Origin of the sequence: Veillonella sp. oral taxon 780 str. F0422, assembly GCF_000221605.1 — a bacterium.
GTDB lineage: Bacteria > Bacillota > Negativicutes > Veillonellales > Veillonellaceae > F0422.
Genome location: NZ_AFUJ01000005.1, coordinates 115,344 through 230,686, shown reverse-complemented (window position 1 = coordinate 230,686; position 115,343 = coordinate 115,344). Strand labels below are relative to the sequence as shown.

Genomic DNA, 115,343 nt, shown 5'->3' with positions numbered 1-115,343 from the left:
AGCTACACCCGCACATAAGAAAATGGTCGGAGCAGCAGGATTCGAACCTGCGACCCCCTGGTCCCAAGCCAGGTGCGCTACCAAACTGCGCTATGCCCCGATATCTTCTATCCATAGTAGTGATTCATCTTAACTGTCCTTGGGAAACACTGTTTCACTACCGTTTGCTACTTGCTGTAACAACAAATATATAATATCATATCCATCACATCTATGCAAGTATTTTTTTATAATTTATTTAACTTTTTTCTAACCGTACATGGCAAGCGAAAATGGAACACGGCACTCCCTACTCACTGTACCAAGATTCCATATATAACTAAGAGAAACGGCTGCGTTAGTATTCCAGCGCCCCGTTTCTCTTGCATTTATTCTTTTTCACTTTCAGTAAAGAAAATTTGTATGCTTTGTTTTCCATCCGCATGGACAGAGTCCTTAATATGTACCGTTAGTTGCTCCTCATTTGTTCTACCAACAGAATCTCCATCTTTTACCTGCTTATCAGATGTCAAGATATAATCCGCCACACTTAGGATATAGTTCCAAGCTTTCTCTGGATCCCATGGACAATGAAGTAACTCCACATTTAATTGGTTGAACAGTTCCATACCGCTCGTAGATAAGGAGATAGTGCCATCCTCTTCAAAATCCATATCTACCCATATTATATTCGCCATAGGCAACATATCATCTCGCAAGGTTTCCGTTTCTTCATGAAATTTGTCAGCTTCATATAGCACGCCATTCGTGTACACCGCACTAGCTCCCTCTTGCTCTGTAGCCACTGAAAGTAGCTTGGCTAGCAACATACCTTCTTCCAAAGGATTACCAAGACCTTCTACAATACTGATCGCCACATGGTACGTATGTCGTCTTCCTACCTCTACAGCAGATTCCCAAAGGTAATTTCTCATGCCACCTTGTTCTACCGCCTGTAGTGGCATAGGAAAGGAGAATGGGGCAACTACTACTTTATAGCCATCAATCACTAAGAAATGAGCTTCTTCCATGTCATCTTCTTCTACTGAATCCACATCCACTGTCGCAATAGCAGCTCGAACTTTCATCCCTTCTGGACTGGTAATCGAATCAATATCCCATCTTGCTAGCAAGTCCTTCTTAAATCGATTCACATCAAATGCTGTATCTTCCAGCAAGACCATCCCCATGAAACCACGTTTACCTATCATAGGTCCCATATCGCCTATACTGTCTAAGATTCTTTCAGATAAATTCCGCATAGCTTCAAACAAGAGTTGATTTTCCGCACTTTGTACATCCATAGTATCTACATCCAAACTCATAGTTTTTTCCATAATAGATTGAATCAGATAATCTCCAGATCCATGAGAAGCTTCTTTCATTAGCAATAACAATACATTACTAAAAGATGGCCCTAGCAATGTCAACGTTTTCGTTTCACCGTCAAAGTATAATACTTGTCCTACTGTACCAGATTTGGTTGGATTAAAGTCAAGGTATAACCTGGATGCACTTTCCCCTTCACCAGTCGCCGCAAACAAGCATAAATCCCAGCTAGCAGGGGTAGCACGCACTTGTGATGGTCTATCCGTAGGACCCTGAATATCTAGTTTTCTTGTACTCAATCCCTCCCGATCAAATGTTAACATTTGACGAGCCGACAATAAATAAAATTGTTTATTATCATGGATAAATAATGGAAATGTTACATGCAAAGAAGTATATTCTTTTTGGTATGTTCCATTTTCCACATTCAGCAAGAAACTAAGCCCTTCTGGTGTCTTAGGATATCGCTTTAATAGGTGCATCCATTCTTGCGGTGATATCCCTTTCCATTCACCTTGAATGACGTTCCATACATCGGGAACTAACCCACGATACACGCGAGATATATCTGACATATACCGTTCATGAATGGTCAACCCTGAATCGATGACATCAATGGTTGCACCTACCCCTAAGTCACTCCTACGAAGATAGGTTTTGATCACTTCCACCGCTAACTCTTTATCTGCTACATAATACACAAATCTTGCCATTCCCTTAGGAATATCGATACATGTTGTACTTACAATACTATTTTCTTCCAATGCCGCTGTAATTTTAGCATCCAATCGTTTGAATTTTTTTGTATCCCCTAAGGAAGCATCCAGCATCACATGTACATGATGCAAATTGCCTAATTCTGCAATGACCTTTCCATTTTGATACAACTTGGCACCATAAGGAATCCCTAATTCATCCAAGGAGATAAGCATTTCCTCTACTAACTCAGAACCTTCATCCATAGAAAACCGAACTACACAATGGTCAATCTCACCATTCTCTTTATATACCGATTCCCCCTCATGAACCTCTCCTACATCCGCCAACTTATGTTCTATCAATATTTCTAAAGAACCCCGACAAGATTCATCAAATTGAGCTGGAATATATAGTTCATATTGCATCCGTTTCTTATTGTCTGCTGTCATATCTCTTAGATCTCCACTTTCAATCACCAATACTTACTACCAGTACAACTCATGTGGTGCCTCTCTGTTACAATTCACTCACTCCAAGAGAGTCACAGAAATCGGCAGGGATTGTAAAATTTCTTTTACCAATTCACGTGTTGATTCTGTAGTACGAACCATACACAATCCTTCCGCATTCACCGTTGTCATGACCCCTACGTATTCATAGCCTTCTAAAATCCGATTCACATAATTTGTATATGTCCGTTCAATTTGAAAGTACACATACTCTGGATCATACACAATCTCTTGTTCTTGCATCTTGTTCCTCCCCTATGTCGTAAGGAATTATTTTTGTTTCGTTTCACGACGCATCATGGAATATTCCTCCAATGGCGTATCGATGTACAAACGCAATTTCATTTGTGCATGTTTTGCCACATCAATGTCATTGCCATCTTCATCAGTGATGCGTGTAATCACATGTTTCACCAATGGTCCATGAGGTTGGCAAAACTCTACTTCTTCCCCTACTTTAAAGTTGTTACGTTGTTCCATGTAGGCATAGCCTTCTTCTGCATTGTACCCTTCTACTAATCCAATGAAATCATGGGTTTGCGTATTGGAAGATTTACCATAGTTTTGCGCTTCTTCCCCTGGTTTTTCCATGGCAAAAGCCTCTGTGTATGGACGGTGAGAAATTTTTTCTAATTCTGCATACCATTCATCACGTACATACCAGTCATCTCCTTCTTCTAGGAATTTATCGATGGCTTCACGGTATACTTTGGATACAGTAGCTGCATAGTGTACAGACTTCATGCGACCTTCAATTTTTAAACTATCTACACCCGCTTTATAGAGCTCAGGGATATATTTTAATAAACATAGATCTTTAGAGTTAAAGATATATGTACCATGTTCGTCTTCTTCGATTGGATAGTATTCGCCAGGGCGGTTTTCTTCTACTAAATTATATTTCCAACGGCATGCCTGCGTGCAAGCCCCACGATTTGCATCACGATTTGTCATGTAATTACTCAACAAACAACGACCAGAATAGGAAATACACATAGCTCCATGTACAAAGGCTTCAATTTCTACATCTGCTTTCTCACGCATGGTTTTGATATCTTCAATGCTGACTTCACGAGCTACTACTACACGAGCAGCCCCTTGTTCTTTCCAGAACTCTGTAGTCAAATAGTTCGTGGTATTTGCTTGTGTACTCACATGCAATTCTAAGCCTGGAGCCACACGCTTTGCCAACAAGAAAATACCCAAGTCAGCTACGATAATTGCATCAACCTTGATACTTTCCAAAAATTGTAAATACTCTTCAAGGCCTGTTAAGTCCTCATTATGCGGAATAATGTTACAAGTGACATAGATTTTTTTGCCATGGCTGTGTACAAATTCTACAGCCTCTTTCAATTGATCATTGTCAAAATTAGAGCTAGCTGCGCGTAAGCCAAAGGCACGGCCTGCACAATATACGGCATCTGCACCATAGCGGATAGCCATTTTTAATTTATCCATATTACCAGCAGGAGCTAGTAATTCCATATGTCGTTTAGTCATGAATGTTTCCTTTCCATATACTTACACTCATACCATCTCCCATAGGGTAGATAGTAGTATTGTAATATTCTTTTTGTTCTACATAGGTTAAATACGCTTGCAAGCGTTTCACAATAGTTTTAAATCGACGAGGCGGTTCTTTGTCTCCCCGCACATAACCACGGAATAAGACATTATCCGCTAATACCACAGCCCCTTCTGCTAATTGGGGTTCAATGAGTTCCAACTGTTTTAAGTACTGACCTTTAGGGCCATCTAAAAACACTAAATCAAAGGGACCTTCTAGGCCTTCGAGCAATTCTGTAGCATCTCCTTTTAATAGAGTGATTTTCTCTGCATAGTCTGATTGTGAAATGAAATGGCTAGCCATCCCATGGCGTACATCATCTAATTCCATAGTGATAAGCTGTCCTTCTTTGTCCATATGCTTTGCCAGCAACAGCGAAGAGTACCCAATAGCAGTGCCCACTTCTAAAACTCGTTTTGGTTTATATAAACTGATTAAGTCTTCAAAAAGTTCTACTTCTGACTCTCGTAAAATTGGCACATCATGCAAAAGCGCATAAATACGTTGTTCATTTAAAATATCTTTAATTTTCATAAATTTGATCCACTATTTTCAAATGTTCATCATAGGTTTTCGTAAAATGATGATGTCCTTCTTTGTCAGCTACAAAGAATAAATACTCCGTTGGTGGCGCATACAAAACTGCCTCCATGGATTTGATGCCTGGGTTTGCAATAGGTCCTGGTGGTAATCCTTTATGAAGGTATGTATTGTACGGACTTTCCAATTTTGTATCCTCAATACTAATCAAAGGCTTAGGATACCCCAAAATATATTGAATACTAGCACATGATTCTAAGGGCATGCCAGTTTTTAAGCGCTGACGAAAAACTGCGGCAATGATCGGTCTATCTTCATCAAACTTCGCTTCTTTTTCCACCAAGGATGCTAAGGTAATAAATTCAAATATAGTCATTCCTTGCGCTTCAATATCTTGGCGCATTTTTGGTGTTAATTGGCGATTCATTTCGTCCGCCATGATGGCCATCACATCTTCTGCTTTGCTACCTACAGGAATTTCATAGGTGCTAGGGAATAGAAATCCTTCCACCCGATAGGTAACAGGCTTCGTTCCCACCATATACTCATAAGGTGTATAGGTCTTTCCTTTTTCCATGAATGCATACTGCGTATCGATGCCTTGTTCTTCAATGCGTTTGCCAATTTCACCAATGGTAAATCCTTCTGGAATGGTAAGTTTCACCGTTTGTAATCTACCTTGTTGGAGCAAGCCAATGATCTCACTTAAACTAGAATGGTGTGGAATCTGATAATATCCATGTTGTAACTTATCCATGGTTCCCGTTAAGCGTAGAGCACCACGGAATACAGCAGGTGACGTGATCAGTCCTCTTTCATAGAGTACATCCCCAATCTGTGCACCAGTTTGATTTTCACTGATAACAACTGTTTCTACATCTTCCTTTGAACCACCAGTCCAAGGAATATAATATATACCTGCTAAGATTCCAAGCAAAATTACGATTAGAATTGCTACACATCTATAGATATAGTTTGCATATTGTTTCATAGCACACTCCTTTTTCAACGAATACTATATTATACCATTTTAGCAGTATATATAGCAATTTTTCTATATAGTATAGGTCAATCTATCATCGATACACTCACCTAGACCATATATCGTAACGCCTTTAGGTACAATACTTTTTTACCTAGCATGTATGTAATCCATCTTCTCTTATACAGAAAAGGCTGTAACCATACTGTCTTTCGACAGTCTGTTACAGCCTTGACTAACGATTAGTCCATTTCTTCGTATAATTTAATGACTGCATCGAATTCTTCATCAGTAGGAGCTACGTAAACTTGTTCTCCTTCTTCTTCATCAATGCGCGCAATAATCACTTCTGGTTCATCATGTTCAGTGTCTTCTTCTGGAGGAAGAGATACTAAAATCGCAAATGCTTTTCCATCATGTTGAATTAGCATTTCTTCTTCATAATACATTTCTTCTCCATTTTCGTCTTCAATGACAATCACAGATACTTCACCTTCATAACCTTGTTCGATCATGGTAACCTCCTTATGAACGACTATCTAAATAGCCTTGTAAAATGACAACTGCTGCCATTTTATCAATGACTTCTTTCCGTTTTTTACGACTTACATCAGCAGCAATTAAAGATTTTTCTGCCATCACTGTAGATAGACGTTCATCCCAAAATACAACTGGCGTGGAGATGACTTCTTGCATCTTTTCCACAAAGGCTTCCGTTTTTTCAGCCCGGTCTCCTTTGGTGCCATTCATATTTTTGGGCATGCCTACCACAATAGTGTCTACCTCGTATTCACGGATTAACTCCGCAATGCGCTGAAAGTCTTTTTCATGAGATGTGCGACGAATAGTTTCGATGCCTTGCGCTGTAATATACAGCGCATCACTGCATGCTACGCCTATGGTCCGACTTCCCACATCTAGTGCCATAATTCGCATTATAATTGTTTCGCTTTCACATATTCTTTCACAAGTTCTTCAATAAGCTCATCTCGTTCGATACTACGAATATCACTACGAGCATTATTATAACTTGTAATATACGTTGGATCTCCAGAAATGAGATATCCTGTGATTTGACTAATTGGGTTATACCCTTTTTCCGCCAAGGCTTGGAACACATGTTGGAATACTTCTTCTGGTGTCAACGGTGTTGTTTGTACCGGTTTAATCACCATTGTTTTATCTGAAAGATTCATATAATCCCTCCTTATCATGAGTTTTCTAGTGAAAATCTCATCTATGAGTAAACTTATCCAACCATGGATTGGATTGCCTCTTTACCTGCTGCTAAGGCTTGGTCCATCGCTGCCGGATCTTTACCACCAGCTTGTGCCATATCTGGACGACCACCGCCATTGCCACCAGCCGCTTGAGCCGCTGCTTTTACGATGTTACCGCAGTGGATACCTTTGCCAACTACATCTTTTGTAGCCATGCAGACAAAATTCACTTTATCGCCACCAGCTGCACCTAATAATACTACGCCAGAACCAATTTTATCGCGAACCATATCCGCCATGTCACGCAATTCGCCCATATCAGATACTGGTACGGAGGCTACTACTGCTGTTACATCGCCTACTGTAAATTGACCAGCTAAGACACCATCAAGGTTACCGCTGTTCAATTCTTTTTTCACTTGATCTAGCTCACGTTCTACAGCTTTTGCATGGTCTAATACTTGTTGTACTTTACCTACTACTTCTTGTGGTTTTCCTTTCACAAGAGAAGCTACTGCTTTTAACGTTTGTTCTTCTTGTTGTGCTACCACAAGTGCTGCTTTACCTGTCACCGCTTCGATACGGCGCACCCCAGAACCAATACCACCTTCGGAAGTGATACGGAATTGACCGATGAAACCAGTATTTTCTACGTGAGAACCGCCACACAATTCGATGGAAAATTCTGGCACAGATACAACTCGTACTTCGGAACCATATTTTTCACCGAACAACGCCATAGCGCCTTTTGCTTTCGCCGCATCAATGGACATAGTTTCTACTTCTAATGTGGAGGCACGAAGAATTTGTTCGTTTACCATGTTCGTAATGGTTTGTAATTCTTCTGCTGTCACTGGGGAGAAGTGTGTAAAATCAAAACGCAAGTAATCAGGCGTTACTAAGGAACCTGCTTGGTTAACATGCGTGCCCAATACGGAGCGCAATGCAGCATGCAATAAATGCGTTGCTGTATGGTTACGAGCCATATGTTGACGACGTTCTACATCTACTTCAAAAGTGACTTCATCATTCACAGAAATGCTACCTTCTACCACTGTACCTACATGGTAGGTAGTGCCTTCTGGTAATTTCTTAGCCGTATGTACTTCTACTTTACCCAATGGGCCTACGATGAAACCAGTGTCACCTAATTGTCCGCCTCCTTCTGCGTGGAATGGAGTCGTTTTTACGATAATAGTTACATCCTGTCCATCTTCAGCACGTTCAATGGCTTTTGCCCCTTCACCGATTAATAGTACTGTGGATGCTGTGGCACTTTCATCGTCAGAAATATGTTCATTGGATAAATGTGTAATATCTGGAGTTGCCACTTTTGCGTCTACATCTTCACGAGCTTCACGAGCACGAGTACGTTGTTCATTCATAGCACTTTCAAAACCAGCTTGGTCGATAGTGAAACCAGCTTCAGAAGCGATTTCTTCTGTCAATTCCCAAGGGAATCCGTAGGTGTCATATAATTTGAATACATCTTGACCTGGTACTGTCGTAGCGCTCTCAGCTTTCAATGTATCCAATAATTGGCTCAACATGTCTAGGCCAGATGCCAATGTTTGGTTAAAACGTTCTTCTTCGTTCGCCACTACTCGTTTTACGAAGTCTTGTTTCTCCACGATGTTCGTGATAGCTCCGCCCAAGATATCTACAACGATATCTACTAATGGTACCAAAAATGGTCCTTGAATACCTAATAGACGACCATGACGAACAGCACGGCGCAAAATACGGCGAAGTACATATCCACGGCCTTCATTAGATGGTAACACACCATCTGCAATCAATGCCACAATAGCACGAATATGGTCAGCAATAACTTTCAAAGAAACATCTGTATTCGCATCTGTATGATACGTAACACCAGCTTTTTTCGCTGTGGCTTCGATGATTGGGAAAATCAAATCTGTTTCAAAGTTGCTTTCTTTGTTTTGTAATACAGATGCCAAACGTTCTAAACCAGCGCCAGTATCGATATTTTTCTTAGCCAATGGTTCGTATGTGCCTTCTGCTGTACGATTAAATTGCGTAAATACAAGATTCCAAATTTCAAGGAAACGGTCGCAATCACAACCTGGTGCACAGTTTGGATCATCGCAACCACGCTCCGGTCCTAAGTCAAAGAAAATCTCGCTATCTGGACCACATGGACCTTCGCCAATTTCCCAGAAATTATCTTCTAAACGGCTGATATGGTCTTCTGGTAAGCCAATTTCATTATGCCAAGTGTCATAGGCTTCTTGATCATCTGGATATACAGTAACGTACAATTTTTCTTTATCTAATTTGATGACTTCTGTTAAGAATTCCCATGCCCAATGGATGGCTTCTTTTTTGAAATAATCACCAAAAGAGAAGTTTCCCAACATTTCAAAGAATGTATGGTGACGTGCTGTACGTCCTACGTTTTCAATATCCCCTGTACGAATTGACTTTTGGCTTGTCGTAATTCGTGTGCAAGGTGGTACTAATTTACCTGTAAAAAATGGTTTCAAAGGCGCCATACCAGCACCGATTAATAATAAAGATGGGTCGTTATCTGGAACAAGAGAATAACTCTCTTGCTTTAAATGTCCTTTACTTTCAAAAAAATTCAAATACGCTTGGCGTAATTCATTTCCTGTCATGGTTTCCCTCCTAAAATTGTCTATTGCCTTTATTATACCACAGATTTTGATGAAAGTATGCATTTAGGTGAGGTCATTGACTTATATAGGATGATGATACTTTCCATACTAATTTTATATTTCAGAGCTACCTACACTTAAACAAATTCACCAAAAACGTAATGACATAGAGTCCAATAGCTGTCAGCACAATGGTCCCCCCTGGTGCAAAGTCCAACCAAAAGGCGCTGCACAGTCCGCCGATGACGGATATTACGGAATAGACGGTAGCAATACCCCAAGTTTCTTTGAAGCCCCGTTTCCATAAATGAGCAGATGCAACAGGAACTATCATCAACGCACTGATCAATAGAATCCCTACTACGGTCATCCCCATGACAACTACAAGGGCTGTTAAGATGGCAAAAATCATATTCACACGATTCACATTGATACCTACAGTGCGAGCAATTTCCTCGTCAAAGGAGGTAAGCATTAAGGAGTGATATACAAATTTCATGATAATACCCACTACGACAGCTACCACACCGATACCATAAATATCTGTCATGGTTACCGTCAAGATACTACCAAATAAAAAGTTCAATAGTCCAGTGCTAGGCATTTTTACCATTGTAGAAAATACGATAGCCAGAGCTAAGCCTGCATAAAAGAATAATGCCATTATCATATCTGCGTATTGTTTTTGGTAGCGACGCACGAGTTCTATGCCCATGGCAGAAAGAACGGTCAATATAACAGCACCTAATGGAGGGTATACTTTCAGTAAAGATGCCCCCGTCACACCAGCAAAGGCAATATGTCCTAATCCATCACCGAGCATAGATTGCCGTTTAATGACAATGAACATACCAATTAGGGGGCACATGAGAGCCACGATGAGGCCCGCTAAAAAGGCACGTTGCATAAATGTATAGGATAAAATATCCATCTTAACCTCCTAAATGCCATGCTAAACGAGAGCCTTGATGACTTTCCATAAAGCCTTTACAAGGTCCATAGTAACAAGCATGTCCATCCACACATAAAATTGTATCTGCCACTTCCATGGCTTCCGTCACATCATGGGTGACCATGATAACAGTGATGTTTTCTTCTTTTAAAGATCGCAACACTTCGTATATCTTTTTGCTTGTTTCAAAGTCGATACCACTTGTGGGCTCATCCAGCAAAATATAGTTCGGTTTACGTGCTAAGGCCTGAGCTAACATGACACGTTGCTGTTGACCTCCACTGAGTTCTCCAATACGACGTTTTAAGAAATCTTGCATACCCACCAATTCCAAAGCATCCAAAATGCGGCCTTTTCTATCTTCCTTCGGTACGTGAAATAAAGCGAGTCCCACTACCTCTTCTACGGTAGCTGGAAATTGGGCTGCATTCTTGTTATAAATTTGTGGCACTAAGTGAATGAGTCCTTTCATTTGTGCTTCTTTCGGACTAATGCCATCTAAACAAAGATGTCCAGCTGTCGGTTCTAATAGTCCTGCTACCATACGAAGCCAGGTGGTTTTACCAGATCCATTAGGTCCCACCACCAGTACAAACTCACCTTTGGGAATGGTGATCGTCATATTATGGATAACCGTCTGAGATCCATAGGAAAATTGTACATCTTGTATGTGAATGCCTGCGTGCGTCATAGTTAACTCCTTTATGTTTCTAGTTATCGCATATATGGCAAAAGCTGTAATGACATCATCATTACAGCTTGTGTATTATAGTACGCGTTTTGCCCCTACATAGCGTGGTCCCCAGTAGCTATCATCAATATCTGCTACGGCTACACCACTGCTAGATGTGGCACTGATGAATTGTCCATCGCCGATGTAAATACCAGAATGGGAAATCCCTGGTTCATAGGTTTCAAAGAACACTAAATCACCCGGTTGTAGATTACTTTTCTCTACTTTTTTACCCACTGTGTACTGTTCGTCAGCTTGGCGCGGCATATCAAAGCCTATCTTTTGAAATACATATCGAATATATCCTGAGCAATCAAAACCTGCTGGTGTAGTGCCTCCAAATTTATAAGGCACTCCCGTAAATGTATTGGCATAGGTCAAAATCTCTTTCACATTGCCAGATATAGGTTGATGTCCAATCTCTAAGCCTTTGTATGTTTTGCCTTTCTTTTTGAAAGTCAGCCCTTGTGGGGCAGAGCTTTTGTCTTTTTTATGCTTTAACGTAGATGTGATAGCTGTGGATTCTCTATTTGGATCGATATGGGCTAATAATTTAGCATCTTTTTCAGAAATTTCTTTTTTCTTTGACACTGTATTAGTTGTGGATGGCAGTGGTTTACCCATCAACTTTTTATAGGTCACTGCTCCCAATATTCCGTCCACTGTTAATCCATTATCTTTTTGGAACAATCTAACAGCCCACTTTGTGTTTGCATCATATTCGCTAGTTTCCCTAGCTTTATAACCAGCAGCGATGAGTTTCTTTTGAATACCAAGAATTTCATTGCCTGTATCACCATATTGGTAAGCTCCGTGTACACTAGTACCTAAAAAGCCTACTAATAGAGCGACTGCCAGGTATTGTTTCTTTTTACTCGTCATAGGACTCCTCTCTTATATACGATTATTTGTCTTCTATGTGACAGTTTATGGTATCTTTCACCCAATATAACGGTCGTTGTTTGACTTCTTCAAAAATTCGTCCCACATATTCTCCAATGATACCAATGCCTACCAATTGTACGCCACCTAGGAAGAAGATAGCCACCCCTAAGGTAGACCAACCACTGATAACATTATCAGAGAAGAAGTGAACAAACAATATGTGTCCAATCATAATCAGGCTTAATAGTCCGCATAGCAAGCCGATATATAAGGCTAAACGCAAGGGTACTCTAGAAAATGCTGTAATGCCGTCTAAAGCAAAGCGCATCATTTTTTTTACACTAAATTTAGAAGTGCCTGCAAAGCGTGGGGGTGCTACGAAGTGAAATTCATGTTGTACGAACCCCAAGTCGCCTACAATGCCCCGCAAAAATCTACCATGTTCACGGAAGTTTTTCAATGTTTCTAAGGATTTTCGATTCATCAACCGGAAATCAGAACCACCTTCCACGATAGGAACATTGGCTAATTTATTAAGCACTTTGTAATAGTATTTCGATGTAAAAGCTTTTGCCCAACTAGCATCTTCTGTGGAATCACGAATGGTACGTACTACATCTGCACCTGCTTCCCAATGTTTGACTAGTTCTGGAATCAACTCTGGTGGATGTTGCATATCTCCATCCATAGTGATTACCGCATCACCTTGAGCGTAATCTAATCCACAGGTCAAGGCTAATTGATGCCCGAAGTTTCTTGCCAATAACAGCACTTTTACCTTTGGATCTTGATTACCAATATATCGCAGCATGCCTGCACTATCATCACTGGACCCATCATCGACGAAAATAATTTCATGGTCATAGTCAAGTGTTTGCAATACATCTTTGACTGTAGTATAAAATTTTTGAATATTATCTTCCTCATTAAATACGGGAACAACAATTGACAGTAACATAGCTCCTCCTTATGATCTTTACCTATCTATTTTACAGGATTGAGACTTGTTTTGCAAACTCCGCTGTATATGGAGACGATATCTGACATGCAGAACATATGCTACAACAAGGATTCATAATATATAGTGGCAAACACATTTTATATCCTGTATACTGATGATAAGAATATTTCTCTTTTCTGATACTGATTATTTTTCATCATATTCCTTGTTGCCCTTCAATAACAAGAATCCCGATTTTATTTAACATTTATTTAGCACTTTTAAACTCATTCTTTCACAACATATATAAAGAATGTGATATTACCCCCATTCAGCAGTTAATTTTATTTACTATTTATTTAGCACTTTTAGGAAAAATACTATGAAACTAACTACATTAGAAGCAATTATATCATTAAAAGAGTCTTCACAAGTTGAATACAAAAAGGCTAAAAATGACTTCCCCAAAGATGCATGGAAATCATATTCTGCATTCGCTAATACTACAGGTGGCTATTTAATTTTAGGAATTTCTGAAGACGAGTGTAAAAAACCAGTTTTAACCGGAGTAAAAGATGCTGAAAAAATAATAAGCGACTTCTGTTCTACCCTAGGTGATAGATCTAAAGTTAGCTTAAATATCATAGAAAATGAAGATATACGAACAGCTATTATTGAAGATAAAACTATAGTTATTATACATATTAAGGAGGCTGCAATTACAGATAAACCTGTTTATCTTAATAACAACCTTGCTCATACTTATATCAGATTACACTCACAAGATCATTTAGTAGATACACAGCAATTAAGTACAATATTAAGAAATCAATCTGATCAATTAGATTATGAATTACTCCATAATTATGATATATCTGATTTAGATTTAGATAGCATTAATAGTTATAAATCAATACTATCTAAGAGATATCCCAGTTTAAACTACTCAGAAATGGACAACCAAAGCTTCTTAGAGAATATCGGCGTATTTCGTAAAAATCGAAATACTAATAAGATACACCTAACAGTTGCTGGATTATTATTCTTCGGCAAATACAACTCTATTATCGATCGATTCCCACATTATCATGTAGATTTTTTTGATAAACGCGGTAATTCACAAAGATGGAGTTTCCGAATTGAGTCAGGCAATTTAGATTTTCCAGATTTAAATTTATTTAATTATTATCGCTTAGTAAGTGAAAAACTCTTATTATCTGTAAACAGAAATTTTGAACTTGATGAGTACACGATCAGAAAAAACCCTACAGATTTAACAATTGCTTTACGCGAAGCATTTGTCAATATGATAATCCATGCGGACTACTTTTTAAATACAACCGCTTTAATTGCGGAAATTCATGAACCTTTTTATATTTTTATTAATCCCGGAATTATGAAAATCCCTGTAAAAGAATTTTTCACTGGAGGCGCTAGATCCTTGGTCAGAAATCCTCTTCTCGTTAGCTTATTCACTAGAATGGGCGCCTCTGAACATGCTGGTAGCGGCAGTCAAAAAATAATTGATGTTGTAGTAAAAAATAGATTCAAAGTTCCTGAATTAAAAAGCGACTTAGAAAGAACGTACTTAAAATTATGGATAGCAGAACCTCTAGTAGACGTTTCTAATCTAAAAGAGGATGAGAAAAAAGTGTATACATTTATCTGCAATCCTCCAACTTCAAATAAATCATCTATTAAATTTACAAAAAAAGAAATTGCCAATGCTCACCCTGATATAACCTCTGCTCGCTTAACAAGAATACTTAACAAGTTATCTGAACAAAATTTAATTGTAAAGATGGGCGCATACAAAAACAGAACTTATGTTAAAGCAGTTTCTTCAGTAGAAGTGATTCATCATTGGGGAGAAACTTATGATATTATAAAACATCTATTTTATAAAGATAAATCTGATTCATAGCAGATATCTTCTTTTTTTACCCATATGCACTTTTTACTAAAACATTAAATTTCATTATAATCATCTTCTACTTATCATACGGTAGAACATAAAAGAAGGTCTTCTTTACAATAATTTCTATTCACTCATTGTAATAAAAGATGACCTTCTTTTTCTATTTTATTTCTCTCAATAATTTTATACTATTTTTACCTTCGTTCTTATGTGTCGATATTGCTATGCACTCGCTTCATGAAATCAGACATAATAGCTACGCCAGTGAAAGAATATTGCAAACATTGTTGATAATTGTATTCGTGAATGCCACCCAAAGCAATGCCTTTGACATACCGGTAATGATTCTGCATTTGTTGTAATAATATTTCCCCTCTGCTAACGCCAATGCCAGGGTGTCCTGTTTTGCATGGTGTGGGAAAGATGGGACTGATTAAGACGTACTCCAAATTAGGAATTCCTAGGGATGCTAACAACTTGATGTCATCTTGGTTGTGGACAGTACTCCACATAGTTATGTCCTGAAAACATTGTTGCAAGGTAATCCATAGTTCTTCTTGTTCGGATTGCCAATAACGTATTAAATTAGTGGGTAGATGGATTCGTTTTGCTGTTGCCAAAACTACTCCTAATTGTTCTCGATTCGTAATAACTTTTCCATGGTGTACTACGGTATCCCCGATGGCATCGCAGAGTTGGAGATACTCCTCAAAGGGTAAATCAGTGTCACGGCACAGGGTGTACAGACTACTGTGATTTCTCATCCAGTTGTCTGGTTCAGCACTATCTGCCCTCTGCTTAGGCAATCTAGTACTATGAAGATTCGCTTTTACTGTAGATCTATATGCTCTACGTATATTATATGGTAAACTGCTTTCTTCTGTATGATTAATACAATGCTTGCCATACTTTTGTATTCTTTCTATCCCTCTAGACAGTGCTACACCATATGTGGCTAAGCTAATGTCATCTTTCAGTAGCTGGCGATTTGTAATCAATACTAAGGTGTCTATAGATTGGTTATTTTTCTTCATAGAGCACATCGATATAATCACTCATCACCACTTGCATTCCTAAGGCTTTCACATCTTCCATGGCTTCTGCTACAGTTCTACTGTCAGCAATTTCAAATTGTGCATCCCCTTCTTCTTGTTTCTTTTCTTCTGAGGAATGTTCACCAATGCCTGTGCTGACACCTGCTGACAGTTTCGTCGCTGCTAATGGTAGGACGCCGTTGCGGAACCTGGCTGTTTCTCTAGTGGAAATCGTAATATTTGCATAGGGTAGGAATAAGCGATATGCCAAGATGACTTGCAATAATTGAGCTTCTCCTACGTCCCCTGCATTGATGGTATCATCATTGACGATAGGCCGCAGGCGTGGGCAGGAAATGCTAATTTCTCCATGCGGATACGCACGTTGTAACATATGGGCATGCAAAGCAGTGGCAAAGGCATCTTTTCGGAAATCATCCAATCCCAATAAGGCTGCTAACCCTACTCCACGCATTCCTCCTCGTAAAGCTCGTTCTTGCGTTTCAAGTCGATAGGGAAATACGCTTTTATTTCCTAACAAATGTAATGTTTTATAGTTTTCCCAATTATAGGTTTCTTGGAATACAGTCACATAATCGCAACCGCATTCTCGTAGGTACGCATAATCGTCTACATTGGCAGGGTAAATTTCTACGCCTACTACTTTGAAATATTTTTTTGCTAATTCACAGGCACGCCCAATGTACGAAATAGGGCTATGGCGTTCACTTTCCCCAGTCAAAATTAAAATATCCTGTAATCCTGTTTTGGCAATATTTTTTAACTCTTCTTCAATACCTGCTTCATCTAACTTCGCCCGATGGATCTGATTTTTACAGTTGAAGCCACAATACACGCATAGGTTATCGCAATAATTTGAAATATATAACGGTGTAAACAAATATACAGAATTGCCAAAATATCGCGTTCGTACAGCCTTTGCTTTTTCCGCTAGTTCTTCCAAAAATGGTTCTGCTGCAGGAGATAATAAAATTTTCAATCCTTCTACATCAATGGTATCTTCTTGCAATACACGGCGCACATCATCTGCTGTATATTGATCGTACGTATATTGCTCACGTTCTCGCAATACCGTTTCTAAAATGGGACTTTCAATTTGATCCATGTGGGAGCGATACTTCCAACATGGATCGTCTATATGGTATCTGGTGGTACTAGACATGGCTATTCCTTTCCTATTATCTCAAAAATCCAGTCAACGGAGATGAAGCGCTACCACCGGTTTCAAGAGTAGGCCCTAATTTTGACAAATAGGCCAATCGTCCTGCTTGGATGGCTAAACCAAATGCTTTCGCCATACCTCGAATATGGCCCGCAGAAGCTACGGCTGTATTTGCCATGATCGCAGCTACGCCCATTTCCATAGCTTCTGCTGCTTGGGATGGAGCACCAATACCAGCATCTACAATGATAGGCAAATCAATTTCATTCACTAAAATTTTGATAAATTCCTTTGTCTGCAATCCACGATTAGATCCAATTGGCGCCGCTAACGGCATCACCGCAGCGGCTCCAGCATTCACCAAATCACGAGCCACTTCTAAGTCTGGATACATGTATGGCATAACGATGAATCCTTCTTTTGCTAATATTTCTGTAGCTTTAATGGTCTCCCCATTATGTGGCAATAAATATTTTGAATCTTTCATAATTTCTACTTTTACAAAATCTCCACAACCTGTAGCTCGGGATAATCTTGCTATACGCACCGCTTCTTCAGCATCTCTAGCGCCACTCGTATTAGGGATTAAGATAGTATCCTTTGGGATAGCATCTAGGATATTTTCCACTTCTCCACCTACCGCACGACGTAGGGCTAAGGTAATCATTTCTGCGCCCGCTTCTTCTAGGACAGCCTCGATTAAGTCGATAGAAAATTTACCAGACCCCAAGATAAATCGAGAATGTAATGTATGTCCCCCTAAGGTCCATGTATCTTGTGTTTCCATATCTTTTACTGAACGTGTCATAGGTTCCTCCTTAATCAATATCTTCTCCGTGTAATAATTGAATGACGGCATTTGCCATATGTCCGGCACAAACCATGACACGAGCCGCAGTAATTTTTCCGATAGAATCGATATCACTCACTCCATCGCCACATAGATACCAACGATGGTGTCTCCGTTCACGGCGGATACCATTACTATCCCCCCAACCTGCCATACCTGAACAGCCTACTAATAAGGGTTCTGTAGGATGAGTTAGAATCACTTCTGTCATCCATGCTTTTGTGACAGCCTTGTCCACTGCTTCTACGACCATGTCATAGCCATCGATTAATTCAGATAATCTTTCTGGTGTGAGGCATTCATTATGGACGATGACCTCACAGTTTGGATTCATCCGATTGAGATGGCCTTTCATAGCCTCCACTTTTAAAACTCCTACATCATTCACCTCATAATATTGACGGCCTAAATTGCTTTCATCCACAACGTCGAAGTCTACAATTTCTAACTGACCAATTCCAGCACGGCACAATGCCACTGCCACATGAGAACCAACACCGCCTACACCGATGAGCAGAACTTTTTTATCTTGTAAAGATACCATTTAGCCACCTCCTACAAAGGTTACTACTTCCATTGTGTCTGCAGGACTCACACGAGTCGATTCCCAGTCTGCTTTAGAAAGAATCTTCCCATTATATTCCACTACGATGCGATCCATTCGAAACGCTAGGGCTGCCAGTACTTCTTGCACTGTTTGCCCCTCATAATGATAAGTTGCTCCATTTACTTTCATCATATCCTCCTAACTATAGCGTTTGCTATATACCTATTTCAAACTAGTATCATACCAATTATCCGTCATGGCTCCTTCACCACATACTAGTATAAAAAAACAGCACGAAAAACCATACCCGCGGTGGTATGCCCCTTCATGCTATAGCACTCTATCGTCTCACTATTCTATTTCACTTGTACATCCACTTAGATGTACCTTTATTCTGTACCCCTATACGATACACCATCCTATAAAAGGCACAAAAAAGGACATCCTGTTGGATGTCCTCAGTATGACGAATCAAACTTATCCTACGTTGGCATTATCCAAATCAGGTTATGGGTCAAAACTTTCGTTTACTCTCAGCCAGTAGGCTCCCCAAAGTTCTCTTTCAGTATACGCTGATACGACTCAATTTGCAAGCCGAAGTATCAACAATTTTTATCGTCTCCGTGCAGACACAGAGGCATAATTTTTAATCACAACGATAGGTGTCATTTGGCTATCATTGCCAAATGGATTATCGATCAAAATTTGCGCAATTTGTTGTGGTTTTAATCCACGGCTATGGCCTAAGATAGCAGCTCGTTTTAAATCATTCACGTCCGCTACACAAGCCCCATAAGCACCTGTTGCTTTCATAATGGCATCCGCTACTGCATGTGGTTGTTTTGGTCCATATACAATGCATTTATCAAACGGAGGCATGGTACCTGTCACATCATCTGTTAAAGATGCGGTCCGTGCCATTTGATAGAAGACGCCAGATTTTTTAAACACTTTAGCTACGGCTCCACAAAGGAAGGCAAACATCATTTTCCATTCCCCTTCTTTATCCATAGCTGCTTGCATACCATACACAGATGCCATAGAACCATCAGGATGGATAAAGCGATTTAAAAATTTAGCTTGCCAAGATACTTTTAAATCTTCTGGTCGTGTAAACTCCCCTTGCGTGATAGCCACGACGGATTCTGCTACGCACACAATATCTTCTGGTCCAATATAAGGGCCTGCAAATTCTACGATAGCCTCAACGATATCATCTTTGTTCGTTAAAATGCGCGTAGGGATTGGTAAAAGTTCTAATTCAGCCATGATGTACCTCCTATTTACGCATTGCTACTTCTAACTCTTCTGCAGTTAGAGTAATTCTAGTTTTTGAAATACGGTATGCCTCACGGCCTACTACTTGATGGTAGATATCGATAGGCATGTCCGGGAATCCCACTAAGTCTTTACGAATGTTACCACTATTAGCCGTCATCACTAGACGCAAACGAATAGTACTGCCTTGTCGTTGCTTATACACTAACGCTTCCCAATAGCCATCATGACGTTCTGCCTTTGCATCGGTTAACCACGATTGAATTCGCACATTGTCAAATTGTTCTTGTGGTAATAAATGACGAGGAAACATATCCATGATGGTTCCGTATTGTTTGCCTCTGTTCACAAATGGAATATCCGTAGATAACACTACTTGATCAAAACTAATATCTTCTACCACAAATGGAGTGCGACGTTTCACCATGATCACAATGTCTTCATTGCCTTGGCGCCATGCAAATATGCGGTAGGCAATATAAATGATAGCAATGATACAGGCTATCCACACTAGGGTATCTATTAATGTGTAAATATACATAATTCCTCCTATAGAGTAATGAGCTTAGCTTCTAAGCTAGTATCCTTGAAAATATCTTGTACGATAGACGTTACTCGATCCGCATGGCTAGTAACACAAACTTGTATAGAGCCTTTCCTACCTGATGTCTGCTCCAAATCTTCTCCGTACAAAATAGCTCCTACAGCATCAGATGTTTCCCACGCAGGGTCTACAAAGCAAATTTGTTCTTTAGCCAACTCACGCAATATGGGTTCTACTAAAGGATAGTGGGTACATCCTAAAATGGCCACTTCCACATTTGCCTCTACCAAAGGCTGTACATATTCTTTTGCACAATGTCGTAAAACTGCATCATCTAAATGACCTTCTTCAATACAGGCCGCCAAATCTTTACAGCCTTGTTCTACTACTTTTACATGAGGCTTCAAGGTATGAACTGCATCCATATGTTTATGACTATTAATAGTCGCGACGGTAGCCATAATGCCTAAAGGTCCTTTACGTTTCTGTTTGACTTTGATACGCAGAGCATCATGAATCCCCTGTGCCATCCCCACAATAGGTACATCAAATTGTTTGGATAGTTTGTCCAAGGCTACCACAGAAAATGTATTGCAAGCGATGACTATTAGTTTCACTGGTTGGGCCACTAAAAACTCTGCAATTTTCGTAGCAATGCCTTCAATTTCCTCAATCGGCCTATTGCCTACTGGATTGTTTGCACTATCTCCAACATAAATAAAATCTTCTTCCGGAAATTCTTGTGCTAGCACAGATAATACAGACAATCCACCGATTCCAGAGTCGAATACTCCAATAGGTAATTCCTTCTGTATGGGCGTCATTCCCTACTCCTCCTCTGCTACGGCTTTCATGGGTTTAAAAAATATATCTGGCAAGCGAATAATTTTACCTGTTTCTTTAGCAGTAAACACATTTTGTGTTTCCCCTGTACAGATCAATGCATTATCACTGTCACGGATAATCCGATATGTGAAAGTACATTGAGCCCTCGACAAAGAGGCTATTGTTAATTCCACCCGCAATACATCATCAAAGCGTGCCACTTCCTTATACTCACAGCTCACTTTTGTAATAGGAAAGACGATGCCCTCTTGCATCATGTCCCATAGACTAATACCACAGCGGCGGAAATATTCAATTCTCCCCATTTCAAACCACCGTAAATGATTCGTATGATGGGCAATCTCCATCATATCTGTTTCATAAAATCGGACACGTAAAGATGTAGAAATCATCGTACACTACCTTTCCTATGCAATAAGAGGCTCCAAAGAGCCCCTTTACTGATTAATCAATTGATCCGATAGGCACAAATTTTTGTGCTTTTTCCTTATGGGAAGCCTTAATATAGCGATTCGCTACTTTCATAGCAATTGCTAATACTGCCACATCATCCACCCAGCCAAGACCTGGTACGCTATCTGGGATAAAATCAATAGGCAATATCAAGTATCCTAAAGCGCCTGCAATAACGGCCTTTACAAATGCTGGTGTATCTGTATCACGTAAACAATAATATAACATAACAGCTTTTCGTGCAAACATAATATTACGACCCATGCGATTCACAGTAGACATAAAGGCATCAGATGTAAAGGTTTTTCCATACTTAAGGATTTGTAAGATATTCATAGTTATAACCTCTCTGATTATTGTTTGAACTTGTCTTTTGCTTGTTCTGCTAAGTCAATGGCTTTTTCTTTTGTTTGTTCTGCCAATTCCACTGCTGTTTCCTTCACAACTTCCGCTTTTTCACGAATGTCTTGCACCGCTTCTTGTGCGTGATCAATCGCTTTGGCTGTCAATTCAGAAGCTTTTTCTTCTACTTGCTGTAATGTCGGCTCTACCACCTCTTTTACCTGTTGAAGTTTTGGTTCTACCTTTTCTTTTACTTGTTGTAATTTTGGTTCTACCACTTCTTTTACATCTTGCATAACAGCTGTGGCTTTTTCCACCACTGGTTCTACTTTAGTTTGTAAGGAATCATTTAATGTTTGTCGCACCGTATCTGCTTTTTCATAAGCTGCTTTTGTATATACGCTTGCTTTAGATGCTGATGTACCTGCTACAGCACCAGTTAAAGATAATGCTTCAGTTGCCAAAATTTTAAGCAAAGAGCCTACGCCTTTTGCAGCATGACGAGCATTATCTAGTAATTCTTCATTACCACTTTTCTCTAATGTGTCTTTCACCGTAGCTGCCAAGATGGATGCGGCTCCTACTGCTAGATCTTTTACAGCACTTACATTAGCCAACAAATCAGATCCAACAAAAGAACCTGCAAAGCCTTTGGCACTTGCTAAGTAATCATTACCAGACACCTGTACATCATCTAAGAAATCTACAGTTTCATTACCCAACGGCTTATCCCGAAGTGGTGTATTCGCCAATGTGATGACTGTTTCTTTATTATGTTCATAAATATCTACTAAACGTTGACGATATTCTTCATAGTTCGGACATGTTGGCATACCATCTTCAATCCATTTGGCAGCCATTTTACCAACACCATAGGTAATAGCCGCTGCCACCGGAACGCGAAGAATCACTGTTGGCACGACTGTACATACTAACGCTGCTACAGCACTACCACCAAGACCTACTAAAAATCCAGTCACCCCTTCTTTAGCAGGGCATACGCCATATACTTGAGCAATGCGTGATACCATGTACACATCATTAGCCAATAAACCTACATAATTAAATTTTGGTAATGCCGCGATACCAGCTGCACGAGCTGCTGCCCAACGGCAAATCATTTCTACTTCTTCTTGTACATTCGTTGCTTGAGGAAGTGTTGCATTATTGTATTCCAACTGCTCCATATTTGTCTCCTATACTGACCACAAAACATTAAGTGTAAATGTACTTATTACCCTTATTGTATCAAATTTCTCAATGAATTACCAACTTGTTAGTCCACCGTCTACAGTCCAAGCTGCACCCGTCACGAAAGATGCTTTCTCACTGATAAGAAAAGCAATGACTTCGCCTACTTCTCGCGGTTGAGCAATCCGTCCTAATGGATAGTGTAAAGCCATTTCTTCCTTAGCTTTCACAATATCCCCCGATGGTTCATTGGCTAGTTGTTTTGCCACTAATGAAGTGTCTACATCACCAGGACATACACAATTAACGCGAACACGATGAGGCGCCATTTCTAAGGACAGAGATTTCGTAAAACTCACTACAGCCCCTTTGGATGCTCCGTACACAGTGCACGCCACATTACCTTGTAGTCCTGCATCACTTGATATGGTCACAATACTACCATGCACTTGTTTCAAGTACGGTGCTGCGGCTTGGCATAAAAAGACAGTACCTTTTACATTCGTTCCAAACATCTCATCAAAGTTTTGCTCATCCACATCTTCCAATAGTCGTTCTTCATAATACCCAGCTGCCGTTACTAAGGCATTTAAATTGCCAAACAAACGAATCGTATCTTCCACAATACGACGGCAATTCATAACCTTACTTACATCTCCTTGCACAAATCGTACTTTCGAGGAAATACGGCGCAATTTTACCACCGCTTCTTGTCCATCCCATTCATTGCGGCCGTTAATCACCACACACCAGCCTTGCTTTAACAACAATTCTGCCGTAGCAAAGCCTATGCCCGATGTGCCGCCGCTAATTAATGCTACTTGATTATCACTAAATTTTTGCATAGTTACTCCTACTATATAATCCCCTGTGAAAGTAAATAGTCATAGGACAATTTCATTAACATTGTCAGAGACATAGCGATAAACAAAAATCTCACTAGTCCTGCGCCTTTCACCATGGCTAACTTTGATCCCGCAGTAGCGCCAATAATTTGTCCCGCTGCAACTGCTAAACCATAGCCATAGTTCACTTGATCCATATAGATGAACACCATCAAGGACCCAAAGTTACTCACTGTATTTAGTACTTTGGCATTTCCTGATGCGCCTAAGAAATCATAACCCATAAACAAGAAATAGAATATTAAAAACACCCCTGTGCCAGGTCCAAGAAATCCATCATATAAGCCGATAACAATGGCCGCTGCTACATAAGCAAGTAATTTCCATCCTGATTTACGTTCCACTTGTGCTATGGTACCCCAATCTTTTTTGGTAAGCACCACAATGAATACTGCCAACAATAATACAATAATAAGGGGTTTTAAAAATGTGCCTGGCACATAGACTGCTATATAGGCGCCTACCATGGAGATAAGCAGAGTGAATGGCATGATCCATTTCACGAATGTCCAATCTACCAATTTGTTTCTGGCGAAGTTAATCATTGCTGTGCCAGATCCAAAGACACTAGATAATTTATTGGTCCCTAAGCACATGGCCACCGGCATATTCGTCAACATCAAAGCGGGTAACGAAATCAACCCACCTCCACCTACAATAGAATCAATAAACCCCGCTAGGGCTCCTGCAAAAAATAGTATAATACCTATGAGTAAATCACCTTCCATAGTGTGAGCCCTCCTCTCTTATATACATCACTTTGATGTCTTATTGTCTCTTCTAGTCCTCAATACGAGGCAAAATTTTATTATATCCATCAGCACCATAATTTAAGCACCGTTTCACACGGCTTATGGTCGCCGTACTAGCTCCTGTTAATTCTACAATTTGCTCATACCCTGTACCTGCTTTCAACAATCGTGCCACTTCTAAGCGTTGAGAGATAGATTTTAATTCTCCAATGGTACAAATATCTTCAAAAAATTCATAACATTCTTCTAGTGTTTCCAACGACAAGACGGCCCGAAATAACTGGTCATGTATTGGATTCTTAAGTTTTTGATTCAACCTTCTACTCCTTCATAATTCTATTCAGAATGTACTTTACTTCACTACCATTATACCATAGGAAATATCATACATATATCATTAATTCATTGTTCTTGTACAAAAAAACAGAGGTTAGTTGATACTCGTATATCAACTAACCTCTGTTGTATAATTGTTTGCTGATTCTTTTCACTTAGAACGCTGGGATAATAGATCCTTTGAATTCTTCTTGAATGAATTTACGTACTGGTTCAGATTGGTAAATGGACAATAATTTTTTATATGTTTCATTATTTACATCTTCTGTGCGAACAGCAATTACATTAGCATATGGAGAATCTGTGCTTTCCACTACAACAGCATCTTTTTGTGGGTTCAAACCTGCTGGAATTGCATAGTTTGTATTCACTGCTGCTACATCAACATCATTTAGGGACCGAGCAATTTGTGCCGCTTCTAATTCACGAATATCAATGTTTTTAGGATTGCTTGTAATATCTGCTACGGAAGATTTTACAGTACCACCGTCTTTTAATGTAATCAAACCTGCTTGTTGTAATAATAACAAGGCACGACCACCATTGGTAGGATCGTTAGGAATCGCTACAGTAGCGCCATTTGGTACATCTTTCAAATCTTTATATTTGTTAGAGTAAATCGCCATTGGTAATAAGATTGTTTTGCCGATAGATTGAATTTTCAAACCTTTATCTTTTACTGTGTTATCCAAGAATGGTTGATGTTGGAAAGAGTTCACATTCAATTCTTTTTGATCTAAGGCAATATTCGGTTGAATATAATCGCTGAACTCAACGATTTCGATATTCAATCCTTGTTTTGCTGCTTCACCTTTTACAAATTCCATAACTTTTGCATGAGGACCTGCTGTTACACCTACTTTGATTGGTGCATCTGCTGCTGGTTTTGCTTCTTCTTTACCGCATCCTGCTAATAGTAACACTAAAGATGCAATGGCTAATAAGCCGACTAAAATACGCTTCATAGTATCTCCTTTATTTTTATTTACTTTACGGGATAAATAGTCACCTACACTTTGGATGACTTGTACTAATACAATTAAGATGATGATAGTGGCTAACATCACATCTCCTTGGAAACGTTGGTATCCATAGCGAATCGCAATATCCCCAAGACCGCCACCACCGATAGCACCTGCCATAGCAGAATAGCTAATTAAGTTAACGATTAAGACTGTAATATTATCGATTAATGTTGGTAACGCTTCTGGCAACAACACTTTCCAAATAATCTGCAATGGTGTAGCCCCCATGGATTGAGCTGCCTCGATAACACCTCCATTCACTTCTTTGATCGCTGTTTCTACCAAACGAGCCAAGAATGGAATGGCCGCCAATGTCAATGGCACGCAAGCTGCAGTCGTACCAATAGATGTACCTGCTACTAATCGAGTAAATGGAATGATGGCTACCATTAAAATGATGAACGGAATGGAACGTGTGGCATTTACGATAGCACCTAGCACTTTATTCACCGATTCATTTTGCATGATATGACCACGGCTGGTGATGACTAAAATTACGCCCAATGGAACACCTAATAGAACGGCTACTACAGTGGAAATCACCGTCATTTGTACAGTTTCTAAGAAACCTTGTAGCAATAAATTAATGATTTGCTGTGACATAACCGATCACCTCGCTTCCAATTGGTAAATTATGTAAGTAGTCGATAGCCGCTTCTGATTTAGCGCGCTCCCCTTTTAATTCTACAATCAAATGACCAAAGCTCATATCTTGAATATAATCTACACCACCAAACAAGATACTTACATCTGTATCAAATTTACGGATAATGCTTGCCACTACAGGTTCATCTGTTACATTGCCTTTGAAAGTCAATCGTACAATCGGATTAGCCCCTTCTACCCAAGTTTCATTCAATGTTAAATGAGCAATGGCATCTTCTGGCAAGTCATGACGGATGATGGCAGACACAAATTCTTTCGTTGTAGCTTGTTTTGGTTCTGTAAATACATCCACTACAGGACCTTCTTCAATAATCGTACCACCTTCAATAACAGCTACACGATCACAAATCTCTTTGATAACATTCATTTCATGAGTAATCAAGACAATGGTCAAGTTTAATCGACGATTGATGTCTTTCAACAAGGCTAAAATAGATTTTGTTGTTTGTGGGTCAAGAGCTGACGTAGCTTCATCGCATAATAACACTTTTGGATTGCTGGCTAAGGCACGGGCAATACCAACACGTTGTTTTTGACCACCGGATAATTGAGACGGATAGTTGTCTAAACGATCCGACAGTTTCACGATGTCTAGAATTGGTAAAATACGTTCTCTAATTTCTTCTTTTGATAATCCTTGCAATTCCAATGGAAATGCTACATTGTCGTACACTGTGCGGGATGAAAGTAAATTAAAGTGTTGGAAAATCATACCAATGTGTTTACGTTCTTCACGTAATTCTACTGTGTTCAACTTCGTTAAATCTACACCGTCCACAATAACGGATCCAGATGTAGGACGTTCCAACATATTGATACAACGAATCAAGGTAGATTTACCGGCCCCAGATTGACCAATAACGCCAAAAATTTCGCCTTCTTCTATAGTTACATTAATTTCTTTCAAGGCTTCCACGCGGACAGCACCTTCATAGACTTTTCGAATCTGTTTAAGTTCTATCATGAAATCCTCTCCTTTTCAAACTAAATAAAAAAGAGCCCTCAGTTACCTAAGAGCTCTTGGGTATGCATAAATTGTACAATGTGAGTAGACAGACTGTCAATAATTCCCACTATACTACTTGCCTATCGTCTTTTATAACTTAAATCTATAACTCCATATTTAGAGGTGCTTACTCTTTATAACAAACGTGCTCCCGCCTAGGTAGGGGCCCCTATGTTAACTCACTATATACTTATTATATAATGATAAAATACACTCCCTTACATACAATTCACATACTAGCTAGTCTTGTTTCTGTAGCTTAATACCACCACGTTTTGCGATAAATGCAGCTAAGAAAATACCGCAACTACCAGTAATCAGCTGTGGCCAGCCCATGCTGAACAAGATGCCTTTTTGCATCGCTTCAGGAATGCCCGGCATCAACTGGAATAAAGCCAAGAATAGTCCATAAAGAACTACACTCTTTACAATGGCCCCTGTAATTGCTGTCATCCATACACGTTTTGTTCCTAATACCTTTACAGTAATTGCATATGCCATGCTACCAATAGCCACCACAGGTACAAATAAAGGTATGGTCAACATACCTTGTAAAAATGCCATGAGAGGCGTTACACAAGCTACAACGAATCCACTCCACAAACCATAGCGCCAGGTAGCCAATGCCGTACAAGCACCTACGATGGAGCCTACTAAAAATTGCACTAAACCGTGCATAGGAATAATCATGCGAAGAAATCCTTGGCTTAGCAAAGCAATAGCTAAGAGCAAGGCACTTCCTGTTATCGTTTTGACTGACATTATGCTAACCCTTCTTCCATTAAATGTTGTAATTGTTCAGCTAATACTTTTGCAGCTTTACCTGGTTTACCATCACCTACAGGTTCACGATTCAAGGTGGTAATCGGAATAATGCCACCAATGGTATCGGTGAAGAAGATTTCGTCTGCATCTTTTAGGAAAGCTTCATCAAATTCACGCTCAATAATCGTAATCCCTGCTGTTGGTGCTACACGAGTTACCACTAACTGACGGGTGATACCCTTTAAAATATGATGGTTGGCTGGATGCGTATAACACACACCATCTTTCATCACAAATACATTAGATGTAGCCCCTTCTGTAACAATGCCATCACGCACTAAAATAGCTGTATAAGCACCTTTTTTCTCGGCTTTTGTTTGTGCCAAAATATTAGGAATTAAGTTTAGTGTTTTGATGTCTACACGAGCCCACCGTTCATCAGGCAAGGTAATGGCTTTTACACCTTCTTGCAAGGCCCCTAAATCCGTTGTAATCGGTTTAATAAACATATACATTTGCGGTTCTAATTTAGAACGCTCAAACGCATGATGACGTGGTGTTACCCCACGAGTAATCTGTAAGTAAATATATCCATCAGTAATTTCACTTTGTTCAATCATGATTTCATGCAACTCTTGCAACTCATCAGGAGGCATGCGCACAGGAATGTCCATTTCACGCATAGAACGATACAAGCGATCTTGATGATAGGAAAAGGCAAAAGCGCGACCATTATACACCCGCACTACCTCGTATACACCATCACCAAAACAATATCCTCTATCATCAAGACTAACCACCTTGGCGCCAGACTCTACCATCTCGCCATTAAAATATGTTAATTCTTTCATAGTAACACCTCATAGTATACATACGAATCAAGTATTATCTTCATTATAGTACAGACAACTATAAAATTCTACACCTTTTACATCAAATCTCCTGTAGAAGCAAACAATCTACCACTAACGCAAACTAAGCAACGCGCAAGTTTGCAAATAACGTCCCTCCACCTGAGGAACGCGTTTACGAGTAGCAGCCTTGTGGCGTTCCTTATTACCTAAATCACACAAACACAAGAAGAGCACGACATGTTCCGGAGCAAACCTAACCACTGTATCAGTTTGTGGAGGAATATGCCGCGCTCTTCCCATCCCCTGAGGAACGCAGTTACAAGTAGCAGCCTTGTGGCATTCCTTATTACCTAAATCACACAAACACAAGAAGAGCACGGCGTGCCTCGAACAAACATTATGAAATACCGTTTGAGAGAGGTATGCCGTGCTCTTCCCTTTGCTTATTAAGTTACAAACGCCACAGGCTGCATAGTGTTACAAGAAATGACTTACTTGCCTAACACATAAGCCCGTACTTGTTTCGGCAATGTTTCTAATCCTTTTGTCACTCCAAAAGACAAGATGACTGCGCTCACATACATAAGCACGACTATCGTTGTTGTATATCCTAATCCGCCAATTTGCAAAACTTTATCTAACAGAATCAACATAAATGGATGCACCAAATAAATACCATAGGACGCATTTCCCAATTCTGTCCAAAAGGTTTCCACTATGTCACTCATAGATGACACGGTGAACGCCCACACAAAAAAGATACAACCCATACCTGTATACACCAATCCTTGTGGACTTAGCTGATGCACTGTGTAAATGGCCTCTAATCGAGTATATCCCCACTCTGCCATTACATAGTAATAGGAGCCTAACATAGCCACTAAGGACAGGATAAATCCCACTGTGATACCGAAACCATGGGCATCAATCCATTCTAGCATCGCATCAAATCGTTCTGCAAGGAGCCCGCCTAGTAGGAAAATCCATATATAAAATCCTACAAAATAATTGAGGCGCATGCTAAAGATGTACTGCAACCATTCTTGCGAAAATTGTACAGAACCTGCCATATAAGAGGACCAATAATTCACTGCCATTTGCACAAAAAACAATATAGTCATCAGCACTATGGGGGCTTTCAGTATAGACCGCAGGGCCCATCGCCAAAGTGGCATCAAAGTGTAAAACCAAAGAAGTATAACTAGAAAGTACAGATGATACATGCCATTTCCAAAAAGTAGAGTCAACCCTAACACATGTGGCATCAGTCCCCATGCGTTATGAGCTAATACCGCATTGTAGGCCGTATATAGGATAGTCCACACAATATAGGGATAGAGCACCACCTGCGTGCGACGGCGCAAAAAGTCAGAATAAGAAAAATCATCCTCCACCGATGTATGATAGAACAACCCGAAGGCAGACAAGAAGAAAAAGGCAGGCACTGTAAAGCGAGACACAATTTCTAACAGTCCTAATAGATGTATATTAATCGTAGGGTTCGCTAATGCATAGGACCCTACATGGATACCGATCACACCTAACATACATAGTCCCCGCATATAGGTAATGGCCGGTATAGCTGGTTTTCTCATAATTCCTCCAAAAAAGAGGGGCTACGCCCCTCTCTCCTTGTATTGTATTACCTTATTGAGCCTTTTGTTTTGCTTTTGCAGCTGCTGCGTCTGCTTTTGCTTTATTAGCTCTCGCCTCTGCTTCCGCTTTTGCTTTTGCCTCAGCTTCTGCTTTAGCTCTTGCTTCTGCTTCACGGCGTAAACGCAACTCTTTTTGTAACGGAGCTACAGGTTCACGATACACGGTAATATCTGTTTCGAACAATCGTCCCCATGGGAATCGAGCGGATACAGTGCGTGGATCCAATTTTAAATAAGTCGCCGCAAAGTCTTGCACTCGCTCACCCATATAACTTTCCAAAGTTTCATTTAAGGTTCCTGTATATTTCACATTATCTGTACGAATGGAATCTTGCATACGATACACATCTTTACGAATATTTGCTTGGTATGCCCAATTATCCAAATATTGTTGTGTCAACATATTTCGATGACTTTGATCATCCATATGCACTCCTAAAATACCCTGTGCTATGGCATAGCCAATAGTATTACTTGCCGTATTCCATCCATTATAAGCACTAACTTTATACAGTAAATCCCGTTGATACAATCCATAGACCAATGTATTATCCGATCCATTGGAATAGGCAATATCTGCAATACTAACAGGTACTCCTTGATTCATAGCTGCTTGAATATGGTCTAAAAATTCATTGGTACTTCTAGAAATCATAGGGAAGTTTTCAAAAGCTTCTGACTCACCTGTCACTGTACCTAATGGCGTATTTACCGCTAGTAACACAGATGGTTTTCCTTTAGTTTTCATCGTGCCACCTACGGCCACTACATGTTCAGCAATTGTTTTTTCTACTTTTTGGTCCTCATAATGCGGTACTGTCTCACCACCACCACCTAATGGATAAATAACCTCAAATGTCGGCGTCAAGTGATTGCGATCCACATGGTCACGAGCAATCAATAACAATCCTAATTGATCTGCTCCTGGGAAACTACCATATTGCGTAGGGGAAAGTCCTTTACTATATTTTTGTAAATAACGACCTTCCATAGCCGATTGAGATAAACTACTAGTATCGTCATGACCTAATGCAAAATATTTAAATACACCTTTTTTAGTGATATCAATTAATTGACGATTAATTTCCATATTTTTTTGACGACGATGGAACCAGTCCTGTAAAAATTCCACTGGCACCGTAGCTTGCAACATGAACAACTCTTTTTGTTCATCTGCCGTCAATTTTTGACTGTCCAATTTATCTTGTAAAGCAGCAATACGGAAAATAGTCGGACCATATTGATCATAATAGGCTGGCTCCACACCGCCACCACTAGCACGAGGAGAGCGCATCACCGTACCAAATGCATACATTGGTATATTAGGATATTTTTTGTGCAAATCTTCAATATGATGTACTCGATATTCCAAAGTATGTAAATCTAAATTGTGTTTTCTAGAATCTACAAGGCCTCCATAGATTAAGGAGTCTGTACTTAACACAAGCACATCTGCTTTACTAATATTCTCATCAACCCATTTCCAAATCGCTTCTGCATTTCCTTGAAAGTTACGACCTGAAATGTAATATTGAGGTGGTGTTAACACCGTATATCCTGCATCTTGAGCCGTAGCCACCGTATAAGCCAAACTCACTGGGCGGTCATCTTGTGGTACATAGAGTACTGTCGTAGCCTCTGCAGTGATCGCATGGCTCAATACCGCAGTTGCCACCGCTGTAGCCATAATCGCAAACTTATGTCGCCATTGTTGTTTTCTCATGTTTTATATATCTCCTATTTTATAGTATTCTTTGCTTATTATCTTGATTAGTCATATGTAAATTATCGATGAATCCGATCAATACGCGGCAGATTCCAATGATACTCAATGGCTATCATGCGAATGATAAAAACGATAAGGAATGTCACATAGGATGCCACTATTTGATGTCCTATAGCATACACTACGAAGTAGGCAATCCCACCTAATAAAGCTGGCAAGGCATACACTTCTTCTTTCAACACACTCGGCGTGCGATGTGCTAAAATATCTCGGATAATACCGCCACCCACAGCTGTAATTCCACCTAACACAACGGTGAGCACCAAGTTAGTTGGATCTGTAGCTATCCCAATAGTCGCTCCTGTCACTGTAAACGAAGCCAAACCTAAGGCATCTGCTATCAGATACACTTTCGTCGCACCTTTACCTTCAATATAACGATTCCAGCCATAACGATACATGATAAACATGATCCCAACCGTAATTAACGTGATAGAAATATATAAGCCCGTTTGCAAAGATGTGGGCGGTATGCGTCCTACCATAACATCTCGTACAATCCCACCGCCAATAGCAGTTACCAGCGCCAAAATCAGTATACCAAAAATATCCATACGCCGTTGAATCCCCAAAAGTGCGCCAGAAATCGCAAAGGCAATTGTTCCAATAATGTCAAATAATAACCATAAAAAATCCATACAAAGCCTCCTCATACGGAATTATTGTACCATTCTTTTGAGCAAGATACTAGACATTTTATAAAGCGAAAAGGACGGTTGTATCCGCCCTTTTTTATTACCCTCATGATGAGGAATTTTACACTCTATTCCAGAGTTATATAGTATCTTGCCACAAAATACAATGATATAACAATAAAAGCGTCTATGCAGTGCATAAACGCTTTTAAACCTTGGCGGAGAGAGAGGGATTTGAACCCTCGGTACGGTATCACCGCACACATGATTTCCAATCATGCTCCTTAAGCCGCTCGGACACCTCTCCAAGTGAATACTTAACTATTATAAACTACTAAATATATTCCGTCAAGCACTTTTTTCTCCCCCGTGAGCAACACCATGTCGCGTAGAACGTCCCGTGGCACTGTAATTACCTAAATAGCACAAACACTAGAAAAGCGCCGCATGTTCCAGAGCAAACCTAACCACTGTATCAGTTTGTGGAGGAATGCCATTAGGTGTAGTAGCCTTGTGGCATTTTTTACACCTAAATCACAAAAATGCAAGAAGAGCACGGTGTACCCCCATCCCGTGAGGAACGCCATGTCGCGTAGAACGTTCCGTGGCACTGTAATTACCTAAATAGCACAAACGCTAGAAAAGCGCCGCATGTTCCGGAACAAACCTAACCACTGTATCAGTTTGTGGAGGAATGTGCGGCGATTTTCCCTTACACTAACAATAAAGAGCCACGGACAGAATAGCAACACAAGAGACGATTTAGCGAGGCAAGTACCCCAAATGCTGCAGCAATATTTTGACTCCAATCAGAATCAATATAACTCCCCCTGCCATTTCGGCTCTTTCACGAAATCCTTTCATCATATGATATCCACTAAATATGCCCACGAGACATACCAAGAAGGTAATCACCCCTATGGTGAGCGATGTAAAATATATATCCACATGCAATAGTGCAATGGTAACCCCTACAGCTAAAGCATCGATGCTAGTGGCAATGGACAACGCTAACATCTCTTTCCAATCCACGGAAGATGTATCCTCTTCCTCATCGCTAAGAGAGGCACGAATCATATTAATACCCAAATAGCCTAAAGTAATAAAAATAACCCAATAGTCCCACTCATCAAAATTCTGCGAAAATTGAGCTCCTACAGCTGCCCCTATGATCGGCATTAAGCACTGAAATGCACCAAACAAGAATGCCAAAGTGATTTTTTTCATCTTTGGATCTGCTTTCATCTGCGATGATTTACAAATAGAAACCGCAAAGGCATCCATGGCAAGACCTACCGATAAAATTAATATTTCAAGGTATGACACAAGTCCCTCCTGCAAATAACAACAAAAGTGCTTGGCAATCCCAAGCACTTTTTCTTAAAAACATTACATTTCATATAGAGAACTGTAATTGTTTTTAGTACTAATTTTATTATTATACATCACCTAAGGCTAATAGGGAATAGGCTTCTAATCCCATTGTGGTATCATTTTCAATCTGTATAGTTCTTTGCAACTCTGTACGTAACGACTCCAATACTTGTTTGGTAAAGAATTGCCCCACATCTGGATGCACCACAATGGATACATCCGTTTTTAATCGACCAAATCGATACAATTCCCGCAGACGTCGTAAGATTTGCAAATACACAGTTTCTCCTTTTAGTACATGTCCAGTACCACCACAACTGGAACAAGTATCAAAGAGGATAGATGGAATACTTTGGCGCTCCCGTTTCCGTGTCAACTCCAACAAACCTAAAGAAGTAATACCACATACCACGGTTTTAATAGGATCCTTTTTCACTAAGTGGTTCATCAACTGTACTAGTTCTTCCATATCCTGTTTAGGCATATCTATAAAATCGCATATGATGATTCCCCCAAGATTTCGCAATCGCAATTGTCTAGCAATCATATGGGCCGCTTCTTGATTCACTCGTTTTGCCACCTGTCCCGCTTGTTCATTCTTACCACTGTAATGAGCAGAGTTTACATCAATCACAGTGAGAGCCTCTGTTTGATCAATCTGTAAGGATCCACCAGAGGGTAGATCAATGCGATGATTTAAAAGAGCATCAATTTGTTCTTCAATACCATGTGTTTTAAAAATATCTTCCTTCTGATTCCAAAAACTGACTTCTACAGGCTTACCAAATCGTCCTGCTCCTAATAATTGTTGCAACTCTTCATAAGCAGCTACATCATCCACCATAATAGAACCTACCGTAGGTCCTACGTAGTCACGAATGACACGATACCATAGGTTGGCATCTCCATAGATTTCCGTTCCATTCTGTGCTACCTTGTAGCGCTTTTGCAAGTGTTCCCAAGTCTGATGTAAATAGGCCATATCACAAGCAATTTCTTCTTCACTAGCCCCCATAGCTGCGGTGCGCAAAATAAATCCTACACCTCGCTCTAAATAAGGTTGCGCCATATCTTTCAAAGACTGACGCAACTCTGGGTCTGTAATCTTTTTAGAAATATGAATCTGTTGATCTTGTGGCAATAATACCATATAGTGACCAGCCAAACTAACATCAGTAGTGACACGAGCGCTTTTTCCCAGCATGGCGTCCTTCACAACTTGAACTAATAAGACTTCCCCTACATGTACTTTTTTCTGTTTCCCTTGTTCTTGTAGGTTTAGGTACACATTTTGCCCGATGCCAATGTCGAGGAAAGCTGCACTCATGCCAGGCAGAACATTTTTCACTACCCCTTTATACATATGATTTACGCGATTCGATAGCTGTGGTCGTTCATATATAATTTGTTGTAAATCCCCTGTCTCATCCACAATGGCAAGACGGGTTTCCTCTTTCATCACATTGGCATATAATCGATTCATAGTCTCTCCTTATTCCACTTCTAGAGGCGTAATACAAGCCCCATCCGTTTCAATCAAAATCGCTTCACGGTGAATAGAATAACTATCTGTTATGGGCCAACCGTATTGCTCTTTACCCAATTTCCACATATCCCCTGGCTTCATAGTCCCTTCTGGATATACGCCAATAGCCATACGAATTGTTACCATATCTCCGTCTACCGTTGCTACCAAGGGTTCTTTAATGAAATGTTTCACATCAATCATTCTTGTTTTCTTCGGTGTTACTTTTTCATATAATACTTCATTTGCACTATTAAAAGGTTCCAGCAACTGTTCCCAATTTGCGCGTTCTACAGCCGGGCCTGTCACCTCATAGACAGCATAATTGCATATGGCCATCATTTTTTTCACTTTATCCGGCATGAATCGTCCATCCAAGACTTCTAAGCCTTTTGGCGCTGATTGTGAAAGTCGGCTCATCAATTCTTCTAATGACCCTTCTTCTAACACATCCATATCACAATATTCAGCACTAGCCGTAATACCCAAGGCAAGGGCAGAGGAAAAACTAATCTTCATATGTGGATTAAATCCCTCAGAATAAGCCATTTTAATCCCACTACGACGAATCATACGCTCTATGGCGGAGGCATAATCTAAATGGGATAAAAAGCGAAGTTCTTCTCCCTTATGTAAGGCCAAACGTAACTTTCTCAACACGTCCACCCTCCTTATAATCAATAATTGGTGTGCCTAGCTCTGGGCAAGCATTACAGCCATTACATGGCTTACGACGGCAATCCCACGTCAACGTACCATCTACAGCACGCTCCCATTCACGTTGTAAAAAGGCTTTACTTACGGTGTCATCAATATGTTCCCAAGGCAATGCCTCTTCAAAGCTACGGTCACGGCGAGCATAATAATCTGGATCAATATTCGTATCTTTGAAAGCCTGCATCCAGATATCGTATTTAAAATACTCTGTCCAGCCATCAAATTTACAACCATGTTTCCAAGCCTCTATGACAGATGGCGCTAATCGTCTATCTCCACGAGCAAAGATAGCCTCTAAATACCCCGTATGTCCATCATGATAATGATAGGAAATATTCCGATTGTTGATAAGAGATTTTAAATATCTCTGTTTACGATGAATCTCCTCTACATCTTGTTGACCATACCATTGGTAAGGGGAGTGTGTTTTCGGTACGAAGAAAGAACAACTCACTGTCACCTTGCCATTGCGTTTGCCTGTAATATCTCGGTGCAAATCTAATACTTTATAAGCTAAGTCAGCAATGCCTGCTACGTCTTCATCGGTTTCCGTCGGTAAGCCCATCATAAAGTATAATTTCACTGTGTTCCAACCAGATTTGAAAGCATTTTCACAAGCTGCCATCAAATCTTCTTCACTAACACCTTTGTTAATCACATCACGCATACGCTGAGAGCCTGCTTCTGGAGCAAAGGTTAAGCCACTTTTACGCACTTGCTGCACTTTTTTTGCAATATCAATAGAAAATGCGTCAATACGCAAAGATGGTAAACTAACACTGACTTGTTTATCTTTAAATTCTTCCATCAGCATATCTACTAATTCTGGCAATTTAGAATAATCTGCAGAACTTAGAGACATTAAAGAAATTTCATTATATCCGGTATTGGCAATAATATCCTTTGCCATTTGTAATAACCGTTCCGGCGTTCTTTCACGAACAGGACGATATAACATACCAGCTTGGCAGAAACGACAGCCTCGCAAACAACCACGGAATAATTCTAATACAGCCCGATCATGGACTACGTCTAAATATGGCACAATAGGTGCTGTCGGATAATAGGAGTGTTCCACATCTTCTACAATACGTTTTTTTACAACTGCCGGCGCTTCCTCTGCCAAAATTTTTAATCCTTTAAAATGACCGTCCTCTGTGTATTCTGGCTCATATAAAGCAGGTACATAGGTCCCTTCAATTAAGGCTGCTTTGCGCAAGAATGCCTCTTTACCGCCTGGAAAACCTTTCGCTTTTTCTGATTTAAATAGTTCTACAAATTCCACAAGCCATTCTTCCGATTCACCGATAGACACGATGTCAAAAAAATCTGCAATAGGTTCAATATTATATACACAAGGTCCCCCTGCTAATAGCAATGGGAAAGACATATCTCGATCTTTGCTATAGAAAGGGATGTCTGCCATATCCAGCATATTCAAGATGTTGGTATAGCTCATTTCATATTGCAATGTAAATCCCAATAGATCAAATTCGCGAATTGGTGTTTTGGTTTCCAAAGAAAATAAAGGAATCTTACGGTCTCGCATTTCCTTTTCCATGTCATGCCAAGGCGCAAAGACACGCTCAGCCACCACATCTTGACGTTCATTTAACAAACCATATAAAATTTTTATTCCTAAATGGCTCATACTTACTTCATATACATCAGGAAATGCCAAGGCCATTGTCACATCCACTGTACTGTGGTCTTTTACAATGCTATTCCATTCCCCTCCGGTATAGCGAGCCGGTTTTTCCACATGTTGTAACCATGATGGATCTAAGTGAATCATACAACCTCACTAGAGGCATAAGCCTCATTTCTAACAATTAAAACATGCGTTTTTTCTGACGCATTACTATATTCAATAATAAACCTATACTCAATAGATTAGTGGTCAAAGCACTAACACCATAACTGATGAAAGGCAATGGGATCCCTGTTACTGGCATAATCCCTGTCGTCATACCTACATTGACTAAGACTTCAAACAAAAACATAGACCCAATACCTGTAGCAATTAGCATACCAAAGGGATCTACTGATCGTTTGGCAATTAAAAAACTACGATATACCACCACTAACAATAATCCTAAGACCACACAACACCCAAGAAGACCCAATTCTTCTCCGACCACGGAGAAAATAAAATCTGTATGGTTTTCTGGCAAAAAGTTCAGTTGACTTTGGGTTCCTTCAAAAAGGCCTTTTCCAAATAGCAAACCTGAACCAATTGCAATTTTAGATTGGATAATATGATATCCTGCTCCAAATGGGTCTACATTGGGATTCAAAAATACCATAATCCGTTGTTTTTGATACTCTTGTAAAACAAACCAACTTAGCGGAGCTAATGCCACCATGGTACCTACCATAATCTGCACTAATCGCATTCGAATACCACTAACAAAAAGCATGCCTGCCAAAATAGCCACATACACTAAGGATGTTCCTAAGTCAGGTTGCTTAAATACTAGTAGTGCCGGAATTCCTAAAAACAAGAATACTGGCAACAGTTCTTTAAAGGAATTTAATTTTTCTACCCGACTTTCCAACATATTGGCAAGGCTAATGATCATCATCAGTTTTGTAAACTCTGATGGTTGGATAGTAATCGGACCAATCTGAATCCAGCGCTGCGCACCCAGTGCTGATGTACCCACGATCATAACAGCCAATAACATGAGGATGGTAGCTGCATAAATCCATTTAGCATAGGGACGCAAACGCTCATAATCTAGCCACTGTAGACCTACAATGGCTATGATATTTAATCCAAAAAATAGTAATTGCTTTGATACCAGTCCCGTTAGTTGTAAACCTTCGCGATTCACATGCGTAGCACTACCAATCACAATGCATCCTATGATGATAAGGCTAATCGTAGACAGCATCAAAATCCAATCCCATTCTCGTATAATTCTCTGCCACATAGTATACTCCTAGTCTACTTTTTGCTCTTTTATAGAAGATGTGCCCGTTTTAGGATCACCTTTTTTTCCGTTCACTGGTGCAACAACCGGTTTAGGAATATGAAAATATTCTTCTAAAATAGGGCGTACAATAGAGCCGGCTGAGCTAGCTCCAAAGCCACCTTGCTCCACAAGGGCTACTACAACAATACGGGGTTTGTCATAAGGGGCATAGGCAACGAACCAACCGTGGTCAGTACCAGTAGCATTCTCTGCAGTTCCTGTTTTACCAGCTACTGCTAGGGATAATCCTTTAAAAATTTCCCCTGCTGTACCACCTTCCAACGTTACGTCTCTAAGACCATTACGAACAATATCCATAACTGCTTTAGACACTTGTAAAACGCCTAGCTTCTTAGGTCCAAAGATTTCTTCTGGCGTTCCATCTGCATTATCAATGCGGCTCACCACATACGGTTGGTAACGAATCCCTCCATTGGCAATTTCAGACATAACCACTGCCATCTGTATAGGCGTGACTAAGGTAAAAGATTGACCTATAGCAGCATCAAAAGTTTCCCCTAAATACCAATCTTGATTAAATACTTTCCTCTTATATTCTGGACTAGCTAAGTTACCACGACCCTCATCATAGAGCTTAATACCTGTCTTTTCTCCTAATCCAAAGATTTTAGCATATTTATCAATATTTTCTATCCCTAAGCGATTACCCATTTCATAGAAATACACATTATCAGATTTGGCTAAGGCTTTATTAAAGTCAAGCCAGCCCAAGGCTTCTCCCTCTGCATTTCGCTTATCAATTAACCAGTGTTTACCACTATCGTAAATCATTTCATTAGGAGTTACTTTTTTCAATTCTAATGCAGCTGCGCCAGTAATAATTTTAAAAGGAGAGCCTGGTGGATATTCACCAGTAACTACTTTATTTTCAAAAGGATGATTCGCATCAGTATTGAGTTGATTCCATTGTTCTGTGGTAATCCCTTTGGCAAACCAATTCGGATTAAATCCTGGGGCACTAACCATCGCCAATACAGCTCCTGTGTTAGGATCTAGGGCCACAACGGCAGCACCCTTTGCAGGAATACCTTGCGATCTAAGAGCAGCTAATTGATCATACACAGCTTTTTCAGCCACTTTTTGCAAATTCAAGTCAATTGTCAAATGAATATTTCGCCCTGGTACTGTATGTTTACGGCCTACTTCTTCAACAGGTCGTCCGCTGGCATCTACCTCTACTTGACGACCACCATCAACACCGCGCAAGACAGAGTCATACATTTTCTCAAGGCCCGATCTTCCTAAAATCGTACCCGCTCCAATAGGGCCTCCAGAATTTGTGCCTTCTAATTCTGCTTGCTTTACTTTTGCCAATTCTTCTTCGCTCACTTCTCCTACATAGCCCAATAATTGGGATGCCATTGTATCATGAGGGTAATAGCGAAGTGGTTCTACATCTACTGTAATACCTGGTAATTCGTGACGATGTTCTTCAATTTTTGTGACCTTATCTAAGGTTACATCACTAGCTAATCTAATTGGTTCATAGCCACCTTTATGAGCTTCTATTTTATCTGCTAAGGTTTTCACTGGCACTTGCAAATAAGCAGCCAATTGTTCTAACACTTTTGGATCTGCCTGTTTTCCAGTTGGCAACATAGATACCATATAAGCAGGTCGTGAGCCGACGATAATTTGACCATTTCGATCATACATCAACCCTCTAGTAGCCGTCATAGATAAGATACGTAACCGGTTCCCCTCTGCTTTTCCGCGGTAATAATCACCTTCAATAGCTTGTAAGTAAAATACACGTCCTAATAAAACAGCAAAAACGAGGATGACTATAGTTAACAACACATCAAAGCGTGTAGTTTTTTCTTTTTATATAGTGCTTTTAACATAGTCTCTCCTTTCTACCACATGTATTCATCTTTCTCTTCCCAGCGCCATACTAGTTTGTGCACTAAGATTCCCACCAAGGCATCAATACCTATCGAAGGAATGCCATGATTCCAAATATAGGTGGTCAATATGATAGGCTCCTGCACAATCCACAATAAGCCTATTTGCACTAGCATCACTAACGCCGCTCCTAGTCCAATCCACCCAGCACTGGCATACCATTGTTCTTCATAAATAGTCAAATGTATAGACCCTAAGGCATAACTCACTGCGGCATAGGATACCACATGTAATCCAAAATAATTACCAATCATCACATCCTGGACAATACCCCCTACAACTGCTAATAGCAGTCCAGAGGAACGCCCTTTCAGTATAGTAACGGCTAAGGCAATATCTAGCAACAAATGAGGTGCCCAAGAGTAGGGAAACCATCTAGGTACGACTAAAGATTGGATAATAATCACACCTACTAACATCAATGTCCAGGCAAATCGCTTCATTGTTGCACCGTCCCTTTAGCACCTTCTACTTGATCTCGTTGCGTGCGAGGAATCAATTTTGGCTCTAATTTTGGTGTTTCTGGTCGCGCTGTAAAGGATTTGGTAATGACGAATACTTCTTCTAAACTTTGAAAGTCTACCGTAGGCTCAATGATTGCATGTTTCACAAAACCTTCTTCATCAGTCACAATATCTTTCACATGACCTAATAATAATCCCTTTGGATACATACCTCCAAACCCTGAAGTTACAATTGTATCGCCTTTTAGCACATCACCATTTAAGGCAATGTTCACCATTTGTGGCTCCATAGGGCGATTCCCATTCCCTTTCAGTATAGATGCAATTCTAGATTCTGGTCGTTGCACGATAACACCAGTAGCAGATCTTGGATCTAATATGCTTTGTACCCGTGCAGAATGTTCATATACATCTGACACAAAGCCTACGACCCCGCGGGGAGCAATGACTGCCATATTTGGCTCTACCCCATCTGCACGGCCTCTACTAATAGTGAATGTATCCGTCCAAGCCCCTCTATCACGAGTCACTACAGAGGCTGCTAATAAAGCAAATTGAGGTTGTTCTCCTTTAAATTGTAACAATTGGCGTAAACGAATATTCTCTGCCACCAATTCGTCATAGGCCACTTGCTTTTGCTCTAATTCTGCATTGCGTTCCTCTATATCAGACATATCTTTCACACGTAGAATACCATCATCAATAATCGCTATCCCCGTATGTATTCCTTCTAAGAAACGACTAGCTCCATAGGTAAATGGGGCCATCAAATTTTCTAGAGTTACTGTTACCACTGGAACTTGTGTTCTTTGTTTCCACACATATCCAAAAACACCTAGTACAGTACAAAGAATGACGATCATAGTCAACCATTTGCGTTCAGATTGTTGCATTAAGATCGCCCCTTTCGTAATTTACTTGCCACTAACAATCGTTCTAAACGTTGCACATCTGCGGCAGCTCTTCCTAAACCAAGTGCCACCGTATCGCCGGGCGTATCTGCAATGCGTACAGGAATGCCTAGTTCCTCTTGGATGTGGCGGTCTAACCCTTCAAGTAAGGACGTACCTCCCGTAAGGAGCATGCCACTTTCCATAATATCTGCCACTAATTCAGGTGGTGTTTTTTCCAAAATACTGCGTATAACAGCCACCATATCTGCAATAGGTTGTCGCAAAATTTCATAGACTTCACTTTTACGAATCATACAGCGTTTGGTGAGTCCCGTTTCAGAGTGACGACCTACGATAGTGTATTCCCCTTCGATAGATGGAGCGATCGCACAACCAAGAGTTTGCTTAATGTCTTCCACTGTTTCATCGGATACCATAATAGAAAACTCATTACGTATATAATGGTAAATGGCTTCGTTTAATTCATTACCACCAATCCGTGATGTGCGGCTCGCTACTTTACCACCCATGGATAAAATAGCTACATCCGTAGTACTACCGCCAATATCGACAGCCATACTACCACGGGCCTCAAAGATAGGAAGCCCTACACCAATCGCTGCTGCTACTGGACTTTCTAGCAAATGAGCTTCCCGAGCTCCTGCTTGAATAATAGCATCCGTCATGGCTCTTCGCTCTACATCGGTAATCCCACAAGGCACTGCCATGACTACACGGGATCTACGAACCGCCTTGGAAGCTTTGTTCATAAAATACTTTAACATGGACAACACAATACGATAATCCACAATAAAGCCCTCTTTCAGAGGACTCATAGGCGCTAATGTTTCTGGATTACGCAAGAGCAAGCGTTGTGCATCTTCCCCAACGGTGACGATATTCTCTTGCTTTGCATCCGTTGCCACGATGGATGGTTCTGATACAACCACCCCTCGACCTTCCACAAAAATATGCGTATGAAAGGTCCCAATATCTATTCCTAAATCTCTTCCTAATGAAGAAAATAATTTCATCGAATCTCTCCTTATAAAGAATTCCGTATTCTATTAATTGTAACATACTTTAAGGAGATTATAAATAAAAAAGCCAGCAGTTCCTAAGTTCTACTGGCTTTCAGTCTATTTACTTTATTCCCACTCAATAGTAGCTGGTGGTTTACTTGTAATATCGTACACGATACGGTTAATGTGATTTACTTCGTTCACGATGCGGCGGGAGATAGTATCCAATACATCGTAAGGGATACGCGCCCAATCAGCTGTCATAAAGTCAGTTGTAGTTACACCGCGCAATGCCAATGTGTAATCATAGGTACGGAAGTCACCCATAACACCTACTGTGCGTGTGCTTGTTAACACCGCAAAGTATTGGTTAATAGAACGATCTAAACCAGCTTTTGCAATTTCATCGCGGAAGATGTAATCCGCATCACGCAATACATCTAGTTTATCTTTTGTCACTTCACCCATGACACGAATCGCAAGACCTGGTCCTGGGAATGGTTGACGCCATACTAGGTAATCTGCCAAACCAAGTTCAGCACCTAATTGACGAACTTCGTCTTTGAACAAGTTGCGAAGTGGTTCGATTAAGCCTTTGAAATCTACTACTGCAGGCAACCCACCTACATTGTGATGAGATTTAATGACTTCTGCTTCGCCAGTGCCAGACTCGATTACATCTGGGTAGATCGTACCTTGTGCTAAGTAATCAACGGAACCAATTTTACGACCTTCATCTTCGAAGACACGGATAAATTCTTCACCAATAGCTTTACGTTTCGCTTCTGGATCTTCAAGACCTGCTAATTTTGTTAAGAAACGTTCTTCTGCATCCACACGAATGAAGTGCATACCAGAATCTTTGAACGCCGCTTCTACTTCGTCACCTTCGTTTTTACGCATCAAACCATGGTCAACGAAGATACAAGTTAATTGGTCCCCTACAGCTTTGGAGATTAACGCCGCTGCTACGGAGCTATCCACACCACCAGATAATGCCAATAATACTTTGCCATCACCTACTGTATTGCGAATCTCTTCAATAGCAGTTTTTGCATAGTTTGCCATCGTCCATTGGCCTGTGCATCCACATACTTCATACAAGAAGTTGTGCAACATTTCTTTACCATGTTCTGTATGCAACACTTCTGCATGGTATTGCATAGCATATAAACGACGCTCTTCGTTTTGCATAGCTGCTACAGGGCAATCTTTTGTATGTGCCACGATTTTGAAACCTTCTGGCACTTTTGCCACATAATCCACATGGCTCATCCATACGATTTCTTCTTCTGAAAGTCCTTTAAATAATGGTGAGGACACGTCCACATGAGTTGGAGTTTTACCAAATTCACGTGTTTCCGCAGACGTTACATGACCACCTAATGTATGTGCCATAAATTGCATACCATAGCACATACCCAATACTGGAATGCCAAGTTCAAATACTTCCGCTTCCATTTTGGGAGCACTGTCTTCGTATACGCTAGCAGGACCACCTGTGAAGATGATACCTTTTGGCTGTAATTCTTTAATTTTTCTAATGCTTTATTGTATGGATATACCTCACAATACACATTATTTTCACGTACACGACGCGCGATCAGTTGGTTATATTGACCACCAAAGTCAACGACAACAACCATCTCTTTTTGTTCCATTCTGTCCTCCCACAATCTTCTGTTTATAACTTCAATATATAAACACTATATATTAAATATTATACCCTATGCACTAAGTTTTGACTAGAATCGGAAGTCACGTTCTCCCTCTTCCATTTGCGCAATATAAGCTTTGGATTTTTCTTTCACTAGATCATTTTTAATGGAGTCTAATTGCACGTCGATAACAGCCGCACCAACAGCTTTTGTTTCCTCATCTGCATAGTCTAGTAAATACTCTTTCAATGTCATCAACGCATTCGGTTGACAGCAGTTGGAAATTTGTCCACTCTTAGCCAGTGCCATAAAGCGGTCACCTGTACGTCCTTCACGGTAGCAAGCCGTACAGAAACTTGGTACATATCCTAATTGCAATAACCATTCCACAATTTCATCCAAGGAACGGCGGTCACTCGTATCAAATTGAGCAGAATTTTCTTCTTCTGGTTCTTCTTCTACATAGCCACCGACAGATGTACGAGACCCTCCAGAAATTTGCGAGATACCTAAGGCTAAACCACGTTCACGCATAGCTTGACTTTCACGAGTAGACATAATCATACCTGCATACGGTGCAGACACACGAATCAAAGCTACGATTTTTTCAAAAATATCGTCTGGTACAGCATTACTGAAATCATCTACATCGATATCATCAGCTGGACAAATTCGAGGCACACTGATAGTATGCGGACCTACCCCAAACTTCGCTTCTAAATGTTCTGCATGCATCAACAAGCCTACGAAGTCATATTTATAGTGTTCCAATCCATAAAGGACGCCAATGCCCACGTCATCAATACCTGCTTCCATAGCGCGATCCATAGCCGTTGTATGGTATGCATAATCGCTCTTAGGGCCTGTTGGATGAAGGGCTTCATAGTTTTCTTTATTATATGTTTCTTGGAACAATGTGTACGTACCAATACCTGCCTCATGTAATTTTCGATAATCTTCTACTTCACACGCCGCAATATTGACATTGACACGACGAATTTCTCCATTATCTTTTTTGATGGAGTAAATCGTATCAATACATTCCAAAATATATTCCAGTGGATTTTCCAATGGATGTTCGCCAGATTCAATAACAATCCGTTTATGCCCCATGGCTTCTAAGGCCATCACTTCTTCACGGACTTGATCTTGGTTTAATTTTTGCGAGTAATGGTTTTATTTTTGCATGGTATGGGCAGTAGACACAACCATTGATGCAATAGTTTGATAAATACAAAGGAGCAAATAATACAATACGATTGCCATAAATCGCTTGTTTAATCTCTTTTGCTAAAGCAAATAATTTTTCCTTATATTCTGGCAAAGGACATTCTAACAGTACCATCGCCTCACGGTGGTTTAATCCTACACGAGTTTTTGCCTTTTCTAATATAGCATCCAATAAAGGACGGTTTTCCTTATTTTCTTCTGCATATTGTAAAGTGGCTAGAATCTCTTCATGATTAATAAATTCTTCCGCCTTGGAAGAGTGTACATCATACATAGTAAACTCCTTTTCTACTGACTTAGTAGATCTATGATAGCCTACATCTTTCTAGGCTTTGTCCTAACATAAGCGCTATACCGATTTTATTAGATATAGCCTTTCTTTTATTATACTCCACTTGAGTATCTATGTATACAAAATTAGTCTGTATGATGAAAGCAATTACTAATACTATCTATGCATAAACAGAAACACACGGATATTCATCTGTTCATTATTCGATAAGCTACATATACTATGGTCATACACATATCACCGATTCCATAGTGCATGTCTACCCTCAAACTTTGGCAAAGAACTACTCACAGCACAAAAAAGGTCACTAGATATTGCTATCTAGTGACCTCTTATATGTGTTGTTATTAAGCTTCTACAGGGTATACAGAAACTTTACGGTTATAACGACCAGCACGTTCAAATGCTACACGGCCAGGAACCAATGCAAACAAAGTATCATCTTTGCCGATACCTACGTTAGCGCCTGGATGGAAATGTGTACCACGTTGACGAACTAGGATGTTACCACTTTTTACAGTAGAACCGTCATGGCATTTAACTCCAAGACGTTTGGACTCGGAATCACGACCATTTTTTGTACTGGAAGCACCTTTTTTAGATGCGAATAGTTGTAATTGGATATTGAATAACATGTAGTTCACCTCCTATTGTTCACTCACTCTAACAAAATCACTATATTGATCCGCCACATTCTTGATACCAAGTAGCATGGTTTCTAATATAGTTTGTCCTCTTTCAGTAATGGGTTCTGAAAGCAGGATATCTAACTCACCATCTTCTATGTGATACTCCATAGATTGCTTAGCCACCTCATGAAGTCCTAAGATCGATGTTTGTGAAAGCATAGATATGGCGGCACATACAATATCTTCTCCGTAGGGACCTGCCTCAGCATGTCCACGAAAATAACATTCTACGATTTGCCCTAATCGATTCCGCTTCACATCAATGTGAGTCATGACAATTACGCCTCGATTTTTTCGATGCGAACTTTAGTGAATGGTTGGCGATGGCCTTGACGACGACGATAGTTGGATTTCGCTTTGTATTTGAAAACCAAGATCTTTTTCGCTTTACCATGTTCAAGTACTGTACCAGTAACTTTTGCACCGTCCACAAGTGGTGTACCAACTTTAACGTCACCGTCTTTAACTACAGTTACAACTTCGTCAAAAGAAACAGTTCCTTCAGCTGCTACATCCAATTTTTCAATAGTGATTACATCGCCTTCGGAAACGCGATATTGTTTACCACCAGTTTTAATAATTGCGTACATTATGACACCTCCTTGTATTCGTACTCGCTGAATGCGGTTATCTAGCCGAAGCCAAATATTATTGACCTCTTCATGCGGCTTGCAATAGTTGGGCGTACCCAAACTATGACTCAATTATTATACATGACAAGAGCTGCCCATGTCAATAAAAAATACAGATATAGACCAACTCTATACCACATACGCTAGCACTGAAGAGCTATTCATGAGTATTAGTACAATAGTGATATACCTATATAGTAGGCCGCGCAAATCGATAATAACAGAACAACGCCGTTACCGAGCAAACCACCATAGTTACCCCCATAGGAATCGCCGTATGAGACCCTGCAATCCCCACAATAGGGGCCACAATACCGGCAGACATCATAGAGAAAAAGCCTAATAATGCAGATGCACTACCTGCTAGGTGACCGTAATTGGCCATCGCCATAGAAAAGCTAGCAGCCCCGAATAGAGACACAGTGCCTACGGTAAAGAATAAAATCGTAGTGACCACTAGGAATGGCATATTCAGTGCCATGGCGCCTAAAAACAAAGTGGATCCTAGGAATAGCACACACAAGCTACCGTGCAACAATTGGTAATCCTTGATAACATTACTCATACGGGAACTAATCATACTAAACAAAATGATGCCACAGCTGTTGATGCCAAATATATAACTAAATTGTTGTGCATCCAGCCCGAAAATATTTTGATACACAAAGGATGACCCACTAATGTAACAAAAGAAAGCACCAAAAGCAAAACATTGAATGCCACATTGTCCTAAGAAAGCTTTGTCTTTGAGTAGTGTCTTATAGTTTTTGATGGCCTCTTGAATACCACCTGCTACACGCTGTTCGGTTGGTAAACTTTCACGGAATAGAATGGAACCTATCAACAGCACTAAGGAAAATCCTGCCAACACAACAAAAATAAATCGCCATGTTTCGTATATTAAAATTTGTCCACCCAATAATGGCGCAATGACAGGCGCTAATCCATTGACCATCATCAATGATGCCAGCAACTTAATCAGAGCCGGTCCCGATGCATGGTCACGAGCGATAGCCTTAGAGATAACTACCCCAAAGGAACCCGTCACACCTTGCAAAAATCGACCCAACAAGAGTACTTCAATATTTGGTGTATAAGCGCAAACCATGGTAGCTACTACGCAAAGTAGGTTTCCCACAATGAGTGGTCTCTTGCGACCTAGCACATCGCTGATAGGTCCTGCAAAGAGTTGTCCCACTGCAATACCGATGGTCATAACGCCGATGGTCATTTGAATATTTGATGCCGATGTATCCAGTTCTCCAGGCATAATCGGCAAGGCTGGCAAATACATATCCGTCGCCAATGGCGTTACCGCTGTGAGCAATCCTAAGAATATAATTAAAAACAATGAAACAGACTTACTTTCCTTCATGCTTTTCCTTTCTAACAATCTCCGCATTGCGAAGCAACACTTTCTTTCCTCGCCAAGCCCAGGCTTTGTGGCCGTACTTCGCTTTAAACTCTTTATTCGTCATTCCTTCTAATTCCTCCATCTCAATGTAGGATGTAACCTGTTGAAACTCTGGTATAGGCGTCATAGGAATATCTCGATTGTGGGGGCATACCTCCTGGCATACATCACACCCAAAAATGAGAGGTGTTTTACCAATAATTCGTTCTTCTTCCTCTGAAAGTTCCCCTTTACATTGGGTAAGATAACTTTTACAGGTTCGATAATCTAAATGATCTCCTTGTAAGGCCTTACCAGGGCAAGCACGCAAACAAGCACCACATTGCAGACAGCTCTGTGCAAGCGGTACAGAAGGAGACAATTCCAACGTCGTCATAATAGTGCCAATAACAGTATAGGAGCCCCACGTAGGGTTGATAAATGTTTGGTTCCACCCATAAAACCCTAAGCCTGCCAAGTATGCCATATACCGATCCGCTAAAGGTGACGTATCACAATGAATCTCGTATATTTCGTCAGGATAGCGCCCACGCAAAATATCCACCAGTTGTTCCAAATACTGTCGTACCACAACATGATAATCATCGCCCCAACAGTACCTAGCTAAATTCGTCACTCCTTCCCTAGGCATATAATAAGGAAACAAACAGACTATCGCGGACTTCGGTGAAGCAATAGTCGTGGACCCCTGCAATCGTTCTTCAATACTTCCATTCGTAAACGGACAAGGATAGGGCGTATCCAAATGTAACGACGCCTCCACCGGCAATGGCCAAGACGCCGCCCCCACCGCAGGAATATTTAATTGTATCGCTAATTCTTCAAGTTCTAAATTTGTCATGCATTCATTATACTATACAATCCATAGGTTTTATATATAAACAGCCACTCATATATCATACTAATTACGAACAAAGACTATGCATTTGGGGAACTTTATTTTAAATTATAGTTTTCTCTGGAAGTACTATCAAAAACTCAAAACCAATCCAGCTCCCTAAAGAATGCAGTTAAGCATAGCAGAACAAGAGACATTGTCATGGCCTATATACTATGCTATAATTAAAACAACAAAAGAAGAGCCATCGACGTCTGCTAGCGTTAGGCTCATCTCAAAAGTGGAAAATTGATTACGCCTAACGTGTAAGGTCTGGGAAACCTTATTCGTTAGGCGTTTTCGTTAGCTATAAAAGCAACGGAGAACTTCTACAATCAACATAGAAAATTGAATCAATAAAGATAACTTTTCATATGTAGTCATAGTATCATCTCCTCCCCTAATAGGAAGAGATGAGCCTAACAACACGCCGTTGACTCTTCTTATTTATTATACTTTAAAATCACACAAAATGTTAATGTTTTATCAATACTACACATACTCCATGAGGAACGCAGTTAAGCGTAGCAGCCTTGTGGCGGGATTAACTGCACACATAACACAAATATAAGAAGAGTGCGACATGTTCCTGAACAAACATTACGCAGTGCCGTTTGAGAAGGAATGTGTCGCACTCTTTCTTTTGCCCTATTCAGTTAAACCCGCCAAAGACTGCATAGCAAAACAAGTGACGTATTGACGTAACCCCCCTAAAAGTTTTATCCTATAACATATTACTAATTACTTTAATTATTCAACACAGGAGGAACAATATGTCTATAGAACTACGAAAAGTTGCCATTATCGGCACTGGTCATGTGGGGTCCCACGTGGCATTTTCCCTTGCCACACAAGGTGAGGTGGACCAATTATACATGGTGGATATCGACAAAGATAAAGCGATTGCCCAAGCCACCGATATTAATGATGCTGTAAGTTACTTACCACATCGTGTAGAAGCTATCCCTTGCGAACCGGAAGACATCGGAGACTGCGATATTCTCGTTATTTCTGCAGGTCCCCTCCCATCTCCAGAACAAGATCGACTAGATACACTAGGGTCCACCGTAGAAGTATTGCGTGAATTCCTTCCTCGTGTAAAAGCCTCGGGGTTCAACGGTTTCATCGTGAGCATTTCCAACCCAGCTGACGTAGTAGCTGCCTATGTACAAGAATACTTAGACTACCCGAAACATAAAATCATCTCTTCCGGTACATCCTTAGATTCGGCACGCCTACAACGACTAGTAGCTGAACAAATCCACGTACATCGTCGCTCTTTATCTTGCTATGCTATGGGTGAACACGGTGGTAGCGCTATGGTCCCTTGGTCTCACGTCACAGTATCTGGCAAACCTTTAAAAGAACTCCAACAGGAGCTTCCTCACCGCTTCCCAACCTTTGATGAAAATGCCCTAGTAGAACAAATGAAATACGGTGGCTACCTCATCCTCATCGGAAAAGGATCCACAGAATTTGGTATCGCTGCATCCGTCACAGAAATCATCCGTGCTTACTTCCACGATGAACAAAAAGTATTACCTCTATCCTGCAAACTAGAAGGCGAATACGGCGAGCACAATGTCTTTGCCTCCGTCCCTGCCATCATCGGCAAAAACGGCATCGAAGAAATCTTAGAATTGCACCTAACCGCTGACGAACAAAAAGCCTTCCACAACTCTTGCGAACGCATTCGGGAATATATTAAACTAGCACACACACTATAATTCCCTGAGGAACGCAGTCATGCGTAGTAGCCCTGTGGCGATCCTTTATGAATACTATATTATAAACCTAAAAGACCGCAATATACCTCCGAAGAAACATTATGAAATACCGTTTCTGAGGAGATGTATTGCGGTCTTTCCTTTCACTACATCGGATAGAATGCCACGAACTACATAGCTGAACAAGAGACGACACATTATGAAATACCGTTTGTGAGGAGTATACCGTGCTCTTCCACATCCCCCACCCCTGAGCAAGGCCCTTATGCGTAGTATCCTTTGTGGTATTCCCTATGCCAAAATAAGACAAATGCTAGAAGAGCACGACATATTCCGGAGCAAACCTAACCACTGTATCAGTTTGCGGAGGAATGTGTCGTGCTCTTCCCTTTGCCTACCCGTCTAGGAATACCACAGGCTACATAGCAGAACTATTTTGCGAACCATTTGGAGTAAATTTTTTGATATGTTCCATCTTCACGCATTGCTTTCAAAGCTTCATTAACTTTATCACGTAATGCTGTGTTAGATTTATTGAACCCTAATACGAATGGAGGTGCATCTGTGCCTTCTCCTACCAATTTAAGATCTTTGTCTGCACCTTGTTTCAAGTAATACATAGCCACTGCTTGGTCAATGATAGCACCATCAATCGTACCTGCTTGTAATGCCATGAAGATATTGCTATTAGAATCCATTTCTTTTACATCTGTACCAGGGATTGCTTTTGCCATTTCCACAGGTACTGTACCAATTTGAACCCCTACACGTTTATTAGTAAGGTCGTCCATTTTTTTGATATCCGTATTATCTTTACGAACAATAGTGATGAAACCGCCTTCTTTGAAGTATGGCTCAGAGAATGCTAATGCTTTTTCACGTTCTGGAGTTGCATTAATACCAGCTGCAATCATATCGATATTGCCAGATTGTGTAGCAGGAATCAACGCATCGAATCCCATGCTGACAAACTCTAATTTTAAGCCTAACCGTTTGGCTACTTCTTCACTTAAATCTACATCAAAACCAATATATTTATTAGTATTTTCTTCTGCAAATTCAAATGGAGGGAATGTGGTTTCAGAACCAACTTTCAACACCCCTGCTGTTTGTGTTAACTGCGCTTCTTTTTTATCACTACCACAACCAGCTAGCAAACCTACACTAAGAACAGCTGTACATAGGATAAGACCTAGTTTTTTCATGCTAATCATAATTACCTCCCAGAATATATTCACTACTTATGATTATTTATACATAAATTATACCACACAATTATTAAATAGCAAGTATTTTTTATAAAGTTTCTCTTTATAAGTATATCACTATTTTTATTTTACTCTACAAAAGATATTTACTATAATACCATCAAATACATCAAAGGGAAGTTGAACAAAACATATCAACTTCCCCCTAGGTTCATTATTTTAATACGTAAGACTATAACAGCATAATTATTTCACAATTAGTTATAATCCCTACCTACGATACTAACTACTATTACCTAATATTAGGCATTATAAAAAGTCTTTAATTTTATCTCGTTTCCCACGATTCCGCAGTTTTGTTAAAGCTTTTCCTTCAATTTGACGAATCCGTTCCCGTGTCACATTAAAGAATTGACCAACTTCTTCCAATGTACGTGGCTTACCATCTTTTAAACCAAAGCGTAATTCTAACACTTGTTGTTCTCGATCTGTTAAGCAACTAAATACTTCAACAATTTGTTCTCGCAACAAAATAAAGCTAGCCGCATCATCTGGAGCTACCGCATCTTTATCTTCTAAGAAATCTCCTAAATGGGAATCTTCTTCTTCCCCAATTGGCGTTTCTAAAGAGACTGGCTCTTGAGAAATTTTTTGAATTTCTCGAACACGCTCCACTGTAATGCCCATGCCTTCAGCAATTTCTTCTGGACTTGGTTCACGGCCTAAGTCTTGTAATAATTGACGCTGAATACGTACTAATTTATTAATCGTTTCTACCATATGTACTGGAATACGAATGGTTCTAGCTTGGTCAGCAATCGCTCTTGTAATGGCTTGACGAATCCACCATGTGGCATAGGTAGAAAATTTATATCCCTTTGTATAGTCAAATTTATCGACTGCTTTAATAAGCCCCAAATTGCCTTCTTGAATTAAATCCAAGAACAACATACCACGGCCTACATAACGTTTTGCAATACTTACCACAAGACGCAAGTTAGCATCAATCAATTTCTGTTTCGCGCTACTACCTAAACGAACTTCTTTATAGGTAGCTCCTTCTTGATTACCTGCCTCAATTTGTTGTGCCAAAATGATTTCTTCATCACCAGATAGCAATGGAACACGTCCAATTTCTTTCAAATACATACGCACTGGATCATCAATATTCATTCCCTCAGGAATAGATAAATCAAGATTAATCTCTTTTTCTTCATCATCTTCTTCCGTAGCAATATCGATGTCACTAGTTAAATGTTCTACATCTACATCTACATCAACTTCGACTTCTATATCCTTATCTAGTAATTCATCATGTAGATGCAAGTCACTTTCAGAAGCATGTTCATCATCAGGAATGACTTCAATATTCAAATTATTAAATATAGCATACATACTATCAAGCTGCTCTGCTGTTACTTCCATTTGCTCTGAAAGTGCATCAGAAATTTTCTTAGCTGTAATGACGCCTTCTCGTTTCGCATCTTCTAATAAAACCGCGATAATTTCTTGCACTTGCGATTCTTTTTTCTTCTTTGCCACTGTGCTCTTCCTTTCACTACATCAAGACCACTGTTTAATTAATTCTTGTAAATCCTGACACATTCGTAACTCTTCTATAAATCTAGGATCATTAGCTCTACTTAATTGGTCTGCCAATCGACTATGTTCCTTATATTGATTGCGAAGGGATTTTAATCGCACACTTCGAATTAAACTGTGCAATAATTCCTCATTCATTTCACGGTCAATTAAGACCGACCATTTGCCAAACATGTGCCAAGATTCTGCATCTAAAGCTCCTTCTAAAAGGATGTCCGACAATGTTTCACCTCTAGTTACCAAATCGCCAATTTTTTCATAATAGGCGCGATACATAGGATGCGATATGTCTTCTACTCCTATATATTGGGTCACTAAGGTATAAATATTATTATCTTTACCAACCCAGTACAGCAATTCTTCTTCATCTGTAAAATGTTCCTTAGGCACATTAAGTTCCTGCTGTTTTAATTCTATATTTCCTTGTCGAAGAAACTGTCTAAAGTAAGTAATGATAGTACTCACATCTAACCACAAAGGTAATGCCATAGCTTTTAAATATTCATCACGGCGCACTTGGCTTTCATGGCCTGCAATAAAAGGGAACATATCTCCCAAAACAGAACGCTTTCCTTCTACCGAATTAGTATCGTGACGACGTAAGCTTTCATTTAATAAAAACTCAAAATCTCTTGGCGATGTATCCACCAATTCTTGCCATGCTTCAGGACCGTGATTTTTGATAAAATCATCTGGATCCTTTCCATCAGGCATAGATACTACCTTAACAGAAAATTCTGTATTTTGCAATAATTCGATAGCACGCTTAGCCGCTGTACGACCAGCTCCGTCCATATCATAGGCAAGAACAACTTCCTCTGCTTGACGCATTAATAACCTACCATGGTCTTTCGTATAGGCCGTACCCAACGATGCCACTACATTCGTAATGCCTACATTATGACAACTCAGTACATCCATATATCCCTCTACAAGGACTGCTTGTTTCTTTTCACGAATGCTACGGTAGGATTGATAAAAGGCAAATAATAAATGTCCTTTATTAAATATTTCCGTTTCTGGGGAGTTCAAATATTTCGGATTACTGTCATCAAGAACACGACCACCGAAGCCTAACACACGCCCCTTTCCATCCATGATAGGAAACATCACACGTTTTCTAAAATAATCGTATATCTTACCTTGCTCATTTTTACGGCATAGCCCTAACTCTAATAACAAATTAGGGTCCACTCCACGTCCAATAAAGGCACTGTATAACTTATCCCATCCATCTGGAGCAAAACCTAAGCGAAACTTTGTTATCGTCTCCATGGATAGACCTCGTTTTAGTAAATAGTCTAAACCCTGTTTTCCTAACTCTGTTTTTACTAAACAATTATGAAAGAAATTTGTAGCTAGTTCATTCACTTCATACATAGATTCCATACGGGCCATACGTTTTCGTTCTGCTGATGATACGGTCCGTTCTGGCAAAGCAATGTTAGCACGATTAGCTAATCTTTCTATCGCTTCTGGAAAAGTTAAATTATCATATTTCATTAAAAAACTGATAACATTCCCCGATTCTCGACAACCAAAACAATAAAAAAAGCCCTTTTCAGGGGTCACACTAAAAGAAGGTGTCTTTTCATTATGAAATGGACAACAACCCCAATAGTTTTTCCCTTTCTTCTTTAATGGAATATGCTCAGAAATGACAGATACAATGTCATTGGCATCTTTGACTTGTTCAATTATATCATCATCGAAAAACTTGCTCATGTCATTCTCCTAAGCTATGTACTACAGTGTATTTACTAAAAAGTATAAATTATATATACGTTCTCTATCTATACTATTCTACACAAATAAAAAAACTCCTACTTACAGATACTTTCTTTTTCTTCACACTATATATGCAATTCATATATAGTGTGAAAAAAAAGAAGTTAGAGCAGCCAAAGGCTGCTCCAACCACTTATGTAGACTATTTTTTCGCGTAATCTACGACTCGTGTTTCACGAATAACCACAACTTTAATTTGTCCTGGATATTCTAATTCATTTTCGATTCGTTTAATGATGTCACGTACCAACAAGTTCGCTTCCACATCATCCACTTTATCTGGTTTTACCATAACGCGAATCTCTCGACCTGCTTGGATAGCAAAGCATTTTTCAACGCCTTCAAAAGATTCAGCGATTTCTTCCAACTTAGATAATCGTTTTAAATAATTTTCTAATGTTTCGCGTCTAGCTCCTGGTCGTGCTGCAGAAATAGCATCTGCTGCCGCTACCAATACAGCCTCTACAGATTTAAACTCTTCATCACCATGATGAGCGCCAATACAATTTTGCACCAATGCGCTTTCATGATATTTTTTAGCAAGATCTACGCCAATTTCCACGTGAGATCCTTCAATTTCATGTGTTAAGGCTTTGCCTAAATCATGTAATAAACCGCCTCGTTTAGCCAGTACTACATCGCAGCCTAATTCCGCTGCCATCATACCTGCTAAATGAGATACTTCTACAGAATGTTTTAGTACATTCTGTCCATAACTAGTACGATATTTTAGTCTACCTAAAATACGAATCACTTCTGGATGTAAGCCATGTACATCTGCTTCAAAAGTAGCTTGCTCGCCCGCTTCTTTTATAGTTGTTTCCACCTCACGGCGTGCTTTTTCAACCATTTCCTCGATACGAGCTGGATGGATACGTCCATCTACAATGAGTTTTTCTAAGGCAATTCGTGCTACTTCGCGACGAATTGGATCAAATCCGGATAAAATAACTGCTTCTGGTGTATCATCAATAATTAAGTCAATACCCGTCAACGTTTCTAAAGCGCGAATATTACGGCCTTCACGACCGATAATACGGCCTTTCATCTCATCATTTGGCAATGTCACCACAGACACTGTAGATTCTGCTACATGGTCAGCTGCACATCGTTGAATGGCCATAGAAATAATTTCTCTGGCATTCTTTTCCGCCTCTTCTTTTGCTTGTTGCTCAAGATCTTTAAGCATCACAGCAGTGTCGTGACGAATCTCTTGTTCTACTTTTGTCAATAAAATTTGTTTTGCTTCATCAAAGGTTAAGCTAGAAATTCGTTCTAACTCTTCCATTTGTTGTTGATGCAATACCTCAATTTTTTCTTCCGCTTTTTCTAGATTGCGTTCCTTGTGGTGCAAGGACTCCTCTTTGCGTTCAATACTGTCTAGTTTTTTGTCTAATTGCTCTTCTTTTTGTAAAATCCGTCGTTCAAGACGTTGTAATTCATTACGTCTATCCCGATTTTCTTTATCTACATCAGCACGCAATTTATGAATTTCTTCTTTTGCTTCCAGTAACGCTTCTTTTTTCTTAGACTCCGCTAAGCGCTCGCCATCAGCAACAATACGTGCAGCTTCTGTTTCCGCTTTGTTTAGCTTACCTTCTGCAATATTGCGACGCAATAAATAGCCTACTCCAAGACCAATTAATACCATGACTACGGCAACAATGCTGTATTCTAAAATCGTGTTCACCTCCCACTTGCATAAAAAAAGGAGAAGTCGATACATCCGCTTCCCCGGTTTCTCGCCCATTTTGCTTTTAAATTTTATTTTGCTTATTATTAAGGCTATTTTAATTTTAGTTCATACACCGTGGAATGTCAAGACAAAGCCCCTACTCTAAGTAGGGGCCCCATTCATAACAGATAGATTGAATTGTACTCACAGCGAATCCACGATTCTTCAAAAAATAAATTATTTTTTCTTACTAAACTTATCTTCTTCGCCCTCTTCGATGGCTGCTAACCGCTCCTCATCGGATATGTGAAATCGTTGCTCTAATAGTTTTACCGCTACCGACCATTCATCATAGTCATCTAATACATAAGATACAGCAAGACCTCGTTCGCGCATTTTTTCACGAATGTAATAGGTACTATGCTTTTCTGCCTCCATATAGGCACGCAATGCTTCTTCCGACAATTCGTCATCGTCTAAGTACGATAAGGATAGAAGTTTTTCTTCTACATCGTGTATTAGCTCACTAGGCACAGACCGTTGAGACAATTTACGCCGTAGCTCTAAGGTACTTAAAGACCGTGGCCCTAATAAGCGCAAAGCTTGCTCCATAACTGATGCAAATGTCCACTTCTCTTCTTTCGATGTACGAAATGCCATTATTCCATATCCACAGTTTCAGTAGTTGCTACTTCATCCACTTCTTCATCATGACCAAGTACATTCAATGGTTCTGCTGCTAATGTATCACGAATAATAGAATCAATTTCTTGAGCAATTTGAGGGTTTTCTTTCAAGAATACTTTGGCAGCCTCTTTACCTTGACCCATACGCTCTCCATTATAGGAATACCAAGCACCAGATTTTTTGATCACTTCAATATTCGCACCGATGTCAATCAATGTACCTTCGTAGGAAACGCCTTCCCCAAACATTAAATCAAATTCTGCCACTTTGAATGGAGGAGCCACTTTATTTTTCACAACTTTTACTTTTGTACGGTTACCGACATGTTCTTTAGCAGAAGTCAACGCTTCCCCTTTGCGTACATCTAAACGAATAGTAGAGTAGAATTTTAAAGCACGGCCACCTGTAGTTGTTTCTGGGTTACCAAACATAACGCCCACTTTTTCACGCAATTGGTTAATAAAGATAATAACCGTTCTAGTTTTACTGATGGAGCTTGTTAATTTACGTAATGCTTTACTCATCAAACGCGCATGTACCCCAACGTGAGCATCTGTCATTTCACCATCAATCTCTACTTTAGGTGTTAAGGCCGCTACGGAGTCCACAACGATTAAGTCTACTGCCCCAGAGCGAACCAAAGCCTCTGTAATTTCTAAGCCTTGTTCACCATTATCTGGTTGGGAAATCAACAAGCTATTGATGTCTACGCCTAATTTTTTCGCATATACAGGGTCTAAGGCATGTTCTGCATCGATGAAGGCAACAACGCCACCATTACGTTGTGCTTCTGCTGCTGCATGTAAAGCCACCGTAGTTTTACCAGAAGATTCTGGTCCATAAATTTCAATAATACGGCCCCGTGGGAATCCACCTACACCAACTGCCAAATCCAAGGCCAATACGCCTGTAGAAATGACTTCAATGTTCATTTTATCTGCCGCTTCGCCCATGCGCATGATCGCGCCTTGACCAAAGTCTTTTTCAATTTGTTTTAAAGCCCCTTCTAAAGCTCTCATACGATCTTCTTGAGATCCGCTTTTCATATCAATTGCTGCTTCTTTTGCTTTATCCTTTGCCATTGTTCTACCTTTCTATTAATTCTTTATATACATATTGAATCGCTCGTTCCGCTACACTCTTACGGATACTAGTACGATCCCCTATAAATATCTCTTTATATACAGTTATTCCTCGTGGTGTACCTATACCAATATATACAAGACCTACTGGTTTTTCTTGACTGCCACCACCTGGACCTGCTATCCCTGTGGTCGCAATGGCATAGTCTGTACGTAATACACGAAATACACCTTCAACCATTTCCTTAGCCGTTTCTTCACTGACAGCACCATATGTTGCCAATGTCTCTGATGATACACCTAATACTTGTTCTTTCACCGCATTTGCATAGGAAATGATACCACCCTGATAATATCCACTGCTACCACCTAAGTCAGTCAACATTTTTCCTACTAGGCCGCCTGTACAAGATTCAGCAGTTCCTATGGTAACGCCTGTTGTTAGAGCCACCTTGTGAAAGTCTTCCAACACCGATGTATCTAAACTACGGATATCTTCCAAGCATTCTAATAGGATAGACCTCCATGGACCTAATTTCTCCTGACAGTCTACTTTTGATTCGCCTTTTGCAGTTAAGCGAATTTCAATGTATCCTGGTTTGATCAATAATGCTGTGGTTGGATTCTGCTGATTCTGAATCAAGTCTTGCAATAGAGTCTCTAGTTGCATTTCACGATATCCATACACAGCATACCGTTCAGAATAAATCATCCCTTGCTGTCCAAAACGTTGCTCTAAAAAGGGGCTCACACTGTCTATAAAAGTTCCTTGTAATTCTGATGGAGGACCTGGTAACAATACATATACCGTATCATCCTGTTCCACTACTACTGCTGGTGCCACCCCTACTGGATTATGTAGTACTTTTGCCCCTTCTGGCAAATACCGATCTCGGTCAGATTCGTAAGGTTTCACCCGTCCTTGTTTCTCATAAAAAGAATCTACCTCACGACCTGCTTCTTCGTGAAATACCAAAGGTAATCCTAGCGCATCTGCCAAGGATTTTCGAGTTATATCTCCTTGGGTAGCACCTAAGCCTCCAGAACTGATCACAATATCTGCTCGCTCCCCTGCTCGTTGAAATACCTCTTTCATACGCTCAGGATTATCCCCCACCGTCGTTTGATATGACACAGAATAGCCTCGATTGTTCAGTTCTTCGCTGAGCCATTTCACATTTGTATTGACAATATGTCCTAGTAATAATTCTGATCCTGTAGAGATTAATTCTACGATCATGCTATCACCATCCTATATAGTTTCTACTACCACGTCATAAGCGAAACCTTGTGATACTTTTACAGTCACAATATCGCCTTCAGAAAGTCCTGTTACATCTTCTACATACATGTTACCATCTACATCTGGAGCCTGCATTTGCAAACGTCCACGAGCCAAAAATTTTCCCGGCTCTACTTCATCGATAGCTTCAATTAGGCCTTGATGAATCGTTCCCTCTAGATCACGATTATGTTCCTCTGAAACTTGTGCTTGAATAGCCATTAATGTATGGTATCGTTCTTCTTTCACTTCTTCAGGAATTTGGTCATCCATCAGACCTGCTGGTGTGCCATCCTCTTGAGAGTACGTAAATACACCCATGTGATCAAATCGAATATCTTTGACAAAATCTGCCAATTCTTGGAATTGTTCTTCTGTTTCTCCAGGGAAGCCTACAATAAGGGATGTGCGCAATGTAATATGCTCGCTGCGATTGCGGATTTTATGCAACAAGGCTACAATATTTTCTCGCGTATCCTTACGGTTCATACGTTGTAACACAGTATTATTAATATGTTGTAGCGGCATATCGATATACTTGCACACCTTTGGTTCTGTCATGATTGTTTCTAGCAATTCATCAGAGAAGTGTTTTGGATACAAGTACAACATGCGAATCCATTCGATACCTTCAATCTTCGCCAATCGTTTCAATAACTCTGAAAGCAGCGGTGTACCATTGTTCAAATCTGCGCCATAGTAGGTAGTATCTTGAGCAATTAATACTACTTCTTTCACACCTGCTTCTGCAAGCTGTTGTACTTCTCGTTCAATAGACTCCATAGATCGACTGCGATAGGCCCCACGTACTTTCGGAATGATACAGAATGTACATCCATTATTGCATCCTTCAGAAATTTTTACATATGCACTGTAGTCCGGTGTTGTCATCATACGTGGCATGCCTTCATCATACATATTTGTCATACTATCCATGATACAAATACGTTGACCTTGTTGAATGGCCTCCACAGCTTCCATGATACGATTCCAAGATCCTGTTCCAATGAGGGCATCAATTTCTGGAATTTCAGTAAACAATTCTTCTTGGTATTGCTGACTTAAACAGCCCGCTACGATAAGACCTTTACAGTCTCCATATTGTTTATATTGACCAGCCTCTAATATAGTATTGATCGATTCTTCTTTTGCTTTCTCGATAAATGTGCATGTGTTGATAATAATAATTTCTGCTTTTTCTAACTCTTCTGTGATTTCATATCCATTATCTTGTAAAGCTCCTAGCATCACCTCTGTATCCACCAAATTCTTGGCGCAACCTAAACTAATATAACCTAACAACTTACTCATGGTGTATCCTTTCTAAAACGCACTTGTCGTATCCATTCTTGTAATATCTTATCTTGCTCTTCTTTCACAATCCCTGCATTCCATAACACAAGATGATTGCCCTGTCGGTCTTTATGAGATTCCACCGTTTCTCTGGTTGGCAAATAATACCTATCCCCCTCTTTCAATACAGCTTGTACCCGTTCTGAAAGTAACCAACTCACAAACGCTTCACTTTCACCAACATTACTGGATCCTTTTAGAATCCCTACGCCCATCAAATCATAAGGAGTACCTTCCCTAGGATATAAAATCGTCAAAGGATATTTATGAACCTCGTAGAATTTGGCATCCGAATAATGTCCTACACTGACCTGTACATCTCCAATAGCAGCCATGCGCACTGAAGATGGCAAGGCTTTTGCATACTGCACAATACGTGGCCGCAAGCTATCAAAATAGGAGATAGCACCATCTAGTCCATAGATATCACCAAAACTATTCAATAAAGTAGTGGACGATGCATCGGCTACAAAATCAGTGACCGCTATACGCCATGGGCCCGTATAAGCTAAGGAAAACCAAGTGTTTACATATTTTCCCTGACTGCTATAGAAGGTATCGTGTAAGGCTAAGACATAAGGATCATACCATATCCCTACCCATTGCTCATCCGGACCGTGGAATACTGTATCTACCGAATATGTTAAAGTAATTGGCAATCTACGAAAGGCTCCATGCTCAACCCCTTCACTGAGATTGGATTTTGTAGAAATCACAAGATCCCCTTGTTGCTCTGCTTCTGGTAAAGCTAACCGTGTACCCATTTGGTTCTGCGGTATGGGAATAACATGTACTCTTACTTGTGCCTCTCTTTCGTAGGCCTGTCCTATAGCCGTCATGACTTCAGGGTCCCCATCTGTATAGATAGTAATTTCTGCTCTTGTAGAAATCACACGTTGATCCACTTGATCTTGTTTCATATCATTAAGCCACAAGCCTACACTAAACATACCTACTACTACTAGTAAATACACTATAAGCAATCGTAACCGTTTCATAGATTCACCTCCTTTACCTATTAGAGATACCTAACCAAAATTCCTTTTTTCATGCCTTTATTTTTTCGATTTCCTATACCAGTTTTAGAACCACTATTTGTACGTCCTTCCCCTTGCATAGATCCTTTTCCTCTACCTGTTGCTTTCACTCCACCCTTAACTGAAATTCTAGTCCTATCAGATTTTGGTGCATTCCGTTTTATACATCGCGGAGGAATTAAGCATAATGGTCCAAAACCGATTAAATCTCTGCGATTTGCTTTGATTAAGGCTTCTTTTACTAATTCATAATTATCTTCTCGTTTATATTGCATCAAGGCTCGTTGCATAGCTTTATCTCTGCCTTTTTTAGCCACATATACAGGCTCACCTGTAAGGGGATTGATTCCTGTGTAATACATGGCGGTCGATAAGCTACCTGGAGTAGGAATAAAATCTTGCACCTGTTCTGGAGTCATATTTTGATCTCGCAAAAATTCTGCCAATTCAATAGCATCTTCTAATGTACAGCCTGGATGAGAACTCATAAAATAAGGCACCAAAAATTGTTGTTTACCTAATTTACGATTCGCCTCATCAAACCAAGATTTAAATTTTAAGAAGTAACTTTTATTGGCTTTCCCCATGATGGTCGTTACATGCTCGGATACATGTTCAGGGGCAACTTTTAATTGACCACTCACGTGATGTTCGCACAATTCTCGAACGAAGTCTTTGTTATTATCGTCCAATACATAGTCATATCGGAGCCCCGATCGAACAAACACTTTTTTTACGCCTTTTACATTACGTACTTTTCGCAAAATGCTCACATAGTCATCATGATTCGTATTTAACTGAGGACATGCTTTGGGCGCAGCACATGTTTTCCCCTTACAAGCGCCTACTTTCAACTGTTTATCGCAAGCAACATGACGGAAATTTGCCGTAGGACCTCCTACATCATGAATGTATCCTTTAAATCCATCCATAGTTGTCATACGATGAGCCTCATCTAAGATCGACTGATGACTACGATTTTGAATAATTCGTCCTTGATGGCTTGTAATAGCACAGAAAGAACAACTACCAAAACAACCACGATGGCTAGTAATACTAAACTGCACTTCTGCTAAGGCAGGTACTCCACCAGCCGCATCATACATAGGATGCCATTTTCTCGTATAGGGTAAACTATAAACATGATCCATTTCTTCCTGTGTTAATGGTAAGGCTGGACTATTCTGTACAATATACCGATTACCATGCCCTTGCGCCACTGTTTTCCCATAGTATGGATCTTGCTCATCAAATTGCATTTTAAAGGCTTTAGCAAAGATTTCTTTGTCTGCTGATATAGCTTCGTAAGATGGGCATTCAATAGCATTCTCTGGCACGGTGTTGGCAACATAACAAATCCCTTTGATGGCAGGTAATCGTTTTTGTAATTGGTCTTTATCTAAGGCTTCGGCGATTTCACGAATTTGCTTTTCTCCCATACCATAGATAAGGACATCTGCCTTACTATCCATCAAAATAGAGCGGCGCACTGTATCGGACCAATAATCATAATGGGCAAATCGTCGCAAACTAGCTTCAATGCCGCCAATAACAACAGGAACCCCTTTAAAAGCCTCTCGCATACGATTCGCATACACCACCGTAGCTCGGTCTGGGCGTCGCCCAGATTCACCACCTGGAGAATACCCATCATCACGGCGATGTTTCTTGGCTGCTGTAAATTTATTGAGCATACTGTCTAAATTACCTGCTGTCACTAAGGATGCCAATCGAGGCTTTCCCAAAACCTTAAAGGCATTCACATCGTTCCAGTCTGGCTGAGCTATGATACCGACTCGATATCCATAGGACTCTAATAATCTACCAATTACAGTAGGCGCGAAGGAAGGATGATCCACATAGGCATCTCCGCTGATAATGACAAAATCAAGTTCAGCCCACCCTCGTTCGTCCATTTCTGCTTTTGTAGTAATTAAATATTGTTCTTTCATAGTATTCCTTATACTGTATTACACGAAAAATAGCCAACCTAAAAACAGAATAATCAGCAGCAAAATACCACCTACTACAAATCGTTCTATCATCATCGTTTTTTGTCGTTTTGCCTTACGACTTTCATAGGTTAACCGTTGTTTCGGCGCCTCAATCAATTCCTGTTCTCGAAAGGCATCAGTCTTCTCTTGTTCTTTTGATACCATTCTGCGTTTGGGAATCGTCAAGGATTCACCCATTCTATTTTTAAAAGTATCCACCAATCGACGACTATCTAAGCCCAGTAGTTCACTATAATTTTTGATGAACCCTTTCGTGTACACACTACCTGGAATACGACTAAACTCATCATGCTCCAAGGCATGTAGGTAGGCTACTTTTATATGTAATACATCTTCAATTTGTTCTAATGTTAAACCGCGTCGTTGACGCTCACGTCTAAGTTCTTCGCCAATCGATGCCATAGAACCTCCTATACATATAGGTGCCATCTACATAACGCAAATGGCACACTACTCTAATCTACTGTAAAATTTGGGAAATATAGTTCTCTAATTTGGTCTTCTCCCATTAAAATATCGCGACCTTTACTACTATTCGTAGGAGGTCCAATAATTTTCATATCTTGCATAGTATCGATTAAACGACCGGCTCTAGAAAAACCAACTCGTAATCTACGTTGCAAAATAGAGGCTGACGCACTACGTTGTTCTAGTACAATTTGTACAGCTCGCTCCAACAATTCATCCTGTTCCTCATCACTGCTGACGGCATCAGAACTTTCAGCACCTTTATCTGTTTCTGCCATCATCACTTCATCATATTCTGGCTGACCTTGTCCTTTGACAAAAGCAATCAATTCTTCCACCTCTTCATCAGAAATGAATGCCCCTTGAATACGAATTGGTTTATTCGCTCCTATAGGATTAAATAACATATCGCCACGACCTAATAGACGTTCTGCTCCTGCTTGGTCCAAAATGGTGCGAGAATCAATTTGAGTAGCCACTGTGAAAGCAATACGACTCGGCACATTAGCTTTAATTTTGCCTGTAATCACATCCACCGATGGACGTTGCGTTGCCAATACCATATGAATCCCTGCGGCACGTGCTTTTGCGGCTAATCGGTCAATGGATTCTTCCACATCTGGATTGGTCATCATCAAATCAGCTAACTCATCGATAATAATTAAAATGAGAGGCATCGATTTGGTTGGATTTTGCTTATTATAGCTAGCCACATTACGCACGCCTGCTGTGGCTAATGTCATATAGCGGGCATCCATTTCACGAACTGCCCATCGTAATACAGCAGCTGCTTTATTCATATCTGTTACCACCGGCAACATCAAGTGCGGAATACCGTTATACACGGATAACTCTACCATTTTAGGGTCCACCAAAATCAGTTTCACTTCATCTGGCTTACGACTAAATAAGATGCTAGAGATCAATGTATTGACACAAACAGATTTACCAGACCCCGTGGATCCAGCCACCAATAGATGTGGCATTTTAGCCAAGTCCGTAATAACCGGCATGTCTGCAATATCTTTACCAAGTCCTACCGGAATACCACCACTCGCTTGTTGGAACTCTTCACAGTCCAATACATCTCGTAAATGAACAGCAGACACATTTTTATTAGGAATTTCAATGCCTACTGCAGACTTTCCTGGTATAGGTGCTTCCATACGAATATCAACGGCTGCCAAGCTCATTTTTAAATCATCTTGTAAACCCATAATTCGGCTTACTTTTGTCCCTTTCGCAGGTTCTAATTCATAACGTGTTACCGTTGGACCTTGGGTGGCATTCACCACTTTTGCTGTAATACCAAAATTATCTAATGTTTCTTCTAGTAAGACTGCATTATGAGCCACTTCTTCACTGGTCACAGGATTGGATTTTCCCTGTGAAAGCATCGTCAACGGAGGATATTGATAAGGCTTTTCTATCGTCCTAGGACGCGCCACACCATCCGTGTTCACAGCTACTGCTGCAGTATCTTCTTTCGTAGTTTCAATGGTTGGTACTTCTACCAAGGATCCTACATAATTAGTAGTTTGCAAAAATGATGGAGGTTTTATAGGTTCTAAATTTATAGACTCTTCTGGTACATAAGAGTCTTCGTCCACATCTGTGGTCTCCCTATCTTCCCATATATCCTGTAAAGAAGCATCGTCTGTGATAGGTTCCTCTGCTCGATCTACCACTGGAGAATCCTCTAGTGCCTGCACCATAGAAGTACTAGTCACTATCTCATCTTCAAGTAGTTCTGGCTCTGGAATATGGTTATGTGTAGTATCATCTTCTTCCATTTCAGTAAAATCTGCTTCCATCTGTGTATTGGAAGCGATTACTTCTTCCTCTGGTGTGGGGTTTACCGTTTCTTCTAGGTTTGATACCTGTGTTCTCTGAACTTCCTCAATCGCTTTTTCAGTAGATTCAGCACCAGTTTTTTCGGTAATTACATCAACATCAGATTCCAATTCTATATCAAACATATCCTCTTCTATTTTAGGATACCTAGTGTCTTTTTCACGATCATAGGCCTTACGACGTTCTTCACGCCATTCATGTACTTGTTCACGAATGGCACTAGCTGTTTCTGTTGCTTTTTCTTGCGCTATTTCGAGCCCCACACTAGCCTTATCCTTCGCTTTATGCAAGCCTTCACGGAGAGATAATTTTGTAATCCCCAATACACAAGCAAGGCCAAGAATGGATGTCACTAAAATGCCACCAATATTCCCTAATAAATTTCTTAAAAAACTCCTAACAAACCACCTAGTACACCGCCATTATTTGCTAATGTTGTGGTTCCTAATTCATCTCCATTATCGACATTCCACAGTACCAGTTGCGCTAATACAACAAGTAATAACGCTGTATATAGCAATCCTTTTCTTGTAATTGATGCCAATGACCCTTTATAAAGCCAGCACCAACCATTGTATAGAACCCATATAGCTACAACCCAACCACCTAGGCCAAAACCATAAGAGAAAATACCACTGATAATACTTCCTAAGGCTCCCAGTTCAATGCCGGCCATACCTACAAGTGCTAATATAGCAAAACACATGAGAAGTAAGCCTTTCACCTCAGTGCGAATTCCCTTAGGCTCTGCTTTAGTTCCCCTAGTGCTACCTCGTTTATCTTCTTTAAGAGGCGTAGAACGTTTCGATTGTATCTTTTGTCCCCTTCTTGGGGCCTTACCTTTCTTTTCCTCTGCCATCTTCCACTCCAAAACTCTGTTTCTATCATATACCTTAGCACTTTATTATACCATTTTCACCTATGAAAGTATATCGAATATTCTCAAAGCTGAGGCTTCTCACAAGAAAATAACCTTATCCTTTACGTGTTTTCCAAGCTTTCACAAATTCCCCTTCACAACCCCGTTCTAAAGGGGTATAGAATGTCTCACCTACTAAGGTATCTGGTAAATACTGTTGCTCCACATAACCATTAGGATAATCCTGTGCATAGCGATAGCCAACTCCATGTCCTAATTGTTTAGCACCTCCATAATGAGCATCTCGTAAATGTTTCGGCACCTCACCTTGCTCCTTATGTCGCACCGCATGGATAGCTGCATCAATTCCTAGGTAGGTACTATTGCTCTTAGGTGCTAAAGCTACATATACAGCAGCCTCTGATAATATAATGCGCGCCTCTGGTAGACCCACCATATGAGATGCTTGGGCCGCTGCATTTGCCACTACCAAGGCTTGTGGATCTGCTAGTCCTACATCTTCTGCCGCACAAATAACGATGCGTCTAGCAATAAATACAGGGTCCTCTCCTGCCTCAATCATACGAGCTAAATAATATAGCACCGCATCTGGATCAGAGCCACGCATACTTTTAATGAAAGCAGAAATTACATCATAGTGATTATTCCCCTTCTTATCATACCGATACACTCGTCGACCAAGTACTTTTTCTATAATTTCTATGGTAATTTCTCCACCAGATCGAACCATAGCCCCCACTTGCTCCAGAATATTTAGAGCCATACGAGCATCTCCATCTACAAATCGGCCTATATCCTCTAATAGATCATCTGTCACAATCAGCGCTTTCTTACCTAGACCATACTCTTCATCTGTTAACGCACGACGTAAGATTGCCACTAATGCCGTAGCATCTAATCGCTCTAGGGTAAGCAAACGTAATCGAGATAAAAGAGGGCGATTCACTTCAAAGAAAGGGTTCTCTGTGGTGGCGCCAATTAAAATAATTTGGCCACTTTCCACAGAAGGTAACAATACATCTTGCTGACTTTTATTGAAGCGATGAATTTCATCTAAAAATAAAATTGTCCGTTGTTGCAAGGAACTGCGAATACGCATCGCTTCTTCAATAGTGCTTCGAAGTTCACCAATCCCCACATTGGTCGCATTAAGCATAACAAAACGACTACTAGTTAGCTCCGAAATAATTTTGGCTAACGTAGTCTTACCTGTCCCAGATGGCCCATATAGCAATAAGGAGGGTACCTTATCTTCTTCAATCATAGAGCGAAGAAATGTTCCAGGCCCTACTACTTGTTCTTGTCCAAAGAAATGATCCAATGAACGTGGTCGCATGCGGACCGCCAAGGGTTCAAATGGATCTACTGGTTCCATATTCTCAAACAAATTCATCCTTACACCTCCCTATATCTACCATCATATATTGATAACTACTACCGTACATGCAGTAGTACATACATATATACTTATACATAGTTGATCCCCGAGCTTCCTTCTTAGTAGCCGTATAGAACAATTCCTGTATAGTTTACAAAATCACGTTGAGCAACAAACTTGTAGAAACCTGATGTTACAACAAATATTATCTGTACATTATTATACATGCATCCAGTTATATAGTCTATATGTTCTTATTAATGCAAAAAAATAAACCACCATAAGGCGGTTATAAAGGCCCCACTATGCCGTATCCATACCGTGTTTTGATCCTGCAAGGGCAGGTGGGTTTCCTCCTTGTAAGATTACAGTCCTCGTAGAGGCAGAGCGCCCTTACAAGAGTGAGAATCCCTAAGTTAAAATGTTGGCTCAAAACTGCGATATAACACGCACATAGCAGGAATTTCTTTACTCATAGTATAGCAGAAAGGAACGGTCATTTCAAGAAGAAATACACCGTCCCTTTCCTTAAAAGTATATCAATTTTCTATTGGACAAATTCGATTATACTAATTTTTCTTTTGCCACATCTGTTTTGATATGTAATTCACGCAATTGTTTTGGCGCTACCTCAGATGGAGCTTGGCTCATCAAGTCGGATGCACTTTGTGTTTTAGGGAATGCAATCACGTCACGGATGGATTGACGTTTCGCCATCAACATTACCAAACGGTCTAAACCGAAAGCACAACCACCATGTGGAGGAGCACCGTATTCAAAGGCATCTAACATAAAGCCAAATTTAGAACGACTTTCTTCTGTGCTTAAGCCGATCGCATTGAATACTTTTTCTTGTACATCAGATTGATAAATACGGATGGAACCACCACCGATTTCCACACCATTCAATACCATGTCGTAAGCGATGGCTTTTACAGCACCTGGATCTGTGGCTAACAAGTCCATATCCTCTTCACGTGGAGATGTGAACGGATGATGCATTGCCACAAAGCGCTTATCTTCTTCGTCGTATTCAAACATAGGGAAATCAGTTACCCACAAGAAGGCCAATTTGTTTTCATCAATTAATCCGCGGCGTTTACCCATTTCAAGACGTAATTCGCCAAGAGCTTTCGCAACCACAGCTGGTTTGTCCGCAATCATCAATACCAAGTCACCTGGCTCTGCGTTCATTTTTGCACCGATGTTACGAATAGTATCTTCACCTAAGAATTTCATGATTTGAGATTTGATTGTGCCATCTTCATTGAAACAAGCCCAAGCCAAACCTTTGGCACCATAGATGCCTACGAAGTTTGTCAAATCATCTAATTCACGACGTGGAATACCTGCATAACCTTTTACAACGATACCTTTTACTTGACCGCCATTATCGATAACGGAGCGGAATACTTTGAACTCTGTATCTTGCACACAGTCAGTTACATCTGTAAACTTCATATCAAAACGGATATCCGGTTTATCAGAACCATATTGATTCATCGCATCATCCCAAGTCATGCGAGGCATTGGCAATGGAATTTCCACATCTTGTGCCGCTTTAAATACATGGGCAATCATTTGCTCTTGCATGTTCAAGATTTGCTCTTGGTTCATGAAGCTCATTTCGATGTCCAATTGTGTAAATTCAGGTTGACGGTCTGCACGTAAATCTTCATCACGGAAACAACGAGCAATTTGGAAATATCTTTCATAACCAGCAACCATCAAAATTTGTTTGAAAATTTGTGGAGATTGTGGCAATGCATAGAATGTACCAGGATTTACACGAGATGGAACTAAGTAGTCACGAGCTCCTTCTGGTGTACTTTTTGTCAACATTGGTGTTTCAATTTCTAAGAAACCATTGTTGTCAAAGAAATCGCGCATCGCTTTTGTCACTTTATGACGCAAGATCAAGTTTGCTTGCATTTCTGGACGGCGAAGATCTAAATAGCGATATTTTAAACGAATATTTTCATCTACATCGATATTGTCTTGAATATAGAATGGAGGTGTTTTCGCTGCATTCAATACACGTAGCTCTTCACAGTACATTTCATATTTACCAGTTGGTAAATTAGGATTCACAGCCGCTGTATCACGTTCTGTAATTGTACCGCGTACGCACAATACATATTCATTACGTACATCTTCTGCTTTATGGAAGGACTCCATATTATGATCAGGAGATGCCACGATTTGCACAACCCCAGAGCGGTCACGTAAATCAATAAAAATCAATCCACCATGATCACGACGGCGCTCTACCCAACCGCAAAGAACCACTTCTGTTCCTACTTGTTCTGCACCGATAGTTCCACAATGATGTGTACGGTGTAAACCTTTCATAGTTTCCATTCTAATTTCCTTTCACTAACTCAGTTATACGGTTTGTAATCTCAGCTAAGGATACTGTTTCTTGTTCAGATGTATCCATATATTTTAAGATGACCTTACCTTCAGCTAATTCATTATCACCAATTATAATAACATATTTTGCGTTAATTTTGTTAGCATACTTCATTTGGCTCTTCATAGATTTACCAGAACCTTCCATTTCTGCTTTTACATAGGCATTACGCAAGGTATTTGTAATTCTGAAAGCCTCTTTTTGTGCCATTTCTCCTAATGCCACTACGAAGACGGAATCTTCTTGTGTTGGTTCTGGTAATAAGCCTTGTTTTTCTAGAGCCAACAATAACCGTTCCATACCCATCGCAAAGCCTACCGCAGGTGTATGTGGTCCATCTAGTTCTTCTACTAGACCATCATAACGACCACCACCAGCAACAGCACTTTGAGACCCCAATGGAGTATACTGTACTTCAAAAGCAGTTTTCGTGTAATAGTCTAACCCACGAACCAAGCGTGGATTTAAACTGAATTTCTCGCCAGCTGCTGTTAAGTATTCTTTCACATGATGGAAATGATCTTGACACTCTTCACATAAATTATCACTTAACTCCGGAACCCCTACTGCCAATTGTTGGCACTTTTCTTCTTTACAATCAAGGATACGCAATGGATTCTTGTATAAGCGGCTTTGACACAGTTCACATAGTTCTTCTTTTTTTGGTTCAAAGAAAGCAATTAATTTCTCTCTATACGCAGGACGACACGTTGGACAACCTACAGAGTTTACTTCTACATTCAAATCTTTTAAACCTAGGTCACGCAATAATTGTAACACCAAAGAGATACATTCCGCATCAGCACTTGGAGCTTGTGTACCCAATAATTCTACCCCAAATTGATGGAATTGACGATAGCGACCAGCTTGCGGCTTATCGTGACGGAACATAGGGCCAATATAGAACCACTTTGTAATCGATTCTTGTCCATAAATTTTATTTTCTAAATACGCACGCACCGCAGAAGCAGTTCCTTCTGGACGCAATGTATAGGATTGATCTTTTTTATCTCCTGTAGGAAAGGAATACATTTCTTTTTGTACGATATCTGTAGTTTCCCCAATACCGCGTAAAAATAAGCCTGTTTCTTCAAACATAGGCGTACGAACTTCTTCAAATCCATAGGTCTTACATAATCGACGAATGGTATTTTCAATATAGTACCAATTTCCAAGAACACTCGGCAATAAATCTTGTGTCCCTCTTGGTTTTTGAATAGCCACTAGCTGTCCCTCCAATGTTCATTACTTAGTAAATCGCGTTTCTCTAATAGTCGTTGTATATCTTGAATATACGTATCTACATCTTTCGGCATGTATTGTTTTTGTTGCCTAAAATCAGCACCATCTATCCATTTAGAGACACTACCTGGTCCTATGGAAAGTATGGACTGACGTTCTTCTATCATTTGTATATTATAAATGCTTTCATAGTTTGGCAAGGTGTAGCCAATGTTCTCCATTTGCCCCACCATGTATTGTTGACGATACATATAGTATGGTATATATCCTAATTGCAATAATGCTTCATGGGTTTCATCTAACATAGTTTGGACCATATCCTCAGAAGGAATCTCTTTGGCAAAGCTACTCCCATATAAAGGACTACCTTTTTTCAACGCTAAGGTATGGACAGTTACATTGTGAGGACGTAACTGCTCAATGTATTGCACATTCTCTTCCATATTTTTTACTGTTTGACGTGGTAATCCTGCAATAAAATCCATATTGATAGAACAATTTGTGTGGCTCTCCACATACTCATAGATAGACAAAAATTCTGCAACGCTATGACCACGGCCAATGATACGCAACAAATCATCCTGCATCGTTTGGGGATTCAAGCTAATCCTAGTAACACCCGCATCTACAATAGATTGAACCTTGTTAGCATTCAATGAGTCAGGACGCCCGGCTTCTACAGTAAACTCACGGCCCTTTGAAATCACATCTCCCAATGCATGCACAATATGGTGAAAGTCTCCATCTCCTAAACTAGTAGGAGTTCCTCCACCCATGTATAACGATTGTACCTCTAAACCATATGTTTTAACAAGTCTTTTCAAGTGTTCTATATCACGATGATAGACATCCACAAAGTCCTGTACCTTTCCATAGTTTTGAATGAGTCCATAGGGAAAGGAACAATAGGTGCAATGAGTTTCACAGAAAGGAATGCCACTATACAAACTAATCTCCTTAGGAGATTGTTGTACATGTGCTACATACGGGCGTTCCAGTACTGCCACTTGCTCTAATAATTTCCACTTCACATGGCTAATACTATGGGTACTTTCCAGTTCTTGCCGAACCTTCTCTAAATCACCTAAGGAGTCCCATAGTTTATGGGTCAACTTTGTAGGCCGTACGCCTACTAAAGTGCCCCATAAACTAGTCTTCACACCCAATATACGTCTAAGCTCTGATAAGACTTCTCTGCCTATCAGTTTCCGACCTTCCACAGTGTCTTTTCCAGAAATAGACCATATATGAAGATAGTCTGCGTATAACTCTGATGGTCTCTGTATACCAGTCTCCAATAGCTCTTCTTGTACTCTAGTATGGCAGAACAACTGTACTACCAACTGTGTACCATCAGTATCTGCCTCTAGTTCACTGGTAATATCACCAGATTGTACTAACACACTCGGAGCAGACTCATTTTGCTTATACTCTATGGGAAATAGACCTTGTACATAAGGACTAGAGCCAGATTTCCTAATATCCGATACATATATAATAAAGTCAGGGTTGTCTTTCGATGAAAACAATCCCACTGCACCACATTGATGAGCTATGACAGAACCTAACTCCATAGGTCCTTCATAGCTATATGTATTATGCATGTTCTTTTTCAGATTCTGCTTGTTTTGCCTTTTCATGACACTCGCCACAGAAACCGTATACTTTTAATTGATGGTCTGTGGTATGGAAGTTCAATTTTTTAGCGATAATGGATTCTAATGTTTCCAACATATCATCTTCAAATTCTTTCACACAGCCACACTTAACACAAATCAAATGATGATGGAAATGAGATAATTCATCGCTATTTAATTCATAGCGATTACGACCATCACCAAAATCCAAACGTTTCACTAAGTCTAACTCAGTGAATAAGTCCAATGTACGGTAAATCGTAGCTAAACCAATATCTGGATTGTTCTTTTTCACTAAAATATACACATCTTCTGCACTTAAGTGCTTCTCTTCTGCTTCAATAAACGTTTGTAAGATAATTTGACGTTGTGTTGTTAATTTATATTTTTTATCTTTAATACGCTCTTTTAATTTTTCCATTGTTGCTTGTACTTCCATTGCTTTATCCATGATGTTCCTCTTTCTGTAAACTATAATATTTATTAAAATACCACAACCGTTTTGCTATAATTTGTGCTACAGCTGTCAATGGTACGGCAGTCATCATACCGATCATACCAAAGAGATAGCCTCCCACAAAAATGGCTGTAATAATAACTAATGGGGGAAGATTAATAACATGCCCCATAATCTTGGGCATAATAATTTGTCCATCTAGCACTTGCAAGATCCCATATGTAATGGCAACTTTAACGGCTAGAGGACCACTAATAACAGCGGCTAAAATAATGGCTGGCGCTGCACTAATAAATGGTCCAATAATAGGAATCCACTCCGCGATACCCGCTAATACTGCTAATACAAGAGGATACGGCAAATCGTAGCAATAGCATACGATAAATGTAAGGCAAAACATATTACTTGCTAATAGTAATTGTCCCCGTAAATATCCTCCTAAAGTACGAATAATATCATTCACTACGTCTTCCAAATGAGCTGAAGTAGGGCTGGAAAAAATATTTAATATAGCCCGTTTAATACTACGTCCATCTTTCAGTAAATAAAATGTTAAAATCGGTACTAATAACAATTGTAATAAGGTACTAGCAAAGGACACGATAGCAAGCACACCACGTTGTGCTAAATCCACTCCATAATTACCAATCGTAACTAAAGTTGAATTAATCACACCTTCAAATTGATGTGGTATGATACTTTCACCATCGATACCTTGTAATCCTTTTACCACTTCTACAAATTGGTCTAATACATATGGTAAGTTAATTAATAATTTTGTTAATTCACTAATTACTGGTACCATCACATATCGAACCAACACGGTAGATACGAGTGCCACTACCACGAAAGATGGAATAATAGCTAACCATCGTGGGCATTGTTTCCAATACTTTCGAATATATTGTTGCGTCATATTTACCCAAGGCCATAAGAGCAAGGTTAAAATAATAGCAATCACTAAGGGAATCACTACCGGTAATGCAATCGTTAGACCTATACTCGCTAAAATCAGTAAAATACAGCGTAGCCAATATTGTATAGATTTATCTCCCATCCTATCACCTACCGTACAAATGGATTAAATTGCTTTTCATCGCCAATTGTTGTTTCTGGTCCATGTCCAGGATAGACCTTTGTATCTTCTGGCAATGTATATAGCTTTTCTTTAATCCCCTTACTTAATACGTCAAAATCTCCATTAGGAAAATCCGTCCTGCCTATTGACCCTTGGAACAAGGTATCCCCTGCCAGTAAAGTTCCCTCTGTGTAATAACATACTCCACCTGGTGTATGACCTGGTGTTTCAATCACAGTAAAGGTAGTGTCACCTAAGGAAATCGTATCGCCCTCTTTTACATAGCGTACATCATCTACTTCTGCTGTAATATAGCGACCAGAATGAGCACTCAAATTCACCGTTGGATTCGTCAAACATTCCGCATCGCCTTCGTGAATATATACTGGCACATGGTACGCATCCACCAACGTTTTTACAGCCCCAATATGATCACTGTGCCCATGAGTTAATAAAATACCTTGCACCTTAAATTCGTGACTATCTAGAATTTCTTTTAACTTTTCTCCTTCGTCACCTGGATCAGTTACAAGGCACGTATTATCTGCTTCATTATGCGCAATGTAACAATTCGTTCCATACGCCCCTAAGGGCATATAATATAACTTCATTTCTTAACTCCATTAAAACTCTTTACTACTCTCTAATAGAATCGTCACAGGTCCATCATTGACCAATGCTACTTGCATATGAGCTTGAAATTGACCTGTACTCACGATTAAGCCTTTTCCTTTGAAAGCCTCTACTAGCTCCAAATATAAGCGCTCTGCCATCTCTGGTGGAGCTGCTTTCATAAAATTCGGTCGACGCCCCTTACGCGCATCTCCGTAGAGAGTGAATTGCGAAACTACGCACACCTCACCACCTACATCTAATACGGATAGGTTCATCTTATCCTGTTCATCTTCAAAAATGCGTAAGTGGCTTACCTTTTCACAAATATATTGTACATCCTCTATTGTATCCGTATCTGTTACGCCTACTAGTACTAAAAGACCTTGCTTCGTACTACCAATAACAGACTCATCTACGGTAACCGAAGAAGAACTCACACGTTGTACAACGGCTCTCATGCTTTCCCTCCTCGATGGACTGAATATACATCTTTCACTCGACGTAACTTCGTCATCACATAATCGAGTTGTGACAAATCTTTAATATCTAACATTAAATGAATGGTTACATCTTTTGCATCGTCAGTTTTCGCATTAATATTGGAAATGTTAATTTTCATTTCTGACAAGACTGCCATCACTTCCATTAACAAACCACTGCGATCATAGGCATGCACGGACACACTTACTTGGAATTGATCCTGTGTAGCTCCTTCCCAATCGACTTCTATCATACGATTCAAATCATCTGGGGTATGACCAATATTGGTACAATCTGCACGATGTACAGAAACGCCTCGGCCTCTCGTAATATAGCCAATAATGTCGTCTCCTGGTACAGGATTACAGCAACGAGCCATACGAACCATCACACCAGCTTCACCTTTTACAAGAACACCACTGCTACTTTTCTTAGATTTTCCTTGATGTACTTTAAGACGGTCGATGACAGCCATCGTATCTTTTCGCTGCTCTTCCTTAGCGACTTCCTGCTTATGAATGTCCACTAATCTGAGCAATACTGTATTCACTGAAAGTCCACCAAATCCAACGGCAGAGTACAGCTCAGCTTCGCCGCCAGCATTCAAAGATTTTCCAATCTTTTCTAGGCGACCATTTTTTGTTAAGTCCTTCCAATCATAGCCTAAGCGTTTCGCTTCTTTTTCTAATAGTTCGCGACCTTTGACGATATTTTCTTCTTTATTTTCACGCTTAAACCAGTTTCGAATCTTTGTCTTACTTTCTGTAGAGCCGACAATATTTAACCAGTCTAACCGTGGTTTCCCATTTTTAGAAGTGACGATTTCAACGATGTCCCCATTTTGCAGTTCATAATCTAGAGGAACAATCTTGCCATTAATTTTAGCTCCTACGCATTTATTTCCCACATCGGTATGAACACGATACGCAAAATCCAGTGGTACAGTGCCTTTTGGCAACTTCATAACGTCACCTTTTGGGGTAAAGACGAATACTTCCCCTGTAAAGACATCCAGTTTCAAAGCGTTAAGCAATTCTTTCGGATCGCTTGCATCTTGCCACTCAAGAACATGACGAATCCAGCCTACCTTTGCATCAAAATCAGCTTCTGCTTTCCCTTTATTACCTTCCTTATATCGCCAATGGGCGGCTACACCATATTCAGACACACGATGCATATCCCAAGTACGAATTTGAATTTCTACAGGCTGACCTTTTGTACCGATAACTGTGGTATGCAAGGATTGATACATATTCGACTTCGGCATCGCAATGTAATCTTTAAAGCGATACGGCAAAGGTTTCCACAAACTATGTACTGTACCTAGCACGGCATAACAATCTGGAATCGTATCTACGATGACTCGAACGGCATACAAATCATAAATTTGAGATAAATCTCGATTGTCCTTTTTCATTTTCTTATAAATACTATAAAAGTGTTTTGGACGACCTTTTACATCTGCTTTAATATGAGCATGTTCCAAAGCATCTTTCAAAGTATTCATAGTATCATTTACAATATCCTCACGAGCTTGTCGTTTTTCACTCATCTGTTGTACTAGGTCATAATATTTTTCTGGTTCTAAATAGCGGAACGATAAGTCCTCTAGTTCCCATTTAATATTAAAAATACCTAAGCGATGTGCCAATGGCGCAAAAATTTCTAATGTTTCTTGGGCTATGCGTTGTTGTTTATCAGGACGCATATGCTTTAAGGTACGCATATTGTGTAATCGGTCCCCTAGCTTGATGACCACTACGCGCACATCTTTTGCCATGGCCAAAATCATCTTTCGATAATTTTCAATTTGCTGTTCTTCTTTTGTTTGATACTGAAATTGATTTAGTTTTGTAACCCCATCTACCAAGAATGCCACTTCTGGTCCAAATTGTTCTTCTATTTCCTCTAAGCTTATCTCTGTATCTTCCACTACATCATGTAATAAAGCAGATACCAAGGTAGATCGATCAATTTGTAGTTCGCTCAATATGGTGGCAACGCCTAAAGGGTGCAAGATATACGGTTCTCCAGAAGCCCGTTTTTGTGGAGCATGCGCTTTATCTGCCAGTGCAAACGCACGCTCTATGACTGGCCAGTCTTCTTCTGGTAAATAGGACCGAACACGATCCATAAATTGTCCATATTCTCGTTCTTTATTAAATGTATGCTCCTGAGGGGTACTTATAGTACTTACCATTATGATCCCTCCTGACTATAAGTCATAAACGTCAACGATGTGTGAAGTTCCAACTTTTGTTGCACATTCACCCAACGATACACATGACGTCCATCATCCAATGCTTCCTCTTTTAGAATGCCTAAATCTTTAAATACATCTAAAGCAAGGATTGCTTCTCGCGAAGTCATTTCTTGTGGCTTACACTCTAATGCTTCTCGCTCCACTATATACTTTGGTGCTGTAGGAGACCGGAAAATATGTTTTACCACAGTATACATCTTGCGTAAGCTATCTACTTCTAGTCGTTCTCTTTGTTGTGAAAGTGGTTCCAAGTCTTGCACAATGAGTTGTGGTGTCACCACGCCTTGCCATTCATTTTTCTGCAAAGAAAACGCTACTTTTACAGGGTCATCTGCAAAGATTTCCTGCATATAATGCGCTCCTTGCCAAGCCACCGCATCAATGGGGCCCTGTTGACCTTGCAAGATAATTTTACAATGATTTTTTTGAAATCCCATAGGGTACAGATTCTGCACACGAATCTTAGGAAGTGCAAAAACAGGCGTACTATTCCCCATACCATAAGGCTCTAAAGTAGCTATTTGATCAATTAACTCAATGCTAATATCATCGCTATGCATAGCACCATCAACGGTGACAATAGGAATATAATCTTCTTCTGTTAATTGTTTACGGCAAAACTCACTAGCTTTTTCACGTAAGGCATCAATATGCTCTGCTTGTACACTAAATCCTGCCGCCTGTGCATGTCCACCAAACTGTATTAATGTATCTCCCGCAAAGGTTAACATATCATACATATTACAATGATCAATACTACGACAGGAGCCTTTACCAATTCCATCATGAATACTAATCACCATAGTCGGTTTATAAAAGGCTTCTACCAAACGGGACGCAACGATACCGATAACTCCAGGATGCCAGCCTTCGCCTGCCACTACAATACATTGATCCGCCAAACTTCCTTGTGCTAATACCGATTGATACGCTTCTTCAAAAATAGCTCGTTCAATCTGTTGTCGCTCCGTATTTGTTTCTTGCAACTCTTCTGCAATTTCCATGGCCTCAACTAGGTCTGTGGTAATCAGTAATTCTACAGCTCGTGTCGCATGCGTCACCCGTCCTGCTGCATTTAATCTTGGCGCTAAGGTAAACCCAATATGGCCTGCAGATAGTACTTTTCCTTCTAAACCGGCCACTTGCACTAAGGCTTGAATCCCTACATTGGGAGACTCTGTCATCTTACGCAAACCTTCACGGACGATAATCCGATTTTCTCCCACTAAGGGAACTACATCAGCAACCGTGCCCAAGGCTACAATATCTAAGTCTTCTCGATATTCTTCACCAGTACGACGCTTCCATAAAGCTTGGCAGACTTTGAATGCCACACCTACGCCAGATAAGTTTTTATCTGTATAGGGACACTCTGGCTGTTTATGGTTAACCACCGCTGTAGCCCTTGGTATTTGCGGCGGTGATGTATGATGGTCTGTAATAATCATAGACACGCGATCTCTCACAGCTTCTACAATATCATAGGAACTAATACCGCAATCTACCGAAATAATTAAATCTGTTTTTTGAGCAATCAAATATTCCAAAGCTTCTAAGTTGAGACCATATCCTTCACTTTGTCGCTCTGGAATATAATAAGTTACATTCGCTCCTAATCGCGAAAAAAATCGGTACATTAGTGATGTAGCCGTAATACCATCTACATCATAATCTCCGTAAATGACAATGGACCCATTCATGGCTAAGACGCTTTCGATTTCTTCCACAGCCTGTGCCATTCCTTTTAACATAAAAGGATCTAATAAATCATCCATTGTGCTATATAAGAATGTTCGACCTTCTTCTACAGTGGTAATCCCACGGTTTACCAATAAATGAGAAACAATAGGATGCACTGCTAATCCAGAGGTCAATTGAGACTCTATTTCTTTTTGATGTTCGGCAATTTTCCAACGTTTGCCTTTTCGTTTATCTAGTTTCATACGTACCTCTTGGAGGGATATTTCTTTCATTATCATTATCATTATTATACATGAAAGTCCGAGCATTTTCAATAAGTATCATTATTAAAAATATAATAATTTACTTTTATTATTACATCTTATGACAAAAGTAGTGTTTATAATTAAATTTCTTCACTCTTCAATTATCAATTTCAAACTCTAAAACCCCACCATAACAAATGTGATGACTCCTCGTATATGAGCATCCCACACATTTAGCATAAAACAAAAAAGGTTGTACCCAAATGCACGTACAGCATTTCAGTACAACCTAATCTAAAACCTATCCTAGGTCTAATTATATAGAATATGACATCCATCACTTCTATGAAGCCATATACTACCATCATTACAGAGAAATCATCTACTCATGCACTACGATGACTACACTGGAAGTATTTCCCTATCTACATCATCTTAGATGATTCCAAATAACTTCATGCTTAGGTTACCAAAGAAGAAATGGAAGATATAATTCAATACGGAAATATAAAATCCTACTTTCCACCAGGTCACTTGTGGCACGTAGTGACTGCCAAAGAAGATTGGTGTTACCCCAGAGCTATAATGTGTCAACGTACAGCCGGGGCTATTCATCAAGCCAAACATTAAAATTGCATAAGGAATTGGTGCTCCTAAGGCAATTAAGATAGACGCAAAGGCAGAAAATAAAGCTGTAATACGAGCGGTGCCGCTGGCGAAGAAATACTGCGAGTATACAAAGACTAACGAAATAATCAAGGCCGCCCACTCCCAAGACATACCACCTAACATAGTGCTGACGAATTTTGCAAAGACAGCTACAACGCCTAATTTACCAAGCAATCCAGCCATACCTACTAGAGTACCCATCCAGATTAAAATATCCCAACCTGTGGTTTCTTTCAAAATGTCATCCCATGTAAGGCATTCGCTAATGACACAGGCCAATACTGCCATAACCGCAATGACCGTCGCATGTAAACCTGTAATTGTCGTAGTAGACCACAATAGTATGGCCCCTACAAAGATAGCTGCTACCTTTTTCTCCATCGTCGTGATCGGACCTAGTTTATCTAACTCTTCACGAGCCATAGCTGGAGCTTCTGGTGTTTCTTTGATTTCAGGTGGGTAAATCTTATAAATAAACCAAGGCATGATAACCATACTGAGCAAACCAGGCAAGGCTCCTGCTAAAAACCACTCCCACCATGTCACAGTGTAGCCAAATAATTTTGCCCCTAAAGATGTAATCAACAAGTTACCACTACAAGCGGTCAAGAATACAGTCACTGTACAGGCATTTACTGTGTGAGCCGTAGTCATTAGGTAGGCTCCCATGCGACGTGCCGTTTCTCCTGGTCTCGAATCAAAGGCCATAGAAATATTTTGCACGATAGGATAGATAATACCACCTCCACGAGCTGTATTAGATGGAGTAGCGGGAGAAATAATTAAATCTGTCATCGCCAAGGCATAGGCTAAACGCAAGGTACTCGTACCGAACCAATGAATTAAGGTATACGCAATGCGTCGACCTAATCCAGAGTTAATGATCCCTCTAGAAAAGAAGATAGCGGATACGATAAGCCATACATTAGGCTCTGCATAGCCTAATAACGCTTCATTCATCTTAATCGAACTAGTAGCTACTGCCGCCGCAGATCCCATAAATGCCATTACCCCAGTGGGATATGGTCGTAGTATAAAGCCCACAATAGTAGCTGTAAAGATAGCTAATAAATGCCATCCTTGATCTGAAATTTCTGGCGTATGTGGCAAATACCATATGATCAGTGCCACAGCTACCACTCCCAATAGTCTTAGTAGTTTATCCATGTAGTATCATTCCTTTCTCTATTAACACAGATCCTCCAGAGGTAACAAAAAACCCAGCACCATAAGGGTACTGGGTTCTGTAATCGCCAAATTAACGTTTGGAGAATTGAGATGCTTTACGAGCTTTTTTAAGACCGTATTTTTTACGTTCTTTCATACGTGGGTCACGAGTTAAGAAGCCAGCCTTTTTAAGACCTTGACGAAGTTCGCCATCAACTTCTAATAATGCACGAGACACACCGTGACGAATTGCACCAGCTTGACCGGATGGACCACCACCAGCTACAGTTGCCACAACGTCGTATTGTTCTAAAGTGTTTGTTAATACCAATGGTTGTTTAACAATCAACTCAAGAGTTTGACGACCGAAATATTCATTTAATTCGCGTTTATTTACAGTGATTTTACCTGTACCCGGTACCAGACGAACTCTAGCAACGGAAGATTTTCTACGACCAGTGCCGTAGTATTGTGCTACTGCCATTATATGTTCCTCCTCCCGGTATTAACGGATATCTAATTCCAAAACTTCTGGTTTTTGAGCAGCATGTGGATGCTCTGCGCCAGCGTATACATTCAATTTACGGTATTGTTGTGCACCCAATTTATTTTTTGGAAGCATACCTTTAACTGCCATTTCGATTACACGTTCAGGATGTTTTTCCAACATCATAGCAAGTGTAGTGAAACGGGATCCGCCTGGATAACCAGAATGACGGAAATATTCTTTTTGTAATAATTTTTTACCTGTTACACGAACTTTTTCTGCGTTCACAACGATAACGTGGTCACCAGTGTCTGCATGTGGTGTAAAAGTTGGTTTATGTTTGCCCCGAAGAACTTTAGCAACTTCGGCAGCAAGACGTCCTAAAGTTTTACCTTCAGCGTCAACAACATACCATTTGCGTTCAATATTGTTCGCATTGGCCATAAATGTAGTTTTCATGCTGCTTTCCTCCTAATAACAAGAATGTATTAACAGAAGCAATTGCCACCTTCCGGGGCTAGTGGAAGTCCGTACAAATTGCTTACCGAAATATTATACTCAAAATACAATGGATATGTCAAGGATTATCGCAAAGATTTCTTCAACAACCAATCGATATCTGTCTTCTCTGGAGTCACAACAAATTGGTGTTCTCCAAATTTTTCAAATCCATAGCGTTTATAAAAATGTTGGGCTTTATAATTTTTCTCCCAAACGCCTAACCATGCCCAAGAAAAATTACCAGATTCAGCGATGCGCAAAGCTTTTTCAAACAAGGCTTTACCCACGCCTTGTCCATGGTACTCTTTGAGCACATATAGGCGCTGTACTTCAAAGGCATTCTCTAATTTACGCTCTGTTTGTGCGTCGCCCCAGTTTATTTTCAAATACCCCGCCAACACATCATCTACGTAAGCTAGATATATTTCACTCTCGTCATGGTCCAACTCACGTTTCAATACATCATGGTTATAAGCCTCATCAAAGAAAGCCTGTAATTCCTCTTCCGTATTGTCATGACTGAAAGTTTCTCTAAATGTGTCTGCACACAAGTTAGACAATGCTGGAATATCTGTCTCTTGAGCTCTCACAACGGCGACAACAGAACCCATTGGTTCACGAGATTCCCCTAGAATGCGCACCTCTGGTTCCAACTGCACCCCATGAGCTGCATGAATCCGTTTTTGTACCTCATGAATTACACCTAGCACATCATTGGCTGTAGCGCCTCCACGATTGACCACAAATCCAGCATGCTTCATAGATACCTCTGCAGGCCCTACGGATAACCCTTTCAAACCTGTTTGGTCAATCAAAGTTCCTGCATAATATCCCGGTGGGCGCTTGAAGGTAGATCCTGCGCTGGCATGCTCCAATGGTTGTTTAGACTCTCGTTTTTCAGTAAGATCATCCATCCGTCCTTGGATATCCTCAGGATTTCCTTCCTGTAATTCCATAGTCACACGAACAATGATTTCATGGTTCTCATGAAAGCGGCTATGACGATAGGCAAACTGCAATTCTTCTCGGTTATAGTGGTGCAAGTGTCCCTGCATATCTACAGCATCTACACTGGTTACCACTTGATCCATCTCTCCATCATAGGCACCTGCATTCATGAATACAGCACCACCTAAACTACCAGGAATGCCGATGGCAAATTCTAAGCCGCTCAAACTTTCACGTTGAGCATATTCAGATACTTCTTTCAAAGTATACCCAGCGCTCATAGTAATGGTTGTACCGTTGCGGTGTTGCTCCTCTTGCAATTCTTTCAAGCAAAGAACGACGCCACGCATACCACCATCTTGAATCAACACATTAGATCCTAGGCCTAGCACAAAAGGTTCTATGTTATGAGCATGTAATACACGCATGCAATCCTGCAATTCTTGTATAGAACGAGGTAGTACAAGTAGATCCGCAGGTCCTCCAATTTGAAAGGTCGTGAAAGGTGCTAACAGCGCATCCCTTTGAATGCGATCCAACGGAATCACCTGTTGCAATGCTTCCCATACAGCACTCATATTAGTTTGCCTTTTCTAAAATTTTCATACCTTCAGTGATTGGTTCGCTAATGATTCGATAAATATCATTCGCCACTTGTGTCCAACGTGCATGCGCTGTTAAGTACGCATTCGCACCGGAATTAGCTTGTACCATTGGCAATAAGCCTTCTAATTTTTTCAATAACTCTTCCGCTTCAGGAGCATCTGCAATTTTTGCATATTCCAGTTGCATTTGTAAAGACATAAATTCTTCTACCATGCCTTTTGCTGCTTGGTCGTCTTTAATTGCCTCTTGGGCTGCCATCATCTCTTTATGTTCTTCGCTGTCACGCATTGCTTTTTGTAATTCATATGCTAAATCGTAATTCATAATTCCTCCTCCATCCTATTAGGATTTCATTCTTATATTCTTTCATATACTGTGTATGCCATACAGTCTATATTATCTAAATCTTTGGTCATTCTGTGAAAGTCTATGATATTTCACTATATATAGGCTATACCATATGATTAGACTTACTATATTTAGTATTTTCTATAGACCAATACCTACTATCAAGAGGTTACACCTCGATAGATACACCTGGTCCAACGGCCTGCAAATCTGGGAAATCCAGTTGGCGCATAGCTTCATAGGCAATGATTGCCACCGCATTCGATAAATTCAAAGACCGCGCTTCATCAATCATCGGAATGCGAATGCATGTATCTGGATTGGCTGCCACAATTTCTTCTGGCAAACCTTTTGTTTCTTTACCAAACACGAGCATATCTCCAATTTCATATTGCACTTCTGCGTGGGTATGGGCAGCCTTTGTCGTAGCATACCAAAAACGCCGATCTTTATATTGTTCATACACTTCATCCAAGGACTTATGTATTTTTACATCTACTAGATGCCAATAATCAAGACCTGCTCGTTTTAAATATTTATCTTCAATGGAAAACCCCAAAGGTTCCACCAAATGTAGTGTCATATGATTTGCTGCACAAAGGCGTGCAATATTGCCTGTATTACCAGGAATTTCCGGTTCTACTAATACAATTTCCATGATTCACCTACTATCTTATCGTTTAAAATGTCCGCTTTTGCCACCTTGTTTTTCCACAAGATACACAGGACCTATGGTCATAGTTTTATCGACGGCTTTTACCATATCATAGACAGTTAACAATCCAACTTGAACTGCTGTTAACGCTTCCATTTCCACCCCTGTAGGACCTGTGGTTTTCACTGTACTACGAATACATACAGCACGTTGTTCTTCTACTAAAGAGCAGTCTACACTCACCTTCGTCAACGCCAATGGATGGCATAACGGAATGAGGTTAGACGTTTGCTTCGCTCCCATGATGGCTGCCAATTGTGCCACTGCTAACACATCACCTTTTTTGACATTCCCACTAGCCACAATACTAAAAGCTTCCTCACTGAGCGTAATAAACCCTTCTGCTACAGCCACGCGCTCTGTGTGATCCTTTTGGGACACATCCACCATATGCGCATTACCGCCTTCATCAAAATGTGTTAATTTCATAGATACCTCCATGTAAATTTCATTATACCATAGAGAAGGGAGGGACGTCAGTAATCTATGTTAGAGAAAAGAGTCTACGCAAAAAGGATTGCCACATTAGCATATGCTAGTGACAATCCTTTCATGTAGAAAGATTATTTTTACATTAATTGAGCAATTTCATCGCTTCTGTAATTTTTATTTGTTCAAGGAACTGTTTATTTTTCATATTCCTTATATTACAGCTCGATAGTTTGCCCTGGATCAACCACAAGTCCAGCTTGTTTATGCTTTGCTTCTAACAAAGCCACAAAGGTTGCTGGCTCTTTATCAATCACAGGCCATGTTTTGTAATGAATTGGGATGGTTGTATTTGCTTGAATCCAAGATGCTGCTGTCACCGCATCTTCCACACCCATCGTAAAGTTATCACCGATTGGTAGTAAAGCATAGTCAATTTCACCATGGCGACTGATTAATTTCATATCACTAAACAACGCCGTATCCCCAGCAAAATACACACGTTTACCAAAAAACTCAATGATCACACCTGCCGCATGACCACCTGGAACACCAGACCCATGAAAAGCTGGTGTTAAACGGATAGAACCAAATGGGAAATTAAACTTTCCACCTAAATGCATCGCATGGCTACGAGCCCCTGCTTCAGCGGCTTTTCGAGCTACCTCTGCAGTAGAGATTACAAGGGCATCATTCTTCTTGGCAATCATATCGGTATCACCATAATGATCATCATGACCATGGGACACAAAAATATATTGGCACTCTATATCCTCTGCCTTTGCCACATCCCATGTATTACCCGTAAAAAACGGATCACATACCAACGTTACATCACCATTGCTCAAAGCAACCGTAGCATGACCATAATACGTTAACGTTACATTGCTCATAAGAATACCTCCCTCAGATTATCTTAGTCCAACAATATTTGTTAAGTAAATTATATCATTCATAGAAAGCTGGTCGCAAGATAAAGAGCATGTATACATAAAAGTCAACATCCCTAGGCCACCACCTAGGGATGTTTGCTATATATTCATGTTACAAAATCTAGCTATATAGTAGTTACGCTTCCGCCCACTCTGTATGGAATGTGCCTTCTTTGTCTGTACGTTCGTATGTATGAGCACCGAAGAAGTCACGTTGTCCTTGGATTAGATTTGCTGGCAATACACCACGACGATAGGAATCGAAGTAATCTAAGGATGCACTGAAAGCAGGTGTTGGGATACCGTAACGTTTCGCAGCAATGATCGCTTCACGCCATTTTGCTTGGTGTGTTTGCAATGCTTCTGCAAAGAATGGATCCAACATCAAGTTGTTCAACTCTGGGTTGTTTGTGAAGGCTTTTTTAATATCTTCTAAGAAGGCTGCACGGATAATGCAACCACCACGCCACAATAATGCCATGTCACCGAAGTTAATATTCCAGTTATATTCTTTTGCCGCTGCTTTAATCAATGCAAAGCCTTGTGCATAGGAGCAAATTTTAGACGCATATAAGGCAGAATGGATAGCATCTACTAAGGCTTCTTTATCACCTTCAAAAACTTCTGTAGGGCCTGCTAATACTGGTTCTGCCAACACACGTTCAGATTTATAAGCAGACATAGCACGCGCAAATACGGCTTCTGCGATAGTTGGAATTGGCACGCCAAGGTCTAAACCTTCTTGGCTAGTCCATTTACCAGTACCTTTTTGACCAGCTTTGTCCAAGATTTTTTCTACTAATGGAGTTCCATCAGTATCTTTTACTTTCATAATTTTAGCAGTGATTTCAATAAGGTAGGAATCTAATAATCCTGTGTTCCATTTTGCAAATACATCGCCAATTTCATCATCGCTCATGCGAAGTAATTCTTTCATCATGAAGTAGGCTTCGGAAATTAATTGCATATCGCCGTATTCGATACCATTGTGCACCATTTTTACATAGTGACCTGCACCGTCATCACCTACATATGTGCAGCAAGGACCGTCTGCCACTTGCGCTGCAATGGATGTAAAGATAGGCGCCAATTCATTGTAGGAAGCTTCGTTGCCACCTGGCATCAAGCTTGGACCATTTAAAGCCCCTTCTTCACCACCAGATACGCCAACTCCTAAGAAACGGAAACCTTTGGATTCTAAGTATTTTGTACGACGAATCGTATCTGGGTAATGGGAGTTACCGCCATCGATTAATGTATCGCCTTGATCTAAATATGGTAAAAAGGCTTCAATCATATCGTCTACAGGTTGACCTGCTTTCACTAAGAACATGATTTTACGAGGTTTTTCTAACATCGCTACAAACTCTTCTGGAGTATGTGCTCCCCCGATTGTTCCTTCGTGGCTATAGTTGGCTACAAAATCGTCTGTTTTTTGTGGTGTACGGTTGTACACTGCAATGCTGAATCCATGACGGGCAATGTTGCGGGCCAAGTTTTGTCCCATAACAGCCAAACCAACTAGACCAAATTGATATAATTTTTCACTCATCGTCATACCCCTTTCTTGATTGACTACCGTGTGTGAGCTTGTTCTTCTTTCAAACGAGCCAACATCACTGATGAACTAAACATAATAATGCCTGCGATGACGGTCGCCAAGGCCAGGTTTTCTCCGAAGACGATAAATCCCCAGAAGGAGTTAAAGAACACCCCTACATATTGCATAAATTGTGCCACTACTGCATTGGTTGCCACAAACGCACCAGTTAGGAAGAATTGCGCCACTACGGAAATGGCTCCGATAATCCCTAAATACAATGCTTGTGTTGCATTAGGCCACACAAAATCTGGTATCATCACGATACCGCCTACTAGCATGGTGGTGACTAAAAAATAAAACATAATTTCATAGGAACTGTGACCACCCTTTAAGCTAATGGTGCGAATTGTTGTATAGGCCGCCGCCGATAAGGCTGCTCCTGCAATGGCAATAAAAGAATACCAATGCAATCCCGATAAATTCCAAGGTTGAATCATATACACAACGGCTAAGAAGATCAATCCTAACCATTTAGCAGATCCATCAGGCAATTTTTCTTTCAACACAAAGTTGCTAAAAATCAGGACGAATATACCTGATAATTGAAATAGTATGGATGCATCTGCCATCGTCATATAGACTAATGCAATGAAATTACTTAAATTTCCTAATCCACCGAAGATACCACGCAAGGTTAATAGCCCTCGATGTTCCGTGGAAAAGGAAATTCCTTTTTGTCGCATCACTATGAGTACGGCAATTGTTCCTATGAGCCCTCTGAAAAATGTCACCTCTGCCGCCGGCATACCATCGCCTAGAAGTTTCACAAATAAATTCATAATACTGAAAGCGAAGGATGACATGAGGGAAAAGAAAAATGCTTGTACCATAGGTCACCTATTGTTTGAAAGTATCCACAAAGGATAGAATTTCTTCTTTCATAGATTCTTTTGGAATTACCTTAGTAAAACGCAATGGCTTATGTTGCAACTCTGCCAATTGTTTCGGACAACCTACACCTGTGACTGCAGAAATATTGTCTAAGCTTTCATAAGGAGTTGATCCTACTTTGATATCCAAGGCTTCACAAATCGGTGTTGGGAATTTGAAAGGATGCGCCGTGGAAGCAATCACCGTATGACGGTGACCATCTTCAGGATGAGCCTCTAGCTCTTTCATATAAGCTCCCATCGCCACCGCTGTGTGCGGATCCATCACATAGCCATAGGAGTTGTACACTTGCTCGATGACAGCTTTTGTCATGTCATCGTCTACATAGGCGCCAGCAAATTCTTTTTGCACCGCTTGTAGTTCTTCTGGAGTGACAGAGAATTTGCCCTCTGTTTTCAGTGCTTTCATACGCTCAGCTGTCAATTCTGCATTTTCACCGCTCACATAATAAATAAACCGTTCAAAGTTAGAACTTTCCAAAATATCCATAGACGGAGAAATGGTTGTATAGAACGGACGATTCATATCATAGGTACCAGTGCTGAAGAAATCTGCGAGCACATTGTTTTGGTTCGAGGCACAAATTAATTTACCAACCGGAATACCCATGCGTTTTGCATAGTAAGCGGCCAAAATATTGCCGAAGTTGCCTGTTGGCACCACCACATTAAACGCTTCGTCTTCGTGGATAGCCCCTGTATTTACCAATTCAGCATAGGCTGCCACATAGTACACCACTTGTGGCGCTAGACGGCCGATATTAATAGAGTTAGCAGAAGAGAACTTCACGCCTTTGTCTGCCACTTCCTTCGCCACATCAGTATCCACAAAGAGACGCTTCAAAAATTGTTGCGCATCATCAAAGTTACCTTCGATGGCTGTTACATTGACATTTGCACCTTCTTGCTTTTGCATTTGCTCTTGTTGCATAGGGCTAACGCCATCCGTTGGGAAAAACACTTGAATATGCGTTCCCGGCACATCTTTGAACCCTTCTAAGGCTGCTTTTCCTGTATCACCAGAGGTAGCTGTCAATATCAACACTTCTTTTGTTTCTTTTTCCGCTTCCTTTGCTGCCACCAATAAGTACGGGAACAAAGATAAGGCCATATCTTTAAAAGCTTGGGTGCGACCGTGGAACAACTCCAACACGGATACTCGCTCTAACAAGGAATGCATTGGCGCCATATCTGGTGTATCGAAGTTCACCGTATTATAAGCACTACGAATCATCTTTTCTAATTCTGCTTCTGTGAAAGTCGTAAATAACTTACTCAACACAACCAGTGCAATTTCTTCATAGCTTTTATCTGCCACATCGCGGTAGGACAAACATTGTTCCGGAAACTCCGCCGGCACATATAACCCTCCATCACTTGCCAATCCATGGAGCAACGCAAAGGTTTCACTCACTGTTTCATGACTGCGCGTACTTGTATACTTCATTCTTTCATCCTTTATGTTTCACAATATATTGTATTATCTTCATTCATTATAAATTAATGCTATCTATTTAGCAAGAAAAGGCGCACTTCAATCTCAATCATGACAATTAGTAATAAAAGTCACAATTATACCTCTCTAATTATAAAATAGTCATACTTATTCATCTTGTTCTTGACATCGAAAAACTAAAAGAGTACAATACACACATACAATCAAACATTCGGGAATAGGTGCGAAAGCATAATAGAGAAGCCAGTTAAAGTCTGGCACGGTCCCGCCACTGTAAAGCAGAGCAAATCCAATTATGTCACTGGGAAACTGGGAAGGCTGGAGGAGCGTTGAAGCTGAGTCAGGAGAACTGCCTATTCATCATTCACCACTTGACCTACGAGAGATAGGGAGGAGAATCAAAGGCCTTTTTCTGATACTCCAAAACACAAGAAAAAGGATTTTTTATTACTACAATATGCGTTGTATGGGATACGTCACATATTGATGATCGCCTTATCATGGCCAAGTGAATTCACCATTATGGTATTAGCACTCAAAGTGTTGATATAGTTGTCATGATTTTGTATGGGCGTACATCATCATCCTAAAAAGAACCTGCCGGTGGGCAGGTTCTTTTTTTGCGTCAATACTAAATAGGGAGACCACTCACATACGAGTAGCCTCCCATATTTTTATCATAATTCTATTTTCTCTCTATCGTCATTGCCTTTCACATGGTACAATACAATTGCATAGGGGATTCCGGCCCCTTGTATCATACCCTCAAAGGCAATATGCGTGTCCAGCGCTAGCTTTAGAGGGTTTTTTCTTTGTTCATATACATTGCTTTGAAGTCATTATAGTCTTCCACCATATATTCTGGCATTATGGATAAGGCTTTTTCTTGGATCCATTCTGGGATTCCATAATAGGCTCCTGCCACAGCACCAACAATGGCACCCAATGTATCACAGTCACCACCGATGTACATCACGTTGCGGATAGCCGATTCATAATCTTCACTTTCAAAGAAACATTGCATCCCTTCTGGCACTGTTTTTTGACAACTTGGCTCAAACCTATAAGTCTTATGCAACTCTTCCACGCTGTACTCCCCAGGATAATAGGATCGTACCATTTCTTGAATTTCTTCTTTCGTCGCTCCATGAAGTGCTTTGAACACGGCTAAAGCCGTCACTTCTCCACCTTTTAATCCTTCCGGATCATCGTGGGTGGTACCTGTTATAATTTGGCTCAACAGTTTGACTTCCATTTCACTATTCCCTACGTAAGCCACAGGACTAATACGCATCGCTGCTCCATTACCCCAACTACCATAGGGCTCAGTCACATCAGATAACCCCCATTGGAAAAATTTTGCACCAAATCCACCCATCGGTAATGGATTGGAAAGAAAATATTCTTTCATACGATAGATAGTAGCTCGTTGTAAATGTGTCCCCCTTCCTTTTACATCGATTAAAGCTCGTGCAATAGCACATGTTAAAATCGAATCATCTGTAGGCTCACAAGCCTCTGACAAAAACTCGAAGTCTCTGCTTTTGATATTATTGAACTCATAGATTGAGCCCGCCATATCTCCAATGATTGCTCCTAACATAGAACTCCTTTCCGGTGTTTCCACCAAACTCATCGCGATAATTACATAGATATATGCAAAAATTATATACATCTATGATTTTTCCACAATATACCTCGTTATATCTATTGATATAACTGAATTGTTACCATTATACACCACGTCTTTTTAAGAGACAATACCCCTCAACAGCTATAGACATATAGTGTAATAAGTGATAAAATTAAATGTTATTAACATTATTAATATCATAAGTGAGTTTGTTTTTGGGAGGCACTATGTCTTTAGTTTCTATGATTAAACATTTTCTACTTGTAGCTGCCCCCGTCATTGCTACACAATTTTCTATCATTGCTGGTAGTTTTGTAGCGGTCACATTAACGGGGCAATACAGTACTATAGATTTAGCAGCTATCGGTGTGGGGTATAACTTATGGGTCGCCGCTTTTTTTGGTCTGTCAGGAATTCTCCTTGGTGTGACCCCTATTATTTCTCACGCCTTAGGGGCTAAAAAAACTGAATCGGTAGCTGCTACTATGTGGCAAAATATCTATTTAGGGCTTGCATTTGCAACAGTTCTTATACTTGCCACCCTACTTGGTTTATCTCCTTTATTAGATCTATTGGGATTAGAACCAGCGGCAAAATCTGTTTGTATCCAGTATATGAACGCCATGTGCGTCGCCTTTCCAGCTATGATGATTATGTCTGGATTCCGATATATCGTCGATGCTCACGGAAATACTCGCTACTCTTTATACATCATTGGCAGTAGTGTGTTATTTCAGTCTATTTTCAATGTACTATTCATACAAGGTTACGGCCCCATCCCCGCTCTTGGGGGCTTTGGTGCCGGTATTTCAACGGCCATCGCCTATTGGTACATGATGCTGTGTTTCCTTGGGTTAATTACATTTCACAAGAACTTTAAGCACTATCGGTTTTGGTCATCTTTCACTGGACCTAGCTGGATATTAATCAGAGACCAATTAGCCTTAGGTATCCCTATCGGTTTATCTATCTTTGCTGAAATTAGCATTTTCAGTGCTGCCGGCATTGCCATGACAAAATTTGGTACAGAAATTATAGCCGCCCATCAAGCTGCCTCTAGTTTCCTTGGTCTAACGTTTTCCTTTCCACTTAGTTTAAGCATGGCAGCTACCATCGTTATTGCCTATGAATTGGGGGCTAAACGATATCAAAATGCCATTACCTACACATGGATTACTCGTGGCGTAGCCATATGTATCGCTCTTGGTATTGGGACATATTCCTTCACACACATCGATTTCTTAGCCAGCTTATACACTAAAGAGGAACACATGATTCCTCTCATCGATAGCTTCATTTCTTACGCTGTGTTTTTCACCATCATCGATGCTCTAGGCACTCCATTGCAGGGTGTACTTCGGGCTTATCGTGATGTAACTAGCGTGTCTATTATTACTATAGGTACTTATTGGGGGGTAACCGTTCCCGTTGCGTATCTATGTTATCTATTCACAGATTTTGGCCCCTATTCCATATGGATTGGGTTATTGTCAAGTACCTCTACGGCAGCGTTATGTTATATGTATCGCTTGCGGAGAGTGCAACGTAAATTACTATACTTGACGTGAAAGAAAATAACACGCTCCAATTCTACAGGACTGTTCATCTAGGGCAGTCCTTTTTATATGCCTTAGTATCCCTCTTACAAGCGTTTATAATCTCCAATACAAAACTAGACTATAAACAATGCATATATCAGACTTCTTCATGTATAACCATTTTATTTTGACATATCGCTTCAAATACTATAGAATATAGAAATGCAATTTAAACTATATATAAATGTATCATTATTGATGTATAACAGAAGGAGCTCCTATGGCTACTATCAATCCAAATTACGAAAACCTACAAGGTTCCTATTTATTCGCAAATATTGCACGCAAAGTAGAAGCTTTCAAAAAAAGCCATCCGGAGGCAGACATCATTCGACTTGGTATTGGCGATGTGACACGCCCTCTTGTACCAGCTGTCATTGAAGCTATGCACGCTGCCGTGGAAGAAATGGGTTCTGCCGATACATTCCGAGGTTATGGTCCTGAGCAAGGCTACGATTTCTTGCGCAATGCCATCGTTGAAGGCGATTATGCTCCTCTAGGCATTACTATTCAAGCTAATGAAATCTTCGTATCTGACGGTGCTAAATCTGATGTGGGCAATATTCAGGAAATTTTCTCTGAAAATAACATCATCGCTATTACTGACCCTGTATACCCTGTATATTTAGACTCTAATGTGATGGGTGGTCGCACTGGTAAAGCTATCGACGGCATCTACGAAAAAGTGGTATATTTACCAACCAATGCAGAGAATCATTTCTCTCCGGCATTCCCAAAAGAACGAGTAGATATCGTCTATCTTTGCTGCCCTAACAACCCAACTGGCACTGTATTAAGCCGTGCTCGTTTGGCGGAATGGGTACAGTGGTGTAAAGATAACGAAGCAATCTTAATGTTCGACTCCGCTTATGAAGCTTTCATCACATCTACAGATACAGTTCGTTCTATTTATGAAATCGAAGGCGCTCGTGAAGTGGCTATCGAATTCCGTTCTTTCTCTAAAACGGCAGGTTTCACTGGTACTCGTTGCGCCTACACTGTAGTGCCTCACGAAGTAACTGCAAAGGACGCAGAAGGCAAACGTGTTCCTCTGAACCCAATGTGGAATCGTCGCCAGACCACAAAATTCAATGGTGTTCCTTACATCATTCAACGTGGTGCTGCGGCTGTTTACACACCAGAAGGTCGTGCACAAATTAAAGAACACATCGCTTACTACATGGAAAATGCTCGCATTATCCGTGAAGGCTTAGAAGCCATTGGTCTAACTGTATTTGGTGGTGTTGATGCTCCATACATTTGGATTCAAGCACCAAAAGGCATGACTAGCTGGGACTTATTCGATACCCTATTAGAAAAGGTACACATTGTAAGCACTCCTGGTTCTGGCTTTGGCCCAGAAGGCGAAGGCTATTTACGTCTCACTGCATTCGGCAGCCGAGAAAACACCATTCGTGCAGTCGATCGCATTAAAACATTACAATTTTAATATCCCCCCTTTTCTCTATGAGAATTTTTCGCTATAATGGTACATGCGAAAAATAGCGGATATAATCCTCCCTATTTTATTTCATCATATACTGTAATCTTACATTACAGTTCGTATAGCATTAATATTAATGAAAGTATCAACTTTCACGAAAGGAAGTAACAATGAGCAACATTCGTATTGGTATCGTTGGATACGGCAATCTTGGTCGCGGTGTAGAAGCGGCTGTAGCATTACAACCAGATATGGAATTAGTAGGCGTATTCTCTCGCCGTTCTGGTTTACAAACTGTTAGTGGCGTTCCTAGCTACACAATGGAAGAAGTAGAATCTTTCAAAGGCAAAATCGATGTCATGGTATTATGCGGCGGTAGTGCTACAGACCTAATCGACCAAACTCCTGCTTTAGCAGCGCATTTCAATGTCATCGACAGCTTTGACACACATGCTCGCATCCCTGAACATTTCGAAAACGTGCGCAAAGTAGCCCAAGAAGCTGGCACAGCAGCATTAATCTCTTGCGGTTGGGACCCTGGCATGTTCTCCTTACAACGTGTGTACGCTGAAAGTATCTTACCACAAGGCGATTCCTACACATTCTGGGGCCGTGGTGTATCTCAAGGTCATTCCGACGCGATCCGTCGTATCGAAGGTGTAGCAGATGCTCGCCAATACACAGTGCCTAAACAAGAAATCATCTCTGCTATCCGCAATGGTGAAACACCAGAAGTGACAGCTACTTCTTCTCACCTTCGTGAATGCTATGTAGTATTGGAAGAAGGCGCTGACGCAGCTCGCATTGAAAATGAAATTAAAACAATGCCTAACTACTTCGTTGGCTATGAGACAACTGTAACATTCATCTCCCAAGAAGAATTAGATGCTAATCACAAAGGCATCCCACATGGCGGTCTTGTGATCCGCAGCGGCGAAACTACAACAGGTACAAAACACATCTACGAATTCGGTTTACAACTAGACTCTAACCCTGAGTTCACTGGCGCTGTATTAGTAGCCTTCGCTCGTGGTGTGCATCGCTTAGCAGCACATGGTGGCCGTGGTGCTTTCACAGTATTCGATATCGCACCAGCTTGGTTGTCTCCAAAATCTGCTGAAGAATTACGTGCACATTATCTATAAGATATACGTTAATAGCATCTTATTTCATAAGATACCCGGAACTGTAATAACATAGCCAAAAATAAAGTAGAGGAAGGTTGGTCAAAACGCATCAGCTTTCCTCTATTATTACATTTTATATAAATCTATTGGCAGTTAGTATGCAATTATGGTATACTATGACTGTAAAAAAGAGAGCCCTCAACGTGTACTAGGCGTTAGGCTCATCTCGAATGATGGAACACGAAATGCCTAACGTGTTAAGGTCCACTAAACCTTATATCGTTAGGCATTTATATTACTTTAATAATTTATCGCAACCAACAAAGGAGTTACCCACACATGAGCACAAATTTAGAAGTAGGCATTGTAGGCCTTCCAAATGTCGGAAAAAGTACATTGTTTAATGCTATTACAAAAGCTGGCGCAGAAGCGGCAAACTACCCTTTCTGTACCATCGAACCAAATGTAGGCGTCGTAGACGTACCCGACGCTCGTTTAGCGGTGTTGGCTGAGATGTTCGGTTCTAAACGCATCTTACCTGCTGCCATGCGTTTCGTAGATATTGCAGGCCTTGTGGCTGGTGCATCCAAAGGGGAAGGTTTAGGCAATAAATTCTTAAGCCACATTCGCCAAGTCGATGCCATCGCCCAAGTTATCCGTTGTTTCGACGACCCTAACATCACACATGTGGCTGGTTCTGTAGATCCTGTTCGCGATATTGAAATCATCAACACCGAACTTTGTTTAGCTGACCTTGAAAGCGTAGATAAACGCTTACAACGTATTGCTAAGTTAGCAAAATCTGGTGACAAAGATGCTCGCATGGAAGCGCCTATTTTAGAAAAAGTATCTGCTGCTTTAGGCGATGCCATCCCTGTTCGTGCCCAAGGCTTAACAGACGATGAGCTAGAAATCTTAAAAGACCTAACACTATTAACAGCTAAAAAATCTTTATACGTAGCCAACGTGGGGGAAGATGAAGTGTCCGACTACTCTGGCAACGAATTTGTAAAACAAGTAGAAGACTATGCTGCTAAAGAAGGTTCTGGCGTAGTTGTCGTATCTGCTCGCATTGAATCTGAAATTGCTGAATTATCCGACGAAGAAGCAACAGCTTTCCTAGCTGACCTCGGTTTAGAAGAAAGTGGCTTAACAAAATTAATCAAAGCTAGTTACTCCTTATTGGGCTTAATTAACTACTTCACAGCTGGCGAAATGGAAGCTCGTGCGTGGACTATCGTGGAAGGCACAAAAGCTCCTCAAGCAGCTGGTAAAATCCACTCTGACATCGAAAAAGGTTTCATTCGTGCAGAGATCGTATCCTTTGACGATTTAGAAGCTTGCGGCAGCCAAAATGCGGCCAAAGAAAAAGGTCTTGTTCGCCTAGAAGGCAAAGACTATATTATGAAAGACGGCGATGTAACACATTTCCGCTTCAACGTATAATAACCTACTAACAATACAGGCATATACAGTGTACTTTTACTTAAAATATCACTGTATATGCCTTTTTTAGTTAGCAAGATCTGCGTACATATTCAGTTGGTTCTTTTCCCTTTTTATAATAATACATATGAGAAGGAGTTATTTTTTCTACTTCAAAGATACGTAACACTTCTTCTATGTATTCTTCTTGCACACCAATAGAGAGCCCACAAGCGCTAGATAGCTCTGGTGGAACTGGCATTAACTGATGAGGCACTTTATATTGCCCTAACATTTTATCTGCTTTATCTGCAAAATAGTAAGAGCTAAATAGAACGAGTACTTTTTGTGGTACCTTATCTGTAGCTGTATCAGGTTTCTTACTATCTACTGCAAAAACGTTCATGTGCGTCTACCTCATTCAATCTTTCCAGGTCTATCTACCAATGTTACCACGCATCTAATTACAATGTAACAAATGGTTCTTGCATCATACTTTCAGTAATAGCATACAGATTCGTAATAGTGCCTACTTGCACTTTGTCTTTCACCTCGTAAAAGTCTAAACAAATGCCACAGCCACTAATAGTCACCCCTGCTGCTTCTAAGGCTTTGAAGTTTTCAATATGTTCCGACCCTTCTACCAGCATTTTTACAGCGCTATTAATGCAATAGATGGCTTTGGGTTTCACATCTGTTTCTGTCAATACATAGATGAATGTCTTCATCAAATTACGACCTAACTCTTCACTGCCTTCACCCAAATAATCTTTTGTCAACAATAGCACTTTGCCACCCATAGAAGAGGTTGGCACAGACGGTACCGCGGTTCCCATCAATTCAGGGGGAACTGTATCTTGACTAATCGGCGCACCCATTGCTGCTTTTTCTGCTTTTGTTTTTTCATAAGCTGCAATACTGCGCTCCAAGCTACCTGTACCATTTGTCATATAAAATGGGGCCTCTCCACCAGCAATCGTTGTATTCGTTACAACCTTTCCTAGGGGTGCAGCAAATTCATTTTCAAAAATATCTTCCAAATCCAGGTCCTCTAAATCATTCGAAGTTTGAATATTTACAGCACTAACCGCAGTCACTTCCGCTTTCACAGCTGTAGGGGGAATCAATACAACGATGTAATTTCCCTCTTGTTCTAATACATGGTTTTCATAGCCACGGTATTCCCCTAGTTTCACCACATTGTCACGGCTCACATCATTGTCGACAATGACTTTTACATACAGATTCGCATCAGAATCCATCGCTTTTTTTGCTTCAATCACAGGCGCTGGGCATACTTGGCCTCGCATATCTATCGTTACTTCTTTATTTGACATAGACTTGTTTCCTTCCTTCCTGAATGACACGGCCGATCTGCGCGGCCTGTAAACCCTTTGCTTGTAACTCTGAAAGTAACTGCTTTCCTTCACTTTCAGAACAAGCAAATAATAAACCACCTGATGTTTGCGGATCAAAACAAATATCGCTCCATACTGGATCTAAATGGTCAGCAAACTCAGCTTGATCACCTAATGCTTTACGATTCCCATACGTAGATGCTGGGACTAAGCCCATACTAGCAGCCTCTAATACATCGGTAAAGAGAGGAATTTGCTCCGCATAGAGTTCCACAGATGTTCCACTAGCTTTTGCCATTTCAGATACATGACCAATCAAGCTGAATCCCGTAATATCCGTACAACCATGAATGATAAACTGCGCCGCCACATCTCGAGCTCCTTTATTAATCGTTCCCATACTGTGCACAGCTTCCTGCACACCTTCTGGGAATACGCCACCTTTTGCAGCCGTGTTCATAATGCCCGTTCCAATCGGTTTAGATAGAATTAAGACATCACCCACTTGAGCATCTCCATTCGTCCAAATATGACGTGGATTAATGAGACCGGTCACAGCCATTCCAAAAATAGGCACTTCATTTTCGATACTGTGACCACCAAGAAGAGCTACTCCCGTCTCCAGTAAGACCTCATTGGCACCTTCTAAGACCTCACGAAGGACACCTTCTTTCACTAAAGACACAGGAAATCCTACAATATTCAATGCTGATATAGGCGTGCCCCCCATGGCATATATATCACTTAAACTATTGCAAGCCGCTACTCTACCAAAGAGTCTCGGATCTGCCACTGGAGGTGTAAAAAAATCCACCGTCTGTACAATAGCTTGACTTTCATTAATTTGATACACTCCAGCATCTTCCATACCAGATGCATCGGTCAATACAGCTGGATGTGTAGGCATCTTCATATGTTGCAACACATCCTCTAAAATGTGCGGCCCAATCTTGCAAGCACAACCGCCCTTAGCTGCATATTTCATTAAATCAACCATAGGTATCCCTTTCCTAGAAAATTATTATGATTTACGAATCATATTTTATTCTTCTGTTGCTTCTTTTCTGGATACTATCTTTTTTACATTCTTTTCAAACTTAGGTCGTGGTATCATCACTTGATGCCCACAGCCTTCACAGACTGTTACGAAATCAACGCCAGTTCGTTTAATCTCCCAATTCTGACTACCACAAGGATGGGGTTTCTTCATTTGTACCACATCACCTACTTGGTATTTTATAAATCCCATAGGCACCTCCTATTTCCATGATTATGTTTATAGTATATCATCTAACTTTATATTTCTCTATAGGGCCGTATGGGTATTACTAAAAGTTTGCACTAAGTCTGTCAACCCTCTCATCAGTACTGATGACTGCTATCACTTGTTAGCAACTGACAACTCCCCTTTTCTGTTTCATAACTAAGAAACCCTATAAATAGAGGGATTTCTATGTATTATCATTACAGCTTTATCTCTTGAGTTCGATTCTCAATTTCTTTTCTGTGTAATCCCCTTGTTTTTATAGGGAATTAAATAGCTATAAATGCGATACTATAGCCGATTGAGAGGCTTTATCATTTACAAAAAAATTTAAATTTTTCTAAAAAAAGACTTGCATTTCTCATTTTCATAGTCTATAATGTAATCAACAATGATTATTCGTTAAGTAACGAAATCGATAGGGACTTGTTCAAGTGAACAAGCCCATTATACAAATAAGTATTTATTTTATTACAACTATGTAAAGTACATGGAGGAACAAAAATGCCAGAATTAAAAGGTACTCAAACAGAAAAAAATCTTCAAGCAGCATTCGCTGGTGAATCTCAAGCTAACCGTAAATACACATACTATGCAAGTGCAGCTCGTAAAGCTGGTATGAACAAAATCGCTGATTACTTCGAAGAAACAGCAATCAACGAATCCGCTCATGCTAAAGTATGGTTCAAATTGTTACACGGTGGCGATGTAAACGCTGACGTAGCAATCAACTTAAAAGATGCTGCTGCTGGCGAACACTACGAACACACTGTAATGTACCCAGAATTTGCTAAAGTTGCAAAAGAAGAAGGTTTCGCTAAAATCGCTTACTTATTCGAACAAGTTGGTGTTATCGAAGCTCGTCACGAAGAACGTTACCTTGACCTTGTAACTGCTGTTGAAGGCGGTAAAGTGTTCAAACGTGAACAACCAGTTGCTTGGATCTGTGCTAACTGTGGTTATATCCACATCGGTGAAGAAGCTCCAAAACTTTGCCCAGTATGTGCTCATCCACAAGCATTCTTCTCTCAACACGGAGAAACTCTTATCTAATCAGTAAGCCGAGTGGTTTCTTAGATAAGTACTATAAGATTGTATCAAGTGATACAAAACAACCTACATAGAGAACTAAGTAGTTCTAAGGGTAAGTACCCCATACAAATGATATACTAAGTAGTAATGATATATACCCAAGTGGGTCAAATTACATATACCTTATCCCAAGTGGGTTAGAACTAGTATAGGTATACTAAAGCGACTGTGAAAACAGTCGCTTTTTTGTACCCTAACTCATAAGTATATAGGTTCATAGGTATCCTCCATATAGTAGCTATACATATCTTTCACCATGCATCATCGTATCTTCATATTACTAGGATATACTTTAACTACAGGGTCCACTTCTCAAGATGGATACTAGTATGTAACAAACCCTTACACGCAGTTGTTTTCAAAATATACCTGCGGTGATAAACACTACTAGGTACTGAACTATATTTTACAAATGTAATGATGAAAAGGAGACACTTATGAAACGTGCACTACTCTTGACAACACTAGCCATGACTATTGGTTCTTCCGCTTTTGCTTCATCCATCAACTACCCTAGTTTTCAAAGCGACCATACACCTATGTCTTTTAAAATGGCATCTACTGAGGATATGAAAGCATACACGAAAGATTTGGAAACTTACTTAGCAGATACAGATGCAGTGATTCAAATATTGATTACTAAAAAACGTGCTGCTATCGATGCTTACAATGCGGGTGTACGTGAATATAACAAGGATGATTTTTTTCATAAAGATCGTGTAGAACCTTACTCCTATGATGAAAGTTACTCCCAAACTAAACGTGTAGGTGGTCATACATACCATACCTTTGGTGATACTGTGATTATCACATCACCTAACTCTATTCCTGTAGTTGAAGAAACAAAATCACAAAAAAAGGAAGAGGATGACGCCTTCGCACGCATGATGCGTCGTATGGAACGCCACCTAGGCATTGATCGCTGGTAAGGTTTCCTATATATACCCTTAAATACCCTTAAATAGCCTTACCTATATTCTTTTATATTCCCTTCCCTATATTAATATATACCCCATACAAATAAGGGCCTCTGTCGCACGATAGAGGTCCTTATTTTACATCTGTCATGGCACATTCAAGGAATAGAATATCCTATTTTCTTCAACTCCATGATAGAAAAAAGCTGCAACCTACGCGATATCAATAGGTTGCAGCTGTATATCTTTTAGTACTTTCATCATAGATACATGATGCATCTAATACATTACTTATACCTTATCGAATTGTTTTTGTGTCGTTAAAGGCTTCTTGGTCAAAAGTTCCTTGCAAACGATCTACTACAATAGCATTTGTCATAGAACCACTTACATTTAACATTGTACGTCCCATATCTACAATAGGGTCTACTGCTAAAATTGGAGAAATGGAGCCGAAGAATGCTCCCATACCAGTACCAGATAAGGATACGGATGCTGCCATAGTTGCTGTACCTGGAACTCCTGCAATCCCTAAGGAGCCTAATGCAATTACGATAACGCTCATCACATACATTGTAAAGTCTAATGGCACTCCAGATACGCGAGCGATATAAACGATACATAAGGCTGGGAAGATACCTGCACAGCCTTGCATGCCTGCTGTCGTACCAAAACTTGCTACTGTATTCGCAGTGGCAGGATTAACACCTAATTTTTTAGTTAATGTTTCTACCGTCAATGGTAATACACCCATACTAGAACGAGATGTGAAAGCCAAGATTAAGGCTTCTTTTGCTTTACGGAAATACATGATTGGACTAACGCCAAACATAGTTAATAATACAGCTTGTACTACTAACATGATTGCAACACCTACATAGATTAAGATAATAAACAAGCCCATATCAGCAATAGCGCCAAACCCTTTTTGCGCCAATGTTGTGGCCAACAACGCCACAACACCATATGGCATTAAGCCGATCACAAAATCTGCTACCCAGAAGATAACTGTGTGCACTTCATCAAATAATTTTGTGACTACTTCTAAATCACTGGCACCATGTTGTTTCACAAGTCTAGCAACACCACCAATAATAACGCCAAATACAACAACAGCAATAACATTAGTTTGCGCCATTGCATTAATAGGATTTGCTGGTATCAAGGCACGCAATGTATCTACAACAGGTTTTACCTCTCGCATTTTAGAATCACCAGCCACTGCTAAGGTACCTTCTCCTAATCCTGTTACAGTACCTAGTACTAAACCTACAATAGCAGCAATACCTACCATGATTAAAGCTACTACACCTGTGGAGGATACAAGGCGTTTTAAGTTCGCATTCGTATCCATATGCAAAATAACATGAACAATGGAAATAAATACCACAGGAATGACGAGCATTCGGATTAAATCAATGAATCCTCCCCCAATAAGAGAGAACCACTTCGTGCTTTCCTTAATAAATACCACGTCCATTGGGTTTTTAGGGAATCCTGCAATCAATTGCACCGCAACCCCTAACACAGCACCTACTACAGTGGCAATCATCACCAATGTGCCGAATTGAATATTTCTTTTTTGAAGAAAATACACGTATCCCAACGCAATAAGGAATAACACAAGTATTCCTACTGTCATGGGATCGCTAATCATGAGAAATTGTGTAAAAAATGGCATATCCATACAAATTCCCCTTCCTTTCCAGACCTAACTATAGTCCAATTACTTCTTAATTCCCTGCACTGTACAGGCAACAATATGACCCAATTATATCATTCTCAATATAGCACGTCAATATTCCTACTTTTTATATAGGTTTATATCCATGAGTTATAATCATAAACTAAACCATAATTAACAGCATTAGTTAACAAATATAGGAGACGAATTATAAAATTTATAGTACAATAGAATAGTAAAGGTTAACAATAAGAGATCTATTGTACGATGATGTGCGCCCATGAATAGAAACGAACTAACATGACATCTGACTACGTATGTTTAGGAGGATACCATGGATACATCTTACTATTATAATTTTATCATCTTAGTACAAACGGGGAATATGACGCAAGCAGCAGAGATACTGCACATTACGCAACCAGCTTTAAGTAAGCAACTCAAGTACTTAGAAGCAGAATTTGGTACCCCCCTATTAGTTATCAAGCGTGGCCAACGTGGAGCTAGCTTTCACCTCACCGAAGCCGGTCGCATTTTCTATGAAAAAGCACAACAATTGTGTTCCATTGAGGAGTCTACCTACGCTGATGTAAAGCGTCTTAGTTCTGAGGTAGAAGGCACTCTTCGTATCGCCTCCTCTGCCTCAAGGTCTACCGCCTTAATTCAGCAATATTTGCATTTCTTTTCCCGCCAATACCCTGTGGTGCGTTATGAAATCTATGAAGGATTAATGACAGATGTTACAGAATCCTTATTAAATGGTAGCGCTGAAATTGGTCTATGCAACGAGCAAATGGTAGATACCAACAAATTTGATGTTCTCTATACGCAAACGGAGGACTTATATGCTCTGTTCCGAAAAGATTTATTTTGGACAGACCGTGACCTAGAAAGTATTTCTTGGAATGATATTGCCAAATGTCCTCTTAGCTTGTCTGGTGGTTCTGTACGTATGTTGATGCAAGCTCATCACAATGACTTCTCTTCTCTCAATGTTATTTCTGTAACTACCACAAAGAGTTCTGCCATTGAATGGGCTCAATCTGGACGTACCATAGCCATTATTCCTATGGATGGACAGGAAACTGTATCTCATCCAGATATGACTCGCATTAAGTTAACAGAACTGACCAACACATTCTATAAAGCATTTATCACCATCAAAGGACAACCTTTGTCCATGGTGGCACAACAGTTTTTAGAATTCTACAAAGCGCATTCAGGAGAATAGTAGCTACGAGGCTATGCATTTTATATCCATGTGAACAAAAATACTACAACACTTTACAGTAAATAAAGGAACATTGATCATTGCGTATCAATGTTCCTCTATTTATTTTATATTGATATATTCCGCACTATTGATGCCTTTATCTAAGTATTTTATAGTACATGGTATCTACAGCTAGCCACCCTAATATACCATACAAAAAAGGGTCCCTAAGGACCCTTTCCATATGTAAATTACATGGTGTATCAATTTCCTTACGCAAGCTACACCATTTGAGAGCAAAATTAACTCTTTACATACTATTTAGCAGCGGTTACAAAATCTTCAAAAATTACTTTATTTAACTCTGTATGACGCATCATTTCTGGGTGGAATTGATAAGTACGTAGGTATGGATAGTCAGTACCTTCCATTGCTTCTACTACAGTATCTTTCGCACGTCCTACCACACGCAAGCCTTCCCCAACTTCTTTCACGACTTGGTGATGATGGGAATTAACCATCACTTCTTCTGCACCTACCATAGCAAATAATTGGGAGTCCTTTTCAATCACCATGGAATGAGTTGGTAATCCTGCTGTTTGGCTTTGGGCATGCTTAATCGTAGCAAAGGCAGGTAAATCTTGATACAAAGAACCTTTGTGAGCTACATTGATAATTTGATGACCACGACAAATACCCATAATAGGAATGTTCCGTTCTTTCGCAAAGGCTAATAGACGCATATCAAAAATATCGCGTTCTGGCCAAATTTCACCTAACCCACGTTCTGGCTCTTCGCCATAGAATTGTGGGGCAATATCATGACCGCCAGATAAAAGTAACCCATCAATGCGCTCCACCAAAGCTTTCAACACAGCTTCATCTTCTTGGAATGGAATAATCACAGGAATACCACCTGCTTCTAATACGGATTGCACATAATCATCATTTACATAGGATCGTTTATACCCTGGGAATGGACCTCCTTGGTCAATCATATGAGAACCTGAAATGCCGATTAATGGTTGTTTCATGTATATTACCTCTCCTTACTTATATACTATAATATATAGCTATATAATAAAGGAATTTATCCTTCATTACAAGGTGTACATATATCTATTCACAAAAATAGATGTATTTTATGATTCCTACCATACTATAAAAATAGATTTAAAGAAAAGAACATACAATATAATAGGTTTTCCTCTGTATATCATGGTATATCTGTTACAGTAAATTTTCTACTGCATTCTACTAGTATTTACCTACTTTAACATAAGCAATACCATCCATTATAGGTCTAGCCGTTCTAGCTACACCAGCTTTGGTAACACATAAACTCTCTGTATCTATATCAATAGTAAATGTGAAAGTCCCACTTGGATGACCTAAAGTTACTGTTTTTGTACGCTTAGCTTCTTCACTGATCACATCATTGACGATTGTCCCTGGAATGAGCGCTGCTGTTGCAGTAGCAATACCTCCCGTCACTGCATAGGCCTTATGAATCACTTGTAATGCTTTTGTTCGTGCTACTATATCTATCGATGCACCCTCAATAACACGGCCCTGTATATCTGTATACGTACAAGCCGTTCCCACCATACATACCTTTGGAATGGCTGGACTAGCACTATCTTTTGATGTAGCTAATCCCATTCTGACAGCGGCAGTCCTACGAATATCTTCTAATATAGCCAATAGCCCCTCTTCATCTGTTTCAATGTCACTTGGCAGTTCTGTTCCTGTATATCCTAAATCTTCTGCTTTCACAAATACACTCGGTGTGGCAGAGTCCACAAAACTTACATCTATCCTATGATTGTTCTTCGCTGTATGCGCATTGACCACTTCCAAAGTAATGGTATCTCGCACATTGCCTGTAGGCAGTAATTTCCCAGTTTTAGCCCCACTAGGGGATTGAAAGTAAAGCATGATTTGTGCCCCTGTACCAGGAACTCCATCGATGGCAAAGTCTCCTGTTACCACTGGTAATCCATCTTGTACAGGTATATGAGCTTCTATGATTTTATGGGTATTCGTATTATGTATACGAACTACAGTTATTGGCTCTACTGGTTCTACCAAACCACGTAACATAGCAAAAATACCAACTCCAGATGAAATATTACCACAATTACCTTCATAATCGACAACTGCCGTATCGATACCTACGTAAGCAAATGTATAATCTATATCACATCCTTCCACCGAAGCAGGTCCCACAATAGCCAGTTTACTCGTTAAAGGGTCTGCTCCTCCAATCCCATCAATTTGACGTATATCTGGACTCCCATAGAGGGATAGAATCATTGCATCCCGTTCTACTTGATCTCTAGGCAAGTCTGGAGCATATAAATAAGCTCCTTTACTAGTTCCCCCACGCATATATAATACGGGTAATTTCATATATTCTTTCATCATTCACCTCGAATATAGAGGATGACACAGTCTACACTGTGCCATCTCTTACTGTATCTATTCACTATTATTACTAATTATTGTCCACCATTACGCAAGAAGTTCAATTTACCTCCTGCTCGAACAATTTCTAATTGTCGTTCATTTAATGGTGTTCTTAATGTATAAATAGTAGATTTTGTTTTATTCTCTACGGTAAATACACCAGCTGCAAAGGAAGCATCATCACAATGATAGAATAATTCATCACCTTCTTGAATACTCTCATAATCTGCATCATTTTCAAATAATAAAGGCAAAATACCAAAGTTAACAAGATTATCCATATGAATCCGTTCAATAGATTTTGCAATCACTGCTTTTACTCCTAAATACATTGGGCAAAGCGCGGCATGTTCACGAGAAGATCCTTGTCCATAACTTTCACGAGCTACAATCACATTATAGTATCCATGCTCAATATTTTCTTTACATTCTTCTGCAAAATCTGGTTTTACAGGGCTAAATACATATTGACTATATTTAGGTACATTCGATCTAAATTTCAAATATGGTCCAGCTGGCATAATATGATCTGTTGTAATTTTATCCTCTACTTTTATAGCCACTTTAGCAGAAATTATTTCTGGTAAGGCACTATTACTTGGAGGTTCGCCAATATTAGGACCACGTAAAATAGATTGGTTCACATCACAGCTTGGAGCAACAATCAAGGAATCATCAATTTCATACACCTCAGGGAGCTCAATGGTTGGTACTTCTATTCCTATTTCACGAGGATCTGTAATCGTTCCCGTTAAAGCAGAGGCTACCGCTGTTTCTACTGAAACTAAATGCACTAAGGCATCTTTAGTCCCACTACGACCCTCATAGTTACGGTTATTCGTACGCAATGAAATAGATTTTGTTCGTGGTGCTTGTCCACAACCTACACAGAATCCACAGGCACTTTCAAACAGACGTGCTCCGGAAGCAATTATATCTGCTAAGGCTCCATTTTTTGTAATCATTGCTAATGCTTGCTTGGATCCAGGAGCTACCCCAAAACTCACATCTGGATGAATTTTACGTCCTTTCAACATTGCTGCTACGATCATTAAGTCTCGATAACTGGAATTGGTACAGCTTCCCACTAATACTTGATCTACGGCAACATCTTTTAATTCTGCTACTGTTTTTACATTATCTGGAGAGTGTGGACATGCAATCATAGGCACTAATGTATTTAGATCAATTTCAATAACTTCATCATACTGTGCATCTTCATCTGCCTGTAATTCCACCCATACATCTTCACGACCTTGAGCGCGTAAAAACTCTTTTGTTTTTGCATCACTTGGGAAAATGGATGTAGTGATTCCCATTTCTGCCCCCATATTTGTGATTGTTGCTCTCTCCGGTACTGTTAAAGATACCACACCTTCACCTGTATACTCGATGGCTGTTCCTACATTTCCTTTAGTGGTTAAAATACTTAATACTTTTAACACGATATCTTTTGCTGCACACCAAGGTCGTAAACGCCCATTTAATTTAATATTAGTAACTTTAGGACAAGTTAAATGGAATGGCTTTCCTGCCATAGATGCTGCCACATCCATACCCCCAACACCGACAGCAAACATCCCTAAACCTCCAGCAGTTGGAGTATGACTATCTGCACCTACTAAGGTTTGACCTGGTCTAGCAAATCGTTCTAAATGTACTTGATGGCAAATCCCATTACCTGCTTTTGAGTAATAAATACCATATTTACTTGCTACATCTTGTAAATATTTATGATCATCTGCATTTTCAAATCCATCTTGTAATGTATTATGATCTACATAGGATACGGATAGGGTTTTTACTGTATCTAAACCTAGTGATTCAAACTCTAAGTACGCCATAGTCCCTGTGGCATCCTGTGTTAACGTTTGGTCTATGGCAACAGCAATATCTTCACCTGCAACCAATCTTCCCTCTACTAAATGAGATTCTAATATTTTATAGATTAAACTTTTTCCTGCCATCTTAGTCCTCCTACTTATGACTAACTACGGTTTTACCTTACTTGAAGGCCTTTATAGTTTAAGTATATATGTTGTAAGTAAATAAATAAAATAGATTACATTTATCTTATATGATAAAATATTTTTATTAAAGGAGGGCTACCATGGAAACTATGGAAAAAGATTGGCATTTTTTTATTGCTATTGCAGAAGAGGGAAATATGACGAAGGCAGCCAATCGCTTATATATCTCTCAGCCTGCGTTATCGTATCGTCTACAGCAACTAGAAAAGCAGTTCAATAAACCTTTATTTATACGTACATCTCGTGGCGTTACCTTAACAGAAACAGGGGAATTATATTATCACTATGCCTTAGATATGCTACATAGAAAGCGTGAATTTGAAAACACTCTATCCAATTATAGTAAAGAAATAACGGGAACATTACGGCTTGGCGTCTCGAGCATCTACGCCAATTATATGTTACCTGATATTTTATCAGGGTTTACGCAAGCCTATCCAAAGGTAAAGTTAGAAGTTTATACTGGCATTAGCTCTAAAATAGCTCAATTATTTCAGTCTAATGAGGTAGAGGTTGCTATTATTCGCGGTCCTCAATCCATTGACGGTGAATCATTGTTAATTCATACAGATCGCATCGGTTTAGTAACCAATACGTCTTTACCTTCTAAACCTATGCCCAGAGAAGACATCTTGACTTTACCATTTATACGATATGCAACAGCCCATGATTTATATACTATCATCGATAAATGGTGGAAACAGCATTACCAAGTCCCTCCCAACGATAGTATAAAAGTTGATACCATGGCTACATGTCGACAATTCATCAGAAAAAATTTAGGATGGTCTGTTCTCCCAGAAACAGGATTGGGAAGGTTCTCTGATGAATTTACCTTTGAACCATTACTATGGGAAGATGGTACACCTCTATTGCGAGAAACAAAGCTTTATTATCAAGCAAATTCCCTACAACGTAGAGCTGTTCATACCTTTATTACCTATATAAAAAGCACTATATAATAGTCTATTGCATATAATAGATATACAAAAAGGATTGAACTCGTTGAGTTCAATCCTTTTGTATTTGATAGTATGTAATTACAGTAATGGTTTACGTACTACGTCGATGATAGATCCATCACGATATTCGATGATAGCTACTACATCCTTAGGATCTTGAGATACTTCAATACCTTCCGGTTTACCAACCATGTCGTACGCCATTTGTTGTAACTCTTCAATTGTGTAAATTGGCAAGTTAGAATCTTTGAAACGTTCAATTAAATCTTGACGATTTGGATTGATCGCGATACCACGTTCTGTTACCAAAACGTCGATACTTTCACCTGGAGTGATAACTGTTTCCACGCGTTCACGAATCATTGGCAAGCGACCACGAATCAATGGGCATGTAATAACAGTTACTTTTGCACCTGCTGCTGTATCAGAGTGACCACCGGATGCACCCATCAAGATACCGTTGGAGTCAGTCATACAGTTTACGTTGAAATCTGTATCGATTTCTGTAGCGCCCAAGAATACTACATCTAAGTAGTTTGTCATGCAGTCTGTTGTAGGGTCTGCGTACATGGATGCGCTCATTTCGATATGATTTGGATTTGTATCCAAAGATGCCGCTGCTGTTGTGTCAAATGTTTGTGTATCATAAATCGCTTTGATGTGACCTTTTTCAAGCATGCTTACTAGTACGCCTGTAGCACCGCCAACACCGAATCCACCAACAACGCCTTTTTTCTCTAATTTTTCACCGATAAATTTAGCTACTGCTAATGGAGCTCCGCCAGCGCCTAATTGGAAAGAGAAACCTTCTTGGATAATGCCCGCTTCATCAAGGAATTCTGCTGCCATTTCCGCAATTTTAATTTGTACAGGATTTTTTGTGATTCCCACCGCACCAGATGCGATACCTTCTGGGTCACCGATAGCCTCTACTTCTACGATGTAATCTACATCTGTTTGAGGGATGGAG

Annotated in this window: 103 protein-coding genes, 3 tRNA genes, 1 other RNA gene, 5 pseudogenes and 2 riboswitches (2 of these 114 cut by a window edge); of the genes and pseudogenes, 11 read left to right on the top strand and 101 right to left on the bottom strand. The window is 40.1% G+C overall.

What is annotated here, in order from left to right; translation table 11 throughout:
• From HMPREF9200_RS01325 to HMPREF9200_RS01255, 15 genes are all read right to left on the bottom strand, one after another.
• Positions 1-12, bottom strand: a tRNA-Gly gene (locus HMPREF9200_RS01325) (it extends 62 nt beyond the left edge of the window).
• An 11-nt stretch (positions 13-23) separates the two neighbouring features.
• Positions 24-100: transfer RNA gene (locus HMPREF9200_RS01320), tRNA-Pro, on the bottom strand.
• A 268-nt stretch (positions 101-368) separates the two neighbouring features.
• Positions 369-2,483 carry a DUF4261 domain-containing protein gene (locus tag HMPREF9200_RS01315; protein ID WP_255260710.1) on the bottom strand — a complete coding sequence of 705 codons (2,115 nt, stop codon included), beginning with the start codon at positions 2,481-2,483 and terminating at the stop codon, positions 369-371.
• Positions 2,484-2,534: 51 nt separating this feature from the next.
• Positions 2,535-2,759, bottom strand: coding sequence for a DUF4911 domain-containing protein (locus HMPREF9200_RS01310; protein WP_009352907.1), 225 nt, complete (start codon positions 2,757-2,759; stop codon positions 2,535-2,537).
• 27 nt (positions 2,760-2,786) lie between these two features.
• On the bottom strand, positions 2,787-4,019 hold the full coding sequence (locus HMPREF9200_RS01305) for a U32 family peptidase (RefSeq protein ID WP_009352930.1): 1,233 nt from the start codon (positions 4,017-4,019) through the stop codon (positions 2,787-2,789).
• A complete protein-coding gene (locus HMPREF9200_RS01300) occupies positions 4,012-4,620 on the bottom strand; it encodes an O-methyltransferase (RefSeq protein WP_009352813.1) in 609 nt (202 codons plus the stop codon). Before HMPREF9200_RS01300 ends, HMPREF9200_RS01305 begins: the two co-directional genes overlap by 8 nt.
• Complete coding sequence (gene mltG, locus HMPREF9200_RS01295) at positions 4,610-5,617, bottom strand: endolytic transglycosylase MltG (RefSeq protein ID WP_009352937.1); 1,008 nt, start codon at positions 5,615-5,617, stop codon at positions 4,610-4,612. The genes HMPREF9200_RS01300 and mltG overlap by 11 nt, the downstream gene beginning before the upstream one ends.
• Before the next feature lie 233 nt (positions 5,618-5,850).
• Positions 5,851-6,123: a DUF1292 domain-containing protein gene (locus HMPREF9200_RS01290; protein ID WP_009352989.1), complete on the bottom strand. Its 273-nt coding sequence runs from the start codon at positions 6,121-6,123 to the stop codon at positions 5,851-5,853.
• 10 nt (positions 6,124-6,133) lie between these two features.
• Positions 6,134-6,544: a Holliday junction resolvase RuvX gene (gene ruvX / locus HMPREF9200_RS01285; RefSeq protein WP_009352972.1), complete on the bottom strand. Its 411-nt coding sequence runs from the start codon at positions 6,542-6,544 to the stop codon at positions 6,134-6,136.
• Positions 6,544-6,804 carry an IreB family regulatory phosphoprotein gene (locus tag HMPREF9200_RS01280; protein ID WP_009352873.1) on the bottom strand — a complete coding sequence of 87 codons (261 nt, stop codon included), beginning with the start codon at positions 6,802-6,804 and terminating at the stop codon, positions 6,544-6,546. Before HMPREF9200_RS01280 ends, ruvX begins: the two co-directional genes overlap by 1 nt.
• A 53-nt stretch (positions 6,805-6,857) precedes the next feature.
• Positions 6,858-9,467, bottom strand: coding sequence for an alanine--tRNA ligase (gene alaS, locus HMPREF9200_RS01275; RefSeq protein ID WP_009352926.1), 2,610 nt, complete (start codon positions 9,465-9,467; stop codon positions 6,858-6,860).
• A gap of 127 nt (positions 9,468-9,594) precedes the next feature.
• Positions 9,595-10,398 (bottom strand): metal ABC transporter permease, encoded by an 804-nt coding sequence (locus HMPREF9200_RS01270; protein ID WP_009352826.1) that lies wholly within the window; start codon positions 10,396-10,398, stop codon positions 9,595-9,597.
• A 1-nt stretch (position 10,399) separates the two neighbouring features.
• Positions 10,400-11,110 carry a metal ABC transporter ATP-binding protein gene (locus HMPREF9200_RS01265; RefSeq protein ID WP_009352919.1) on the bottom strand — a complete coding sequence of 237 codons (711 nt, stop codon included), beginning with the start codon at positions 11,108-11,110 and terminating at the stop codon, positions 10,400-10,402.
• A gap of 75 nt (positions 11,111-11,185) precedes the next feature.
• A complete protein-coding gene (locus HMPREF9200_RS01260) occupies positions 11,186-12,034 on the bottom strand; it encodes an NlpC/P60 family protein (protein WP_009352807.1) in 849 nt (282 codons plus the stop codon).
• 22 nt (positions 12,035-12,056) lie between these two features.
• A complete protein-coding gene (locus HMPREF9200_RS01255; RefSeq protein ID WP_009352941.1) occupies positions 12,057-12,995 on the bottom strand; it encodes a glycosyltransferase family 2 protein in 939 nt (312 codons plus the stop codon).
• Between the two features lie 364 nt (positions 12,996-13,359).
• Here HMPREF9200_RS01255 and HMPREF9200_RS01250 point away from each other — a divergent pair, with 364 nt between their 5' ends.
• A complete protein-coding gene (locus HMPREF9200_RS01250) occupies positions 13,360-14,901 on the top strand; it encodes an RNA-binding domain-containing protein (protein ID WP_009352950.1) in 1,542 nt (513 codons plus the stop codon).
• Between the two features lie 200 nt (positions 14,902-15,101).
• Here HMPREF9200_RS01250 and HMPREF9200_RS01245 read toward each other — a convergent pair whose 3' ends face one another.
• The 19 genes and pseudogenes from HMPREF9200_RS01245 to dat all read right to left on the bottom strand — a co-directional run bounded on the left by HMPREF9200_RS01245 (position 15,102) and on the right by dat (position 29,469).
• Positions 15,102-15,929, bottom strand: a complete 828-nt coding sequence (locus HMPREF9200_RS01245) for a thiamine phosphate synthase (protein ID WP_038144365.1) — start codon at positions 15,927-15,929, stop codon at positions 15,102-15,104.
• Positions 15,916-17,055: a 2-iminoacetate synthase ThiH gene (gene thiH / locus HMPREF9200_RS01240; RefSeq protein ID WP_009352892.1), complete on the bottom strand. Its 1,140-nt coding sequence runs from the start codon at positions 17,053-17,055 to the stop codon at positions 15,916-15,918. Before thiH ends, HMPREF9200_RS01245 begins: the two co-directional genes overlap by 14 nt.
• 73 nt (positions 17,056-17,128) lie before the next feature.
• A complete protein-coding gene (locus tag HMPREF9200_RS01235) occupies positions 17,129-17,899 on the bottom strand; it encodes a thiazole synthase (RefSeq protein WP_038144407.1) in 771 nt (256 codons plus the stop codon).
• Between the two features lie 31 nt (positions 17,900-17,930).
• The gene (thiF, locus tag HMPREF9200_RS01230; protein ID WP_009352805.1) at positions 17,931-18,506 is read right to left on the bottom strand and encodes a sulfur carrier protein ThiS adenylyltransferase ThiF; all 576 of its coding nucleotides are present in this window, start codon (positions 18,504-18,506) and stop codon (positions 17,931-17,933) included.
• Positions 18,507-18,698: a sulfur carrier protein ThiS gene (gene thiS, locus HMPREF9200_RS01225; RefSeq protein ID WP_009352953.1), complete on the bottom strand. Its 192-nt coding sequence runs from the start codon at positions 18,696-18,698 to the stop codon at positions 18,507-18,509.
• Between the two features lie 273 nt (positions 18,699-18,971).
• A riboswitch (TPP riboswitch) is annotated at positions 18,972-19,071 on the bottom strand.
• 50 nt (positions 19,072-19,121) lie between these two features.
• Positions 19,122-19,778 (bottom strand): coenzyme F420-0:L-glutamate ligase, encoded by a 657-nt coding sequence (locus tag HMPREF9200_RS01220; protein WP_009352865.1) that lies wholly within the window; start codon positions 19,776-19,778, stop codon positions 19,122-19,124.
• Between the two features lie 10 nt (positions 19,779-19,788).
• Positions 19,789-20,328, bottom strand: coding sequence for a hypothetical protein (locus tag HMPREF9200_RS01215; protein WP_009352952.1), 540 nt, complete (start codon positions 20,326-20,328; stop codon positions 19,789-19,791).
• 8 nt (positions 20,329-20,336) lie between these two features.
• Positions 20,337-21,155 carry a glutamate racemase gene (gene murI / locus HMPREF9200_RS01210; RefSeq protein WP_009352908.1) on the bottom strand — a complete coding sequence of 273 codons (819 nt, stop codon included), beginning with the start codon at positions 21,153-21,155 and terminating at the stop codon, positions 20,337-20,339.
• Positions 21,156-21,158: 3 nt separating this feature from the next.
• Positions 21,159-21,569 (bottom strand): thioesterase family protein, encoded by a 411-nt coding sequence (locus tag HMPREF9200_RS01205; RefSeq protein ID WP_009352860.1) that lies wholly within the window; start codon positions 21,567-21,569, stop codon positions 21,159-21,161.
• Between the two features lie 52 nt (positions 21,570-21,621).
• Positions 21,622-21,966 carry a YkvA family protein gene (locus HMPREF9200_RS01200; protein ID WP_009352977.1) on the bottom strand — a complete coding sequence of 115 codons (345 nt, stop codon included), beginning with the start codon at positions 21,964-21,966 and terminating at the stop codon, positions 21,622-21,624.
• Positions 21,967-21,983: 17 nt separating this feature from the next.
• Positions 21,984-23,159, bottom strand: coding sequence for a hypothetical protein (locus HMPREF9200_RS07970; RefSeq protein ID WP_009352855.1), 1,176 nt, complete (start codon positions 23,157-23,159; stop codon positions 21,984-21,986).
• Positions 23,160-23,237: 78 nt separating this feature from the next.
• The gene (locus HMPREF9200_RS01190; protein WP_009352933.1) at positions 23,238-24,008 is read right to left on the bottom strand and encodes an SDR family NAD(P)-dependent oxidoreductase; all 771 of its coding nucleotides are present in this window, start codon (positions 24,006-24,008) and stop codon (positions 23,238-23,240) included.
• 11 nt (positions 24,009-24,019) lie between these two features.
• Positions 24,020-24,796, bottom strand: coding sequence for a TSUP family transporter (locus HMPREF9200_RS01185; protein WP_009352995.1), 777 nt, complete (start codon positions 24,794-24,796; stop codon positions 24,020-24,022).
• Positions 24,797-24,848: 52 nt separating this feature from the next.
• A complete protein-coding gene (locus HMPREF9200_RS01180) occupies positions 24,849-25,136 on the bottom strand; it encodes a YerC/YecD family TrpR-related protein (RefSeq protein ID WP_009352920.1) in 288 nt (95 codons plus the stop codon).
• A 175-nt stretch (positions 25,137-25,311) separates the two neighbouring features.
• Positions 25,312-26,064, bottom strand: a pseudogene (locus HMPREF9200_RS08375) (MetQ/NlpA family ABC transporter substrate-binding protein); the annotation flags it as partial.
• 72 nt (positions 26,065-26,136) lie between these two features.
• Positions 26,137-26,784: pseudogene (locus HMPREF9200_RS08370) on the bottom strand (methionine ABC transporter permease); the annotation flags it as partial.
• Positions 26,765-27,811: a methionine ABC transporter ATP-binding protein gene (locus HMPREF9200_RS01170; protein ID WP_009352946.1), complete on the bottom strand. Its 1,047-nt coding sequence runs from the start codon at positions 27,809-27,811 to the stop codon at positions 26,765-26,767. The pseudogene HMPREF9200_RS08370 and the gene HMPREF9200_RS01170, both read right to left, overlap by 20 nt.
• Positions 27,812-28,093: 282 nt before the next feature.
• The gene (locus HMPREF9200_RS01165) at positions 28,094-28,615 is read right to left on the bottom strand and encodes an ECF transporter S component (RefSeq protein ID WP_009352874.1); all 522 of its coding nucleotides are present in this window, start codon (positions 28,613-28,615) and stop codon (positions 28,094-28,096) included.
• Positions 28,615-29,469, bottom strand: coding sequence for a D-amino-acid transaminase (gene dat / locus HMPREF9200_RS01160; protein WP_009352893.1), 855 nt, complete (start codon positions 29,467-29,469; stop codon positions 28,615-28,617). Before dat ends, HMPREF9200_RS01165 begins: the two co-directional genes overlap by 1 nt.
• Positions 29,470-29,502: 33 nt before the next feature.
• Between dat and HMPREF9200_RS09160 the strand changes: the two genes are divergently transcribed.
• Positions 29,503-29,682, top strand: coding sequence for a hypothetical protein (locus HMPREF9200_RS09160; protein ID WP_369688072.1), 180 nt, complete (start codon positions 29,503-29,505; stop codon positions 29,680-29,682).
• Between the two features lie 281 nt (positions 29,683-29,963).
• Here the strand turns inward: HMPREF9200_RS09160 and HMPREF9200_RS01155 are convergent, their stop codons facing one another.
• From HMPREF9200_RS01155 to HMPREF9200_RS09155, 21 genes and pseudogenes are all read right to left on the bottom strand, one after another.
• Positions 29,964-31,067: an acyltransferase gene (locus tag HMPREF9200_RS01155; protein WP_009352830.1), complete on the bottom strand. Its 1,104-nt coding sequence runs from the start codon at positions 31,065-31,067 to the stop codon at positions 29,964-29,966.
• 52 nt (positions 31,068-31,119) lie between these two features.
• Positions 31,120-32,850, bottom strand: a complete 1,731-nt coding sequence (locus tag HMPREF9200_RS01150; protein WP_009352870.1) for a DUF4127 family protein — start codon at positions 32,848-32,850, stop codon at positions 31,120-31,122.
• 62 nt (positions 32,851-32,912) lie between these two features.
• A complete protein-coding gene (locus HMPREF9200_RS01145) occupies positions 32,913-33,551 on the bottom strand; it encodes a trimeric intracellular cation channel family protein (RefSeq protein WP_009352969.1) in 639 nt (212 codons plus the stop codon).
• A gap of 213 nt (positions 33,552-33,764) precedes the next feature.
• Positions 33,765-33,855 (bottom strand) — tRNA-Ser (locus HMPREF9200_RS01140).
• A 455-nt stretch (positions 33,856-34,310) separates the two neighbouring features.
• Positions 34,311-34,874, bottom strand: coding sequence for a manganese efflux pump MntP family protein (locus HMPREF9200_RS01135; protein WP_009352859.1), 564 nt, complete (start codon positions 34,872-34,874; stop codon positions 34,311-34,313).
• 112 nt (positions 34,875-34,986) lie between these two features.
• The gene (locus tag HMPREF9200_RS01130) at positions 34,987-36,405 is read right to left on the bottom strand and encodes an Rne/Rng family ribonuclease (RefSeq protein ID WP_009352840.1); all 1,419 of its coding nucleotides are present in this window, start codon (positions 36,403-36,405) and stop codon (positions 34,987-34,989) included.
• Between the two features lie 9 nt (positions 36,406-36,414).
• A complete protein-coding gene (locus HMPREF9200_RS01125; protein ID WP_009352942.1) occupies positions 36,415-37,104 on the bottom strand; it encodes a TIGR03936 family radical SAM-associated protein in 690 nt (229 codons plus the stop codon).
• Positions 37,076-38,959, bottom strand: a complete 1,884-nt coding sequence (locus HMPREF9200_RS01120; protein WP_009352803.1) for a TIGR03960 family B12-binding radical SAM protein — start codon at positions 38,957-38,959, stop codon at positions 37,076-37,078. Before HMPREF9200_RS01120 ends, HMPREF9200_RS01125 begins: the two co-directional genes overlap by 29 nt.
• Before the next feature lie 37 nt (positions 38,960-38,996).
• Entirely contained in the window at positions 38,997-40,100 is a 1,104-nt protein-coding gene (gene rodA, locus HMPREF9200_RS01115; protein ID WP_009352948.1) for a rod shape-determining protein RodA, read from the bottom strand.
• 9 nt (positions 40,101-40,109) lie between these two features.
• On the bottom strand, positions 40,110-41,960 hold the full coding sequence (gene mrdA, locus HMPREF9200_RS01110; RefSeq protein WP_255260707.1) for a penicillin-binding protein 2: 1,851 nt from the start codon (positions 41,958-41,960) through the stop codon (positions 40,110-40,112).
• Positions 41,961-42,019: 59 nt separating this feature from the next.
• Positions 42,020-42,511, bottom strand: a complete 492-nt coding sequence (gene mreD / locus HMPREF9200_RS01105) for a rod shape-determining protein MreD (protein ID WP_009352847.1) — start codon at positions 42,509-42,511, stop codon at positions 42,020-42,022.
• The gene (mreC, locus tag HMPREF9200_RS01100) at positions 42,508-43,425 is read right to left on the bottom strand and encodes a rod shape-determining protein MreC (RefSeq protein ID WP_009352838.1); all 918 of its coding nucleotides are present in this window, start codon (positions 43,423-43,425) and stop codon (positions 42,508-42,510) included. The genes mreD and mreC overlap by 4 nt, the downstream gene beginning before the upstream one ends.
• A complete protein-coding gene (locus tag HMPREF9200_RS01095; RefSeq protein WP_009352976.1) occupies positions 43,425-44,459 on the bottom strand; it encodes a rod shape-determining protein in 1,035 nt (344 codons plus the stop codon). The genes mreC and HMPREF9200_RS01095 overlap by 1 nt, the downstream gene beginning before the upstream one ends.
• Before the next feature lie 114 nt (positions 44,460-44,573).
• Positions 44,574-46,108: pseudogene (gene guaA, locus HMPREF9200_RS01090) on the bottom strand (glutamine-hydrolyzing GMP synthase).
• 84 nt (positions 46,109-46,192) lie between these two features.
• Positions 46,193-47,609, bottom strand: a pseudogene (hydG, locus tag HMPREF9200_RS01085) ([FeFe] hydrogenase H-cluster radical SAM maturase HydG).
• A gap of 365 nt (positions 47,610-47,974) precedes the next feature.
• Positions 47,975-48,262 carry a 50S ribosomal protein L27 gene (gene rpmA / locus HMPREF9200_RS01080; RefSeq protein ID WP_009353004.1) on the bottom strand — a complete coding sequence of 96 codons (288 nt, stop codon included), beginning with the start codon at positions 48,260-48,262 and terminating at the stop codon, positions 47,975-47,977.
• A 12-nt stretch (positions 48,263-48,274) separates the two neighbouring features.
• Entirely contained in the window at positions 48,275-48,589 is a 315-nt protein-coding gene (locus HMPREF9200_RS01075; protein ID WP_009352850.1) for a ribosomal-processing cysteine protease Prp, read from the bottom strand.
• A 5-nt stretch (positions 48,590-48,594) separates the two neighbouring features.
• Complete coding sequence (gene rplU, locus HMPREF9200_RS01070) at positions 48,595-48,906, bottom strand: 50S ribosomal protein L21 (RefSeq protein WP_009352881.1); 312 nt, start codon at positions 48,904-48,906, stop codon at positions 48,595-48,597.
• A 232-nt stretch (positions 48,907-49,138) separates the two neighbouring features.
• Positions 49,139-50,323: a multidrug effflux MFS transporter gene (locus tag HMPREF9200_RS01065; RefSeq protein WP_009352879.1), complete on the bottom strand. Its 1,185-nt coding sequence runs from the start codon at positions 50,321-50,323 to the stop codon at positions 49,139-49,141.
• Positions 50,310-51,203 carry an epoxyqueuosine reductase gene (locus HMPREF9200_RS01060; RefSeq protein ID WP_009352809.1) on the bottom strand — a complete coding sequence of 298 codons (894 nt, stop codon included), beginning with the start codon at positions 51,201-51,203 and terminating at the stop codon, positions 50,310-50,312. The genes HMPREF9200_RS01065 and HMPREF9200_RS01060 overlap by 14 nt, the downstream gene beginning before the upstream one ends.
• A gap of 339 nt (positions 51,204-51,542) precedes the next feature.
• On the bottom strand, positions 51,543-51,623 hold the full coding sequence (locus HMPREF9200_RS09155; protein ID WP_369688071.1) for a putative holin-like toxin: 81 nt from the start codon (positions 51,621-51,623) through the stop codon (positions 51,543-51,545).
• A gap of 395 nt (positions 51,624-52,018) precedes the next feature.
• Here HMPREF9200_RS09155 and HMPREF9200_RS01055 point away from each other — a divergent pair, with 395 nt between their 5' ends.
• A complete protein-coding gene (locus HMPREF9200_RS01055; RefSeq protein WP_083818385.1) occupies positions 52,019-52,966 on the top strand; it encodes an L-lactate dehydrogenase in 948 nt (315 codons plus the stop codon).
• Positions 52,967-53,397: 431 nt separating this feature from the next.
• On the opposite strand, the gene HMPREF9200_RS01050 is transcribed toward HMPREF9200_RS01055, so the two are convergent.
• The 37 genes and pseudogenes from HMPREF9200_RS01050 to HMPREF9200_RS00885 all read right to left on the bottom strand — a co-directional run bounded on the left by HMPREF9200_RS01050 (position 53,398) and on the right by HMPREF9200_RS00885 (position 95,760).
• The gene (locus tag HMPREF9200_RS01050; protein ID WP_009352866.1) at positions 53,398-54,180 is read right to left on the bottom strand and encodes a basic amino acid ABC transporter substrate-binding protein; all 783 of its coding nucleotides are present in this window, start codon (positions 54,178-54,180) and stop codon (positions 53,398-53,400) included.
• Positions 54,181-54,483: 303 nt separating this feature from the next.
• Complete coding sequence (rpoD, locus tag HMPREF9200_RS01045; protein ID WP_009352990.1) at positions 54,484-55,716, bottom strand: RNA polymerase sigma factor RpoD; 1,233 nt, start codon at positions 55,714-55,716, stop codon at positions 54,484-54,486.
• A 21-nt stretch (positions 55,717-55,737) separates the two neighbouring features.
• A complete protein-coding gene (dnaG, locus tag HMPREF9200_RS01040) occupies positions 55,738-57,501 on the bottom strand; it encodes a DNA primase (RefSeq protein WP_009352888.1) in 1,764 nt (587 codons plus the stop codon).
• Positions 57,502-57,706: 205 nt separating this feature from the next.
• Positions 57,707-59,254, bottom strand: a complete 1,548-nt coding sequence (gene rny / locus HMPREF9200_RS01035) for a ribonuclease Y (RefSeq protein WP_009352996.1) — start codon at positions 59,252-59,254, stop codon at positions 57,707-57,709.
• Between the two features lie 222 nt (positions 59,255-59,476).
• The gene (locus HMPREF9200_RS01030; RefSeq protein ID WP_009352928.1) at positions 59,477-59,899 is read right to left on the bottom strand and encodes a regulatory protein RecX; all 423 of its coding nucleotides are present in this window, start codon (positions 59,897-59,899) and stop codon (positions 59,477-59,479) included.
• A complete protein-coding gene (gene recA, locus HMPREF9200_RS01025; protein ID WP_038144398.1) occupies positions 59,899-60,972 on the bottom strand; it encodes a recombinase RecA in 1,074 nt (357 codons plus the stop codon). The genes HMPREF9200_RS01030 and recA overlap by 1 nt, the downstream gene beginning before the upstream one ends.
• Before the next feature lie 40 nt (positions 60,973-61,012).
• On the bottom strand, positions 61,013-62,248 hold the full coding sequence (locus HMPREF9200_RS01020) for a competence/damage-inducible protein A (RefSeq protein WP_009352962.1): 1,236 nt from the start codon (positions 62,246-62,248) through the stop codon (positions 61,013-61,015).
• A gap of 12 nt (positions 62,249-62,260) precedes the next feature.
• Positions 62,261-63,601, bottom strand: a complete 1,341-nt coding sequence (gene rimO / locus HMPREF9200_RS01015) for a 30S ribosomal protein S12 methylthiotransferase RimO (RefSeq protein WP_009352872.1) — start codon at positions 63,599-63,601, stop codon at positions 62,261-62,263.
• Entirely contained in the window at positions 63,598-64,641 is a 1,044-nt protein-coding gene (locus HMPREF9200_RS01010) for an ABC transporter substrate-binding protein (RefSeq protein ID WP_009352938.1), read from the bottom strand. The genes rimO and HMPREF9200_RS01010 overlap by 4 nt, the downstream gene beginning before the upstream one ends.
• Positions 64,642-64,661: 20 nt before the next feature.
• The gene (locus tag HMPREF9200_RS01005) at positions 64,662-66,632 is read right to left on the bottom strand and encodes a YgiQ family radical SAM protein (RefSeq protein ID WP_009352828.1); all 1,971 of its coding nucleotides are present in this window, start codon (positions 66,630-66,632) and stop codon (positions 64,662-64,664) included.
• Positions 66,633-66,650: 18 nt separating this feature from the next.
• A complete protein-coding gene (locus HMPREF9200_RS01000) occupies positions 66,651-67,097 on the bottom strand; it encodes a helix-turn-helix transcriptional regulator (RefSeq protein ID WP_009352901.1) in 447 nt (148 codons plus the stop codon).
• 53 nt (positions 67,098-67,150) lie between these two features.
• Positions 67,151-69,370, bottom strand: coding sequence for a DNA translocase FtsK (locus tag HMPREF9200_RS00995; protein WP_009352960.1), 2,220 nt, complete (start codon positions 69,368-69,370; stop codon positions 67,151-67,153).
• A 32-nt stretch (positions 69,371-69,402) separates the two neighbouring features.
• Positions 69,403-69,876: a DNA translocase FtsK 4TM domain-containing protein gene (locus tag HMPREF9200_RS08905; RefSeq protein WP_255260704.1), complete on the bottom strand. Its 474-nt coding sequence runs from the start codon at positions 69,874-69,876 to the stop codon at positions 69,403-69,405.
• Between the two features lie 115 nt (positions 69,877-69,991).
• Positions 69,992-71,290 carry a replication-associated recombination protein A gene (locus HMPREF9200_RS00990; protein WP_009352967.1) on the bottom strand — a complete coding sequence of 433 codons (1,299 nt, stop codon included), beginning with the start codon at positions 71,288-71,290 and terminating at the stop codon, positions 69,992-69,994.
• A 278-nt stretch (positions 71,291-71,568) separates the two neighbouring features.
• Positions 71,569-71,741, bottom strand: a non-coding RNA gene (gene ssrS, locus HMPREF9200_RS08240) — 6S RNA.
• A 98-nt stretch (positions 71,742-71,839) separates the two neighbouring features.
• Complete coding sequence (gene aspS, locus HMPREF9200_RS00985; protein WP_009352882.1) at positions 71,840-73,636, bottom strand: aspartate--tRNA ligase; 1,797 nt, start codon at positions 73,634-73,636, stop codon at positions 71,840-71,842.
• Position 73,637: 1 nt separating this feature from the next.
• Positions 73,638-74,912 carry a histidine--tRNA ligase gene (gene hisS / locus HMPREF9200_RS00980; protein WP_009352959.1) on the bottom strand — a complete coding sequence of 425 codons (1,275 nt, stop codon included), beginning with the start codon at positions 74,910-74,912 and terminating at the stop codon, positions 73,638-73,640.
• Positions 74,912-76,534: a coproporphyrinogen dehydrogenase HemZ gene (hemZ, locus tag HMPREF9200_RS00975; protein ID WP_176604740.1), complete on the bottom strand. Its 1,623-nt coding sequence runs from the start codon at positions 76,532-76,534 to the stop codon at positions 74,912-74,914. Before hemZ ends, hisS begins: the two co-directional genes overlap by 1 nt.
• On the bottom strand, positions 76,527-77,018 hold the full coding sequence (locus HMPREF9200_RS00970) for a Fur family transcriptional regulator (protein WP_009352981.1): 492 nt from the start codon (positions 77,016-77,018) through the stop codon (positions 76,527-76,529). Before HMPREF9200_RS00970 ends, hemZ begins: the two co-directional genes overlap by 8 nt.
• On the bottom strand, positions 77,011-78,081 hold the full coding sequence (locus HMPREF9200_RS00965) for an AI-2E family transporter (protein ID WP_009352909.1): 1,071 nt from the start codon (positions 78,079-78,081) through the stop codon (positions 77,011-77,013). Before HMPREF9200_RS00965 ends, HMPREF9200_RS00970 begins: the two co-directional genes overlap by 8 nt.
• Positions 78,082-78,089: 8 nt before the next feature.
• Positions 78,090-78,713, bottom strand: coding sequence for an MBL fold metallo-hydrolase (locus HMPREF9200_RS00960; RefSeq protein ID WP_009353002.1), 624 nt, complete (start codon positions 78,711-78,713; stop codon positions 78,090-78,092).
• A gap of 12 nt (positions 78,714-78,725) precedes the next feature.
• Positions 78,726-79,175, bottom strand: coding sequence for a D-aminoacyl-tRNA deacylase (dtd, locus tag HMPREF9200_RS00955; protein ID WP_009352832.1), 450 nt, complete (start codon positions 79,173-79,175; stop codon positions 78,726-78,728).
• The gene (locus tag HMPREF9200_RS00950; protein WP_009352854.1) at positions 79,172-81,397 is read right to left on the bottom strand and encodes a bifunctional (p)ppGpp synthetase/guanosine-3',5'-bis(diphosphate) 3'-pyrophosphohydrolase; all 2,226 of its coding nucleotides are present in this window, start codon (positions 81,395-81,397) and stop codon (positions 79,172-79,174) included. The genes dtd and HMPREF9200_RS00950 overlap by 4 nt, the downstream gene beginning before the upstream one ends.
• A complete protein-coding gene (gene recJ, locus HMPREF9200_RS00945) occupies positions 81,397-83,403 on the bottom strand; it encodes a single-stranded-DNA-specific exonuclease RecJ (RefSeq protein WP_009352811.1) in 2,007 nt (668 codons plus the stop codon). The genes HMPREF9200_RS00950 and recJ overlap by 1 nt, the downstream gene beginning before the upstream one ends.
• 438 nt (positions 83,404-83,841) lie before the next feature.
• On the bottom strand, positions 83,842-85,242 hold the full coding sequence (locus tag HMPREF9200_RS00940; protein WP_009352984.1) for a DASS family sodium-coupled anion symporter: 1,401 nt from the start codon (positions 85,240-85,242) through the stop codon (positions 83,842-83,844).
• Positions 85,243-85,333: 91 nt separating this feature from the next.
• Complete coding sequence (gene rpsI, locus HMPREF9200_RS00935; RefSeq protein ID WP_009352806.1) at positions 85,334-85,726, bottom strand: 30S ribosomal protein S9; 393 nt, start codon at positions 85,724-85,726, stop codon at positions 85,334-85,336.
• Between the two features lie 21 nt (positions 85,727-85,747).
• Positions 85,748-86,188, bottom strand: coding sequence for a 50S ribosomal protein L13 (gene rplM / locus HMPREF9200_RS00930; RefSeq protein ID WP_009352918.1), 441 nt, complete (start codon positions 86,186-86,188; stop codon positions 85,748-85,750).
• Between the two features lie 125 nt (positions 86,189-86,313).
• On the bottom strand, positions 86,314-86,841 hold the full coding sequence (locus HMPREF9200_RS08900; protein ID WP_176604744.1) for a GNAT family N-acetyltransferase: 528 nt from the start codon (positions 86,839-86,841) through the stop codon (positions 86,314-86,316).
• A 12-nt stretch (positions 86,842-86,853) separates the two neighbouring features.
• Positions 86,854-87,756: pseudogene (gene murB / locus HMPREF9200_RS08895) on the bottom strand (UDP-N-acetylmuramate dehydrogenase); the annotation flags it as partial.
• Position 87,757: 1 nt separating this feature from the next.
• Positions 87,758-88,108 (bottom strand): YlbF family regulator, encoded by a 351-nt coding sequence (locus tag HMPREF9200_RS00920; RefSeq protein ID WP_009352993.1) that lies wholly within the window; start codon positions 88,106-88,108, stop codon positions 87,758-87,760.
• A gap of 193 nt (positions 88,109-88,301) precedes the next feature.
• Entirely contained in the window at positions 88,302-88,790 is a 489-nt protein-coding gene (gene trmL / locus HMPREF9200_RS00915; RefSeq protein WP_009352837.1) for a tRNA (uridine(34)/cytosine(34)/5-carboxymethylaminomethyluridine(34)-2'-O)-methyltransferase TrmL, read from the bottom strand.
• Positions 88,791-88,805: 15 nt separating this feature from the next.
• A complete protein-coding gene (gene moaC, locus HMPREF9200_RS00910) occupies positions 88,806-89,276 on the bottom strand; it encodes a cyclic pyranopterin monophosphate synthase MoaC (protein WP_009352949.1) in 471 nt (156 codons plus the stop codon).
• A 218-nt stretch (positions 89,277-89,494) separates the two neighbouring features.
• Positions 89,495-90,169 carry a metal-dependent hydrolase gene (locus tag HMPREF9200_RS00905; protein ID WP_009352968.1) on the bottom strand — a complete coding sequence of 225 codons (675 nt, stop codon included), beginning with the start codon at positions 90,167-90,169 and terminating at the stop codon, positions 89,495-89,497.
• Positions 90,170-90,344: 175 nt separating this feature from the next.
• The gene (gene gnd, locus HMPREF9200_RS00900; protein WP_009352833.1) at positions 90,345-91,760 is read right to left on the bottom strand and encodes a decarboxylating NADP(+)-dependent phosphogluconate dehydrogenase; all 1,416 of its coding nucleotides are present in this window, start codon (positions 91,758-91,760) and stop codon (positions 90,345-90,347) included.
• Positions 91,761-91,783: 23 nt separating this feature from the next.
• Positions 91,784-92,641 carry a DMT family transporter gene (locus HMPREF9200_RS00895; protein ID WP_009352991.1) on the bottom strand — a complete coding sequence of 286 codons (858 nt, stop codon included), beginning with the start codon at positions 92,639-92,641 and terminating at the stop codon, positions 91,784-91,786.
• Between the two features lie 7 nt (positions 92,642-92,648).
• Positions 92,649-94,148 carry a threonine synthase gene (gene thrC, locus HMPREF9200_RS00890; RefSeq protein ID WP_009352871.1) on the bottom strand — a complete coding sequence of 500 codons (1,500 nt, stop codon included), beginning with the start codon at positions 94,146-94,148 and terminating at the stop codon, positions 92,649-92,651.
• 211 nt (positions 94,149-94,359) lie between these two features.
• Positions 94,360-94,529: riboswitch (cobalamin riboswitch) on the top strand.
• A 424-nt stretch (positions 94,530-94,953) separates the two neighbouring features.
• Positions 94,954-95,760, bottom strand: coding sequence for an ADP-ribosylglycohydrolase family protein (locus tag HMPREF9200_RS00885; RefSeq protein WP_009352923.1), 807 nt, complete (start codon positions 95,758-95,760; stop codon positions 94,954-94,956).
• A gap of 257 nt (positions 95,761-96,017) precedes the next feature.
• Between HMPREF9200_RS00885 and HMPREF9200_RS00880 the strand changes: the two genes are divergently transcribed.
• The 4 genes from HMPREF9200_RS00880 (at position 96,018) to ychF (ending at position 101,405) form a co-directional block, all read left to right on the top strand.
• Positions 96,018-97,358: an MATE family efflux transporter gene (locus tag HMPREF9200_RS00880; RefSeq protein ID WP_038144357.1), complete on the top strand. Its 1,341-nt coding sequence runs from the start codon at positions 96,018-96,020 to the stop codon at positions 97,356-97,358.
• Positions 97,359-97,608: 250 nt separating this feature from the next.
• Entirely contained in the window at positions 97,609-98,838 is a 1,230-nt protein-coding gene (locus tag HMPREF9200_RS00875) for an LL-diaminopimelate aminotransferase (protein ID WP_009352846.1), read from the top strand.
• Between the two features lie 164 nt (positions 98,839-99,002).
• Positions 99,003-99,977, top strand: a complete 975-nt coding sequence (locus tag HMPREF9200_RS00870) for a diaminopimelate dehydrogenase (RefSeq protein ID WP_009352856.1) — start codon at positions 99,003-99,005, stop codon at positions 99,975-99,977.
• A 321-nt stretch (positions 99,978-100,298) separates the two neighbouring features.
• A complete protein-coding gene (gene ychF / locus HMPREF9200_RS00865; RefSeq protein ID WP_009352804.1) occupies positions 100,299-101,405 on the top strand; it encodes a redox-regulated ATPase YchF in 1,107 nt (368 codons plus the stop codon).
• 70 nt (positions 101,406-101,475) lie between these two features.
• Here ychF and HMPREF9200_RS00860 read toward each other — a convergent pair whose 3' ends face one another.
• The 4 genes from HMPREF9200_RS00860 to HMPREF9200_RS00840 are packed head-to-tail and all read right to left on the bottom strand — an operon-like array spanning position 101,476 to position 103,991.
• Complete coding sequence (locus HMPREF9200_RS00860; RefSeq protein ID WP_009352885.1) at positions 101,476-101,790, bottom strand: DUF3343 domain-containing protein; 315 nt, start codon at positions 101,788-101,790, stop codon at positions 101,476-101,478.
• Positions 101,791-101,848: 58 nt separating this feature from the next.
• Positions 101,849-102,721 carry a sulfurtransferase-like selenium metabolism protein YedF gene (gene yedF, locus HMPREF9200_RS08890; RefSeq protein WP_009352947.1) on the bottom strand — a complete coding sequence of 291 codons (873 nt, stop codon included), beginning with the start codon at positions 102,719-102,721 and terminating at the stop codon, positions 101,849-101,851.
• On the bottom strand, positions 102,711-103,739 hold the full coding sequence (gene selD, locus HMPREF9200_RS00845) for a selenide, water dikinase SelD (protein ID WP_009352821.1): 1,029 nt from the start codon (positions 103,737-103,739) through the stop codon (positions 102,711-102,713). Before selD ends, yedF begins: the two co-directional genes overlap by 11 nt.
• A gap of 45 nt (positions 103,740-103,784) precedes the next feature.
• Complete coding sequence (locus HMPREF9200_RS00840) at positions 103,785-103,991, bottom strand: DUF951 domain-containing protein (protein ID WP_009352829.1); 207 nt, start codon at positions 103,989-103,991, stop codon at positions 103,785-103,787.
• Between the two features lie 519 nt (positions 103,992-104,510).
• Between HMPREF9200_RS00840 and rbr the strand changes: the two genes are divergently transcribed.
• The gene (gene rbr / locus HMPREF9200_RS00835) at positions 104,511-105,059 is read left to right on the top strand and encodes a rubrerythrin (RefSeq protein ID WP_009352954.1); all 549 of its coding nucleotides are present in this window, start codon (positions 104,511-104,513) and stop codon (positions 105,057-105,059) included.
• 476 nt (positions 105,060-105,535) lie between these two features.
• A complete protein-coding gene (locus tag HMPREF9200_RS00830; RefSeq protein WP_009352900.1) occupies positions 105,536-106,027 on the top strand; it encodes a hypothetical protein in 492 nt (163 codons plus the stop codon).
• Positions 106,028-106,313: 286 nt separating this feature from the next.
• Here HMPREF9200_RS00830 and HMPREF9200_RS00825 read toward each other — a convergent pair whose 3' ends face one another.
• Positions 106,314-107,702 carry a cation:dicarboxylate symporter family transporter gene (locus HMPREF9200_RS00825; protein ID WP_009352814.1) on the bottom strand — a complete coding sequence of 463 codons (1,389 nt, stop codon included), beginning with the start codon at positions 107,700-107,702 and terminating at the stop codon, positions 106,314-106,316.
• A 331-nt stretch (positions 107,703-108,033) separates the two neighbouring features.
• Between HMPREF9200_RS00825 and HMPREF9200_RS00820 the strand changes: the two genes are divergently transcribed.
• The gene (locus HMPREF9200_RS00820; protein ID WP_009352925.1) at positions 108,034-108,930 is read left to right on the top strand and encodes a LysR family transcriptional regulator; all 897 of its coding nucleotides are present in this window, start codon (positions 108,034-108,036) and stop codon (positions 108,928-108,930) included.
• Positions 108,931-109,229: 299 nt separating this feature from the next.
• On the opposite strand, the gene HMPREF9200_RS00815 is transcribed toward HMPREF9200_RS00820, so the two are convergent.
• The 3 genes from HMPREF9200_RS00815 to HMPREF9200_RS00805 all read right to left on the bottom strand — a co-directional run bounded on the left by HMPREF9200_RS00815 (position 109,230) and on the right by HMPREF9200_RS00805 (position 113,348).
• Positions 109,230-109,946: a gamma-glutamyl-gamma-aminobutyrate hydrolase family protein gene (locus HMPREF9200_RS00815; RefSeq protein WP_009352848.1), complete on the bottom strand. Its 717-nt coding sequence runs from the start codon at positions 109,944-109,946 to the stop codon at positions 109,230-109,232.
• A 223-nt stretch (positions 109,947-110,169) separates the two neighbouring features.
• Positions 110,170-111,324, bottom strand: a complete 1,155-nt coding sequence (locus HMPREF9200_RS00810) for a 2-methylaconitate cis-trans isomerase PrpF family protein (RefSeq protein WP_255260703.1) — start codon at positions 111,322-111,324, stop codon at positions 110,170-110,172.
• A gap of 89 nt (positions 111,325-111,413) precedes the next feature.
• Positions 111,414-113,348, bottom strand: a complete 1,935-nt coding sequence (locus HMPREF9200_RS00805) for an aconitate hydratase (RefSeq protein WP_009352966.1) — start codon at positions 113,346-113,348, stop codon at positions 111,414-111,416.
• A gap of 143 nt (positions 113,349-113,491) precedes the next feature.
• On the opposite strand from HMPREF9200_RS00805, the gene HMPREF9200_RS00800 reads away from it, so the two are divergent.
• On the top strand, positions 113,492-114,373 hold the full coding sequence (locus HMPREF9200_RS00800) for a LysR family transcriptional regulator (protein ID WP_009352851.1): 882 nt from the start codon (positions 113,492-113,494) through the stop codon (positions 114,371-114,373).
• A gap of 78 nt (positions 114,374-114,451) precedes the next feature.
• Here the strand turns inward: HMPREF9200_RS00800 and citF are convergent, their stop codons facing one another.
• Positions 114,452-115,343 carry the 3' portion of a citrate lyase subunit alpha gene (gene citF / locus HMPREF9200_RS00795; protein WP_009352834.1) on the bottom strand. It continues 659 nt past the right edge of the window, so the window shows 892 of its 1,551 coding nt (coding positions 660-1,551); its start codon lies beyond the right edge, outside the window; its stop codon occupies positions 114,452-114,454.

Coding starts and splice junctions, on each gene's coding strand:
- thiH (WP_009352892.1), bottom strand. CDS start 17,055: ATGGATCAAATTGAAAGTCCCATTTTAGAAACGGTATTGCGAGAACGT.
- gnd (WP_009352833.1), bottom strand. CDS start 91,760: ATGAGTGAAAAATTATATCAATTTGGTCTAGTTGGTTTGGCTGTTATG.
- HMPREF9200_RS00875 (WP_009352846.1), top strand. CDS start 97,609: ATGGCTACTATCAATCCAAATTACGAAAACCTACAAGGTTCCTATTTA.
- rpsI (WP_009352806.1), bottom strand. CDS start 85,726: ATGGCAGTAGCACAATACTACGGCACTGGTCGTAGAAAATCTTCCGTT.
- dnaG (WP_009352888.1), bottom strand. CDS start 57,501: ATGAGCAAGTTTTTCGATGATGATATAATTGAACAAGTCAAAGATGCC.
- rpmA (WP_009353004.1), bottom strand. CDS start 48,262: ATGTTATTCAATATCCAATTACAACTATTCGCATCTAAAAAAGGTGCT.
- HMPREF9200_RS00810 (WP_255260703.1), bottom strand. CDS start 111,324: ATGAAATTACCCGTATTATATATGCGTGGGGGAACTAGTAAAGGAGCT.
- dtd (WP_009352832.1), bottom strand. CDS start 79,175: ATGAGAGCCGTTGTACAACGTGTGAGTTCTTCTTCGGTTACCGTAGAT.
- HMPREF9200_RS01005 (WP_009352828.1), bottom strand. CDS start 66,632: ATGAAAGAACAATATTTAATTACTACAAAAGCAGAAATGGACGAACGA.
- HMPREF9200_RS01190 (WP_009352933.1), bottom strand. CDS start 24,008: ATGCAAAAATTTAGTGATAATCAAGTAGCATTAATTAGCGGCGGCACA.
- alaS (WP_009352926.1), bottom strand. CDS start 9,467: ATGACAGGAAATGAATTACGCCAAGCGTATTTGAATTTTTTTGAAAGT.
- HMPREF9200_RS01260 (WP_009352807.1), bottom strand. CDS start 12,034: ATGACGAGTAAAAAGAAACAATACCTGGCAGTCGCTCTATTAGTAGGC.
- moaC (WP_009352949.1), bottom strand. CDS start 89,276: ATGAAATTAACACATTTTGATGAAGGCGGTAATGCGCATATGGTGGAT.
- recA (WP_038144398.1), bottom strand. CDS start 60,972: ATGAAAAGCGGATCTCAAGAAGATCGTATGAGAGCTTTAGAAGGGGCT.
- selD (WP_009352821.1), bottom strand. CDS start 103,739: ATGGTTGATTTAATGAAATATGCAGCTAAGGGCGGTTGTGCTTGCAAG.
- HMPREF9200_RS00990 (WP_009352967.1), bottom strand. CDS start 71,290: ATGAATTTGTTTGAGAATATGGAACCAGTAGATCCATTTGAACCCTTG.
- rplU (WP_009352881.1), bottom strand. CDS start 48,906: ATGTACGCAATTATTAAAACTGGTGGTAAACAATATCGCGTTTCCGAA.
- yedF (WP_009352947.1), bottom strand. CDS start 102,721: ATGTCAAATAAAGAAGTAACGATAGATATGCGAGGCCAAGTATGCCCA.
- HMPREF9200_RS01145 (WP_009352969.1), bottom strand. CDS start 33,551: ATGGATTTTTTATGGTTATTATTTGACATTATTGGAACAATTGCCTTT.
- HMPREF9200_RS00820 (WP_009352925.1), top strand. CDS start 108,034: ATGGATACATCTTACTATTATAATTTTATCATCTTAGTACAAACGGGG.
- HMPREF9200_RS01300 (WP_009352813.1), bottom strand. CDS start 4,620: ATGAAAATTAAAGATATTTTAAATGAACAACGTATTTATGCGCTTTTG.
- HMPREF9200_RS01250 (WP_009352950.1), top strand. CDS start 13,360: ATGAAACTAACTACATTAGAAGCAATTATATCATTAAAAGAGTCTTCA.
- HMPREF9200_RS01265 (WP_009352919.1), bottom strand. CDS start 11,110: ATGACGCACGCAGGCATTCACATACAAGATGTACAATTTTCCTATGGA.
- HMPREF9200_RS00860 (WP_009352885.1), bottom strand. CDS start 101,790: ATGAACGTTTTTGCAGTAGATAGTAAGAAACCTGATACAGCTACAGAT.
- HMPREF9200_RS01245 (WP_038144365.1), bottom strand. CDS start 15,929: ATGAAGAAAAATAACCAATCTATAGACACCTTAGTATTGATTACAAAT.
- mreD (WP_009352847.1), bottom strand. CDS start 42,511: ATGAAGCGATTTGCCTGGACATTGATGTTAGTAGGTGTGATTATTATC.
- HMPREF9200_RS00970 (WP_009352981.1), bottom strand. CDS start 77,018: ATGGATAAAGCAATGGAAGTACAAGCAACAATGGAAAAATTAAAAGAG.
- thrC (WP_009352871.1), bottom strand. CDS start 94,148: ATGAAGTATACAAGTACGCGCAGTCATGAAACAGTGAGTGAAACCTTT.
- HMPREF9200_RS01305 (WP_009352930.1), bottom strand. CDS start 4,019: ATGACTAAACGACATATGGAATTACTAGCTCCTGCTGGTAATATGGAT.
- HMPREF9200_RS07970 (WP_009352855.1), bottom strand. CDS start 23,159: ATGGAGCAGTTGGAATACAATAATGCAACACTTCCTCAAGCAACGAAT.
- HMPREF9200_RS00800 (WP_009352851.1), top strand. CDS start 113,492: ATGGAAACTATGGAAAAAGATTGGCATTTTTTTATTGCTATTGCAGAA.
- HMPREF9200_RS00815 (WP_009352848.1), bottom strand. CDS start 109,946: ATGAAACAACCATTAATCGGCATTTCAGGTTCTCATATGATTGACCAA.
- HMPREF9200_RS01205 (WP_009352860.1), bottom strand. CDS start 21,569: ATGATTTCTACATCTTTACGTGTCCGATTTTATGAAACAGATATGATG.
- HMPREF9200_RS01095 (WP_009352976.1), bottom strand. CDS start 44,459: ATGAAATTATTTTCTTCATTAGGAAGAGATTTAGGAATAGATATTGGG.
- HMPREF9200_RS01065 (WP_009352879.1), bottom strand. CDS start 50,323: ATGAAGGAAAGTAAGTCTGTTTCATTGTTTTTAATTATATTCTTAGGA.
- HMPREF9200_RS00920 (WP_009352993.1), bottom strand. CDS start 88,108: ATGAATTACGATTTAGCATATGAATTACAAAAAGCAATGCGTGACAGC.
- mreC (WP_009352838.1), bottom strand. CDS start 43,425: ATGCAACAATCTGAACGCAAATGGTTGACTATGATCGTCATTCTTTGT.
- HMPREF9200_RS01280 (WP_009352873.1), bottom strand. CDS start 6,804: ATGAATCTTTCAGATAAAACAATGGTGATTAAACCGGTACAAACAACA.
- HMPREF9200_RS00885 (WP_009352923.1), bottom strand. CDS start 95,760: ATGTTAGGAGCAATCATTGGAGATATGGCGGGCTCAATCTATGAGTTC.
- HMPREF9200_RS01215 (WP_009352952.1), bottom strand. CDS start 20,328: ATGTATATTTACACATTAATAGATACCCTAGTGTGGATAGCCTGTATC.
- HMPREF9200_RS01235 (WP_038144407.1), bottom strand. CDS start 17,899: ATGGAAACACAAGATACATGGACCTTAGGGGGACATACATTACATTCT.
- HMPREF9200_RS00870 (WP_009352856.1), top strand. CDS start 99,003: ATGAGCAACATTCGTATTGGTATCGTTGGATACGGCAATCTTGGTCGC.
- HMPREF9200_RS00940 (WP_009352984.1), bottom strand. CDS start 85,242: ATGGATAAACTACTAAGACTATTGGGAGTGGTAGCTGTGGCACTGATC.
- HMPREF9200_RS00825 (WP_009352814.1), bottom strand. CDS start 107,702: ATGGATATGCCATTTTTTACACAATTTCTCATGATTAGCGATCCCATG.
- HMPREF9200_RS09155 (WP_369688071.1), bottom strand. CDS start 51,623: ATGACTACATATGAAAAGTTATCTTTATTGATTCAATTTTCTATGTTG.
- recJ (WP_009352811.1), bottom strand. CDS start 83,403: ATGAAACTAGATAAACGAAAAGGCAAACGTTGGAAAATTGCCGAACAT.
- thiF (WP_009352805.1), bottom strand. CDS start 18,506: ATGGTATCTTTACAAGATAAAAAAGTTCTGCTCATCGGTGTAGGCGGT.
- murI (WP_009352908.1), bottom strand. CDS start 21,155: ATGACGCCCATACAGAAGGAATTACCTATTGGAGTATTCGACTCTGGA.
- HMPREF9200_RS01120 (WP_009352803.1), bottom strand. CDS start 38,959: ATGATTCACTTAGATCCATCATGGTTACAACATGTGGAAAAACCGGCT.
- HMPREF9200_RS01155 (WP_009352830.1), bottom strand. CDS start 31,067: ATGAGAAAACCAGCTATACCGGCCATTACCTATATGCGGGGACTATGT.
- HMPREF9200_RS01130 (WP_009352840.1), bottom strand. CDS start 36,405: ATGAATCGATTATATGCCAATGTGATGAAAGAGGAAACCCGTCTTGCC.
- HMPREF9200_RS01170 (WP_009352946.1), bottom strand. CDS start 27,811: ATGATAGAACTTAAACAGATTCGAAAAGTCTATGAAGGTGCTGTCCGC.
- rodA (WP_009352948.1), bottom strand. CDS start 40,100: ATGTGGCAGAGAATTATACGAGAATGGGATTGGATTTTGATGCTGTCT.
- HMPREF9200_RS01255 (WP_009352941.1), bottom strand. CDS start 12,995: ATGTTACTGTCAATTGTTGTTCCCGTATTTAATGAGGAAGATAATATT.
- rbr (WP_009352954.1), top strand. CDS start 104,511: ATGCCAGAATTAAAAGGTACTCAAACAGAAAAAAATCTTCAAGCAGCA.
- HMPREF9200_RS01050 (WP_009352866.1), bottom strand. CDS start 54,180: ATGATTAGCATGAAAAAACTAGGTCTTATCCTATGTACAGCTGTTCTT.
- HMPREF9200_RS00950 (WP_009352854.1), bottom strand. CDS start 81,397: ATGGTAAGTACTATAAGTACCCCTCAGGAGCATACATTTAATAAAGAA.
- HMPREF9200_RS01150 (WP_009352870.1), bottom strand. CDS start 32,850: ATGAGAAAACAACAATGGCGACATAAGTTTGCGATTATGGCTACAGCG.
- HMPREF9200_RS01310 (WP_009352907.1), bottom strand. CDS start 2,759: ATGCAAGAACAAGAGATTGTGTATGATCCAGAGTATGTGTACTTTCAA.
- hemZ (WP_176604740.1), bottom strand. CDS start 76,534: ATGCATAATACATATAGCTATGAAGGACCTATGGAGTTAGGTTCTGTC.
- rimO (WP_009352872.1), bottom strand. CDS start 63,601: ATGAGTAAGTTGTTAGGTTATATTAGTTTAGGTTGCGCCAAGAATTTG.
- HMPREF9200_RS01200 (WP_009352977.1), bottom strand. CDS start 21,966: ATGAATATCTTACAAATCCTTAAGTATGGAAAAACCTTTACATCTGAT.
- aspS (WP_009352882.1), bottom strand. CDS start 73,636: ATGGAAACTATGAAAGGTTTACACCGTACACATCATTGTGGAACTATC.
- HMPREF9200_RS01060 (WP_009352809.1), bottom strand. CDS start 51,203: ATGACAAATTTAGAACTTGAAGAATTAGCGATACAATTAAATATTCCT.
- HMPREF9200_RS01185 (WP_009352995.1), bottom strand. CDS start 24,796: ATGGAAGGTGATTTACTCATAGGTATTATACTATTTTTTGCAGGAGCC.
- HMPREF9200_RS01000 (WP_009352901.1), bottom strand. CDS start 67,097: ATGGCATCGATTGGCGAAGAACTTAGACGTGAGCGTCAACGACGCGGT.
- HMPREF9200_RS00960 (WP_009353002.1), bottom strand. CDS start 78,713: ATGAAGTTATATTATATGCCCTTAGGGGCGTATGGAACGAATTGTTAC.
- HMPREF9200_RS08905 (WP_255260704.1), bottom strand. CDS start 69,876: ATGGCAGAGGAAAAGAAAGGTAAGGCCCCAAGAAGGGGACAAAAGATA.
- HMPREF9200_RS00805 (WP_009352966.1), bottom strand. CDS start 113,348: ATGGCAGGAAAAAGTTTAATCTATAAAATATTAGAATCTCATTTAGTA.
- thiS (WP_009352953.1), bottom strand. CDS start 18,698: ATGAAAGTAAATGGAGCAACTTATCATTATGAGGGGCAAACAGTGCAA.
- HMPREF9200_RS00830 (WP_009352900.1), top strand. CDS start 105,536: ATGAAACGTGCACTACTCTTGACAACACTAGCCATGACTATTGGTTCT.
- ychF (WP_009352804.1), top strand. CDS start 100,299: ATGAGCACAAATTTAGAAGTAGGCATTGTAGGCCTTCCAAATGTCGGA.
- HMPREF9200_RS01075 (WP_009352850.1), bottom strand. CDS start 48,589: ATGACTCACATTGATGTGAAGCGGAATCGATTAGGGCAAATCGTAGAA.
- HMPREF9200_RS00840 (WP_009352829.1), bottom strand. CDS start 103,991: ATGGGATTTATAAAATACCAAGTAGGTGATGTGGTACAAATGAAGAAA.
- HMPREF9200_RS01030 (WP_009352928.1), bottom strand. CDS start 59,899: ATGGCATTTCGTACATCGAAAGAAGAGAAGTGGACATTTGCATCAGTT.
- trmL (WP_009352837.1), bottom strand. CDS start 88,790: ATGGAAATTGTATTAGTAGAACCGGAAATTCCTGGTAATACAGGCAAT.
- HMPREF9200_RS00880 (WP_038144357.1), top strand. CDS start 96,018: ATGTCTTTAGTTTCTATGATTAAACATTTTCTACTTGTAGCTGCCCCC.
- HMPREF9200_RS01270 (WP_009352826.1), bottom strand. CDS start 10,398: ATGGATATTTTATCCTATACATTTATGCAACGTGCCTTTTTAGCGGGC.
- HMPREF9200_RS01220 (WP_009352865.1), bottom strand. CDS start 19,778: ATGGCTGAATTAGAACTTTTACCAATCCCTACGCGCATTTTAACGAAC.
- HMPREF9200_RS01010 (WP_009352938.1), bottom strand. CDS start 64,641: ATGAAACGGTTACGATTGCTTATAGTGTATTTACTAGTAGTAGTAGGT.
- HMPREF9200_RS01290 (WP_009352989.1), bottom strand. CDS start 6,123: ATGATCGAACAAGGTTATGAAGGTGAAGTATCTGTGATTGTCATTGAA.
- HMPREF9200_RS00905 (WP_009352968.1), bottom strand. CDS start 90,169: ATGAGCAATGTAACGTTAACGTATTATGGTCATGCTACGGTTGCTTTG.
- rplM (WP_009352918.1), bottom strand. CDS start 86,188: ATGAAAACTACATTTATGGCCAATGCGAACAATATTGAACGCAAATGG.
- HMPREF9200_RS00895 (WP_009352991.1), bottom strand. CDS start 92,641: ATGGTACAAGCATTTTTCTTTTCCCTCATGTCATCCTTCGCTTTCAGT.
- HMPREF9200_RS01020 (WP_009352962.1), bottom strand. CDS start 62,248: ATGATCGTAGAATTAATCTCTACAGGATCAGAATTATTACTAGGACAT.
- HMPREF9200_RS01165 (WP_009352874.1), bottom strand. CDS start 28,615: ATGTCAGTCAAAACGATAACAGGAAGTGCCTTGCTCTTAGCTATTGCT.
- HMPREF9200_RS00965 (WP_009352909.1), bottom strand. CDS start 78,081: ATGGGAGATAAATCTATACAATATTGGCTACGCTGTATTTTACTGATT.
- dat (WP_009352893.1), bottom strand. CDS start 29,469: ATGAAAGAATTAACATATTTTAATGGCGAGATGGTAGAGTCTGGCGCC.
- mltG (WP_009352937.1), bottom strand. CDS start 5,617: ATGAAACAATATGCAAACTATATCTATAGATGTGTAGCAATTCTAATC.
- HMPREF9200_RS08900 (WP_176604744.1), bottom strand. CDS start 86,841: ATGGGTTCTGTTGTCGCCGTTGTGAGAGCTCAAGAGACAGATATTCCA.
- ruvX (WP_009352972.1), bottom strand. CDS start 6,544: ATGCGAATTATGGCACTAGATGTGGGAAGTCGGACCATAGGCGTAGCA.